Here is a 111,257-nt window from a genome sequence, read left to right on the forward strand (position 1 = left end):
CGATGCGGGCTATGGCGAGCCCGGCGGGGCCCGCGGCCGAGCCGAGCGGGCCCACGGGCCGCCCCGCAACCGAAAGCGCCGTGCCGGGCGCGGGTACGGCGCGGTGGGCCGAAACGATCAGCACGCGGCGCCTGGCGGTGCCGCGATGCTGCATGCGCGAGACCACTTCCTGGCCGACATAGCAGCCTTTCTTGAAGCCGACGCCGCCGGTCTCGTCGAGCAGCACGTCGTGAGGGAAGGCATCGCCGAGCTGATAATCGGAACCGCTTTCGGCAATGCCTTTGGCGATGCGGAGCGCCTTCCACGCAGCCGGGTCGCCACCTGCGGATGCGCCGCCATAGAAACGGCTCACAACCACATCGCGGAAGCGGGCATCGGCAAGTGTCGTTGAATCAGAAGGTGAGGCGCTTGAATCATCGCCCCACGCAACCGTCACAAGCACTTGATCCTGCTTCGCGATCTCGGCCTTGGCGCGCAGCTTGTAAAGCATCAGCCGGCGCAGGAAGTCGTCTGCGACGTCGGCACGGCAATCCAGCCGGAATCCGTCCTCGCCGCTACGCGAGATCAGGAAATCAAACAGGATCTTGCCTTGCGGCGAAAGCAGCGCACCGGGTTTTGCCGCACCGGCGCCCAGCGTGTCGAGGTCGGTGGTGAGGATGTTCTGCAAAAAATGCTCGGCATCCGGGCCTGACACAGAAATGAGAGCGCGGTCTTTGAGCAGGGCAAAAGGCATGGGCGGCAAAGAACCTGATCTTGCAAAACGGTCGGCCTTTACGTAAGCCGACGATACTCCCCCCGCAAGAGACCGAACGCCCATGGCCACCACCTACGACCTCATCCTGACAGGCGGCACGGTGGTCAACCATGATGGCGAGGGCGCGCGCGATGTCGGCGTCAAGGGTGGTCGCATCGTCGCAATGGGCGATCTTCGCCAAGCTTCGGCCGGCGAAGCGATCGACTGTCGCGGGCTGCACGTCCTGCCCGGCGTCGTTGACAGCCAGGTGCATTTTCGCGAGCCGGGGCTGGAGCACAAGGAAGATCTCGAGAGTGGATCTCGCGCCGCTGTTCTGGGCGGGGTCACCGCCGTCTTCGAAATGCCCAACACCAATCCGCTGACCACCAGCGAGGCGGCGCTTGCCGACAAGGTGCGCCGCGCCACCAGCCGGATGCATTGCGACTTCGCCTTCTGGGTTGGCGGCACGCGCGAGAATGCCGATGATGTCGGTGAGCTCGAGCGGCTGCCCGGTGCTGCCGGGATAAAGGTGTTCATGGGCTCGTCCACCGGCGATCTGCTGGTCGAGGACGACGAGGGTGTCGCATCGATCCTGCGCAACACCCGCCGCCGTGCCGCCTTTCACTCGGAGGACGAGTTCCGGCTGCGCGAGCGCCTGGGCCTGCGCGTCGAGGGCGACCCGTCATCGCATCCCGTCTGGCGCGACGAGATCGCGGCCTTGCGCTGCACCGAGCGGCTGGTGCGCATCGCGCGCAGCACCCGCGCCCGCATCCATGTCCTGCACATCTCCACTGCCGAAGAGATCGTGTTCCTCGAACAGCACAAGGATGTCGCCACCTGCGAGGCGACGCCGCACCATTTGACGCTCACCGCCGACGACTATGCGCGGCTGGGCACGCTGATCCAGATGAATCCGCCGGTTCGCGCGGCCCGCCATCGCGACGGCGTCTGGCACGGCATTGCGCAAGGCATCGTCGATGTGCTCGGCTCCGACCACGCCCCCCACACGCTGGCCGAAAAGGCAAAGCCCTATCCGGCCTCACCGTCGGGGATGACCGGGGTGCAGACGCTGGTGCCGATCATGCTCGACCACGTCAATTCAGGCCGGCTGACCCTGCAGCGCTTCGTCGACCTCTCCAGCCATGGCCCACAGCGCATCTTCGGCATGGCCCGGAAAGGCCGTATCGCCGCAGGCTATGACGCCGATTTCACCATTGTCGACCTCCAGCGGCGCGAGACCATCACCAATGCGCAAGCCGGCTCCAAGGCCGGCTGGACGCCCTATGACGGCAAGGAAGTCACCGGCTGGCCGATCGGCACCATCGTGCGCGGTCGTCGCGTGATGTGGGAAGGCGAGATCGTCACGCCCGGGCAGGGCAGGCCGGTAGAGTTTTCCGAGGCGCTGCCGGCTTAGCGGTTTCTTGCTGCGTTGGATTTTTTAAGCGCTATCCACTACGTTAAGGGCATTATGAACGCAGATATCGCGCCCATGATTGTCCCTGCGGAGTTTCCGGAGCTCCAGGCGCTCGCCTGGAACCGCGATGCGGCACGCCCGATTCCGGCCGAAGAGGCATTTGCGCTGTATGAGCGTAATTGGCGGTTTGTCGATCAAAAGCGTCTTACTGTGCGTGAGAAGATGCTTATCCAAAGTTTGGCAGACAAATTCGGTCACGGCGTGCTCTTGACCGCCGGCTGATTTCCCTCACCTGATCGTTCCTCGCAGCCGGAATATCAACAGGACACACCGCGAGCGTCATGATGGAATTCAAGAGGCCCGAGCACCAGATCATTGCCGAAGCGCTCGGATTGATGGATCGCCATTTCCTGACCGCAAACCAGTGCTGGTTCGGCGGTGGCACTGCGATCGTTATGAAATTCGGGGAATATCGCCGCTCACTGGATGTGGACTTCCTGTGTGCGGACAGTGATGGCTATCGCGAATTGCGGACCTCCGCAGCCGAACGTGGCGTCAGAGCATTCTTTCCTGAGCCGGTCGAGGCTGTTCGGGACTTCCAGATCGATCAATATGGCTTGCGGACGATCGTGCGGTTGAAAGGCCAAACGATCAAGTTTGAAGTCATCCGCGAAGGCCGCATAAAACTGCGAGGCCATTTCGACGACGATCTGAATGTATCCGCCCTGGTCCCGGCGGATATGTTTGCCGAGAAGTTGCTGGCGAACGCGGATCGATGTCAGGACCGTGCAATTGCATATCGCGATGCCATCGATCTTGGAGTGCTGGTTGGCATCTATAAGGAAATCCCGAGCGACGCTGTTGGCAAGGCGAAGGCGGCCTATGGCGTGGATATCGAGCGCAAGGTGGCTTGGGTGGTAAACAGGCTGCGGGACAAGGAAGAATTGCGGCATGCCGCCGAGGTGCTGCAAATGGATCCCAACGCGGCGGTCGAAGCGATTTCGGCCCTTCGAAATGAAGGTATCCGCATATGGCCTGACACAGGCCTCGAGCTTTCTAGCCCTAGCCAGTAGCCATCCCAGGGGAATCGCCGTTCAATCCCCGGCGACGAAGAATGTCCACTGCCCGGCCGGCGTGATGCCGACGCGGTAGAAGATGTAGGCGCCGAACTGCTTCATGTCGTCATAGTCGCCGGCGGTGACGATCTTGAACAGTTCGACCCGCTGCCTGGCGTTGAGCTTGTCCAGCGGCAGGGCGAAGAAATATGGCCAGACATAGAGTTCCTGCGGTGTGCCGACGTCTACATGGACATAGCCGGCATTGAGCACCTCTTCCAGGATAGCGAGGATTTCCTGACCTTCCTTGTCGCCCGATAGCCCTTTCAGGAAGGCGATCGGGTCGCCCTCGATTTCGCCCAGCGACAATTGGGTCATGGTGTCGCCCTTGCCGATCAGCGGCCGCAGCTTCTCGATGTCGCCGCTTACGCAGGCCTCGACCATCAGATCGCGCATGCGCCTGACGGGCTCGGGCAATTTGGAAAGGTCATAGACGACTTCGGGCACCGGCGCTTCTGGATCGGCACGCGGGTTGGCCACGCCGCCATCGTTGGCGGGGGCTTCCGGTTGGCTTTGTTCGGGCTCCGTGGGCGATTTCGGCTGGCTAGCGGCCGGTGGCGCCGTGCCGGGCAGATCGGGCATTGGCACTGAATTTTCCGACGGCGCCGTCTCACCATTGGCTGGTGGCCCGGCAGGAGCTGGAAGCTCCTCGCGCTTGATCTCGCTCAGCGCATAGGCAGGGTTGCTGGTCAGGACAAGCGCCAGCGGAACCGCGGCGCAAGAGGCGGCAAGCCAGATGCTGAGGACCACGCCGCGAGGCCGGCCTGACATCGAAAAATTCACCGCTTGCCTCTCCTTGGGCCTAGGCTGTTCAGGCATGATGCCCAAACGGCGCGCCGTCGTCAAAGAACCGGTAAGCTGGCGATGCACCCTCTGAGACGCGCGACGCCTAGTGCCGAAACCGCTCCGGCTCGAAGGCGCCGGCGATCACCTTTTCACGCATGCGATCGAGCAGGGCAAGGGCCGAGGTTTCGCCATTGGCTCGCAGCATCTCGCCGAACGCGGTTTCAAGCGCTGCCTCGGCGATGATTTCAGGTTCTATGCCGGCCGACAGACCTTCCGCCCAGGCCTCGCTATGGCTTTCCACCGCGGTCAGGCGCTTTTCTTCCCTGACCAGCGCGTCGATGTCGTTGACGCCATGTTCCATTTGCGATGTCCACCTTTTCAAGCGGCGGTCCGACGGGTCGGATCCGGCTTGGGCTGCCCCTATCTCACGCAGGCTAAGTAAGTATCTGTAAATACGACATTTTTTTGATCGTCTTTACAAACTTCGTCGCCTGCGTTCGGTCCGATTCAAACTTAGCCGATTAGACCGGTGAGCGGGATGAAAACCTTCAGTTTGAGTTAATTCCGCATTCGCGCGCTAACGTTTCGTTAATACTGTTGCGCAAGTGCAACACCAAGATTGCATCAACGTGCCGTGGATACAAGGCGGGTGCTCGAAAAGGCGTTCGCTAAACGCCGTCTGGCGCTCGTCAGTTGCCGTAACGCGAGGCGATGTCGCGCGACAGCGTCTCGCCTTCCTTCATGTAGCGGCTGATGGCTTCGGTCGCTGACGGCGTGCATTGGGTATAGGTGCCGCCGAAGGAACGGTAACCGCGGTTGAAGCTGGCGATGAAGCGGGCACGCCGCTCCGGATCGGGATTTTCCGAATCGATCAGCTTTTCCATCTCGGTGCGCCACTGGTCGCCCTTTTCGCCGCACAGATTGCGCAGGAAATGCAGCGACCCCAGCACCTCGGCCAGTCGCATCAGCCCGGGCTCGAACGGCGACTCGGCGGCCAGCGCCGGCTGCACGGCAAAAGCCGTGGCGGTGGCGATGCATGCGGCAAGGAACAGCGAGGTGCGGGTCATAAGTCTATCTGACGAAACATTTTGTCGCCTGCAAGGCGATTCTCGGAGCGGCAGATATGGGCCTGCTTCAGGCCAAAAGCTCTTCAGCCACCTCCATGACGTCACCCGCGAGCGGCAGCGTCGCCATTTCATCAAGACTATAGAAGGCGGCGGTCTCGGCATCGTCGCTGGCCGTCGCTTCGCCGCCGGCATAAACGGCGCCGAACACGGTCAGCAGATAGTCGACCGGGTGATTCTCGCCGCTGCCGTCGATGTGGATGTCGCGAAGCGGACGATAGTCCTGCGCCCGCAGCCCGGTTTCCTCCAGCAATTCGCGCACTGCTGCTTCTTGCAGCGTCTCTCCGGGCTCGACCTTGCCGCCGGGAAAGGCATAAAGCCCCTGCGACGGCGGCCGCGCCCGCTTGACCAGCAGCACCGTCCTGCCGCGCACGACGGCGACCGAGACTGCGGGAAGTGTCTTGCGCTGCTCGTTCATCGATCTCGTTTTCGCCTATGTGAGGCCAGACCCTTGTGGACCGGCCGGCGGCATTGAGCTTTAGCGGTTGCGCAACGCCGGTTCCATCGCCACTTTCGCGATCGGATCATTTCATCGAGCTTTCCCATGTGCGGACGCTTTGCCCTGACGGCCACGCCGGACCAGACCGCCGCCTTGCTCGGCCTGGCGGAGCTGGAGGATTTTCCGGCCCGCTACAACATCGCGCCGACGCAGCCGGTGCTGATGGCGCTGTCGGGGCCGCCGCGCATGCCGGGCTCGAATTTCCCGGATCGCCAGGCGATGCTGGTGCGCTGGGGGCTGATCCCCACCTGGGTCAAGGACACCAGGGAATTTCCGCTGCTCATCAACGCGCGTTCGGAAGGCGCTATTGAAAAAGCCTCGTTCAAAGCTGCCATGCGCCATCGCCGTGCCTTGGTGCCGGCCTCCGGCTTCTATGAGTGGCAGCAATCCGGCAGCGGCAAGAAGGGCCAGCCCTACTGGATACGGCCGAGGCATGGCGGGGTGATCGCCTTTGCCGGGCTGATCGAAACCTATGCCGAGCCGGGCGGTTCGGAAATGGACACCGGCGCCATTCTTACCGTCAACGCCAATGCCGGCTTCGCCCATATCCATGACCGGATGCCGGTGGTGATCGCGCCTGAAGATTTTGCCCGCTGGCTGGACTGCCGCACGCTCGAACCGCGCGATGTGGCCGACCTGCTCAAGCCCGCGCTGCCCGAGTTCTTCGAGGCAATTCCGGTCTCCGACCTCGTCAACAAGGTCGCCAACATCGGGCCGGAGATACAGGACATGGGCATCGTCGAGCCCGGCAAGGTCAGGCGCCAGAAGCCCGGCGCGGACGACAGTCAGATGACGCTGTTTTAGAGCGCGCTCCCAAGAAGCCAGGTCCGGTCTTCGGGAAGAACCTGCTCAATAGGAAGAGCTGTTGTTTTCAGGCGCGCTATGGGCGCCTCAGCCTTCCGTTCCGGCGCACGCCTTGTCGGCGGCCGGCACGATGCCTGTTCAGGCAGCGCGGGGCGAAGTGATTTTCGGCGCCGGCTTTTTATTCTTCGCGGTATGGAGAAGGGCGGCGACGATCGCGGCCGGGCCGATCGCACGGTAGTGGTTGGCGAGCGCCGGTTGCTTGGCGCGGCTCGATTCCTGCTTGGTTCGTGACATCGATCTCTTCCCTGGTAACATTTCCGTGTCTGCATTTGCCGGCCGAATCTGACCGAATCGTGACCTATGGTGGACTAGCCGGCGAATGTTTCATGACTGTGCCGACATGTTTAATAAAATGTTTCAGCGGCTCCTGACCTATGATCCAGCGACGCTTTTGCCGGAAGTTGCGACTTGACGGCAACACCGGCCAAGGCGATAAAGCCGCCGATGAAAACGTTTTCCGCCATTTGTGGCATTTGCATTATTGGCTAGCTTCGCGCTGGTCCGGACGTTTTCGCCTCACCTTTCCCCAGAGTGGACAAACGCCCCGGCCAGCAGGCTGGAGCCCGATTTGTGCCTTGGCACAGGTAGGCTCCATCCAGAACTTAACGGACCGGAAGGGCACGCATGTCTGACGCATCGAAGGGTCTCAGCCTCTACAACACGCTAACGCGGACGAAGGACGTGTTCGTCCCGATCGACCCGTCGAATGTGCGCATGTATGTCTGCGGTCCGACCGTCTACGACTTTGCCCATATCGGCAATGCGCGTCCGGCGATCGTCTTCGACGTGCTGTTCCGTTTGCTGCGTCACCTCTATGGCGAGGCTGGTGTCACGTATGTGCGCAACATCACGGATGTCGACGACAAGATAAACGCCCGCGCGCTGCGCGATTTCGGCGCCGAGATCGCGTTGGGAAGCCTGACGCTCAACGAGGCGATCCGCCGCGTCACCGAAAAAACCGCCGATCAGTACCACAAGGATGTCGCCGCACTCGGCTGCTTGCCGCCGACGGTTGAGCCACGCGCCACCGAGTTCGTCGCGCGCCGCGCCGACGGCAAGGTTGACATGATCACCCTCATCGAACGTTTGATCGAACGCGGCCACGCCTATGTCGCCGCCGGCGAAGTGCTGTTCGACACCGCCTCGATGCCGGATTATGGCGAGCTGTCGAAGCGCAATCTCGACGAACAGCAGGCCGGTGCGCGAATTGCCGTCGACGCTCACAAGAAGAACCCGGGCGATTTCGTGCTGTGGAAATTGTCGTCACCGGAAGAGCCCGGCTGGGACAGCCCATGGGGCAGGGGCCGTCCGGGCTGGCACATCGAATGCTCGGCCATGTCGGCCGCCTATCTCGGCGATGTCTTCGACATCCATGGCGGCGGCCTCGATTTGATCTTCCCGCACCATGAGAACGAGATCGCCCAGTCGCGTTGCGCCCACGGCACCGACGGTATGGCCAATGTCTGGATGCACAACGGCTTCCTGCAGGTCGAGGGCCAGAAAATGTCGAAGAGCGTCGGCAATTTCTACGCGATCGCCGAACTGCTGGAGACCGAAACTTTCGGCGGCCGCAAATGGCCGGGCGAGGTGCTGCGGCTGGCGATGCTGATGACGCATTACCGCGAGCCGATCGACTTTTCCGTACGCAAGCTGGAAGAGGCCGAGAATACGCTGCGCAAATGGAAGCGCGCCGCCGATCTCTCCCCGTCGGCAGGGCAAGTTCCGGCGGAGGTTGTGGCGGCGCTGTCTGACGACCTCGCCACCTATGCCGCCTTCCAGCAGCTCACGCAGCTTGCCGGTGAGGCCGCGGAGGGCAACGAAGCGGCCGCATCGCTGAAGGCATCGCTGTTGTTCCTCGGCTTCGATATCGGCGCGGCCAAGGTCGACGAGGCAGCGATCGCCAAGGCGATCGCCAAGCGCTTGGAACTGATCGTAGCGAAAAACTGGGCCGAGGCCGACCGCATCCGCGACGAGCTTCTGGAGCAAGGCGTGCAGCTGAAGGACGGCAAGGATCCTGTCACCAACGAACGCGTGACGACGTGGGAGGTGAAGCGGTGAGGGTGGCGCGAGACACCGTTGTAAGATTGGCGAAGGCGGCAGCGACAGCCAATCTCCCCCCTTGCGGGGGAGATGTCCGGCAGGACAGAGGGGGGTTCGAAGGAACGCCAGCGTTCCTTCTTGCCCACTTTCATTTCGGTCACTTTCTGAGAACGCAATGGCTGCCGGTTGAGACGCTGGCGGGACAGCACTCCCCTCTGTCCTGCCGGACATCTCCCCCGCAAGGGGGGAGATCAGCCCTCGCCTCGGTTTTCGCTAATCGCCAGCGCGGAGTGGCCTGAGCATGGGTCACGACCTCGTTCCATCGCGTCAGCGCAAGAATGCAAAGTCCATGCGTCGCGTCATGACCGATGCCGAGCTGAAACTGTGGAATGAGTTGCGGGCTCACCGGCTGATGGGGATGAGCTTTCGCCGACAGGTACCGATTAGGCCCTACATTGTCGACTTCGCCTGTTCGGCCCACCACCTCGTAGTCGAGGTTGATGGCAGTCAGCATGCCGACGTAGAAGATGCAGAACGCGACAAGGCACGCAGCGCTCAATTGAGTGCCAGTGGCTGGACCATCCTGCGCTTCTGGAACGACGACGTCATCCGCGATATCGACAATGTCTGCCAGCACATCGTGATCGAGGCCGGCTTGGCCGGCGCCGACGTGCCGGCGCCAGCAAGGGAGGAACTTGTTTCATGATCGACCATCTCGGCATCAATGTCGCCGATTTCGGCGCGTCGAAAGCCTTTTATGACCAGGCGATGGCGCCGCTTGGCGCCTCGCTGATCTACATGGTGCCACTGGAATATACCGGCGGCGCCAAGGTCGGCGGTTATGGCCGCGACCGGCCGGTGTTCTGGCTGCAGGCCAGCGATGACAAGCCGAGGACCCATCAGCACGTCGCCTTCACCGCGCGCAGCCGCGCCGAGGTCGACGCCTTCCATGCCGCGGCGCTCGCCGCCGGCGGCAAGGACAATGGCGGGCCGGGGCTGCGCCCGCATTATCACCCGGACTATTACGGCGCCTTCGTCTTGGATCCCGACGGCAACAATGTCGAGGCCGTCTGCCATGCGCCCGAATGACTATGAAACGGAGTGAAACGCCATGAGCCTCGACAACCGGCCGATCTACACCGGCGGCTGCCAGTGCGGCGCGGTGCGCTTTCGCGTCGAGGGTGCGCTGGGTGACGCCTCGATCTGCCATTGCCGCATGTGCCAGAAGGCGTTCGGCTCATTTTACGCGCCCCTGGTCTCGGTGCGTGGCGCCAAACTCGACTGGACGCGCGGCGAACCGAAATATTTCGCCTCGTCCAGCCATGTCGATCGTGGCTTTTGCGCCAATTGCGGCACGCCGCTGACCTTTACCGCGCCCGACGGCATCGGCCTCGCCATTGGCGCCTTCGACAATCCGGCTGATATCGTGCCGCTGATCCAGTGGGGCACGGAGGCAAAACTTCCCTATGTCGATACCATCCCGCAATTGCCGGCCGAGGACACTATGGCCGACATGTCGTCGGCGCCTTATCTCGCCGAGCTCGTCTCCTACCAGCATCCCGACCATGACACCGACCAATGGGACACCGAACACCGGCCGCCAGAGGGAAAATCATGACGGATGAAGTTCGAACCGGCGGCTGCCAGTGCGGCGCCGTGCGTTTCCGCATCAAGGGCAAGCTCGGCCGGGCGTCCATCTGCCATTGCCGCATGTGCCAGAAACAGTTCGGGTCGTTTTTCGGCGCCCTGGTGACAGTGCCCAAGGATGGCGTCGAATGGATGCGCGAGGAGCCGACCTACTTCCAGTCGTCGGTCAACATCGATCGCGGCTTCTGTGCCCGCTGCGGTACACCGCTGACCTATCGCCAACCTGGCGCACTGGAGATCGCCATCGGCGCCTTCGACGACCGCTCCGATCTGGCGCCGCAAATCCAGGTCAACTACGCGGTCCGATTGCCTTGGGTGGAAACGATCTTTGACCAGCCCGTGCATCAGGATCCGGATTTCTACTCCCGCCAGGAGCAGATCATCTCGTTCCAGCATCCCGACCACGAAACCACGGACTGGCCCGCGCACGGCCTGAAGATATGAGCAATGAAATGAACAGTGAACTTCGTACTCTTTATCCCGAGATCGAGGCCTTCGAGTCCGGCATGCTCGATGTCGGCGACGGCCATCATATCTATTGGGAGCGCTCCGGCACCAGGGGCGCCAAGCCGGCCGTGTTCCTGCATGGCGGTCCTGGCGGCGGCTTCTCGCCAAAACATCGGCAATTGTTCGACCCGAAGCTTTACGACGTCATCCTGTTCGACCAGCGCGGCTGCGGGAAATCGACACCCAACGCCTCGCTCGAGGCCAACACCACCTGGCACCTGGTTGCCGACATCGAGCGGCTGCGTGAGATGTGCGGCTTCGAAAAATGGCTGGTGTTCGGCGGCTCGTGGGGCTCGACGCTGGCGCTGGCCTATGCCGAGACGCATCCTAATCGCGTCAGCGAGCTTGTCGTGCGCGGCATCTACACGCTGACCCGCGCCGAGCTCGAATGGTACTATCAGTTCGGCGTCTCCGAGATGTTCCCCGACAAATGGGAGCGTTTCCTGGCGCCAATTCCTGAAGCCGAGCGCGGCGACATGATGGCCGCTTACCGCAGGCGGTTGGTCGGCGCCGATGGCAAGGCGCAGCTGGAAGCCGCCCTTGCCTGGAGCCTGTGGGAAGGTGAGACGATCACGCTGCTACCGGAGCCGGAGACCAGCGACAAGTTCGGCGAGGACCACTTCGCCATCGCCTTTGCCCGCATCGAGAACCACTATTTCGTCCACGCCGGCTGGCTGGAGGAGGGGCAGCTTCTGCGCGATGCCCATAAGCTCGCGGATATTCCCGGCACAATCGTCCACGGCCGCTACGACATGCCGTGCCCGGCGCGCTATGCCTGGGCCCTGCACAAGGCCTGGCCGAAGGCGGATTTCCACCTCATTGAAGGCGCCGGCCATTCCTATTCGGAGCCGGGGATTCTGGATCGGCTGATACGCGCGACGGATGGGTTTGCGAGGAAATGACAGCGCGTGGCACCCCCCTCTGTCCTGCCGGACATCTCCCCCTCAAGGGGGGAGATTGGCTGTCATCGGCGCTTTCGCAAATCTTCATCGCTGCAGGAAACGATCCGACGCTAAAGCTGCCGATCTTCCCCCTTGAGGGGGAGATGGCCGGCAGGCCAGAGGGGGGTGCTCGCGCGCCAACAGAACAATGACCAAACAACGCCTCTATCTCTTCGACACAACCCTCCGCGATGGCCAGCAGACGCCGGGCATCGACTTTTCCGTCGAGGACAAGATCGCGATTGCCAAGCTGCTCGATGAGTTCGGCATGGACTATGTCGAAGGCGGCTATCCCGGCGCCAATCCGACCGACACCGCCTTCTTCCAGCAGAAGCGCACGGCGAAGGCAAAGTTCGTCGCCTTCGGCATGACCAAGCGGGCAGGCGTGTCGGCATCCAACGACCCGGGCCTGGCAGCGCTCGTGCAGTCCAAGTCCGACGCCATCTGCTTCGTCGCCAAGAGCTGGGACTATCATGTCCGCGTCGCGCTCGGCTGCACCAATGAGGAAAACCTCGACTCCATCAAGGCTTCGGTCGAAGCAGCAATCGCCGCGGGCAAGGAAGCGATGGTCGATTGCGAGCATTTCTTCGACGGCTTCAAGGCCAATCCGGACTACGCACTGGCCTGCGCCAGGACTGCCTATGAAGCCGGCGCGCGCTGGGTGGTGTTGTGCGACACCAATGGCGGCACGCAGCCCTCGGAAGTGCGCGCCATCGTCGACAAGGTCATTGTTTCAGGTATTCCGGGCGGCCATCTCGGCATCCATGCCCATGACGACACCGGCCAGGCGGTGGCCAATTCGCTCGCCGCCGTCGAGGCCGGCGTGCGCCAGATCCAAGGCACGCTGAACGGCATCGGCGAGCGCTGCGGCAACGCCAATCTGGTCTCGATCGTACCGACGCTGGCGCTGAAGCCGGCCTTCGCCGATCGGTTTGAAACCGGCATCTCGGCCGAGGCGCTGACCGGGATATCCCGGCTTTCCCGCGCCTTCGACGAATTGCTGAACCGCGCTCCGGAAGCGCAGGCGCCCTATGTCGGCGCCTCGGCCTTCGCCACCAAGGCCGGCATCCATGCCTCCGCACTGGCCAAGGAGCCGGCGACCTATGAACATGTGCCGCCCGAGGCGGTAGGCAACCGCCGCCGCGTTATGGTTTCGGACCAGGGCGGCAAGGCCAATTTCCTCGCCGAGCTGAAGCGGCGCGGCATCGATGTGCCCAGAGACGACCATCGTCTCGATGCGCTGATCTCGGTGGTCAAGGAGCGCGAGGCCGAGGGCTACGCCTATGAGGGCGCCGATGCCTCCTTCGAGCTGTTGGCGCGCAAAATGCTGCACGGCCTGCCGGAGTTCTTCAACGTCACTTCGTTCCGCTGCATGGTCGAGCGCCGCTTCGATGCCAACGGCCAGTTGAAGACGGTCTCCGAAGCCATCGTCAAGGTGATGGTCGAGGGCGAGGAGAAGATGTCGGTGGCCGAAGGCCACGGCCCGGTCAACGCGCTCGACATCGCGTTGCGCAAGGACCTCGGCAAATTCCAGAGCGAGATCGCCGACATGGAGCTCGCCGATTTCAAGGTGCGTATCCTCAATGGCGGCACCGAGGCGATCACCCGCGTCCTGATCGAATCGCATGACGGCACCGGCGCCCGCTGGTGGACGGTCGGCGTCTCGGAAAACATCATCGACGCCTCCTTCCAGGCGCTGATGGATTCGATCGTCTACAAGCTGATGAAGAACCGCGACATGGCGGGATTGGTGGCGGCGGAGTAAGCTTGCAGGACTTGGGTTCCTCGCCCCTCGAAGTGGGGCGAGGAACTGGCGGCGCCCCTTGAACCATCAGCGGAAGTCCATTGATCCATCATAATTTTGCGATGGTTTTGGATGGCCCACTGGGCCATAGCGTTTGCCATGGCCAGCAACACGATCCAGCCCGACGCCGACTCCAAAGCCCGTAGCGGCTTTCTCCTCGCGCTCGGCGCTTATCTGCTATGGGGGCTGTTGCCCTTCTACATGAAGGCGGTTGCGCATCTGCCGCTGATCGAGGTGATCGCCCACCGCATCGTCTGGTCGGTGCCGATTGCTGCTGCAGTGCTGGTCTGGGCCGGCCGCACAGCCGATTTCAAGGCGGCGATCCGCTCGCCGCGCAGCATCGCCATGGCGGCGCTGACGGCGACCCTGATCTCCGTCAACTGGGCCATCTATGTCTGGGCGATCTCGGTCGACCGCACCGTCGAGACCGCGCTCGGATACTACATCAACCCATTAGTTAGCATCGTCGTCGGCGCGTTGTTGCTCGGCGAGAAGCTCGACCGGCTGCAGATCGCGGCCGTGTTGCTGGCGGCGGTCGCAGTTGCCGTTCTGACCGTCGATGCCGGCAAATTGCCTTGGGTGTCGTTGGCGCTGGCGTTTTCCTTCGCTGCCTATGGGTTCTTCCGCAAGACGCTGCCGATCGGCCCGAGCCAGGGCTTTCTGCTCGAAGTGCTTTTGCTGTCGGTGCCGGCGCTTGCCTACATCGTCTTCCTGGTCGTCAACGGCCAGGACCATTTCATCTCCAGCAACGGCACCGATATGGCTTTGCTCATCGGCTGCGGCCCAGTCACCTCGGTGCCGCTGCTTCTGTTCGCCTTCGGCGCCAAGCTTCTGCGCCTCTCCACCATCGGCATCATGCAGTACATCGCACCGACCATGGTGTTCCTGATCGCCGTGCTGATTTTCGACGAGCCGTTCGGCACCACGCAAGCAATTGCCTTCGCGCTGATCTGGGCGGCATTGGCGATGTATTCCTGGTCGATGTTTCGTGGCCGTGAAATCAGCCCGGTGGCGTTGGCCCCGAAGTAGGGAGCCTTTCGATGTACGTGCTGCATATCGCCAACAAGAACTATTCGTCATGGTCGCTGCGGCCATGGGTGCTGATGCGCACCCTCGACATTCCGTTCGAGGAGCAATTGACGCCGTTTCCGACCGGGCCCAGTTTCGATCTTTACCGGGCGTTCTCGCCCAGCGGGCGCGTGCCTTGCCTGGTGGATGACGGCTGGGCTGTCTGGGATTCGCTGGCTATTGCCGAGTATCTCGCCGAGCGCCACCATGGTGTGTGGCCTGCCGAGGCCAAGGCGCGAGCCTGGGCGCGCTCGGCCGCCGCCGAAATGCATTCTGGTTTCACGGCCTTGCGCGGCGCATGCCCGATGAATTGCGGCTTGCGGGTGAAACCGTTGCCGATGTCGGACGCGCTGAAGCAGGATCTGTTCCGTTTGGGCGATCTCTGGAACGATGGCCTTGCCCTGTTCGGCGGGCCGTTCCTTGCCGGCGGCCATTTTACCGCCGTCGACGCCTTCTTTGCTCCGGTGGCGTTCCGTGTGCTATCCTATGGGCTGTCTTTCGAAGGGGCAGCTGCAGCCTATCCCCCGCAATTGCTTGGCCTGCCGGCCATGCAGGAATGGTATGCGGCGGGTCTCGCCGAGACCTGGCGGGAGCCGGACCATGAGGCGGAGGTCGCTGCCGCCGGCACCATCGTCGAGGATCTTCGCGCTACGGCGTGATGGGCATTCCAGGAAAAGCGCGCCGCGTTCCCTTGGGAATTGCGTGAAAACAAAGGGATCGGGGCGTTACGTCCGCCCGAGCCGCCTTACGAACATGTAGGTCGCCGCGGCGATCACGATCGAAACCGCCGAGACCACCCAGAAGCCCATCGGCGTATTGACCATGGGCAGGCCACCGACATTCATGCCGAACAGGCCTGATATGATGGTCATCGGCAACAGCACCGCCGTCATCACCGACAGCACATAGAGCAGCTGGTTGGACTGCATTGTCAGCTTGGCCATCAACTCGTCCTGCAGCAACCTTGCGCGTGCCTGCAACTGCTCGCCGTCGTGATAGAGCGTGTGTGCCCGGTGCGAGAGCCTTGTCGCCATGTCATTGATCCGATCGGGCAGCTCATTGCGATGCGAATGGTCGAGATGGCGAAAAAGGTTTGTGAGCGTCGCCATCTGCCGGTGGATGACCACCAGTTGACGGCGCGCCTCGACCAGCGACTGCCGCTCGCCGTGCCAGGCATCGCGCACGATACGGTCCTCGATGCCGTCCAGCGTATCGCCAAGACCGTGGAGCTCGGCCGCCATGCCGTCGAGCGACTGGCCCATGACCGCTTCGACCAGGTCGGCGGGGGAGCGGAATTTGCGCGAGCCGCTCTCCACCGCCTTGCGGATGAGATCGACCGATTCCAGTGGCTGCTTGCGCGCGCCGATCAGCGTGTTATCGTTGAGCGCAAAACGGAAATGGCCGAGCCCGCGCGCTTCCGCCGAATAGTCGTGGCGCAGATCCGGCAGGTCGCCATAAAGCCAGGCATCCTCGAGATCGATGTGGCAACCCTGGCTGGCGCCGAGGAAAGCTTCGCGCACCGGCCCGGGCAGAGCCTGCTCGGCGGCGATCTCATGACGGGCGCGCAGGTCGGACAGCTGGTAGCTGCGCCATGTCCATGCAACCTCGGCCGCGTCCTTGGTGCGCAGGCCCTCGGCGGTGAAATGGTAGATGAAGAACAGCCCGTGCTCGTCGGGCAGGCAAGGCGACAGGCCTTCCGCGTTGAGAGCAATGTTCACGGCTCGCCTCGCCAAGAAATTTCGACCAGGTTCAGATTTCGACTATGCCGACGCGCGGATGCCGACCCGTCCTTCGTAACACGAGTGAGGCGGGTTCCGTGTGACGGTTTCTTGACAGGCGATCACAGTTTGTCGAGCAGCGTTTAGAGTGTTTGCTGCTATCGCCGACGAATGGAGCTCACCCATCGCAACGGTCCGGTCAATCGCCAGCTGCGTGACGCAAGCGCCGCATCGCGCTCCGCCACCAGGTCGTCTCGGATCCTGGCCAGCGCGCTACGCTCGGCTACGAGGCCGTCTTGGGCCAGGGCGAGCGCGTCACGCTCCGCCATGAAGCTGTCTCGGGCTTGGATGAGGTCCTGCTGGGCGTGAGCAAGCGCATCACGCTCCGCCATGAAGCTGTCTCGGGCTTGGATGAGGTCCTGCTGGGCGTGAGCAAGCGCGTCACGCTCCGCCATGAAGCTGTCTCGGTCTCGGATGAGGGCCTGTTGGGCGTCAGCGAGGGCGTCACGCTCGACGATGCCCTTTTCCAGTTCGCCGTGTAGCCGTTTAGCGGCCAGGTTCCCTGCGGTAACGGCCTTGCCAACCACATCGCAGCTCTCATCGAACGTCGCCCGCACCCTGTCGAGCTGGTCGCGCAAGTCCTGGCTGTCGCCTTCAGACGCCATACTGCGCAAAATGGCATAGGCGCTGCGGACTAATGGCGTGGCATCCGGATGGTTTTGCAGATCAGCGACCGAGGCCCGCTGATGATGCAGGTCCTTGTCCAGGAACTCGGCGATTGCGGTGTCGGCCTGATCGGACGTGACAGGCCAGACGATTCCGGTCTCCCTGGCCGCGCGGTCCATCTGATGTCGCCAGTCGCTCAACAGGTCTTCGTGGCGCAGGATACAGCGCGGCATGTGTCGCGAATGATGCTCCGCTTCGAGCACGTGCCTGAGCCACAGCATGAACGCTGTCGGCAGTTCCATTTGATCCCGTTCCTGCAGCGAACAGGCGACTTCGAGCGGGTTGCGGACAGGCAGAAATGCGATCGGGTCAATCCTGAGATCGGCCAGGATCGAGGCTATGAAGGGGAGGAACCGGCAGATCCGCGGATCCTTGACGAAAAACAGGGGGGCATCGCCGAACTCGCTGGCAATGATCGCCGTCATCATGGGGCGAAATCGCTCGGCTGCCGGCGACTGCAGCCACTGCCGATCTAGCGGCAGCCAATCTTGCCAGGAGGAGGCGGCCGCCGTGAGCAGGTGGTCGTCGGCGATGGTGAGTGGGGTACTTTCCCAATGTCCCTTGGGATTGTGGAGGCTCCCGGGCAGCAGATGTTTCGGCGGCGTGGCTCCATGCGCGGCGACGAGGGCGCCGAGCGCCGAGGTGCCGCTGCGGTGCATTCCGAGGACCAGGATCGCCGTCCTTGGTTCCGACGCGATCTCGCCCTTCGCGGCCTTCAATCGCTCGCGCGGATTCATCTCCCCTTTGTCTCGCTCTCCAAATTTCCGTTCCCGCCCAATGTTCTCCGTGAACCAACTGCGAAGCGGGCTGCAAATGGAAATCGTCGCCAACGTGCTTACATTGCGCACAAGACGGAGCTCAAGAAAAGCTGGACAGATCGAAGTCAGCTGCCCCAACGCTACAGATCCTTGCCAAGCGGATGCAGTCGATCAGTGGCTTCGCATTGGACTTCTGCTTCTGGGCCAGGCTGGCCTTGTTGCTGTCGCCGATCCAGATGTTGCCCAGTGTTTCGTAGCCGGCAGCCTTGAGCGCCAGCACGACGCGGCGCAGTTGATGCGCCAGGCCGACGACACCAACCGGGCTCAATTCCTGGCCGCCTGCGCCAAGGCCGGCTTCGTCCTCACATCTTGTCAATTACAGACTGCACGCCTTCCGTCGGCGCATCGACCGACGACCCCGCCACCATGATGGCGGCGACGATGGCCTCGGGGTCTTCGACCACCAGCGGCTTGACCCGTTGCGCGGTGTGGATGAAGCCTTCGCTGGCCATATGGTCGAGCAGCGCCAGCATCGGATCCCAGAATCCTTGAACGTTGGCGAAGACGATCGGCTTGCGGTGATGGCCGAGCTGGCCCCAGGTCATGATCTCGACGATTTCCTCGACCGTGCCGATGCCGCCGGGCAGCGCCACAAAGGCGTCGGATTTCTCGAACATCTTGTGCTTGCGCTCGTGCATGTTGTCGGTGATCAGCAACTCGTCGAGCCGGTCAAGCGCGGTTTCGGTCGCCTCCTTGTTGATGAGGAAGCGCGGAATGATGCCCGTTACCTTGCCGCCGGCCTTGAGCGCGCCTTCGGCGACTGCGCCCATAATGCCTTTGGTGCCGCCGCCATAGACCAGCCGCAGGCCGGCTTTGGCGAGCGAGCGGCCAAGCAGGTGCCCGGCCTTGGCATAGATTTCATCGCGGCCCGGAGACGAGCCGCAATAGACGCAGACGGATCGAATCGTGTTCATTCGTGATTGGTGATTGGGTCTGAATGCGGGGTCAAGCCCCAAGGGCTGACAAGCCCGGGCTTTTTCTTGTCGGTGCCGGCAAAACACGCTAGACCGGCTTCAGGTGGCTAAGGGGTAGGGGAAATATGGCTGTTAATCCATTGAAGGCGTTTCTGTTCGCGGCCGGTGGGACCGTCGCGGTCGTCGGAACCGCCTATGTATCGGGCGCACTCGACCCGTATCTGAATCCCACGCCGCCTGCGGCGATTGCATCGCTGACGCCGCCGGCTGAAAAGCCGGCCGATCCGGGGACCGAGGGAAGGCTGCCGCCGGCGCCCGCCGCGCCCACCGATGCCAAGGCTCCCGCAGCACCCGCGCCTGCCGACGCAACGGCTCCCGCGACCGAAGCTGCGGCTCCGGCGGCACCTGCCGCGCCCGCTGCTGCCCCAACAACCCCAGCGCCGGCCGCGGCCGGCCCGGTTGCGCCGAGCTTCGACGTCGTGCGCGTCGAAAGCAACGGCTCGATCGTCGTTGCCGGCAATGCTGCGCCCAATTCGAAGGTCGAGATCCTCAACGGCTCCTCGGTGCTTGGCTCGACTGTCGCCGGTCCGGACGGCGCCTTCGTCATCGTTCTCGACGATCCGCTGAAGCCCGGCGACTATACGATTGGGTTGCGCGCGACGGCCGGCGATGTGGTTACCCCTTCCGTGCAGACCGCCGTCGTTTCGGTTCCCAAGGACGCCGCCGGCCAGGTGCTGGCGATGGTCGAGGAACCCGGCAAGCCGGCCGAGCTGCTTAGCGTCCCGGCGCCTGAGACCAAGCCCGCGGCACCGGCCGCCGGCGATCAGGCCGCTGCCCCAGCCGCTGAGGCGCCTGCTACGGCTGCGCCTGCCGTGGCCGCTGAAACAGCACCTGCTGCTCCGGCTGTGGAAGCCGCAACTGCCCCTGCAGCGCCAGCAGTACCTGCAGCGCCGCCGGCGGCAGGCGTGGCTGCACCCAAGATCGTCGTCGAGGCGGTCGAGATCGACGGCAACAAGATCTTCGTCGCCGGTCTGGCTGACGCCGGCCGCAAGGTGCGCGCCTATGCCAATGATATCCTGCTTGGCGATGCGGTGACCTCGCCCGACGGTCATTTCCTGGTCGAGGCGACGCGCGACATCCCGGTCGGCAGCTACACCATCCATGTCGACGGTCTCGACGCCGACGGCGTGAAGGTCGTGGCCCGCGCCGCCGTGCCGTTCGAGCGCGAACCCGGCGAAGCGATCGCCGCCGTGGCGCCCGCGGAGGCCAAGCCCACCGAGACCAAGCCCGCCGAAGCAAACCCTGCTGAGCCGGCCGCACCGGCTGCTGCCGAAGCACCGGCCGCTCCGAAGCCTGCGGCGCCCGCCACGATCGCGGCTGCCCCTGCGCAGCCCGCACCCGCTGCTGCCGCATCCGCACCAGCCGCACCGGCAGCGCCCGCCGCTGAGGCTCCAGCCGTCGTCGCGGCGGCAACGCCCGACCTGCCCGAGACGGTGGCGCCAAAGCTCGAACATGCAGACGGCGCGGTCATCATCCGCAGGCACGACACGCTGTGGCGGATCTCACGGCGCGTCTACGGTCACGGTGTGCGCTTCTCGACCATTTATCTCGCCAACCAGGACCAGATCAGCGATCCCGACCGCATCTGGCCGGGGCAGGTGTTCAAGGTTCCGGAAAAGTCCAAGGAAGGCGAAGCCGCCGACCTCAAGGCGATGGGCGAGCAGGTGACAACGGCGCCGGTGAAGACGCAGTAGCGGCCGAGCGCTTGATCTCCTCCCTTGAGGGGGAGATGGCCGGCAGGCCAGAGGGGGTCGCCGCGCATAGAACGCCGACCTTCTCTTTGCTGCAAACGACGTTGCATCAGGACGTACCGACCCCCTCTGTCGCCTTCGGCGACATCTCCCCCTCGAGGGGGGAGATTAGGTCGCTCTACCCATCGGGTTAGCTTGCCACGCACCCGTTCATCGTCTATCGCCGATGAACGATGGCAGACTCGCTCACTGAACCAGACCACGCAAACTGCGCACCGCCCCAAAGCCGCGCCGTTGCCGCGAGCTTCGCCGCACTCTCGCACCCGGCGCGCATCGAGATCCTTAGACATCTCTCGGCCAGCAATTCCTGCTGCTGCCGCGAGGTGGTCGATCATCTCGATCTGGCGCAGTCCACCGTGTCCCAGCATCTGAAGATCCTGGTCGAAGCCGGGCTGGTCCGCTTCGAGCCCGACCGCCAGCGCTCGCGCTATCAACTCGACCGCGCCGCGCTCGCCGACGTTTCCGCATCGCTGACCGCACTCGTCAATTCCTGCTGCTCCGGCCGCTGATTTCTCACCCAAAAGGCAAGACAAGTGGCAGAAAAAACCGTTTCCGATAACTCGACCTTCAGCACCTTGCGCAATCTGTGGCCCTATATGTGGCCGGCCGACCGCGCCGATCTCAGGGCACGCGTCACCTGGGCAACGCTGCTTCTGGTCGTTGCCAAGCTGACACTGGTTGCCGGGCCGTACTTCTTCAAATGGGCGACCGATTCTCTGGCCGGTGACGCCAAATCGCCGCCGCCGCTGCCGTCCTTCCTGCTGGCGCCGGTGATGCTGGTCGTCGCCTACAATGTCGTGCGGCTGGTGCAACTCGGCTTCAACCAGCTGCGCGATGCGCTGTTTGCCCGTGTTGGCCAGTATGCGGTGCGCCAGCTTGCGTTCCGCACCTTCGTTCACATGCACCAGTTGTCGCTGCGCTTTCACCTCGAGCGCCGCACCGGCGGCCTGTCGCGCATCATCGAGCGCGGCACCAAGGGCATCGAGACGATCGTGCGCTTCATCATGCTGAACACGGCGCCGACCATCCTCGAATTCGCGCTGACCACCGGCATCTTCGCCTACACTTATGGCTGGAAATATGTGGTCGTGGTGGCGGCCACGGTGTGGCTCTACGTCTGGTTCACGGTGCGCGCCAGCGACTGGCGCATCTCGATCCGCCGCGACATGAACGACAGCGACACCGACGCCAACACCAAGGCGATAGACTCGCTGCTCAACTACGAGACCGTCAAATACTTCAACAACGAGGGTATGGAGGCTGAGCGCTTCGACCGTTCGATGGCGCGCTATGAAATGGCGGCGACCAGGATATGGACCTCGCTCGGCTGGCTGAATTTCGGCCAGGGCATCATCTTCGGTCTCGGCACCGTCATCGTCATGTGCATGTCGGCGCTGGAGGTGCAGGCCGGCACGCAGACGGTCGGCGATTTCGTCTTCATCAACGCCATGCTGATGCAGCTTTCGGTGCCGCTCAATTTCATCGGCTTCATCTACCGCGAAATCCGCCAGGGGCTGACCGACATCGAGCAGATGTTCGACCTGCTCGATGTGCCGCAGGAAATCACCGACAAGCCGGATGCCAAGCCGCTCACTGTTACAGCCGGCAAGGTCGAGTTCCGCGACGTGCACTTCGCCTACGACCCCAGCCGCAAGATTCTGAAGGGCGTCTCCTTCGAAGTTCCGGCCGGCAAGACGGTGGCCATCGTGGGCCCGTCCGGCGCCGGCAAGTCGACGATTTCGCGGCTCTTGTTCCGCTTCTACGACGTCCAGGGCGGTCAGGTGCTGATCGACGGCCAGGATGTCCGTGATGTGACGCAGGCGAGCCTGCGCGGCGCCATCGGCATGGTGCCGCAGGACACCGTGCTGTTCAACGACACCATCGCCTACAACATCCGTTACGGCCGCATCGGCGCCAGCGAGGAAGACATGCAGAAAGCCGCCGAGCTTGCCCAGATCGGCCCGTTCATCGAACGACTGCCCGAAGGCTACCGCTCGATGGTCGGCGAGCGCGGGCTAAAACTGTCGGGCGGCGAAAAGCAGCGCGTGGCGATTGCCCGCACGATTTTGAAGGCGCCGCCGATCCTGATGCTCGACGAGGCGACCTCGGCGCTGGACAGCCACACCGAACAGGAGATCCAGGCCGCCCTCGACCTGGTCAGCAAGGGCCGCACCACCATCGTCATTGCCCATCGCCTATCGACGGTGATCACGGCCGACGAGATCATCGTACTCAAGGACGGCGAGATCGCCGAACGCGGCACCCATGCCGAGCTGATGCGCCAACACGGCCTCTACGCCTCGATGTGGGACCGCCAGCGCGAAGCGACGGAAGCCGAGGAGAGGCTGCGCATTGCTAGGGAGAGCGATGAGCTGGGTGTGGTTGTGCGCAGAAGGACTTCGGAGGTGAGCTAGGCGGCGGAGCGCCGATCTCCCCCCTTGAGGGGGAGATGTCGCCGAAGGCGACAGAGGGGGTCGCCGCGCGTGGAGCGCTAACCTTCATCGGTCGCAAGGGGGGCGCATCCAGTCGAACCGACCCCCTCTGGCCTGCCGGCCATCTCCCCCTCAAGGGGGGAGATATGCAGCGTCGTCGCCATCATCACCACCGAAAATTTCCCCTTGACCTCAACCTAAGTTGAGATCGCAAACCCGTTCCTGAGCCACCGAACCCAAGTCGTTCAAGAACGGAGACAGATTCAAATGGATAAACTTGCCGAGGCAGCCGTGTTCAGGGTCGACAAATTCGTCGTTCCTGCCGAGGCCCGTGAAGAAATCCTTCGCAAGGTCAGGGCAACGCATGAACTGCTGCGCCTGCAGCAAGGCTTCGTCCAGGATTTCGTGCTCGAGCAATTTTCGGGTCCGGGTGAGTTCAACCTGGTCACCATTGTCGAATGGGAAAACCAGGCGGCCGTCGACAATGTCGTGCCGATCGTCAAGGCGGCCCACGAGCGGGCGGGCTTCAACCCGCAGGAGACCATTGCCCGGCTGGGTGTGAAGGCCGATATCGCCAACTATCAGCGTCTGCCTGAGATGTAGGAGGGCCAGCCCGTGCCAGGTGCTGGCGCCTCGACGCTCAGCACCTGGCCGGTGCGGGCATCGCTGATCATGTTCTCGAAACCACGCCATTCGGCGGCGACGATGAACAGTGTCGTGCCATCCGGCCCGCCCAGCATGCAGGCAAAGCAGCCGCGATCGGCATCGACTGTCTGCAACACCTCGCCACCTTCGCGCACCCGCACGCAGCGCTTGTTGGGAACATCCGCGTACCAGGCAGCCCCTTCGGCATCGAGGCAGATGCCGTCGGGAAAGCCATCGAGATCGGCCCAGACCCGGCGGTTGGAAAGCCCGCCATCCTCCGCGATATCGAAGGCGGTCAGCCGGTTGGCATGCGACTCCGCCACGATCAGTGTCCTGTTGTCCGGCGTCACCGCCATGCCGTTGGCGAAAGCGATGTTCTCGGCCACTTGTCGAACCGAGCCGTCCGGCGTGATCAGCACGATGGTGCCGGGCCCGAAATGCTCGCCCGGTGCAGGCGCCGACCCGCCGCCATTGACATAGATGTTGCCGCGCCCGTCGACGACGATCTCGTTCCACGGGCTCTTTGACAGTTCTCTCAAATCGGCATGGGTGGCGAGCGTCCCGTCCGCCTCCTGCCGCAGCAACAGCCCTTCGCGCCCCGAAATGACCAGCAGCCGCCCGTCCGGCAGCCAGTCGATCGAATAGGGTAGTATCGCAGGCACCGTGAGCATCACCTCGGTCTTGCCGCCCACACCCACCGCGATGATCTCTCCGGTTCCCCAGTTGCAGAGCCACAGGCGTCCGTCGTGCCAGCGGGGAGACTCTCCGAAAGCGAGGCCTTCTGTAATGACCTTGGCGTTCAGGGCGACTGATTTCGACGATGGCATCTCTGACCCTGGTTTGTCGACTCGCCGCAATTCGGCATTGTCGCGAAGCGCTTTCCTGCCAAGGACGTGTGAATCTGTGGCGCCCCGACATGACCGACAATTTTGGCAAACCATCGTGCGGATGCCTCTGGATCAGAGTGCCTTTAATCCTTGAGGGCAGCTGATATTGTCGCGTCGGAAATAACCCGTTCGCGCAAGTTTTGCGACCAAGAGAGTATTTTCGATGTTCGGTTTCTTTTCCCGCAAATCCAAGAAAACGCCCGAGAAGTCGGCATCAGATTCTGGAAAGCAGTTGGAATTCGGCCTGCCGTTGCCGGTCGTCGTACTGCGTTCGAACGTCGAGGATCCTGATGAAGAGCCGTTTTTTCTCGTCTTCGCTGTCATGCAATTCGTCACAGCGATGGTTTCCAAAGGACTCTATCGTTATCCCGAAATCGACACCAAGGCGATGCAGGTCCTTCATGCCGACTCGTACTCTTCGGAGGTAAAGAACGGCGGCCATAGTCAATTCATCCACAATGCCGGGCAGGAAATCGGCGCCATGATTGCCAACGCACGAGCTGGACTCACTGCTTGTGGCGCAAAGGGCCAGCTTGCGACTTTGGAAAAGATGTCCAGCTGGATTGCAGACCATCCCAACGAAGCCGCCCAGCAGACGGGCTTCGAGGGCGGGCGGGATGATTTTCTCGATACACTTGATCATGCGTTCTACGTTGCGGATGAGGCCGCGCCCATGGAAAACCTTTTGGCGCGCTGGATCGCGTCATGGCCTGATCTGCAAGTTGTCGATAGTGACGATTACGACGACGTCATACACCGGCTGGTGATGGCCAATCCGAAGCGCGAAGGCAGGCTTCTTCATAAGTCCGTTGGCAACTTGGCAGGCCAGATGATCTTCAGCTGGCGCGATGTCGGGGCCGGCCTTGCCTGCGCCAAGATCGCGCCGCCCGAGATCAAAATCGCGTTCGGCATGGCAAGGATGCTGAACATAGAAGGAGAGAAACAGCTGGTTTTTCAACTTCAGACCAGCGCGAAGAAGACCCGACTATGCAGTGCGACGGAGACACACGTCACGGTCTACGAGTACATCGCTCCAGAAGAGTTGCTTGTCATACCGCCAGGCGAGAGCCCGCTAGCGGCTAACGCCCCGAAAGTTGGCGCCAAGCTTGGCATTGCTGAAGAGACCGAGATCACAGCGGTCATTGAGCTGGCGGAACAATACCATGCTCCCGCCGCCGTCGACCTCCTGCTCCGCAAGGCAGGCTTCGACCCGACGGATGCCATCGTTTCTGCGAATTCGGTGGTGCAGAAGGAGGAAGGAGCAATCGTGAATTGGGTGGTGCTGGCATCAGGCCAAGTCTTCCTTTTCCAATCGTTGCGGAACGGCGGTGTGCTCTTGCGCGGCAAGGATGATGAAAGCCTCGCTGAGGCCGCTATGGCCGAGCTCAATGCCCACTTTGATTGCTCCGCTGCGGCGGGTTAGCGACAGCAAGCCTACTTTTTCTCCGTCAGGAAGAACGTGCCATCGGCATGGCCGTTGGCACCGCATGACAGGGGCTCCGATTTGCCATCCTTGCCGGCGCCGCTCTGCTCGACGACAAGCGCATCGCCGTCGCGGCGAAAGGTGAAGACGAATCCAGTCGGTTTGTCGTTGTCGTCGGTGTCCTCAAGTCGAAGCGTATTGCGCTCCTCGACCGTGCCGTCGATCTCGCATGACCCACTTCCCGAGACTGGATTGGAAACGACATCTTCCGAGATTTCGACCTTGCCTCCGCCAACAGCCTTGATGTCGACGCTGCCGCGCACGCTGCTCCATGTGCCGATCAAACCTGCATCGGGGGGCTTGCGTATGCCGGACAGGAAGGTTGCGCGGTCGCGCAGGAATTCGCCGAGATCGAAAGTCTGTTGGTTCTTGGGCGAACTTTCGTTGAAGCCGGCGATCTGGTCGCGATACGCGATGAAATCGCTTTGGTCGTCCCGCAGCGCCTTGCCGGCATGAGCATCGAGCCTCTTCAGCAGCGCGGTATAATTCTTCGCGACGTCGGCATCGGCTTGCGCCAGGACCGGATCGGCGCAAATGGCCTTTTCCGCCACGCTGGCGGCCTTGGCGCAGTCGAAGGATGGCTTGCCTTGCGCAACTGCGTGGTCGCTCGCTGCCACAAGTACGGTCAAAACGGCACCCACGGCTGACGATCGTATGGCAACAAGATACGTTTTGCCTGAATTTGGCGCCATGGCAGTCGGCCTTTTCGCCGCGCGTTCAGCCGGCGTTGGCCCGAATTCTGGCGGCAAAGCAGCCGGCAGGCAAGCACGTGACCGTTCCTGCCGGCTGCGGACGATGCGGCCTTGCCCAATGTTGCGTTGCGGCCGCGGAGCCTTTCCGGTATTGAGGCCGGACCTGAAACAGGGACCGCCCCCAGCCCATGAGCTCCAGCCAATGAGCCTCGTCGACTCGATCAAGAATGCCTTCGTTCCGATCCATCGCGAGGGCTATCCGTTCATTGCCGCCTTTGGTGCGGGCACGCTGTTCCTCGGCTATTTCTCCTCGGTGCTGTTCTGGATCGGCCTGATCCTGACCGCCTGGTGCGTCTATTTCTTCCGTGACCCCGAGCGTGTCACCCCGGTCGATGACAGGCTGGTGGTCAGTCCCGCCGACGGCGTCATCTCGGCGGTCGGCCCGGCCGTGCCACCGCGCGAGCTCGGCCTCGGCAACACCGAAATGACCCGCATCTCGGTGTTCATGAATGTCTTCTCCTGCCATGTGAACCGTGCTCCCGTGCGCGGCCGCATCACCAAAATCGAGCATCGGCCGGGCAAGTTCCTGAATGCCGAACTCGACAAGGCAAGCTCGGAGAACGAGCGCAACGGGCTGGTCATCGACAGTCCCAACGGCATCGTTGTCGCCGTGCAGATCGCCGGCCTGGTGGCACGCCGCATCGTCTGCTGGGCCGAGACCGGCGGTTCGATCGCCATCGGCGAACGCTTCGGCTTGATCCGCTTCGGCTCGCGCGTCGATGTCTTCCTGCCTTCGACCGCGGTGCCGCGCGTCGCCGTCGGCCAGACGGCGGTCGGAGGTGAAACCGTGCTCGCCGAATTCGGCGGCGTCTCCGCAACCCCGCTCGTCAGGATTTCGTAAGCGGTGGGCGCGCCGTTCAAAAAGTTCGAGGCCCATGGCAGCGGCGGCCCGCGCATCCGCGAGATTCCGATGCGCATGGTGCTGCCCAATCTGGTCACCGTACTTGCCATCTGCGCCGGCCTGTCCGGCATCCGCTTCGGCTTCGAGGGCCGTTTCGAGCCGGCCGTGGTGATGGTGCTGCTCGCCGCCTTCCTGGACGGCATAGACGGGCGCCTGGCGCGCATGTTGAAGGCGACATCCAAATTCGGCGCGCAGATGGATTCGCTGGCCGACATCGTCAATTTCGGCGTCGCGCCGGCACTGGTGCTCTACGCCTTCCTGCTCGACCGCGCCGGCTCCTTCGGCTGGATCGCAGCCCTTCTGTTCACCATCGCCTGTGGCCTGCGGCTGGCGCGCTTCAACGTGCTCGACGAAGACCATGACCGGCCGATCTGGCAGAGCGAATACTTCGTCGGCGTGCCGGCGCCGGCCGGCGCCGTGCTGGTTATGCTGCCGCTCTATCTGTCCTTCCTGCGGCTCGGTCTCGAGCCGGACCGCCTGACGGCATTCGTCGCCACCGGCTTCACTGTGCTGGTCGCTTTCCTGCTGGTCAGCCGGCTGCCGGTCTATTCCGGCAAAAGCCTGAAAGTGCCGGGCGACAAGGTGCTGCCGATCATCCTGGCGGTCGTTCTATACGTCCTGCTGTTGATGACCTATCCCTGGTACACGCTGACCGCCTCTGTCGCAGGCTATCTCATCTTCCTGCCTTTCAGCGTGCGGGCGTATTCGAAGCGCGCCAAGCGCGAGGGCGAAAAAGTGCCGCCTTCGGATATTGGGTAGTTGTTATCTCCCCCCTTGAGGGGGAGATGTCGCCGAAGGCGACAGAGGGGGTCGGTACGCCCCGGACGCGACCTCGTTTGAGCGAAGAGGACGTCGGCGCTTCACGCGAGGCGACCCCCTCTGGCCTGCCGGCCATCTCCCCCTCAAGGAGGGAGATACGCTAAGCCGCCAGGCCCAGCCCCAGCTTCTCGATCGCCAGGTTCCGCGTCGAGACATAATCCGTCTTACCGGAACCCAGCACCGGGATCTCCTCGACCTTGACGATGTCGTTGGGCACCATCAGTTCGGCCGCACCTGCCTTCTTGCCGAAGGCGCGCAGTTCTTCCGGATCGGCGTCGTCGGCGGTGGTGACCAGCACGATGCGCTCGCCGCGCCTCTTGTCCGGCACCGCCACCGCGGCGTGGCGCTCTTCCGGCCACAGCGACTGCACCAGCATCTCGACGGCGCCCAACGACACCATCTCGCCAGCGATCTTGGCGAAGCGTTTTGCCCGGCCGCGAATGGTGATGAAGCCTTCGCGGTCGACCGAGACGATGTCGCCGGTGTCGTGCCAGCCGTCCAGCGGCTGCAATTCGCCGGGCCGGTCAGCGGTCATGTAGCCCATCATCAAATTCGGCCCGTCGAGCCACAGGCGGCCGGCACCCTCGATACCCTCGACCGGTTCGAGCTTCATGCGCATCGCCGGCAACAGCCGTCCGACCGTGCCGTCGCGACCATGGATGGCGGTGTTGACGGCGACGACGGGAGCGGCCTCCGTCAGCCCGAACCCCTCGATGATCGAGGCATCGAAGCGCTCGCGATAAACGCGCCGCGTCTCCGGCTTCACCGCTTCCGCGCCGGCGACGACGAAGCGCAGGCTGGAGAAATCGCCATCCTTGGCGGTGCGGGCATAGTTGGCAAGGAAAGTGTCGGTGCCGAACATGATGGTCGGCTTCACCTTGCGGGCGATCTCCGGGATGATCTTGTAGTGCAGCGGTGACGGGTAGAGGAACAGTTTCACCCCGGTCACCAGCGGCAGGATGGTACCGCCGGTCAGGCCGAAAGAGTGAAAAACCGGCAGCACGTTGAGCAGGATGTCGGACGGCGAAATGGTAATGCGCGCCTCGGCCTGCATGGCGTTGGCGTGGAGATTGCGGTGCGACAGCACCACGGCCTTGGGCGTGCCTTCCGAGCCTGAGGTGAACAGGATTGCGGCGGGCTTGGCCGCATCCTGCCGCTGCAGCGGGAACCGCCACAGCACCGCTGCTGCGAGCTTTTCCAGCGTCGTGACGCTTGCGCGCACATCCTCCAGCCACAGCATTTTGGCGCCGCCGGCCTCGACCGCGGCGATGATGTCGGCAAGCGCCGCCTTCTCGACGAACGCGCGCGAGGAAACCACCGTTCGGATGACTGCCGCGCGCACCGCGGCGGTTACGCTGGCCGGCCCTGCCGTGTAGTTGGTCATCGCCGCTACCCGGCCGGCCGAGAGCAGGCCGACGAAGGACAGCACCACGCCATTGGCGTTGGGCAGCAAAACCCCGACCGCTTCGCCGGGCGCTGCCACCGCCTCGAAACGGCGGCCGAGCACGCGCGCGCCGATGAACATTTTTCGATAGCTGAGCGAGCCGCTGATCACATCCTCGATGATCGGATGCGAGGCGCCGGTGCGATCCGCGGCATCGCGCATGGCCAGGAACAGGCCGCGATCGAGGTTGCTGCCATAAAGCCGCGCCTCGGCGATGCGGTCGAACAACGCATTGGTGTTGGAAGCCTGGTCGGGGTTGCGCGCCACCAGTTCGGCAATCGTCATTGGCTCCAGTACGCTGATCGAGAGTTTTGGGAACCAGTGGCGCGGCGCCCGGTTCTTTGGCGTCAAGGAAACCGGCAGGTCGCGCGAGCCGGTGACGAAGATCGGCACGATGCGGGCGTCGGCCTGCATGGCGATGCGGGTGACGGCGCGGAACAGGCGAAACGTCTTCACATCGGGCTCGACGTCATCGGGCAGATAGACGGCAAGCCGGCCTTTACCCTTCAGCACCCTGACCAGCCGCCGGCTGACGAAGAGATGCTCGGCGTTGAAGGCGATGGTGCGGCCAAGCTCGCGCCAAGGCTCCATCCAGGGCGAGCGCGCCGAGGCCTCGTCGAGAATGTGCAGCGTGTCGTCGGGCAGCAGCGACAGCATCAGCGCCGGCTCGAAGCGTGACTGGTGCGAGACCACATAGATCACCGGCGTCGGCGCGTTGCGGGCAATGCGGATGCGCCGGTCATCGATCCGGTAGGCGAGCTTGAACGGCACATAGAGCAGCGCCTGGGTAAAGCGCAGGTCGAGACGAAACGTCTCGATAGCGCCAATCAGCAGCCAGGCCAGCACGAGGCCTGCAAGCAGCGCCAGTGTCAGGATCATGCCGCGTCTCTCCCAACGGTCCGGTATGCGGCTCTTCGTCCGCTTCGAGAGCAGAGGGTAGCGCAATGGGGAGCAAGGTCAATGCGCGGGTGCGAGGGAGCGGTGTTCCACCTGACCTCGCCAGGCAATGACCCAAACGCAGGCCTTGAAATGTTGCGACACGTGTCGTAAATAAAGCGACACGTGACGGAGAGGTAATATGGCCAGTTCCCCGCTGGGTTTTGCCGAGGCACCACATATGGAGCCGGAGTTCGAACGAATGGTCGACCTGTTTGGTGGACGGAAGGTTCTTGGATTCTCGGTAGCCAGTCCTCTTGAGGCACATGAAATGATCCTGCATGGAATTCCGGGCCAGGCGCTCGAAAGCCTCGTCAGGCATCTGATGGTCATTGATCCCGCCGATGCGTTTGAGACCGCATTCGGCATGAGCGAGCGGACATTTCAGCGGCACAAATCGGATCACTCCAAGACCCTCAGTCGGGAGCAAGGTTCCAGAACCTGGAACTTCGCCAAGCTCCTGACAAAGGCCACGTCCGTGCTCGGGACTCAGGAAGACGCGGAAAAATGGATGATCGAGTCTGTCATGGGTTTGGACAATCGCCGGCCGATCGATCTGCTGGCCACGGCGGCGGGCACTGCGCTTGTGCAGGAGTTTCTTGAGCGGCTCGACTATGGTGTCTACGCGTGACGCCTTTGCCGGGCTCCCTCGGAACAGGGCAGCTGTTGGGCTGGAGGCTTGATCACAGACGCTTCAAGGCGAGCTGGGACAGTGGCGAAGGAGCCTTCAAGCTTGGGGGAAGGTGGAACAGCAAAGGGATCAGAGCCGTATATGCGTCCATCGACCCATCGACCGCCATCTTGGAGGTGGCGGTCCACAAGGGGTTTCGCCCGCTGGATACTGTCCCTCACGTGCTGACGGCATTCGACATCGTCGATCCATCAGAGATTTATGTGGTCCAAACCGACGATATTCCGAACGCGAACTGGCTGCGTCCCGGCATCCCGGGCGCGGGACAGCAGCAGTTCGGCGATGGTCTGCTGGCAAAGCATCCGTTCTTTCTGATCCCCAGCGCGGTATCCCAGCACAGCTGGAACCTGGTGTTCGATCCCAACCGGGCGGCAGGCCTTTATAGCTTGCATCTCCGGGAGGATTTCGTGCTTGATACAAGGCTTCATCCTCCCGCTGGGTAGCAATCAGGCCGTGGCCTTCAGCCGCCCACTGATGAACCGGAACTCCTGCGACTTGCCGCCATAACCGTAAGCAGCGGCCGGGACTTCATGCACGAAGGCATAGCTTTCCTCGTGCACACCACCCAGCAACTTACCAAAGGCCTCAAAGATCGCCTTCAGATAAGCCTCCAGTTCCAGCTTGGTGTTGGTGCCGTCGACCACCTTGATGTCGAGCCAGAAGGTGTTGGCGCCATGCTCCGCCAGCGATTTGCCGCCGGCGAACCAATGCTGCGGGTCGACATAGGTGACGGCGACGGCGGTAATCGTCGGGTCCTTGCGCAGATGGGTTGCCGTCAGCTCGGTGATTTCCTTGGCGATTGTGGCGGACAGCTTGGCGTCGGGCTTGCCGGTGACGCTGATGTTGATGATGGGCATTTTTCTCTCCTTCGTTTGAGCGGCGTCTGTTTGCCGTTGGAGAGACAATGCCATCATCTTTGAATCAAAAAAATCGAATTGTTTCGAACAAAAGGTTCTGTATTATCGAAGCATGCAAGCTCTCGATCCCGATCTGCTCAAAACCTTCCTTGCCTTTGTCGATGGCGGCTCGCTGGCTCAGGCTGCGTCTGCTGTCGGCCGCTCGCCCTCGGCGGTGACCGCGCAGATGCAGCGTCTGGAGGAGATCGTCGGCGAACCGCTGCTGGTGGCGCAGGGGCGCGGGCGCGGGCTGACGCCGGCCGGCGAGGATCTTGTCGGTCATGCCCGCCGCATTCTTGCCGTGCACAGCGAGGCCTGGCTGGCGCTCAAGGGCGCGCGTGCCGCTGGTCGCGTCGCCATCGGCACGACACAGGATTTCGCCGATAGCGGCCTGCCGGAGCTGCTGCGCGCCTTCGCGACCAGCCATCCGCGCGTCAGGGTCGAACTCCGCGTTGGCCGTTCGGCCGAGCTTGGCGAGGCGCTGCAGGCCGGGCAGCTCGATCTGGCCGTTGTCATGCGCAAGACGCCGGCCAATGACGAAGTCGGGCTGTTCAGTGAGCCGATGCTGTGGCTGTGCTCGCAAAAAGGGCTTGCCGTGCGGGAAGAGGAATTGCCGCTGGCGCTGCTCGACCCCTATTGCGGCTTTCGCGAAGCAGCACTCGCGGCCCTCGATGCTGCCGGCCGCCGCTACCGCATCGCCGCCGGCAGCGCCAGCCTTGCCGGCTTGCGTACGGCGGTCAATGCCGGCATCGCGCTGACCTTGCGCACCGCCCGCTTTGCCCATTCAGGCATTGCCGAAGCACCGCGCGAATTCGCCCTGCCGCCGGTGCCGACAGCGCAATTCGCGATAAAACTCGGCCAGGGCGCTGAGCGGCCGGCGCGCGATCTTGCCATCCTGCTCAGCGACAACCTCGCCTTGCCCGGCTTTGCCGGCTGATGTCCAAAGAAAAAGCCGACCTTTACGGTCGGCTTTGAGGAGGACGGGTCGAGGGGTTTGGGGGGACTTGGGGGGTGACCCGTCGCACATAAAACTGCCTGATCCGCATGATGGTTCCATGACTTGGAAAATAATTATTGGGTTGCCGCACTTTTTCTCGCAGCCAGCCAGTCGCGCCCCGCATGGGCGAAAACCGCGCAGAGTACTATGGCGCCGCCGATCAGGCTGGCGGCCGGCGCGATCTCGCCGAGGAACAGGAAGGCGAACAGGATCGCAAACGGCACTTCGGCGGCACCGAGAAGGCCGGACTCAGGCGCCGGGATCAGCCGCGAGCCTTCTGTCCACAGGATCGACGCCGCTGCGAACGATCCTCCGAAGGCGACGAGCAGCACGGCGTCGCGAGCAGAAATCGCCAGGGGGTCGGTGACGAACCAGCCGAGCACGAACAGCAGAAGCGCCGAGACTGCGCCCGCCCACACCACCGGCGTGTCGCGGAAGGCGCGCACCATGATCATGTAGAGCGCACTGCCGGCGGTCATCAGCAGCGCGAGCCCATCGCCAAACAGATGACCGCTGCCGAAGCCGGAGCCGACCATGATCACTACGCCGCACAGCGAAACGGCGGCGGCGGCAAGCGTCTGCGCCCGGAACGGCTCGCGCACCAGCACGAAGGCGAGCAGCGCGGTGATGAAAGGCGCGGTGGCGTAGATGACCGCGACATTGGCGACATAGGTGAATTTGAACGCCGAGATGAAGGCGATGCTGGCCGCGGCGCCCTCGAGGGCCAGCAGCCAGCCGCGCCAGCCAAGCCGCAAGCTTTCCCGCCCGCCGGAGCGGCGCCGGCGCCACAGCACATAGAAGGTGATCAGGATCGCGCCGACAAAGCCGCGCCAGCAAGTGATGGTCAGCGGGTCGGCGTGGATCGATTTGGTCAGCACGCCGGTGAGGGCGAAGAAAGCCGCCGAAGCCGCCACCAGCATGATGCCGAGCGTACGCTCGGCAGCGGTATCTGTGGTGCCTGGGCCGTCGAACGCTTCCGTCATCTCAGCAGCCTATCCGTCTTCTCCTGCCACCATGCTGTCAGCACGGGGGTACTCATAGCCGCTTGCGGAAATGCTCGTTGCCGATGATCAGCAGGCCGGCGCCGACGATCAACGCCGCCCCCAGAAACACCTCGCGACGCGGCACGTCGCCCCAGATCGCAAAGCCGAGCCCGAAGGCCCAGACCAATGAGGTGTATTCGAACGGCGCCACGATCGACACCGGCGCCCGCTTCATGCCTTCGAACAGCATAAATTGCGCCACGCCGCCGAGCGCGCCGACGCTGATCAAAAGCAGCAACTGGCGCCAGTCCGGCATCTGCCAGACCAACAGCGCCGGCACCGCGGAAAACACCAGGAAGTAGAAATTGTTGAGCACAAGCTGGATCAGCGTGCGCTCGGCCAGCGCCGTCTTGCGCAACAGCACCACGGCAATGCCCCACAGCACTGCCGCAGCCAGTACCAAGAGCATCGGCACGGACAAGCCGAGACGAGTGGGATCACAGGCGATGAAGACGCCGACGAAGCCGATGAACACCGCCAGCCAGCGCAACAGCGGCACCTTTTCGCCAAGCATCACCACCGACAGCACGGTGACGATGATCGGGGCGGCGTAATAGACGGTGGTGAGTTCGGCCAGCTGCAGGGAGCGGGCCGCGTTGTAGTAGCAGAGCCAGGCGCCGAGCGTGAAGGCGCTGCGCACCAGCATCGGCCGCACGATGGGCGAGCGCATTGTGTCGGCAAAGATGGGCGGTCCGCCGATTGCAGCACAGCCGATAAGCACAGCGATCGAGCGGAAGAACATGATCTGCCAGACGCTGATGCCGACGACCAGAAGCTTGATCGCGGCGTCCTGCGTCGAAAACAGGAAATAGGCGCAGCCGGTGAACAGGATGCCGGCAAGCACCCTTTCGCGGGTTTCCAGAATGGCAATATCGGCCATGCGGCGTGTCCGGCGCTGTCAAGAGGACGAAGAAGAAGCCTGCGCCAATCAGGCTCCCATTGCAGGCTATACGGGCGAAAGCCTGCGGGGCGCTACGCCAGTGGCAAGCTTGCGTTGGCGCAGCCTGGCCGACAGCGTGGGCACGCCGTTCACTGTGTTGCCTGGTAGAGCTGTGAAGCGGCCTCCTTCAGGGCGCGTCGGCCGCCCGGCCTGAGATACATCATGTGGCCGCCCTCGATGACGTCGAGACGGATAGGTTTTGCCCCGCCGAGCGTCGGGATTTGGCTCACCAGATAGCGTGAGGCCAGATAGGGAGTGACCAGATCGGTGTCGCCGTTGACGATCACCACGCCGAGCCCCGGGTTGAGCGAGCGCGCCCGCTGCAGATCGTCCATCACCCCGGCATAGCCTTGCCGCGAGCCGCCATAGTCCCAGGCGTGGGTCACATCGCCATTGAGCAACCTGTAGCTGACATCGGTGCGAAAATTCAGCTCGTCGCGCGCATAACCGACAAAGGCCGAGGTCAGCGCCGGCACGCTGCGGTCGAGCACCGGATCCGGGCCGGCGCTGCGGGCGCTCTCCGGGGCGATGTCGCTGGTGGCGATGGTGCCGTCATACGGGCTGAGCACTTTGCCACTGGCGCGCTGGAATTCGCGCGCGAACAGGGCGGTCGGGATGCGGGCGAAATTGCGTTGCACGAGGTCGAGCGGCAGGCCGGTGATATCGGCCACGCGCTGGCTGGCCAGCCGCCCGCCCTGTTCCAGCCCGCCGGTCAGAGCCGTGAGGTAGTCGCCCAGCGCATACTTTTCGACCTCGGCGAGCTTTTCGCGCAGTGCTTCGCCGCTGAGGCCTTCGCTGCGCAGGCGCACCGCCGCCAGCGAGGGCAGTTCCAGCGCCCAATGCAGCGGCTGGAATTCGTCGGGCAGCACCAGCGTGAACTCCAGTGCAGGCGAGATCAGCACGATGCCGTTGGGGCTCAGGCCGACATCTTCCTGCAGGGTCCTGGCGAGAAGTGCCGCGCGGAACCCGCCATAGCTTTCGCCGGCAAGGAAGAGCGGCGATCCGGTGCGGCCGTTCTGGGCGAGATAGAGCCGGATGAAAGCGCCGATCGAACTGGCGTCCTGGCTGACGCCCCAAAAATCTTTCGTGTCCTGGCCGGGGGCCTCGCGGCTGTAGCCGGTGCCGACCGGATCGACGAAGACGAGGTCGGTCATGTCGAGCCAGCTGTCGGGATTGTCGATCAGCTTTTGCGGCGGCGGCAGGAATTGGCCATCGGCGCCGGTCGCGACGACACGCGGGCCGAGTGCGCCGAGATGCAGATAGGCGGATGCCGCGCCCGGGCCGCCATTGAAGACGAAGGTGATGGGGCGAGCCTTCTCCGCGCCCGCCAGTGGCGGCAGCGTATAGGCGACATAGAAGATTTCCGCGGTGACCTCGCCCTTGCCGGATAGCAGTGACAGCGTGCCGGCCTTAGCCTGATAGTCCAGCTTGCGCCCGGCAATGGTGATTGAATGGCTGGTCGTCTGCGGTGCCGGCAGCAGCGACAGCACGCCGCCTGCCGGTGCGGGGCGCTCGGGCGTTTCGGCGACGACTGGCTGCGCGAAGGCTGCAAGCACCAACAGGGTAAGCGAGATCAGTTTCAGCTTGAACGGCATGATGCCTCCGCGGGAATGACTCTGCTTAGGTATGGCTCGGGCGGTCGAAGTCAAAGTAACTCTTCGCGAGCTAGCGTTCCTTCACGCCCCCTCTGTCCTGCCGGACATCCCCCACAGGGATGGAGATTGGATGTCGCGACCGCCTTCGCTAATCGCCGGCGTAGAAAGCGCCATCGGCGAAGCTGCAGATCTCCCCCCTGTGGGGAGGTGGCCGGCAGGCAGAGGGGGGCGCTGTCTCGCCGGCATATCAGTGCTATCAAAGCGCGACGGACTCGAAAAGGAATGCAACATGGACGCCACCGCACTCAAGGCCATGCAGGCACCGATCAAGGAGGCTTATCGCGACGATTCCTCGCGAGCGCTGATCACGCTTCGCGCCAAAGGCTCCATCGACGACCAGTCGATTGCCTGCAAGGTCGAGACGGGCAGGGCGCTGGCGGGGGCCGGCCTGCATCCGGCGACCGGCGGTTCCGGGCTCGAATTGTGTTCGGGCGATATGCTTTTGGAGGCGCTGGTGGCGTGCGCCGGCGTTACGCTGAAGGCAGTGGCGACGGCGCTGGAATTCAGGCTTGGCGCAGCCACCGTCGAGGCCGAAGGCGATCTCGACTTTCGTGGCACGCTGGGCGTGGCCAAGGACGCCCCCGTGGGCTTTCGCGCCATCCGGCTGAATTTCAACCTCGACACGGATGAGCCGCAGGACCGCATCGATTCGCTCATCAAGCTGACTGAACGCTATTGCGTGGTCTTCCAGACCATCAACAGCAAGCCGGAGCTGACGGTGAAGGCGCGCGCCTGATCTCCCCCCTTGAGGGACTGTTGCAAAATTGGGTGGATGTGATTCCCTGTTTTTGAAACGGGGATTTTGCGATGACGACAAAGCCGAGCGGTCAGTTCAGTTTTGTAGAGGCTCTGCTGCCGCAGGGTCTTGGTCGGAGCGGACGACTGGACCGGCTGTCGTCGCTGGTGAAGTGGTATCGCTTCGAGAAGATCCTGGCGCGGCTGCGCTCGCCAACTGGGCCGGGGCGGCCTGCGTACAATTCGCTGGTGATGTTCAAGGCGCTTCTGCTGCAATCCTTGTATGGGCTGTCGGACAACGAACTGGAGGAGGCGCTCGCCGATCGGCTGTCGTTCCGCCGCTTCGTTGGACTGACGCTCGAGGAGACGGTGCCCGACCACACCACGCTCAACCGCTTTCGCAATCTTCTCGTGGAGGCCGGGCTTCTGGAGAAGCTGTTTGGCGAACTGGACCATCAACTGGACAAGGCCGGGCTGATCCTGCGGCGGGGCACGATGCTCGATGCCACGGTGATCGAGACGGCGGCGGCACGGCCGCCCAGTGGGGCCGCGCACGAAGCGGGCGATGCCGGCGATCCCGATGCCGGCTTTACACGCCGGCAGGGCAAGCCTGGCTCCTCCTACGGCTACAAGGCCCATGTCGGCGTCGACCAGGGTTCTGGCCTGATCCGCCGGGTGAGGACGACAGCAGCCAACGTCAACGACACGGTCGAGGCGGGTCATCTGATCTGTGGCGACGAAGGCGCGGTGCTGGCGGATGCGGCCTATCACACCAAGGCGCGCGAGCTGTCGCTGAGGCAGCGCGGGATCAAGCCGCGGCTGATGCGGCGGGCCAACAAGCATCATCCGCGCCTGCCGACGCGCCTGAAGCAGTTCAACCAACTGATCGCCCGGCAACGTTTTGCCGTCGAGACGACCTTCGCCACCTTGAAGAACCGCATGCGACTTTGCGCCATCCGCTATCGCGGTCTGGCCAAGGCGGCAGGACAGGTTCTCATCGCCGCCATGGCCTTCAACATGCGTCGCTGGGTGACGCTGGCGACCTGATCTAGGGTCGCACTGCGCCCGAAATCCGCCGAATACGCCAACTCCTACCCCATCTGGCCACAAACCAGCGCCGGAAACCACCTCGCATTGCCCTTGCCGTCTCTCTCCACGCCCAAAGCCTATAACGCAACGGGCCCCTTGAGGGGGAGATGTCGCCGAAGGCGACAGAGGGGGTCGGGCCGACTGGACGCGACGCCCTTTGTGCGGAAGGAGGTTGGCACTCTACGCGAGGCGACCCCCTCTGGCCTGCCGGCCATCTCCCCCTCGAGGGGGGAGACTACGCTACTGCGCCGCCGGCTCTTCCGCATCACCCTCATCGGTGAAAGGCGAGGCGCTCGGCACGCAGTTGACCGCCCAGCCGGCCGGCGTCGGCTGCTTCTGATATTCGGTAATCGCGTTTGTGCACTGTTCGCGGGTGTCGAAGGTGCTGGGCAGCACCACCATGCCGCCTTGCGGGCCGGCGATCACCAGGTACCAGACCAATGCTACGCTGGGAGCAGCCATGGGAATTCCTCGCTTTGCTGGGTGTCGGAGTCGGGTCGACCCTAGCAACTCCCGGCTGATGGCGAAAGCAGGGCGATGGGGGAGGGACCTGCCGGACCATCACAGACCCGTGAACGAACCGCTCCCAGACGTCTCTCAGTTCGCGGCAAAACAGTAGAACAGGCCGTCGCCGCCGGTGCCTTTCAGCGCCTCCTGGCTGCAGCCGCCGCGCGAGGCATGCGAGGAGTTCCAGGATTTCGCCGCCGCCGACTCATCAAGGCCGGTGCGGTCGTGATGGCCCATCATCGCCGCGCCCTCCGCCCCGCTCAAGGTCCAGTCGCCGCAGGTCTGGTCGGCGAGCTTGGTGCCGTCAGGCTTCGAGCCGGTCAATATGTCGTGCCGGTTCGGCTTATCGCCGCGGCCGTTGACCACCTCGCCCTTTTCGTTGAGCGCCGTCTGCTTGGTGATGGCGTTGGCGTCGCTGTGCAGCGAGGCGACGTCATCGGCAATCTTCTCCCCCTTGGCGTTGACCCAGGGACCCTTGCCGATACGGTCGCGCGCATCGACATTGGCGCTCGAGAGATAGGCGTGCCATTCCTTGCCGGTAACCCCAGCCGCTTCCGCCAGCGAGGCGCAATGCGCGTCGGCACCCTTGAGACCGCCGAGATCGGCGCCCTTGCCGGAACCGACGCTGGTGACGAAGAAACTCATCTTGGCGTCTTGCGCCAGCGCCACGCCGGCTGTGGCGGCAATCGCGGCGGCGGCAACGAGAAGAAGTCTACGCATGTCGGTCCTCCGGTTTCGAATGTCCTACATTCGAAGAAACGTAACTGGAGGCCTGTTTAATCCCGCTACAACCCGGTTTATTCCGGCTGCCGGTAGGCGACGAAGCGGTTGTTCTTGACCTGGAAGATCAGCCCCGTCTCTTTCATCTCGGGGCTCGCCAGCGGCACGATGCGTTTTGCCACCTCTGACGGGTGCGGCAGCGTTTCCGGATCCTCGCCGGGCGCGGCCTGCGCACGCATGGCGGTGCGGGTGGCGCCGGGGTCGACCGCATTGATGCGGAGCGCCAGGCTCTGCGTCTCATGCGCCCAGGAACGCGTCATGGCTTCCACAGCCGCCTTCGACGCCGCATAGGGCGCCCAGAAGGCGCGCGCCGAATGCGCGGCCCCGGACGACATGAGAATGGCGCGGCCGGCGTCGGACAGCCTGAGCAGCGGGTCGACCGAGCGGATCAGCCGCCAGGTCGAGGTGACATTGACGGTCATTACCTTCTCGAAGGTTTTGGCCTCGACATGGCCGATCGGCGAGATGACGCCGAGCACACCGGCATTGGCCACCAGAATGTCGAGCTTGCCCCAGCGCTCGTGAATGGCGCCGCCCAGCCGGTCGATGCCGGCCATGTCTGAGAGGTCGAGAGGCACCAACGTCGCTTCGCCCTTGCCGGTTTTCGCGCGCTCGGCCTTGATCTGGTCGTCGAGTTCTTCCAGCCCGCCGACGGTCCGGGCTACCGCAATGACATGCGCGCCGGCGGCGGCAAGTTCCCTGGCGATGAAGTAGCCGATGCCGCGCGAGGCGCCGGTAACGACCGCGACGCGGCCGGAGAGGTCGAGGGTCATGCGAGCGCTTTCAAGGATAGCAGTTGGGCTTTACGCCCCGTTGTTCGCCAGCAGCGACAGCGTGCGCACATTGTCGTGGCCTTCGAAGTCGAGCAGGCGGGTCGGGTACTGGCCGGTGAAACAGGCGTCGCAGAATTGCGGCTGCTCATTGTCGCGGCTGGCTTCGCCGACGGCGCGGTAGAGCCCGTCAATGGTGAGGAAGCCGAGCGAATCGACACGGATGAACTCGGCCATTTCCTCGATCGACATGCGCGATGCCAAAAGCTTCGACTTCTCCGGCGTGTCGACGCCGTAGAAGCACGACGCGCTGGTCGGCGGCGAGGCGATGCGCATATGCACTTCCTTGGCGCCGGCGTCGCGCACCATCTGCACGATTTTCTGGCTGGTGGTGCCGCGCACGATCGAATCGTCGACCAACACCACGCGCTTGCCCTCGATCATCCGGCGGTTGGCGTTGTGCTTGAGCTTGACGCCCATATGGCGGATCGAATCGCCGGGCTGGATGAAGGTTCGGCCGACATAGTGGTTGCGGATGATACCGAGTTCGAAGGGGATGCCTGCCGCCTGGGAGAAGCCGATTGCCGCCGGCGTGCCGGAATCCGGCACCGGCACGACGATATCGGCCTCGACCGGGCTTTCCTGCGCCAATTCGGCGCCGATACGCTTGCGCACTTCGTAGACATTGCGGCCTTCGACCGAGGAGTCCGGGCGGGCGAAATAGACATATTCGAAGATGCAGAAGCGGGTCTTCTGCGGCTCGAAGGGGAACAGGCTCTCGATGCCCTTCGAGGTCACCACGACCATCTCGCCGGGCTTCAGGTCGCGCACGAAGCGGGCGCCGATAATGTCGAGCGCGCAGGTTTCGGAGGCCAGGATCCAGGCGCCGTCGAGGTCGCCGAGCACCAGCGGGCGGATGCCGAGCGGATCGCGGCAGCCGATCATCTTCTTGGAGGTCATCGCGACCAGCGAGAAAGCGCCTTCGACCTGACGCACGGCGTCGATGAAGCGCGAATTCAAATCGCGTTCCTTGCTGGTGGCAACGAGATGCAGCAGCGTCTCGGTGTCGGAGGTCGACGAGAAGATCGCGCCCTGTTTCTGCAGCGCGCGCTGCACGGTCATGGCGTTGGTGAGATTGCCGTTATGGGCGACGGCAAAGCCGCCATCGGCGAGTTCGGCGAAGAAGGGCTGGATGTTGCGCATGCCGGCGCCGCCCGTCGTGGCATAGCGCGTGTGGCCGATGGCACGGTTGCCTTGCAGGCTGTCGATGACGTGCTGCTTGGTGAAGGTGTCGCCGATCAGGCCGACATGGCGTTCGACATGGAACTGCGTGCCGTCATAGGAGACGATGCCGGCCGCTTCCTGGCCGCGATGCTGCAGCGCATGCAGGCCTAGTGTGACGATGGCCGCAGCGTCCTGCCGGCCGAAAATGCCGAACACCCCGCATTCATCGTGGAAATGATCGTCTGCTTCGGCGGAAAGGACGTCGTCCGCGTCTGCCTTCGAAACTGCCATGGGGCTCAAGCTCCGCTAAAATGGCCATATAGTGCGATAGCACCGCGAAAGCAACGTAGTCAGGCCGGAACTGCCGGGATGGCGCCTGTCCGGCACCATCCGTCCGTATCAGTTTGCCGGCGCGGCCGGAGCCGGAGCAGCGGGCGCGGGTGCGTTATCGGCCGGAGCGTCGGTCTCGTCGTCGGGCGCCGGCGTATCGTCACCGGTTGCCGGAGCATCCGCCGCCGGTGCATCGGCCGCCGGAGGCGTCTCGGCTGCCGGCTGATTCGGATTGAGCTTCTTCAGGATGGCGTTTTCCGGATCTTCGGGCAGCAGGCTTTCCAGCTTGGCGCCGATGGTCTCGAGCAGCGGCTTCGACTTGGCGTTGGCGATCCAGGCAGGGGCCTTGGCGCCGGCCAGCCAGTTGAAGAACAGTAGCGCCACGGCGACTACGAGGACGCCGCGCGCGGCGCCATAGAGGAAGCCCAGCGTACGGTCGAGCGCGCCGATCCTGGAATCGATGATCCAGTCGGCAAGCTTCATGGTGATGACGGAAACGACGATCAGCGCGATGAGGAAGACGATGCCGGCGGATGCCGCCATGGCGATCTTGTCGCTTTCGACATAGGGCTGAACGTAAGGCAGCACCGGCTTGTAGAAGAAGAATGCCGCCGCGGCGGCAGCCGCCCCGGACACGACGGACAGGATTTCGCGTGACAGGCCGCGAACCATGGCGAGCATCGCCGAGACCAGGGTGAAGCCGACGAGAATTCCGTCCAGCAGCGTAATCGGCATGTCTTTTGCCCCACTCAGATTGTCTTTTCACGGCTCGGGCGAGCCGCGTCAATCTTCCACGTCGACACGGCTGCGCCGTGAGCCGGCTATGCGTGCGACGAGATCGGCAAGTTCGGTCGGCTGGAAAGCGCCGGCCCCGATCCCCCCGACAACCTCCTCGCTGCCCAAGGGCAGAACCGCACTTCCAAAACCCAGCTTTTCGGCCTCTTTAAGGCGCTGCTGCGCATGCGCAACCGGCCTCACTGCGCCCGACAGGCTGATTTCGCCGAAATAGACGCAATCGGCGGGAAGGGCAAGACCGGTGAGCGACGAAACCAGTGCAGCGGCAACCGCCAGATCGGCCGCCGGCTCGGAAATCCGGTAGCCGCCGGCGACGTTGAGGTAGACATCGTGGGTGCCGAAGCGCACGCCGCAATGGGCTTCGAGCACGGCAAGGATCATCGACAGCCGTGCGCCGTCCCAGCCGACGACGGCACGGCGCGGCGTGCCCAATGTGGACGGCGCCACCAGTGCCTGGATCTCGACCAGCACCGGACGTGTCCCTTCCATGCCGGCAAATACCGCGGCACCCGGCGATTTTGCGTGGCGTTCGCCGAGGAACAGCTCCGACGGATTGGCGACCTCGCGCAAGCCCTTGTCCGACATCTCGAAGACGCCGATCTCGTCGGTCGGCCCAAAACGGTTCTTCACCGTGCGCAGGATGCGGTAGTGATGGCCGCCTTCGCCTTCGAAATAGAGAACGGCGTCGACCATGTGCTCGACGACGCGCGGACCGGCGATCTGGCCTTCCTTGGTGACATGGCCGACCAGCACGATGGCAGCACCGGTGGATTTGGCGTAGCGGATCATCGCTTGCGCCGAGGCGCGCACCTGGGTGACGGTGCCGGGCGCCGAGTCGGCCATGTCGGTCCACAGCGTCTGGATGGAATCGAGGATGACGAGGTCCGGCCTTCTGCCGTCGGCTATTGTTGCCAGGATATCCTCGACATTGGTCTCCGCGGCAAGTTCGACCGGCGTGTCGGCGACGCCAAGCCGCTGCGCCCGCAGCCGGATCTGCGCGACAGCCTCTTCGCCCGAGACATAGACGATGCGGTGGCCTTTTGACGCCAATGCTGCTGCGGCCTGGGTAAGCAGCGTCGACTTGCCGATGCCGGGATCGCCGCCGACCAGCAGCGCCGAGCCGCGCACGAAACCGCCGCCGGTGGCGCGGTCGAGTTCGCCAATGCCGGAGATGATCCGCGGCGCATCCTCGATGTCACCGGACAGGCTGGTCAGCACCACGGCGCGGCCCTTGCGCGCATTGCGCGTGTTGGCCGGTCCCGAGCCGATGCCGCCGGACGTGCCTTCCTCGACGAGTGTGTTCCACTCGCCGCAGGCATCGCATTTGCCGGCCCAGCGCTGATGCACCGACCCGCAATTCTGGCAGATGAACTGGACGCGCGATTTAGCCATGGAGTGATGCTGCCTGCAAATGACCGAAGGAGGGTGATCTTGCACACCCCCCTCTGTCCTGCCGGACATCTCCCCCGCAAGGGGGGAGATTGGCTATCGTCGCTGCTTTCGCCAATCCCCAACGTCGCAAGATGAGCGCCATTCGCAAAGCTGCTGATCTCCCCCCTTGCGGGGGAGATGGCCGGCAGGCCAGAGGGGGGTGTGACGGAGCGCTGCGGTAGGCCAAAAAGCTACTCGAACCTCTCCGCAATATGATGCTCTTCGGCGAGGTCGGAAAACCGTGTGAACTCGCCATGGAAGGCGAGGCTCACCGAACCTGTCGGGCCGTGGCGCTGCTTGGCGACGATGACTTCGGCCTTGCCGCGCATCTCGTTCATCTCGTGTTCCCACTTGATGTATTCGTCGGTGCCGGGCTTCGGTTCGCGGTTCTTCAGATAATATTCCTCGCGGTAGACGAACATCACCACGTCGGCGTCCTGCTCGATCGAGCCGGATTCGCGAAGATCGGACAGCTGCGGGCGTTTGTCTTCGCGGCTTTCGACCTGACGCGACAGCTGCGACAGCGCGATGATCGGAACGGAGAGTTCCTTGGCCAGCGCCTTGAGGCCGGTGGTGATCTCGGTGATTTCCTGCACCCGGTTCTGTGACGATTTCGCGCTCGACCCCTGCATCAGCTGGATATAGTCGATGACGATGAGGTCGAGGCCGCGCTGACGCTTCAGCCGCCGCGCCCGCGCCGACAGCTGCGCGATCGAGATACCGCCGGTCTGGTCGATGAACAGCGGGATCTTCTGCATGGTCTGCGAGCAGGCGACCAGCTTTTCGAAATCCATCTCCGAAATCTCGCCGCGGCGGATTTTTGACGACGAAATTTCCGTCTGTTCGGAAATGATGCGGGTGGCGAGCTGCTCGGACGACATTTCCAGCGAGAAGAAGCCGACGACGCCGCCATTGGCTGCCTTGAACGAGCCGTCGGCCTGCTGCGCCGGCTCATACATCTCGGCAATGTTGAAGGCGATGTTGGTGGCGAGCGACGTCTTGCCCATGCCCGGACGGCCGGCAATGATGATCAGATCCGACGCCTGCAGGCCACCCATGCGGCGGTCGAGATCGCGCATGCCGGTGGCGAGGCCCGACAAATGGCCGTCGCGCATATAGGCGGCGTTGGCCATGTCGACGGCGGTCTTGACCGCGTCGGTGAAGCTCTCGAAGCCGCCATCATAGCGGCCGGTTTCGGCCAGTTCGAACAGCCGCCGCTCGGCATCCTCGATCTGTTCGGACGGCGCCATGTCGACCGGCGCGTCATAGGCGATGTTGACCATGTCCTCGCCGACGGTAATCAGTGCCCGGCGCGTGGCCAGATCGTAGATGGCGCGGCCATAATCGGTGGCATTGACGACGGTGACGGCTTCGACCGCCAGACGAACCACATATTGCGCCACCGTCATGTCGCCGACCTTCTCGTCGGCCGGCAGGAAGGTTTTCAGCGTGATCGGCGTCGCCACCTTGCCCATGCGGATTAGCTCGGCCGCGACCTCGAAGATTTTCCGGTGCAGCGGCTCGTAGAAATGGCCGGCCTTGAGGAAGTCGGAGACGCGGTAGAAGGCATCGTTGTTGACGAGGATGGCGCCGAGCAGCGCCTGCTCGGCCTCGATGTTGTTCGGCGCTTCACGATAAAGCGGTTGCTGCTCCGCCACGCCGAATTTTCGCGCTGCCTCTGCCATGATGTCCCCGATTTTGATCCCGGCTTCTCGATATCAGAACGAGATAAATCGGTGCTGACCTTTCTGCATCACCGCACGACCAATCAACCTCGATGCCCCGTTGTTCACAGGGGCGGCAAACCGTCCACAGAAGAGTGTTTCCGCGCCCCGATTCCGGTTGACTCAGAAAGGCGCTGACTTCTATCCGAGTCGTTGGAACAGAGCAAGAACAATCTCGGTGATTACCCGCTTCTTCCGTCCAATGTATCGCCCCAGTCCAGCCGCCGCGCTGCCTTGAACAGCTCGCCCTCGCGCTTGGTGAAAAGTGTCTCGCCGGCGCCGCCATCCGGCTGGCACAGTTTGAGCAGCACCTTGCCGGAGCCCGATTTCGGCGGCGCAATCACGCGCGGCTGACGTACAGGCGCGGCTTGCCGCGACGCCGCGACGTAGATGAATTTCTCGTCCTCCCACGGCACGTCGGCGTCCTTGGCCAGGCGGTGCCGGCGCGAGCGGGCGACGCGGCGCGAAAAATGGCACCAGTCGGGCGGCTCAAGCGGGCAGGGCGCCTCATGCGGACAAGGCGCCAGCACGTGCGCCCCGGCCTCCAGCAATTGCCTGCGCACTGCCAGGATGCGCTGCCAGCCGGCCGGTGTGCCGGGCTCGACGATCAGCAGTGTGTCGCCGGTCAACTGCCAGAGCCGGCCGACAAGCTTCGGCAGCGATGCCGGCGCGATCTCGTCCAGCACATAGGCGCAGGTGACCAGATCGGCAGGCTTGAGATCGGCAAGGTCGATGGTCACGTCGCCGGCGCGCCAGTCCATCCTGGTGGCGATGGTATCAAGGGCGAGCGACTGGCCAACCTTGCGCACCGCGGCGCTTGCTTCAACCAGAACCGCCTCTTCGAGGTCGGGCCACAGGTCTGTAGTGGCCCAAAGCACCGTGCCAGGACCGGCGCCGACATCGAGCAAGCTCGTTGGCTGGAAATCGGGCCGCGCATAGGCGAGTTCGTCGAGACCGGCCCGTACCGCCGCGTAGGTCGCCGGCAGCCGCGTCGCCAGATAGGCTTTTACCGCCATCTCTTCGGCCATGTGCAGGCGGCCGTCGCGCAATTCGGCGCGGTAGCGGTCAGACAGCGTCTTCGCCGCCTGGCGCAGCACCGCCAGCGGTATCGTTTCGAGCAGGCGCTCGACGCCTTGTCGCAGCGAGGCGGGGAGTTCCACGCTCAGGCTCCGCGTGGCGCGAGCACCGAGGCGCGGGCGAACTCGACAAGGGTGGTGGCGATGGTGGGCAGGCAGGTCATTAAAAAAGGTCTCGCGAGAACGAGACCTTTTTCAGTGTCAGAGCCGTCAATGGCAAGCGGCAATCGCAATCGAGGCGTTATTCGCGATCCGCCACCTTGCGACGGCGCGCTGGCTTGGCCGCAACGGACCTGACAGCAACGGACCTGGCAGGCACAGACCTGGCGACAGCAGGCTCGGCGGCCGCCGCCTCCTGACGATGCCCCATTTCGCGCATTTCGAGCGCCTTTTCACATTTGGCCATGTAGTCGCGCGTCATCGGCAGCGTGTCGTTCTTCTTGGCGATCTGGATCTGGAAGATCACCAGATCCTGCCAGCGGAAGGCGGCTTCCGAAGCCGCCAGATAGAACTCCCACATCCTGCAGAAGCGCTCGTCATAGATGGCCTTGGCCTTGTCCCGGTTGGCGGCAAAGCGCTGGCCCCAATGCTTCAGCGTATCGGCATAGTGCAGCCGCAGAATCTCGATGTCGGTGACTACAAGGCCCGACTTCTCGATCGCCGGCATCACCTCCGACAGCGAAGGAATGTAGCCGCCCGGAAAAATGTACTTGCGGATGAAGGCGCTGGTCGCCCACGGCACGCCGGAGCGGCCGATCGTGTGCAAGAGCATGACGCCGTCCGGCTTCAACAGCGTCGCCGACTTGTCGAAGAAAGTGCGGAAGTGGTTGACGCCGACATGCTCGAACATGCCGACCGAGACGATGCGGTCGAAGCGTTCGTTGAGTTCGCGGTAGTCCTTGAGGTCGAAATGCACGCGGTCCTGCAAGCCTTGCGCATGCGCCCGGTCGGTGGCGACGCCGTGCTGCTCGGTCGACAGCGTCACGCCTTGCACGTCGACATCGAAAGCCTTGGCGAGATAGAGGCCGAGCCCACCCCAGCCGGAGCCGATATCGAGCACGGTCTGGCCGGCCTTTAGCCTGAGCTTGGCGGCGATATGGCGTTTCTTGGCCATCTGCGCCTCGTCGAGCGTCATGTCCGGCTGTTCGAAATAGGCGCAGGAATACTGCATGTCGTCGTCTAGGAAGAGCCGGTAGAGGTCACCCGACAAATCATAGTGGCGCTGCACGTTGCGGCGCGCCCGTGATGCGGTGTTGATCTGCTGCAGGCGGCGAAAGGCGTGGCGCAGACCCTCGATGGCCTTCGACCAGGTGGCGTCGATACCGCCGCTGCCCATGTTCTGGAAGGCGATGCGCATCATACCCAGTACGCCGCCCTCGATGATGTCGAGTTCGCCGTCCATATAGGCTTCCGGCACGGCCAGCATCGGATCGAAGGTAATGGCGCGCTCGGCATGCGCGGTCTTGATGTGCATACGCACCGGCTCGCCGCTGCCGTCGCCGAAAACCACTGTCGAGCCCTTCGGCCCGGTGACTTTCAGATTGCCCGTACGCACCAGGCGGTCGAGAACGCGCTTCAACAGAATATTCATCACCAAATGTCCCCTCACGGTCAGACTGGCGGACCAATTCTGCAACAATATATAGGGGTTCGAAAAGTTCCATTTGGCACAAAAATGCCCGGGCGAGAGGCCCGGGCATTGGTCCAGAAAGGCTGGATGACGAGGAAGTGATTGGAGCGCTGCTCCCCTCGCTTCCCGATCAGGCCCCGTGCGGGATCAGGCGTTGTCTTCTTCGCCGCCTTCGAACTCGGTGTTCGGGTCGAAGAAGTTCTCCGGCCGTGCGTTGTCGTTGATGTCATCGCCATAGATGGCTTCGGCGGTGGTCAGCGTCTCGCCCTTGGCCTGGCGCTCGGCTTCGTCGGCCGTGCGGGCGATGTTGAGGCTGATGGTGACCTCGACTTCCGGATGCAGCGCAATCGCCACATTGGTGACGCCGATAGTCTTGATCGGCTGGTTGAGCTGGATCTGGTTGCGGTTGACCGAGAACCCTTCGGCGGTCAGCAGGTCGGCGATGTCGCGGGTCGACACCGAACCGTAGAGCTGGCCTGTCTCGCCGGCCGAACGCACGGCGATGAAGCTCTTGCCGTCGAGCTTTTCGGCAACCTGGCTGGCTTCCGACTTGCGCTCGAGGTTGCGCGCTTCGAGCTGCGCGCGCTGCCCTTCGAACTTCTTCTTGTTGGCTTCGTTGGCGCGCAGCGCCTTGCCCTGCGGCAAGAGGAAGTTGCGGGCAAAGCCGTCCTTGACCTTGACGGTATCGCCCATCTGGCCGAGGCGGGAAACGCGTTCGAGAAGAATCACTTGCATGGTCTTATTCCTTCGTCTGGGCACCGACCGCGGGATCGGCGCCGAATTGAATGGAACAGGTCAGGAAGCTCTGAGCGCCTTGGCGCCGGTGTCGCTGTCCTGCCTGTCGCGGCAGTTAGAGGCTTTTCACCTCAACTCGGGATTTCAATGCACGTCGCCAAGAGTGGTCCCGGTTTTGGGACAACGACATGCATCATCAAATTACCCCTGCGGCGCCCGTCGCCGTGGGAGAAGGAAGCAGGCGGCGAACCGCCTGCTCGAAAGTCTTAGCGAACCACGTAGGGCAGCAGGCCGAGGAAGCGGGCGCGCTTGATCGCCTTGGCGAGTTCGCGCTGCTTCTTCTGGCTTACGGCGGTGATGCGCGACGGCACGATCTTGCCACGCTCGGAAATGTAGCGCTGCAGAAGACGCACGTCCTTGTAGTCGATCTTGGGCGCGTTGGCGCCGGAGAACGGGCAGGTCTTGCGGCGGCGATGGAACGGGCGCCGGGTCGGGATCTGATTGATGTCGACCATTATTCTGCACCTCCTTCAACGCCTTCGCGCGGACGGCGCGGACCACGATCACCACCGGCGTCGCCAAATGAGCGCGGCGGACGATCGCCACGGTCGCCGCGGTCACGGTCGCCAAACGAGCGCGGACCACGATCACCACGGTCGCGGTCGCCGAAGCCGCCGCGTTCCGAGCGCTCTTCGCGCTTCTGCATCATGGCCGACGGGCCTTCCTCATGCGCCTCGACCTTGACGGTCAGGAAACGCAGCACGTCCTCGGACAGGCCCATCTGGCGCTCCATCTCGTTGAGCGCTGCCGGCGGGCAGTTGAGGTCCATAAGCGTGTAGTAAGCCTTCCGGTTCTTGTTGACCCGGTAGGTGAGGGACTTCAGTCCCCAGTTCTCGACCCGGCCGACGGACCCGCCATTTGCGGAGATGACGCCCTTGTACTGTTCGACAAGCGCATCGACCTGCTGCTGCGAGAGGTCCTGCCGGGCAAGGAACACATGTTCGTATAAAGCCATAGTGGTTCAGTGCCTTTCTTCGTTTCTCTCCCGGATCCTCGCGGCAAAAGCCTCTGCAACTTCTCTGACCCGCTGATCCCGAAGGGGCGGGGAAGAAAGGAGCATTTCGAGACGGTCGAGAGCGGAGACACGGGAGGCGGAAGCGCTTCTGGCTTCACACGAAGGTTTTGGGTAAAACCTCCGGCCCTCCGTTCAGCCCCCAGCAAGGACCGGCAGATTGCGGGCGTCTATATAGCAAATTGTCTGGAAGGCAAGGGTAACGCATGCTCCGGACAGCGTCCTGGCGTCGCAGGGTTGGAAAAATACCAGGCATCAACTCGTATGCGGGGTACCACCGTTGATCGTTTCGGGGAAGAAATCCGGAGCCGCCTTACGCTTGCCGAACATCATGTCGTATTGCAGCAAGCGGTAATCGTTGATCGCCGGATCAACGTCCTTCTGCCGCGCCCAGTCCGGCGTGGCCTCACCTGACGGTGTCAAAAGCAGATTGCGGTCGACGACGCGATAGCGTTCGCGCAGCGCGCCCAGGAAGCCGGTGTAGTAGGGGTGCGTGATCCCGGCCGTTGTCAGGATGTGGTAGGGCAGGAAGGCCGGGCTCACGGCGCCCATATCCTGCGCCGGACCGGTACGGTTAGACCAGATGACCAGCGGCGTCTGATGATGCTCCAGTGCCGCCGCCGGCGTCGGTTCCTTGCGCGGCGCGACATTGTCCTTCAGGTAACCGGTTTCGACATAGACGGGGCCGAGCGGCGGCAGATGGTCGCCGAAGAAGGCGATGACCGTCGGCCGGTCGCGCTTCTTCGCCCATTCGATCAGCCGCTCGAGGCCGCGATCGGCATCGGCGGAGCCTTCGGCATAGCTGAGCAGCGATTCCCGCGCCCATGTGCTGATCGGCGCCGCGACCTTGTGGGTCGGATTGTAATAGCGGTACGGCTCGTAGGGACCGTGGTTCTGCAGGCTGACGGCGAAGAAGAACACCGGCCGCTCGCTGGCGTCGGCCTCTGCGATGATCTCGTCGGTCATCGAGGCATCGGAAGCCAGCGGCCCGCGCTTTTCCAGTGGCGGCAGCGTCTCTTCCGAGCGGAAATCGTTGAAGCCGAAATCGGCATAGACGGCGCCTCTGTTCCAAAACCAGTTGGTGCCCGGATGGATGGCGCGCGCCCGGTAGCCCTCGCTTTTCAGGAAGGTCGCCAGCGACGGCGTCGGCGTGCGCACATATTGCTGGTAGGGGATCGAGCCCGCCGGCAGGAAGGCATTGGAAAAGCCGGTCAGCGCCTCGAATTCGATGTTGGCGGTCATGCCGCCGAATTCCGGCGAGAACATATAGCCGGAACGCAGCGCCCGCACATTGGGGATCGGGTCAGGCGTGATTGTGACGCCGGGCAGCTTGGTCGGATCCCAGAAAGATTCGCTCATCACCACGATGATGTCGGGTTTCTCATCCGGTACCGAGGCCGCCACATCAGGCCTGTCGATCGCGTCGATCGCCTTGTCGGAATAGCCCGCCGGCGCCGAGACATGCGCCATCGGCACGTTGAGCGCGAAGGCCAGCGCAAACCCGTTGGAGGCGTAGTTCTCCTTCTGGTCCCACATGATCGGGATGATCTGCAGCCGGTCGCGGGTCCACGAGAAGGTGGCGTAGTCCATGATCGAGACGAAGAAGGCGAGCAGCGGCACTGCCAGCGTCAGCCGCGCCAGCCGCCCTTTGCGGCTGAGGATCGGAACCTTGCGGCGCCACAACCGCCAGCCATAGATCAGCAGCGACAGGCCGGCGACGATGCCGACCGCCATGGCGAGCGCCGTCCAGGGCCGTTCGCGCACCAGGAGCGGCATCAGTGCCATGATCTGGCGCGAATAAAGAAAATCGGTTGGGTAGAGTGGATCGCCGAGATAATGCGACTTCTGATGCCCGACAAAGGCCAGCGCCAGCGTCAGCGGCGCCACGATCATCAGGCTCTGGTGACTGCGGCCAAGCACGGCGTCCAGTCCCATCAGCACCAATGCAAAGACAATGATGGTGGTCCAGCCCGGCTTGAATGGCTGCAGGAAGAAGTCGACCGTGCCGAAGAAGTCGCCGCGCACGATCCATTCGATGGCGAACACCAGGATGGCGGAGGCAAGCAGCGTGACCAGACCGTAGCGGATGACCGGCCATCTGCGCCCCGGCAGGTAGCCGGTGGACGGATCGTCTTCCAAGAATTGTGGCGCGGGTACGGCCGCGCCCTTCCTGATCCTAGCCACGTCTCTTCCCCCGGCCCAAGCAACGCGTATTTCCACTCGCGCCACCGTTCTGTCATAGAACTGTCATGCAAAAGCTAGCGCCTGTGGCGAAAATAAGAAGAGCCAGCAAACGATTCGTGAGCGGTTTTCATCAGGTGTGATCGGCAAAAAGCCTTTGGGAACAGGGACTCGAGGTCAGCTCCGGTTCAAGCGAGAGCCGAAATGCCGCCTCCGGGCTTGACTTGACGGTCCGCCTTGCGTCACAGGCAGGAAAAATCAGCCGCTGGAGAGCGCCCAAATGGCCGTCGCATTCACCTTTCCGGGACAGGGCAGCCAGGCTGTCGGCATGGGCAAGGACCTCGCCGACGCCTTCCCCGAGGCACGCAGGGTGTTCGAGGAAGTCGATGATGCGTTGGGCGAAGAGCTGTCGAAACTGATCTGGGAAGGCCCGGAAGAGGCGCTGACCCTGACTGCCAATGCCCAGCCGGCGCTGATGGCGGTCTCGCTGGCGGCGATCCGCTCGCTGGAAGCGCGCGGCTTTTCGCTGAAGGACAAGGTTGCCTACGTTGCCGGTCATTCGCTCGGCGAATATTCCGCCCTTGCCGCGGCCGGTTTCGTTTCGGTCGCCGATGCCGCCCGGCTGCTGCGCATCCGCGGCAACGCCATGCAGGCGGCGGTGCCGGCCGGCGAGGGCGCCATGGCGGCGATCATCGGACTGGAACAGCCCGACGTCGAAGCCGCTTGCACCGAGGCCGCAACGGGATCCGGCAAAGTCTGCCAGATCGCCAACGACAATGGCGGCGGCCAGCTGGTGATCTCCGGCGCCAGGGCGGCGGTGGAACTCGCCGCGAAACTGTGCACCGAAAAGGGCGCCAAGCGGGCGCTGATGCTGCAGGTCTCCGCCCCCTTCCATTCGGCGCTGATGGCGCCGGCGGCCGATGTCATGCGCGAGGCGCTGGCCGGCGTGACCAAGAATGCACCGGTCGTGCCCGTCGTCTCCAACGTCACTGTAGCCCCGAGCAGCGACCCCGACGAGATCGCGCGCCGCCTGGTCGAGCAGATCACCGGCCGCGTGCGCTGGCGCGAAACGGTGGAGTGGTTCGGCGCCAATGGCGTCGCCACGCTGTTTGAGATCGGCGCCGGCAAGGTGCTTTCCGGCCTGGCGCGGCGGATCAGCCGCGACATCGCCACATCGGCCGTCGGCACGCCGGCCGATGTCGAGGCGGCGCTGGCCGCGCTTGCATAATCCACTGGCGATTCAACCCCTCCCGTGGGAAGGGTGTTCTCTTAAGATCAGGAGACGAAAATGTTCGAACTGACCGGCCGCAAGGCGCTCGTCACCGGCGCATCGGGCGGCATTGGCGAGGCGATTGCCCGGGTGCTGCATGCGCAAGGCGCCATTGTCGGCCTGCACGGCACCCGCATCGAGAAACTGGAGACCCTGGCCGGCGAACTCGGCGACCGGGTAAAGCTGTTCCCGGCCAATCTTGCCGACCGTGACGAGGTCAAGGCGCTTGGTCAGAAGGCCGAAGCCGAACTCGAAGGCGTCGACATACTGGTCAACAATGCCGGCATCACCAAGGACGGCCTGTTCGTGCGCATGGCGGACGCGGATTGGGACAGCGTGCTGGAGGTGAACCTCACCGCCGTGTTCCGGCTGACCCGCGAGCTGACCCATCCGATGATGCGCCGCCGCCATGGCCGCATCATCAACATCACCTCGGTGGTCGGCGTCACCGGCAATCCTGGCCAGACCAATTATTGCGCCTCCAAGGCCGGCATGATCGGCTTTTCCAAGTCGCTGGCGCAGGAGATCGCCACCCGCAACATCACCGTCAACTGCGTCGCCCCGGGCTTTATCGAATCGGCCATGACCGACAAGCTCAACGACAAGCAGAAAGACGCGATAATGGCCGCGATCCCGACGCGCCGCATGGGCACGAGTGGTGAAGTGGCGTCGGCCGTCGCCTATCTCGCCTCCAACGAGGCAGCCTACGTCACCGGCCAGACCATCCATGTCAACGGCGGCATGGCCATGATCTGACGGGATATTGCCGGGTGATAAGAAGACATGGCCGGCTTGTGAAAAGAGACCATTTCGCCTTGGACCTCAGCCATTTTTCGTGTAATGCGGCCCGCAACCCGGCGGTTCGGGCAAAAACCGGTCCGGCATCGTTGCGTTTCCGGCAGGACCATCTTTCAGCTTGATTAGCGGCATTCTGCCCGCTAACGAAGACAGACAAACAAAAGACGAGGATGCCCCAAATGAGTGACACCGCAGAGCGCGTCAAGAAGATCGTCATCGAACATCTTGGCGTCGATGCCGACAAGGTGACGGAGCAGGCGAGCTTCATCGATGATCTGGGCGCGGACAGCCTCGACACGGTCGAACTCGTCATGGCCTTCGAAGAAGAGTTCGGCGTCGAGATTCCGGACGATGCGGCCGAGACCATCCTGACCGTCGGCGATGCCGTGAAGTACATCGACAAGGCTTCGGCCTGACACTATCCGCAGTCATCACCGGGGAGGACCTGCGATGAGGCGTGTCGTCGTCACGGGCCTTGGCCTGGTTTCGCCGTTCGGCATGGGCTTCGAGCACAGCTGGAAGGAACTTCTGACCGGCCGCAGCGCCGCCAAGCGCGTCACCGAGTTCGAAGTGGAAGATCTTGCCTGCAAGATAGCCCACGTCATTCCGCGCGGTGACGGCACCAACGGCACGCTCAATCCCGAAGCCGTGCTCGAGCCCAAGGAACTGCGCAAGATCGGCGACTTCATCCTTTACGGGATTGCGGCCGCCGACGAAGCGCTGAAGGATTCCGGCTGGGAGCCCAGCACCGAAGCCGAGCGCTGCGCCACCGGCGTCATGATCGGCTCCGGCATTGGCGGCCTCGAGGGCATCGCCGAGAACGCTATCATCCTGAAAGAGCGCGGACCGCGCCGTATCAGTCCATTCTTCATTCCCGGCAACATTATCAACCTGGTATCTGGCCAGGTATCGATCCGGCATGGGCTGAAAGGCCCCAACCACGCCGTCGTCACCGCCTGCTCGACCGGCGCGCACGCCATTGGCGATGCCGCCCGGCTGATCATCTTCGGCGATGCCGACGTGATGCTGGCCGGCGGCGCGGAATCGCCGGTGACCAGACTATCGCTTGCCGGCTTCGCTGCTTGCCGGGCACTGTCCACCGACCGCAACGACACGCCTGAGAAGGCCTCGCGTCCCTATGACCGCGACCGTGACGGCTTCGTCATGGGCGAGGGCGCCGGGGTCGTCGTGCTGGAAGAACTCGAACACGCCAAGGCGCGCGGCGCCAAGATCTATGCCGAGGTCACCGGCTACGGCCTGACCGGCGATGCCTATCACATCACTGCACCGGCCGAAGACGGCGACGGCGCCTTCCGCTGCATGACGGCGGCGCTGAACCGGGCCAAGCTGACGCCCGCCGACGTCGACTACATCAACGCGCACGGCACCTCGACCATGGCCGACACGATCGAACTCGGCGCCGTCGAGCGGCTGGTCGGCAACGCCGCCTCGAAAATCTCGATGTCGTCGACCAAGTCGTCGATCGGCCATCTCCTGGGTGCCGCGGGCGCCGCCGAGGCGATCTTTTCGATCCTCGCTATCAGAGACAACATCGCGCCAGCCACCATCAATCTTGACAACCCGGAACGCGAAACCGCGATCGATCTTGTTCCGAACACGCCACGGCATCGCCAGGTCGACGTGGCGCTGTCCAACTCCTTCGGCTTCGGCGGCACCAACGCTTCGCTGGTATTCCAGCGTTATACAGGCTGATTGCGGTATCGACCGGCGCGCCAGCGGTCTGTCGTCAATTTTGCCATATTCAAGCCTACTCTGCCGCTGGGGATTCGTCGCATCGGCCTGAAACCGAAGGCGCTTTTTTTAAAAGCACGATGCGTAGGCTTGAAATGTTAGGGCACGCTGTGCGTCCAATCGGGCGCATGGTCGCTCTAAGAGATCAGATGGTAGGGCGCTAATGAACACCAATCCGGGCGGCAGCGGACAATTCGGACAAAACCAGCAGACCGGCCCGATCGTGCCGAAGACCGCGGCCGAAGCTTTGCGCCCGGAAGCCGGCACACCACCACCAAAGCGCTCGCGCGCCTCGCGCAGCCAAGTCGTCGTGTTCATGAACTTCGTCATCTCCGCGGTGATGTTGATGATCCTCGCCGCCGGCGTTTCGCTCTATTTCGGCAAGCAGGCATTCAACGAACCGGGCCCGTCGGTGGCCGGCGACACCTTCCTGGTCAAGCCGAGCACCGGCGTCCAGGATATTGCCGACCAGCTCGAACGGCGTGGGCTGATCAGCGATGCCCGCATCTTCCGCATCGCCGTGCGGGTCTATGGCAATGATTCAGCGCTGAAGGCAGGCGAATACGAGATAAAGCCGCGCGCCTCCATGCGCGACATCATGGAGCTTCTGAAGAGCGGCAAGTCGGTGATGTATTCGCTGACCATTCCCGAGGGCCTGACGGTCGAGCAGGCGCTGCAGCGCATCGCCGAGCAGGATGCGCTGACCGGCGACATGCCGGCCGCCAAGCCGGCTGAGGGCAGCCTCGCCACCGACACGCTGCGCTTTACCCGCGGCGCCACGCGCCAACAGATGGTCGACAAGCTGCTCGCCGACCAGAAGAAGTTGGTCGACGAGGTCTGGCAGCGGCGCGCGCCCGACCTGCCTCTGGCCAATGTCGACGACTTCGTCACCTTGGCCTCGATCGTCGAAAAGGAAACCGGCCGGGGCGACGAGCGCTCGCGCGTTGCCGCCGTCTTCCTCAACCGTCTGGCCAAGGGCATGCGGCTGCAATCCGATCCGACCATCATTTACGGCCTGTTCGGCGGCAAGGGCAAACCCGCCGACCGGCCGATTTATCAATCTGACATCCAGAAACAGACGCCTTACAACACCTATCTGATCAACGGCCTGCCGCCGACACCGATCGCCAATCCCGGCCGCGCCGCGCTCGAAGCCGTCGCCAACCCGTCGAAGACCGATGATCTCTATTTCGTCGCCGACGGCACCGGCGGCCACGTCTTTGCCACCACGCTTGCCGAGCACAATGAGAACGTTGCCCGCTACCGGGCACTGCAGAAGAAGCAGGCTGAAGACGCCGCCAAGGGCGCCAAGACTCCGGGCCAGACCGATGCGCCGGCGGATGGCGACGACAACGGTGACGCAAGTGGCGATGCCGCCGGTGACAGCGGTGATGCCGGCGATACGGGTGCCGCCCAGTAGCAGGCCGGCGCTTTCAGACGGATCGACCTTAAGCGATGCGGACGGAGGCGGACGCGCTGCTGCTTTGAACGAGTAGCGCCGTTCGAAGCGTCTTCGGTCTTGCTCGGGTGCCTCTGCTTCGCTCGATTTCAGCCCCGCGAGATCGAAACGACAGCGGAAATCAAGATCTTGCCGGTGTTGCGATTCTGACATTCGCGCTGCCCGTGATATCGAACGCATGCGCAATTGTTAGAATCGGACCATCAGGGAGACACGAGCCGCATCATGAATTTGCAGAGCATGACCGGATTTGCACGCACTGTTGCCGAACATGACGGCGCCTCGATCGCCTGGGAGGTCAAGTCGGTCAACGGCAAGAGCGTCGAGGTCAGGTTGCGGCTGCCGCAAGGTTTCGAGCGGCTCGAACCGACTGTGCGGCAGACGCTGCAGAAGCGCTTTTCGCGGGGCAATTTCCAGGCGACGCTGACGGTCGGCCGCGCCGCCGGCCAGCAGGCGCAGCCAGTGGTCAACGAAGCCTTCCTCAGGGATCTGGCGGGCTTGGCCAAGCGGCTGCAGGACCAGTTCGGTGTTGGTCCGGCAACTGCCGACGGTCTGCTTTCCCTGCGCGGCGTGCTCGATATCCCTGAAACCAGCGAAACCGAGGAGGTGCGGGCAGCACTCGACGCGTCAATCCTGTCCGCGCTGGAAACGGCGCTTACAGGTCTCGAGCAGGCACGCCAGAACGAGGGCGAAGCGCTGCGTTCGCTGCTTTCCGGCCATATCGACGCCATTGAGGCGCTGACGCTTCAAGCCGAGGCCGACCCGTCGCGCGAACCGGCGGCGATCCGCGAGCGGATCGCCGAACAGGTGCGGCTGCTGATGGATGCGTCGGCCAATCTCGATGCCGGCCGGCTGCACATGGAAGCGGCGTTCCTGGCCACCAAGGCCGATATCCGTGAAGAGATCGATCGGCTGAAGACGCATGTGGCGTCGGGCAGAGCGCTGCTGGCAAATGGCGGCGCCATCGGCCGCAAGCTCGATTTTCTGGCGCAGGAATTCAACCGCGAATCGAATACGCTGTGTTCCAAGTCGAACGCCGCCACTGTCACCGCCATCGGGCTGGAACTGAAGGCGGTGGTCGACCAGTTTCGCGAACAGGTCCAGAATCTGGAGTAAACCCGAATGGGTGGCAAGGAGCCGATGGTTGCCAGGGATCTCGGATCCCGCATTCGCCGCCGCGGGCTGATGCTGGTCCTGTCGTCGCCGTCGGGCGCCGGCAAGTCGACGATCGCGCGCAACCTGCTGGAAAGCGACGGCAGCCTGGAATTATCGGTCTCGGTCACCACCAGGCCACGCCGCGGCTCGGAGATCGAGGGCGTCCACTATCACTTCCGCACCACGCGCGAGTTCGAGCGGCTGCGCGATTCCGACGCGTTGCTCGAATGGGCCGAGGTGCACGGCAATTGCTACGCGACGCCGCGCGAGCCGGCCGAACTGGCGCTGGCGCAGGGCCGTGACATGCTCTTCGACATCGACTGGCAAGGCGCCCAGCAGCTCAAGGAGAAGATGCGCGCCGACATTGTCTCGATCTTCATCCTGCCGCCGTCGATGAAGGAATTGAAGTCGCGCCTCAAGCGCCGCGCCGAGGACCAGGAGCACGTGATCGAGACCAGGCTGAAGAACGCCCGCAACGAGATCGAGCACTGGAAGGAATATGACTTTGTCATCGTCAACGACGATCTCGACCGCGCCTTCGCCGAAGTGCGTGGCATCGTGACGGCGGAAAGGCTGCGGCGCGACCGCCGGCCCGGGCTGTTCGATTTCGTCTCGGGGTTGCTGGACGAGAAGACGGAATAGCTCGTCCACCGCTGGCAATCTAAATTAGCCGCATCAGCTGCCTGGCAGATCGTCCGGCCAACGCTGCGCTCCGTGAAGCACGCGCAGGATTCGAATCGTGCTGTTGGTCAGCTGATAGGCCGCGACATATGGCGTGCCGACGATGACGATCTCTCGTGTCCCTGCAAGCCTGCCGATCCGGCCGCTTTGGGGAAGGTCCCGAAGACGGTTGATTGCGGCGACGATCCGCTCATCGGTGGCGATCGCGGCCGCAGGATTGTCGGCCTCGATATGCGCGAAGATGCCGTCGCGATCTGAAAACGCGAATGGCGACCAGACGATCTTCAAGATTTAGGTTCACCCGAACGCCGCGCCGCGGCGCGTCTCTCGGCAAAATGCGCCTCGACTTGATCATCAGCAATGTCTTGTCGGGTGTCGTCGAGCGCTTCGCGAACCTTGGCGCGAAACCATAAATCATACGCCTCGTTGTTTGTGACGAGATCGATGGGCAGCGCACCCTCGTTGGCGGTTCGGGTGAGCAATATCCGCACCGCATCCGAGACCGTCAGCCCCATGCTTTCGAGCACCGCCGAAGCTCGATCCCGGATGTCGGCGTCGATACGCGTCTGGACCAGTGCATTTACTGGCATGGCAATCTCCTTCGACGTCAATGTAATGCGTTTGAATGACGATTGCTAGGCGGCGCTAGCGCGGCCGGTCAAACCGCGTTTGTCAGCCGCACGAATTCCTCGACGCTGAGCGTCTCCGCACGCCGGGTCGGATCGATGCCGGCGCGCGTCAGCAGTGCCTCGCCACCCAGGCTCTTCACGCTCTGCCGCAGCATTTTCCGGCGCTGGCCGAAAGCGGCTTCGGTGACGCGACCGAGTTTTTTCACGTCGGTTGACAAAGGGCTGGCGCGCGGCACCAGATGCACCACCGAGGACGTTACCTTGGGTGGCGGCGTGAACGCTTGCGGCGGCACGTCGAAGGCGATCCTCGCCTCGGTCCGCCAGCCCGCCAGCACGCCGAGCCGGCCATAAGCATCGCTGCCGGCACCGGCGACAATGCGCTCGGCCACCTCGCGCTGGAACATCAGCGTCATCGATTGATAGAAGGGTGGCCAGTCCGCCACGGTCAGCCAACGGATCAACAGCTCGGTGCCGATATTGTAGGGCAGGTTGGCGGCAATCCTCACCGGGCCGTCTTGTGACGCGGTCTTGGCAAGAGCGGCAAAATCCGTCTTCAGCGCATCGCCGCTGATCACCTCGAGCCGGCCCGGATAGTGGTTGGAGACCTCGGCCAAGGCCGCAAGGCAGCGTTCGTCGCGCTCGATGGCGACGACGCGGCGGGCACCGGCAGCGAGCAGCGCCCTGGTCAGCCCGCCGGGGCCGGGGCCGACCTCGATCACCGTGCTGTCGGTGAGGTCGCCGGCGACCCGCGCGATCTTGCCGGTCAAATTGAGGTCGAGCAGGAAATTCTGGCCAAGCGCCTTCTTTGCCTGCAGTCCATGGCGCTCGATCACCTCGCGCAGCGGCGGCAGCCCGTCAATGCTCATGAATTTGGCTCATGATTTTGGGCTCATGCAGCTGCGGGCTTTGCGCCGGTATCGGCCAGCCGGCGGGCCAGCTTCAGCGCCGCGATCAGGCTGTCGGGACGTGCGATGCCCTTGCCGGCGATGTCGAAGGCTGTGCCGTGATCGGGCGAGGTGCGGATGAACGGCAGGCCAAGCGTGACGTTGACGGCCTCGTCGAAGGCCAGCGCCTTGGCCGGGATCAACGCCTGGTCATGATACATGCAGACCGCCACGTCGTAGCCGGCGCGGGCGCGCGCATGAAACATCGTATCGGCCGGCAGCGGCCCGAAGGCATCGATGCCTTGCGCCCGCAACATGTCGACCGCAGGACGAATGATGCGCTCGTCCTCTGTCCCCATGGCGCCGCTTTCGCCGGCATGCGGATTGAGGCCGGCAAGCGCGAGCCTCGGCCTGGCGATGCCGAAACGGCGTGCAAGATCGCCCGCGGTGATGCGCGCGATGGCAACGATCAGCTCCGTCGTCAGCGTCTTCGGCACCTCGGCCAGCGCGATGTGGATGGTGACAGGAACGGTGCGCAATTCGGGGCCGGCGATCAGCATCACCGGCGTCACCGTGCCGCCGGTGTGGAGCGAGGCCAGATGCGCCAGATACTCGGTGTGGCCAGGAAAGCCGAAGCCGGCATCGTAGAGCGGCTTCTTGGCGATCGGACAGGTGACGACCGCGGCCGCGTGACCGGCAAGGCAGTCGGCGACGGCGCGATCGATGGCCTCGATGATGCCGGCGGCATTGGCCGGGTCGGGCCGGCCGGGATCATCGGTGAAGTGGGACGCCAGCGGCACCACGGGCAAGGCGTGTTGAAAGACACCAGCCGCTTGGGCCGGCACCGTCTCGGCGATTGCCACCGCCGCGCCGAGCCGGCGCGCCCGCGCGGCAATCAGCGCCGGATCGGCGAGAAGATAGAAGGGCGCGGCACCGGAACCGCGGGCGCTCTGCCACGCGGCAATGGCGATTTCCGGACCGACGCCGGATGGATCGCCGACGCTCAGCGCCAGCGGAAGCTCTGTCTCACGCACGGCTGGGCCGGTTCAGCGCGTAACGATCTTGGCTTTCGCCTTCAGCTCTTCGACATATTTGGCCGAGAGCTCGTCGGCGTTCTTGTCGCCGCTGCCTTCGCTCTGGAACACCATCTGGGCCGCCTTGTCGTCGGAAACCTCGCGCGACGAGCAGATGCCGATGAATTCAATGCCGCGATCGGTCTCGCGCACGGCCGTGGCGCCGCCCAGCTTGGTGGCCTTGATCTGCTCGGCCCAGTCCGGCGGCAGTTGTGGCGCCAGCAATCGGGGGAGGTCGCGAACGGTGACGTCGATCAGGCCCTTGGCGAATTCACGCGTGGTGTTGCAGCCATTGAAGCGGGCGCGCATGGCTTCGGCCTCGCGCTTGCGTTTGGCGAGTGTGGCACTGCGCTCGGCCTTCGGCACCACGAAGATCACCTGCTGCAGCATGTACTCGGTGGCGCTTGGCTTGGCGCCGCCTTTTTCGAGCATGCGCTTGACCAGATCCTGTTCGCTCACCTGCCCGCCGCCGCCGCTGTAGCGTGCGCTCAGCGCCTGGTTCCACGCCATCTGGGAGCGGATGAATTCCTTGAAATGCTCCTTGGTCACGCCGGACTGCGCCATGACACCGTCGAGCTGCTTGAGCTGCATCTTGTTGCTCGAGGCAAAGCGCTGATAGGCAGCCTCTACCTGGGCGTCGGAGATGCGGATGCCGAGACGCCTGGCCTCCGCCATACGCAGCGTCTGGTCGATCATTTCCTGACCCGCGTCACCCTTCTTGCGCTGCAGTTTCAGGAAGGCAGCCCGGTGCGCGATGTCGCCGGTGGTGATCGGCATGTTGTTGACGACATACTTGATTTCACTGGCGAAGGCCGGCGGTACCATCATGGTGACAGAGACCGAGGTCGCCGCCAACAGGAGCGCGAATCCTGCCGAAAACAGGTATTTCCTCATCGAAAGCATCCCAATTCTAGCCCGGTTTTGGCCGATTCCAGCCCGATATTGGCGAAATCCGTGCCCGCTTTATGCGGCAAAACGATGTCGTCAGCCGGCTCTACTGGATGGAGTCGATCGAGCTTTGGGACGAGCCGAAATCGCCGAGCGTGCGGAACGACAGGTTGAAGCCGACATTCTGCGACACTTCCTTGGTGTTGATGTCGCGTGATTCCGAGTACGTCATCAGGTAGGTGAAGCAGGAATCATTGTAGGCAAAGCCGACGCCGTCCTTGACCAGCACGCTTTGTTGCAGGTCGTAGGTGCCGGTGCCGAAGACGCGCCAGTTTTCGGCCAGGTGTGTCGAGGCGCCGAGCGTGACTTCGTGGCGGTCGGTGGTGAAACCATAGAGCGGCTGCGCCTGGATAAAGGCGTATTTGGCGCTCAGCGAAACCGGCAGCCCGGAATAGGCGGCCTTCACCTCGGCACGGCGAACTTCGAAGGTCTGCTCGTCGAAGCGGCCGCTGAGCGAACCGGAGAAGCCGCTCGGGCTGCTGAAGCCGACAAGGCCGACATAGTCGGAGGTTGAAGTCTCCAGGCCGGAATCGGCGCCCGCATTGACCAGATCCGGTGAATCGAACGAGTTGCGCCCGCCCAGCTGGTAGGATTGGCCAAAGATGGCGTTGGTGCCCCAGCCATTGTCATAGGCGCCCGAATAGCGGAACCCGACATTGGCGCGGCTGCCGCCTTCGACCCGGTCGTAGCCGGAGAACTTGTCGCGCTCGAAGAGCGTCGTGGCATCGAAGACGAAGCTCTGTGCGTCCTCGTTGGGAACGGCGAGCCCGCCGACATACTGCTCGTTCGGGCGCATGAAGACCTGCGCCATCGGCTCGACGATATGGCTGGAGCCGGCCATCGAAAACAGCACCGGCCAGCGCATTTCAAGTCCGGCGGTCGCCATGTACCGGGCGAAGGAGGACCGCATGTCGTCGGAGGCATTAATTCGCGGATCGGTAGCCATCTGATTGATGGCGGCGAGCGAGCCGGAGGAGGCGTTGAGATAGTCGACGTCACCTTGCAAAGCCAGAAGCGGCGTCAGCTGCAGTCCGCCATCGGTGGTGAAGGTGCGCTTCCATTCGGTTTCGGCGGTGAGGCGCCCAGATTCGCCCTCGATGCCGCGCACGCGCTGAACGCCCGGCGGATCGGGGGGGAGGAAAAAGGCCTGATCGAGGTCGTCGCGGCGGATGACACGCACGTTGACGTTCAACGACAGCTGGCCACCGGCCACCGACACGTCGGGTATATATGCGTAATCGAGCGAGGGCAGCACCCAGGGCTGCTTGTCACTGCGCGCGAAGGGATTGCTGTCGGGCGTATTTTCCTGAACCTGGAAGCGCATGGCGCGCACGTCGAAATAATTGCGGCCGTTGAGGCCGGTCAGGTAGACCGACGATTGATGCACGGCGTCGTTGTAGCCTTCGATCGTATAGGTACGCGAGAAATTCTTGTCGGTCTGCAGCAGGATGTCCCAGCCGAAGTCCCAGCGCGGATTGATGGCGAACTGGCCTTTGGTGCCCATCATGCCGCGAAATTTGTTCGGATCGCCTTCCGGCCCCGAATTGACATTGTGGCCGTCCGTTAACGGGAAAGCCGAGAAATCGCGGAAAGCGCCTGGGTCCTGCTGGTTGATTCCGGCAAGCTTCAGCGTGTACTGGCCATTGTTGAAGCGCTGGCGCCACTCGGCCTCGCCGAGGAAACCCTGCTTGGTGTAGCCGCTGCCGGTAACGGTGAGGTCGTAGGTCGGCGACAGGGCAAAATAGTAGGGGACTTTGACGCCGACGCCGAGACGGTTGTTGTAGCCGATGCTGGGGATCAGGAAACCGCTTTTGCGCTTGACCGTCGGGTCGGCGATCTCGAACGCCGGCAGGTAAGCCAGCGGGAAACCGAAGAATTCGAAATTCGCATTCTCGAAGCGAACCGTCTTCTTTTCGCCGTTCCAGATGATCTTCCTTGCTTTGATCCGCCAGGTCGGCGCCTTGTCCGGCTTGTCTTCGCAAGGCTCGCAGGCCGTATAGACGCCGTTGTGGAACGTCGTCAGCACGCCGCCCATGCGCTCGGCGCTTTCGGCGGCGAAATAGGCTTTTTCGGGCGTTTCGACGCGCAGCGCATTGACGAAACCGTCAGCGAAATCGTCGGTAATATCGATATGCTGCGAGTTGATCTTGGTGCCGTCGCTGTTGACGATCTCGACATTGCCGCTGGCAACCAGCCGCTTGGTGTTTCGATCATAGACGACGCGCTGGGCGACGAGCTTGTTGCCGCCATAGTCGATCTGGACGCCGCCGATGGCGGTGACCGTCTGGTTGTCATTGTTATAGACGAGCGTGTCTGCCGCCAGCAGCATCTGGGAGCCGGAAGGAACCTTCGTTGCCACGTCGGTAACGTCCTGCGCCAGCGCAGGGCCCGTCAGCACGCCGCAGGCGAGCAGGCATGCCAAGGCGCTCGCCGAATAGAGGCGCGCCAAACCGGCCTGCCTATGGCTGCGCAAAGCCGCCTCCCTCACTAGCCGTCTTCCTTGTATAGCAGGAATGTCACCCCAAAGAACATAGCCACGACAACCGGAACCCATGCAGCCACGGCTGTGGGCACGAATCCCGCAACGCCGAATGCCTTGACCAATACCGAAACGACATAAAGCAGAAAGCCGGCGAGGACGCCACCCAGAATCATCGTTGCCGACTGCCCCATCCTCGCAAATCGCATTGAAACTGTTGCCGCAATCAGCGTCATGGCCACAAGCAGGAACGGTAACGCCACCAGCGAATCGAACTGCATGGCGAAGGCATTTGCCTTGAGGCCGAAGGAGCGGGCAACCTCAATCTTGCCGGGAAGGTCGTAAAACGGGATGGTTTCGGGGCGCGCCAGCCGTTCCTGCACGAATTCCGGCTTGAGGTTGGTCGGCAACTGGTCGGTCGTTTCGGAACGGATGTTGCCGTCCTTGAACACCTTGACGTCCTGCAATTCCCAGTAGCCGTCGCGCAGAAAGGCCCGGGCGGCGTCCTTGCGCTCGACGATATTGCCCTGCGGATCGAGGACGAAGAACACGGTGTCGGCCATTTCCAGGCCCTGGTTCAGGATGGCGCGGGCGCCGATGATGGTATCGCCGGAGTTGGTTTTCTGGCGGATCCACGGCGTGGCATCGGCCGCCACCGCGTTCGAATTGCCGGATCGCAGCTGGTTTTCCATCTGCTCCGACCATGAGAAGCCATGCGCGGCGATCGGATTGAGCACGCCGACCGACAATATGCCGAATAACAGCGCACCGATGCAGCAGGGCAACAGAAACTGCCAGGCCGACACTCCGGCCGAGCGCGCAATCACCAGCTCGTATTTTCGGTTGAGCGAGACCAGCGTCGCCATCGCCGAGAACAGGCCGACGAACGGCACCGTCTGCAGCATGATCATCGGCATCCTCAGCGCCGAGATGGCGACCGCCGTGCCGTAGGTGAAGCCCGGCAGGCCGGTGATGCGGCCGGACAGCTCGGTGAAGTCGATCAGGAACACCAGCGCCAGAAGGCCGATGAAGAACCAGATCGTGATCGACACGTAGCGAAAGAAGAAGTAGCGGCCCAGGGTCCAGCCCATCGTCAGGCTCCCTGGCCGGATGTGTAGCGCCGATTGAGGCGCAGCTTGAGCGCCGTCCAGCCATCGCTGACGCGGCCGGCGAAATTCGTCATCCAGTCGGCCCAGCTGCCGGGCAGTTCCATGCTTCGCGAGGTGACGATGAACCAGATGGCGACCGCCGAGGCGATGACCGGCACGCCATAGACCATATAGGCGTATTGCGGGATCTTGTCGGCCTTGCCGGCGGCAAAGAAGCCCAGCCAGCGCACGAACAGCGCAATGGCGATGGCTGTGATCAGCGGGTGGATGCGCGCCTCGCGGTGTGAGCGCGCATCGCCTGCCACGGCCAGCGCGATCAGCGCGAACACCAGCGAATAGGACCATTCGGAAAAGCGCTGGTCGAGCTCGGCCTTGTAGGCGCCGGGCCTGCGCTGGAAGATCTTGTCGTTCGGATCCGGGTTGAGCAGGTATTGCGTCGTTCGGTCCTTGGGCAGGAGCATGATATCGTTCGCCGCCGACATGAAGGCGGAAAGGTCGAAGGCGTAGGACGTGAAGCGAATGACCGACAGGTCGCCGGTCAGCGTCTTGCGATGAATGACGCCGTCATTCATCATCAGCACCTTCTCGTCACCCTTTTCGACGACGCTGCCGCTCTTGGCATAATAGATCAGATTGGCGCCTTCCTCGCGCGAATCGGCCACGAAGATGCCGCCGAGCCGGTTGTCCGGCAGCCGCTCGCCTATCTGCAGGAACAGCCCGTCGTCGATCTTGCGGAACGTGCCTTCCTGGATGATCAGCGACAAGAGATCGGCGCGCGAGGATGCTATCAGCTGGCGGTTCTTCTGCCTGGCATAGGGTTCGACGCCATTGTCGACCGCGAAGGAAAAGACGCTGGCCGCCAGCGCGATCAGCAGGACCGGCCGCACAATCGTCCAGCGCGAGGCGCCGGCGGCGTTGATGACGGCCAATTCCGAATCGGAGTTCATGACGCTGAGCGTCTGGGCCACCGCCACCACCAGGGCGAATGGCACCACGATCGGGATGATGGTGGGGATGATGAGGCCCGCGACCTCGAAAAAAGTGAGCGCCGATTGGCCACTGTCGGTGACCAGGTCGATGCGGGCAAGCACCTGCGTCGTCCAGACAATGGCCAGCGTCCAGATCAGCGCAGCGAGAAACACCGCCAGTGCGCGACGCATGATGTAGCGTTCAACGACCTTCATGTAAGGCTTTTCTCGATTGCCGAACGGCATCATGCCCGCCGACAAGGTAGTCGTCCGGCTGCGGCTGTACAACTGGGTGCGTTTGGCCATTTCTTTCAGGCGGTTCGATCCGATTCTCCGTCCCACATCGCCCGTTCCGCAGGCCGGAGTGTCGGCGGCAATGAATAAGAAAGGGAGAACATCAATGGTTAACAAAAGGTTGCGGCAGGAAAGCGGAGCCGTGCCGCGACGAATCGTTATCGATTCCGCTGCGCATATGAGCCCTGATTCCGGCAAAGTCTTGCCAAATCAAGGAAAACGACCAAATGTCGCGCATCTTCCCTGAGAATGCATTTTTCCTGAAAATCTGAGCCGTTTCCCGAAAGCAGGACCTGATGACTTTGAGACCATTGATCGCCTTCGCCAAATTTGCCGCACCCAAAAAGGGCAGCATCATCGTGCTGGCGGCCGACGATGGTGGTCTTGGCGAACCGGCAAAGGCCTGCGACCCCTCAGGAACGCTGGCGCGGGCGTTTCCGGTGGCGGAGTTTTCCGGAAAATTCGCCGGTGTCGTCGAAGTGCTGGCGCCGCAGGGAACATCGCTCGACCGACTGGTGGCGGTCGGCGCCGGCAAGGTCGCCGGCCTCGATGACTTTGCCTGGCTGAAGCTTGGCGGCACCATCGCCGCGTCCCTGCGCAAGGCAGCGGAGGTGGCCGTCATCCTCGATGTGCCGGGCGCAAAGATTGGCGGCAGGCAAGCGGCGAACCTTGCCGCCGGCATCATTCTTCGCAGCTACTCCTTCGACAAATACAAGACCAGGAAAGACAAGGACGATGCCGAGCCGAAGAAACCGGTCAAGGTGACCATCCACACCGCCGATCCTGCCGCGGCGAAAAAGGCCTTCGCCGACGAGGTTGCGGTCATCGACGGCGTGCTTCTGGCGCGCGACCTTGTCAACGAACCGGCCAATACGCTCGGCCCGATCGAATTCGCCGCCCGCGCCAAGGAACTGGAAGCGCTCGGCGTCGAGGTCGAGATCCTCACCGAGAAGGAAATGAAGAAGCTCGGCATGGGCTCGCTCCTCGGTGTCGCGCAGGGTTCGCCGCGCGGCGCCCGGATGGCTGTCATGCAATGGAAGGGCGGCAAGGCCAAGGACGCACCGGTCGCCTTCGTCGGCAAGGGCGTCACCTTCGACACCGGCGGCAATTCTATGAAGCCGGCCTCCGGCATGGAAGACATGAAGGGCGACATGGGCGGTGCCGCGGCCGTCATCGGGCTCATCCAGGCGCTGGCCGCGCGAAAGGCCAAGGCCAATGTCGTCGGCATCGTCGGGCTGGTGGAAAATGCCGTCGACGGCCATGCCCAGCGCCCCGGCGACATCGTCACCTCGATGTCGGGTCAGACCATCGAGGTGCTCAACACCGATGCCGAAGGACGCCTCGTTCTGGCCGACGCGCTGTGGTATTGCAACGACCGCTTCCAGCCGAAATTCATGGTCAATCTGGCGACGCTGACCGGCGCCATCATGGTCGCGCTCGGCCAGCATTATGCCGGCCTGTTCTCCAACAATGACGAACTTTCGGACAGGTTGACGGCGGCCGGCCAGGCGAGTCAGGAGCGGCTGTGGCGCATGCCGCTTGGGCCCGAATACGACAAGCTGATCGATTCCAAGAACGCCGACATGAAGAACATCGGCGGCCGCTATGGCGGCGCCATCATCGCCGCGCAGTTCCTGCAGCGCTTCGTCAAGGAAACGCCGTGGGCGCATCTCGACATCGCCGGCACCGCGATGGGCTCTCCGCCGAGCGAGATCAACCAGTCCTGGGGCTCGGGTTTCGGCGTCAGGCTGCTCGACCGGCTGGTGCGCGACAATTACGAGGGATAAGGCAGGGAATGGCCGATGTCCTGTTCTACCACCTGACCGAATCGACGCTGGAGGATGCGCTTCCCGGCCTGCTCGAGCGCAGCGTCGATCGCGGCTGGCGCGCCGTGGTGCAGACAGGGACCGAGGAGCGGCGCGATGCGCTCGACCTGCATCTGTGGACATTCAGGGACGATTCGTTCCTCGCGCACGCGACCGACCGTGAAGCCCATCCGGCCGAACAGCCAATCCTGCTCACCACGAGCGACGCCAACCCCAACCAGGCGCAGATACGCTTCCTCGTCGATGGCGCCGCACCCGCCGATCTCGCCGGCTACGAACGCGCCGTGTTCCTGTTCGACGGCCATGACGCGGCCCAGGTCGAAGGGGCGCGGACGCATTGGAAGGTGTTGAAAGAAGCGGGCCACGCTGTCACCTACTGGCAGCAGACGCCCGACCGTCGCTGGGAGCGCAAGGCGTAAGTCGCGTTATCGGTCGCTGATCGTAACCTTGTTTATCTTCGCGCCCTGCGGGAGATCTTTCACCTGCCGATGGATTTGGCCGGCGATATGCACCTTCACAACGAAAAACGTCGTTTCCATCTCTCGCAGACTCATTTCGCCGCCAAGCACCGGCGGCTTCTTGAAATCATAGCATTGGCCGGCTGCCGGAATCAGTCGGTTCTTTCGGGCGGCAACGACAAGGCCCGCCAGCAGCAACTCGTCGCGGCGCCCTTCATTCTGCAAGTCGGCCTGAAATTCCGCCCAATGACCCGCAATTCTGGTCAATTTCCCGTCGAGCATATCGAGATGACGAACCGACCCGTCGCCGGCACGGAAAAATATGTCGCCGAAAGCTGACACCGCAGCTGGTTCAAGGCCATCCAGTCCGATCCACTTCCAGCCGTCCAACGCTTCCGCGACTTCGTTCGCAGGTGGTTCGATAAAGAGGAACTGATAGTCATGGGGCCATTCGGCTCTGATCAAGCCCCCTGTATTGGCTCTGTTGGCCTCGGCTTTTCCTTCCTGTCTGGCGTCGGACGCGCCAAAAATTGAAGAAATAAAGCGGAAAAAAGATCTGGCCATAATCGCCCCGTACGGGTCTTTATACTTGCGAGAGATTCTAGCCGCAATCCACTGAAGGCTCCATAGTTCCCACGCATTCGTCTTGATGATGGCCATCACATTGGATCCGTTTTATGGATTGACTGGATGCAGGCTCATTGGGCGGGCTGAGAATGCGGATCAGGATCATCGGAACCGGGCGGGCCGTGCCGGCTCGATGCGTGACGTCGCGCGCCCTCGATGCGCGGCTGGGGTTTGGCGATGGACATTTCGAGGCCGCGACCGGCGTCATCGAACGCTATGTCTGCGACGCCGAATCGCAGGTCGACCTTGCTTGTGCCGCAGCCCGTCTGGCGCTTGCCGATGCCGAACTTGAGGCAGGCAGTGTCGATCTGGTCATCGGCGGTTGCGGCGTGCCTTACCAGCCGTTGCCGTCGACGGCGCCGCTGGTCATGCAGCGCCTCGGCCTTGCCGATGGGTCGGCGGCCGCTTTCGACGTCAACAGCACCTGCCTGGGCTTCCTCACAGCCTTCGAGACCGCGTCGCGCCTGATCGAGGCCGGGCAATGCCGGACGGCGCTGGTGTTCTCGTCTGAAATCGCCTCGCGCGCGCTGCCGTGGCAGGACCAGCCGGAAATTGCGGCCCTCTTCGGCGATGGCGCGGCGGCCGCCGTGCTGCAACAGGCAGCCCCTGCCGAGGGTCGAGTCGCGGCCAACCTGATGCGCACCTACCCTTCCGCCTATGAGGCCTGCAGCATCGGCTCCGGCGGCACCCGGTTCGACTTTCATCGTGAGCCTGAGGAATTCGCCCGCCACAGCCTGTTCCACATGGAGGGTAAGGAACTGTTTCGCGTCACGTCACGCCATTTCAACGGCTTTGTAGCGGAGTTGCTCGATCGCGCCGGCTGGCGGCACGACGATGTCGACCTCGTCGTGCCGCATCAGGCAAGCCCTTTCGCGCTCGCCCACATGGCGCGCCAGACCGGCTTCGCCAGGGAAAAGCTCGTCGACATCGCGGCGCGCTACGGCAATCAGATCGCCGCTTCCATCCCCTTTGCGCTCGACGTCGCGCGCCGCGAACAACGCATTGTGCCCGGCGCCAAAGTGCTGTTCCTCGGCACCTCGGCCGGCGTGTCGTTCGGCGGCATGGCGCTGGAAGCATGACCGTGGGACGCGTCCTCGTCACCGGCGCCAGCGGCTTCCTCGGCGCGCATGTCATGGCGCGGCTGGCTGCACTGGGTACACCGGCGCTGGGTCTTGGCAGGGACGCCAAACGCTGCGCGGCGCTCGAAGCCGCTGGTCATCGGGTCGTTCGGCTCGATTTGTCTCAACCATTCGATGCAGCTGCCGCGCGCGCTCTCGACGGCGTCGATGCGATCATCCACTGCGCGGCACTTTCCGCGCCCTTCGGCAGGTTGGCGGATTTCCAGACGGCAAATGTCACAGCTACCCGCAACCTCAGCGATTTCGCGCGCGGGCAAGGCGTGCGCCGCTTCGTCCATATCTCCAGCCCGACGGTCTGTTTCGCCTATCGCGACCAGCTCGGAGTTTCCGAGAATGCGGCCTTGCCCCCTCCGGTCAACCACTATGCCCGCACCAAGCGGCAGGCCGAGGAGATCGTGCTGGCGGCGCCTGAGATCAGCCCGGTGGTGCTGCGGCCGCGCGGCCTCTACGGTCCCGGCGACCGCACGCTGCTGCCGCGCCTGCTGCAGGTGGCACGGCAGCGCCCGCTGCCGCTGTTTCGCGACGGCAAGGCGCGCATCGATCTCACTTATGTAGAGGATGTCGTCGATGCCGTGCTTGCCGCGCTCTCCGCTGGCAGCGCTGCCGAGGGACAGATATTCAACGTCTCCGGCGGCGAAGTGGTGCCGGTCCGCCGCATTGCCGAGGCGGCCTGCGCCCGCGCCGGCGTGCAGCCGCGCTGGCGCAGAATGCCGCTCTGGCCCGCCATGCTGGCGGCCGGGATAGCGGAGACGGTAGCGAATATATTGCCCGGCCGCCCGGAACCGCCGGTGACGCGCTACGGTCTTGGCCTGTTCGCCTATGCGCAGAGCCTCGATCTTTCCAAGGCAGGCCGCATCCTCGGCTGGGCGCCGAAAGTGTCGTTCGAGGAAGGGCTCGATCGCACATTCGGCAAGGCGACGGAAAGCAGGGAGGCTGCGTGAAGATCGTCTTCGCCAACAGCGCCTCTGTCAGCGTAGCCGAGCGCCTGATCCTGCGCGGCGGCAGCTGGGCGAAGGTCAGGCTACGTGTCCGCTACGGCCTGATCATGCATCCGCAGGCCGGCCCCGTACTGATCGATACCGGCTACACGCCGCATGTGACACAAGGCAGCGAGCGCAGCACGGCGCTGCGTCTTTACAGTGCGATCCTCCGGCCCCAGCTCAACGAAGCCGAGCAGCCGCTCGCGGTACTGGCGCGCTTCGGCCTGTCTTTGCAGGATGTGCGCACCGTCATTGTCACGCATTTCCATGCCGACCACATGTCGGGCCTGTCGCTGTTTCCCAACGCTCGGCTTATCGCCAATGACACCGCCTGGGCGCGGGCGAAGGCCAAGACTTCCCGGCAGAATCTGCGCCATGGCGTCTTCAAGGAACTGTTCCCGCCCGATTTCGAGAGCCGGCTCGACGGGCTGTCGTCGAAGCGGCGGATCGAACCTCGCGGCGGCGTGCCAGGCGGCGCCGATCTGTTCGGCGACGGCAGCGTCATCGCAGTCGATCTGCCCGGCCATGCCGATGGCCAGTTCGGCCTTTCGTTCCCAAATCTGGAGCGGCCGCTGCTCTACGCCGTCGACGCGCAATGGTTGTTCGCGGCCCTTGTCGAAAACCGAACTCCCGGTCTGCCGGCAACCCTGCTGGCCGAGGATGCCGCCGCGATCGAGCCGACCAGCGTAATGTTGCGCCGGTTTCTGGCGACCGGCGGCGAGGTTGTTCTTTGTCATGATCCGGCGGTGACGGCCTACGATCTTGCCGGAGAGAGCGCATGAACGGGCCGACGGAAGCGGCCCGTTCGTTTGTGTTGACGCAATGGCTCTCGCGCAAGAGCCGTGAGAATTTCGAACGCTGGCAAGGTCATGCCTTGCGCCGCTTTCTCGACCGCGACCTGCCGCGCGCGCCGTTCTACGGCAAGACGCCGCGTCATCTCGGCGATCTGCCGGTGACCGACAAGGCGACGCTGATGGGCAATTTCGAGCGCTTCAACATCCGCGGCGTCTCGGCCGCCGAGGCCTGGAAGGCGCAGGCAGGCGATGGCCGCATTGGTGAACTGACAGTCGGCGCCAGCACCGGCACGTCGGGCAATCGTGGCCTGTTCATCATTTCCGAAGCGGAAAAATACCGCTGGCTGGGCACCATCCTGGCCAAAGCAGTGCCCGATCTGCTCTGGCGCCGGCAGCGCGTTGCGGTGATCCTGCCGCAAAACACCGGGCTCTACGATAGCGCGCGCAAATCGCGGCGTATCGACCTGCGCTTCTTCGATCTGACGCGCGGTCCGGAGAGCTGGCGCGGCGCTCTCGAAGGTTTCGCGCCGACGGTGATCATCGCGCCGCCGAAGATGCTGCGGCACTTCGCGGCCGAGGGCTTTAGGCTCAAGCCGCAGCGTGTCTTCAGCGCCGCCGAAACGCTCGACCCGGTTGACCGGCCGGTCATCCAGGCATTCTTTGGTCGTCAGCTCGACCAGATCTACATGGCGACGGAAGGGCTGTTCGCCGTCACCTGCCCCCAGGGCGGGCTGCATCTGGCCGAGGATTCGGTGTTCTTCGAGTTCGAACCGGCCGGCGACGGCCTGGTCATGCCGCTGATCACCGCCTTTCGCCGCCGGACCCAGATCATGGCGCGCTACCGGATGAACGATCTGCTGCGGCTGTCCGAAAAGCCATGCCGCTGCGGCTCGCCGCTGCGCACGCTGGACGAGATCGTCGGCCGCATGGACGACGCTTTCCGGCTCGCCTCGCCGCACGGGCAGCTCCTCGTCACGCCCGACATACTACGCAATGCGGTGCTCAAGGCCGACCGGCGCATCGACGATTTCCGCCTGGTCCAGACCGCTGCCGACGTCATCGAACTTAGCCTTGCGCCCGAGCTCGCCGACGAAGCCGCCACTGCCGCGCATGCAGCCGTGCGAACGCTACTGGCCGCGCGCCAGGCGACGGTGAGAGTCAGCCTCCTGCGCAAGAGCCTGCCGCTGGAGACCAGCCGTAAACTGCGCCGTGTAGAATGCCGACTGGGGATGAGGACGTGAATCGGCCTGCCGCATTGCCAGTCGCTCAACTGGACCAGGTTGAAAACAACCCGCGTGAGGTCGAAGCCTTCGTTCAGCTATTCAACGAGGTGCCGGTGCGCGACCTCGTGCGAAATCTGACGGTCGCCGTCGAGGCCCTCGAGATCGCTGGCCGCTTCTTTCCACTGACGCTGAACGACAGAAGCGAGGCGCCGAACTGCTATGTCTGCTGCCCGTCCAGCGCCTATATCGACTACGCCATCGACGAGACCCGCAATTTCGTCTCGTCGCCCATGCTGCAAAGAGCGATCCGCATGTTGATTGGCCTGTGCGCGCCGCTGGTCAGGATGAGCGGCCTCGACCATCAGGTTCAGGTCAACAACTGGCTCTATTCGACCAATCCGGTGCCGCTGCTCGATCGCAACGCGGTCGCTGCGATCCGCGACGATCTCACGGCGCGTTTTCCCGATCGCGCTGTTCTCATCCGCTCCCTGAACGAGATCGCCGATCCCTCGACAATCGCAGCGCTGAAGGCGGAGGGTTTTCGAATGCTGGCGGCGCGGCAAATCTACATCTTCGCCGGCCGCGGTTCGGTCATGACCAACGACATGAAGCGCGACCGCAAGCGGCTGCGCACGACGCCGTTCGAGCGGGTCGGCAATGGCGACTTCACCGAGGCCGACTATGCGCGCGCCGAAGCGCTCTACCGGATGCTCTATCTCGACAAATACACGCCGCTCAACCCGCACTACACCGCCCGCTATATCGGCGAGACGCACCGTCGCGGCATCCTGCAACTGGCAGGCCTGCGTCGTCCCGGCGGTGAACTGGTCGCCGTCGCCGCTTTGTCTCAGAACGGCAGGACACTGACGCAGCCCATCGTCGGCTACGACACCGGCCTCCCGGTGAGCGAAGGCCTTTACCGCATGATGATGGCGCTGGCTCAGGATCATGCGATGGTGCACGGCCTGTTCTTCAACATGAGCGCCGGTGCCGCCGCCTTCAAACGCTTGCGCGGCGCCGTGGCAACAGTGGAGTACAACGCCGTCTATGCCGGCCATCTTCGGCGCCGCCAGCGCGCTGCAGTGCGTATCATGGAATCTGTGCTCGCGAAGATCGGCATCCCTCTGCTTAGGAGATTTGAACTTTGAGCGAAGCCCGGCAGCAAAAAGACAAAGACTATTGGCAGGCGGTAGTGCGGTCAGTCGATATCAAAGGCAAGCCGAAGCGCATCCTGTTCGATGGCACGCCGCTGGTGCTGTTCCGCTCGGCGCAGGGGATTGCAGCCCTCTTCGACCGCTGCGCTCACCGCCAGGTCGAACTCTCGACCGGCAAGGTCGTCGGTGGCGAGATCGAATGTCCCTATCATGGCTGGCGCTACAATGGGGAAGGGCGCTGCACCGCCATTCCCGGCCATGTCGGCGACGTCCCGCATTACCGTGTCCGCCGCTACAGCGCGATCGAGCGCGACGGCGTCGTCTTCGTCTCGGCAGGCACGCCTGAGGGCGAGCCCTATCTCCATTGCATGCAAGGCAAGGATGTCGTCGTGAAGCGGGTGCGAAGCTCGGCGCGATCGACGGTGCTCGACGCCGCCGAGAACATTCTCGACGCCACTCACACCCACTTCACCCACAAGGGTGTGCTGCGCGGCCTGACCGCAAAGCGCCATCTCGTGCGCGTCGAGGTGACCGGCGGCAAGGGCTGGGTCGAAAGCTGCTACACCGGCGAGGACCGCCAACAGGGGCTGGTCAGCCGGCTGCTGGAAGGCGAGCGCGCCAGGACCATCGGCCGCTACCGCCATCCCGGCATCGTCGAACTCGAATATTGGGGCAAGGGCGGCTTGGCGCTGGCGACCACTTTCCATTTGCGTCAGGCGGACGAACGGACCGTCGAAGGCGTCGGCTGGCTGATCGGCCCGCGACAGGGCCTGTTCGGCGAACTCAAGGCGCTTGCTTTCCGGCCGCTCTTTGCCTTTGCCCTGCAGCAGGATCGCCGTGTGCTGAAATCGGCCAGCGACAACGCCCGTATATCGCCGCAGGTTCAGCCGGCGATCGGCCCGCTGGATTTCCTGCGCCGCGACATAGCGGCGATCATCGACGGCAAGATGCCACCGGCGGCGGCAGAGCCGCGGGTGCACCAAATCGAGCTGTAATCTAAAGTTCACGGCACTTGATTCCAGTTCTGCTGTAAATTATAGTTCACGGATGATCGAAGTTCGATCCACTGACGAATTCCGAAAATGGCTCAGAGGGCTCACGGACATTCGCGCCGTAAAGAAGATCACCCAACGGATTGTCCGCGTTCAGGCTGGGCTGTTGGGAGACGCCAAGTTCTTCGATGGCATAGGAGAATTGCGCGTAGATTACGGTCCGGGATACCGCGTGTACTTCGTCCGGCGCGGCAACACGGTCATTATCCTGCTCTGCGGCGGTGACAAAGGCTCGCAGGACAAGGACATCGGAAAAGCCAGGAAAATGGCAAAGGAAGTTTGATATGACCCTCAGAACCACACCATTCGACGCCGCCGAATATCTTGATGATGCTGAGTCTCAAGCCGAACTGCTCGCTGATGCGTTCGAGACCGGGGACGCGACTTATATTGCGCACGCCCTCGGCATTGTCGCGCGCGCCCGCGGCATGACAAGCATAGCGAAGGACGCCGGCGTGACCCGAGAGGCACTCTACAAGGCGCTGAGCGAAAAGGGCGATCCGCGCCTCAGTACATTGCTGGGCGTAACCAAGGCGCTTGGCCTGCAATTGTCCGCAAAGCCAGTTAATCCCGTTTAGGCAACCTTAGCAGGACTTACGCACTCAGCTGAAAACGGGAAGTTCCGCTTCAACTCGACTAGTCCTGCTCCGGCCCATTCCACTCGATATCGCGCGTCGACGCAGCCTGAAGGCTGATGCGCTGGCGCAGTGCTGTGCCGGCGATCTCGGCCAGAGTGCGCCATTGCGCCCGCTTCGGCGCGGGGTCGCCCGGCCAGGCGAGCAACTCATCAGACTCGCGCATCGCCTGACGGAAGCGGCCGAGACCACCGGAGCGCAGTGCCGCCGGCAGCCCGTAGATCCACATCGCCAGCCTCACCGTCTGCGGCGCCGTCACGTCGGGCTTCACCTCGGCGCCATCCTCCAGGACCGCGTCGGCGAAGCGCCGCGGAGCACGAAAGAAGTGCAGGCCGCTCACGGCGCGCGGATTGCACTCCAGTGGCAGCACCGTGCCGTTATTCTCGCGCATCAGGTCGAAGGAGATCTGGCCGTTCCAGCCGGCGCCGGCGACGAAGGTTTCGACGAAGCGCCGCGCCGCGATATCCTCGACCGGCTCGAAACAGATGCCGGCGCCCTTGCCGGCGCGATAGAGCGAACGGTAGAGCGCCAGCGCTTTGAGTTCACCCTCGATCGCCACCGCATAGGCGCTGATCTCTTCACCGGCGATGTAGCGCTGCGCCACCCAAGGAGCGGCGGGCGAGGGGCGGACGGCGTCGAGTTCGTCCGGCGATGGCCGCAGCAGTACGTCACGGGCAAAACGTGACCACACAGGTTTGAACACCAATTCGCGCGATTGGCCACGAACGCCGTCGAGATCGGCCTCGCTTTGCAGCAGTATCGTTTCCGGCACGTCGAGCCCAAGGCTCTGCGCCAGCCGGATGAAGGCATGCTTGTCGTGAACGCGGGCGAGCATCGCCATCTCGGGTGCGAAGAGGCGGGCCGGCATGGCGCGGTGCTGCCAGAGACGACCGAGATAAAAGACTTCCTCGCAGGTCGGGACAACGAGTTCGATGCCTTCCGCGCGGACAAGCGCTTCCACCGCCTTGGCATAGGCGTCGGCGGCAAAGCGCGGCGGCGGCAGGCGATGGTAGGCGGCGCAGGCCGTGCTCGCTGCGGCGATCGGCCGGGCCGGGCTGTCGGCCAAGATCACCCGGCGACCGGCGCCATGCAATAGCCGCGCCAGGTGCAGCGCCACCGGCGCGCGGGCACCGGTGATCAGCACGGTGCTATTGGGCATGAGCCACCGGCATCGGTTGGAAAAGACAAGTCGATGCTTCTGCGGAAGGCTTCATTCGCCATAAGTGCCACATGGCTTGCGTGCCGCCAACGGACTCCACAAAGGTGGCTCCGCTGCGTCAGCCATCGCTTTTTGGCCTTCAGGGCGTTATTGGCAATCTGTCGAACACCCGGATCTCCTCAATGCGCCTTCTGTTTGTCTTGATACTGCTTGCCGGCGCCGCCATTGGCTTCGTCTATCCCTGGGCCATGAGCAATTTCTCCGGCCACGAGATCGGCGCCTGGCGCGTCTACGACCAGGGACGGTTTAGGCCTGTGACGGTGACGCTGAAAGCTGGCGACGCGCCGGTCAGAGTGCTGGTCGACCTGACGGCAAAGGCCGAGCGCATTGTCTCGCAGCAGCGCACCGTGCTGACGCTGACTGCCGCCACAGCCGGCCGCACGGTGCTTGCCTCGACGCTGCAATTCAACCACGCCGACAATCCGCGCCAGGTCAGCCCGCAACTGCCCGACAAGATCTTTCGCGACGAGGCCGGCGTGATAGAAACCGTCAGTCCCGGCGCCTATCTCTTCACCGCCGGCCCGGGCGACGCCGACGATATCCCGATACGCGCAGTGGATCTGATACTGCGCTCCGGCGCCGGTGAGATCGATCAACGCGCACGGCCGGTCGGCTACGGGCTGATGGCCGTCGGCCTGATCGGCTTCCTGCTTGCTCTGGCTTTTGGCGGTCGCCGGCCGGAGAACCCGAACTCGAAGCCGCCACCGCCGCGTTGGGGCAGAGGCTCCTCGACATGAGCGCGGCATGAACTACCGTCACGCCTATCACGCCGGCAATTTCGCCGACGTCGTCAAGCATGTCGTGCTCAGCCTTCTGCTCGACTATCTGAAGCAGAAGGACAAGGCGTTCCGTGTCGTCGACACTCATGCCGGCATTGGCCGCTACGATCTGTCGTCGGCGGAAGCGCAAAAGACCGGTGAATGGCAAGGCGGCATCGGCCGCCTCATCGACGCCCCGATCGAAAAATCGGCGGCCGCGCTGCTTGCCCCCTATCTTGAAGCGGTGCGTTCGCTCAATCCCGATGGCGGGGTGAAGAGATATCCGGGCTCGCCATTGATCGCCAGGCACCTCATGCGAAAGCAGGACCGGTTGTCGGCGATCGAACTGCACGAGGCAGATGCTGCCAGGCTGAAGACGCTGTTTGCCGGCGATTTCCAGACAAGGGTGATCGAACTCGACGGCTGGCTGGCGCTTGGCGCGCATCTGCCGCCGAAGGAAAAGCGCGGCCTGGTGCTGATCGATCCGCCGTTCGAGGAAGCCGGCGAATTCGACCGCCTGGTCGACGGCATGCAGAAAGCGCACAGGCGCTGGCCGGGTGGCATCTACGCGCTGTGGTATCCGATCAAGGATCGCAAAGCGATCATCGCCTTCCGCAAGGCGCTCAAGCAATCCGGCGTCCCAAAGTTGCTCGACATCGAGTTCGAGATCCGGCCGGCATCGCGTGAACCAAGCCTCGACGGCAGCGGCATGGTGGTGGTCAACCCGCCCTTCACGCTGGAGCGCGAACTGCGCATCGTGCTGCCGGTCCTGCACAGATTGCTGGCGGTCGAAAAGCCGGCGCACTGGTCGCTGGAATGGCTGGCCGGGGAGTAGCGACGCTTCGCAGCGGGCGACGCCCGCGGCAAAGACACAAAGTCGCTAGAGGTTTTGACGGTGGGCGCCATCCGCGAATGCTCAGCTGTGTTCAACGAACCGAAACCATGGAGATGCACATCTAATCGGCTCGGCGTTGACGCTAATCCCAGAATCAGATAGATAGATATCTAATTATTAGATTTCGAATCGAAGCCAAGATCGACAGAAGAGGAACTGGTTAACGCGATAGGCTTCGCGATGTCGCGCTGGCAGGATGCCGTCGAAACGTTCGATGGGACCGTCGCCGAAATCTATGTGCTGAGCGCTGCCGAGCGCCGCTGTCTCGGTGCGATCAATCACGGCCGGCGGGGCCGGAAAACCTCGTAGCGAGGGAGACAAATCTCACGCCGGCGGCGGTCACGACGTTGATCGACCGGCTGGAAAAGCGCGGCTTCGTCAGCCGTCAGCCGGATCCCGATGACAGGCGCAAGGTCATGGTCGCGGCGGGCAAGAAGACCGAGGAACTCGTCCGGCGCTGCTACCATCCGATCCTCGAGGCGGGCGCCGCATTGCTGGAGAATATTCGGCGGCCGAGATGCAGTTTTTGCTCGGCTTCATCTAAGAGGTCGAAGCGATGCAGAAGGCATAGACCGAGAGGCTGCGCGGCAAAGCAAAACCGGTGCGTTGAGAGAAGGCATCGGAGGATGGTCCGGCGAAACGCCGGTCCGGTTTCAACTGTGTACTGTCAAGGAGAGACCCTATGCCCCGTATGATCTTCGTCAACCTGCCCGTCGCCGACCTCGCTGCGTCGATGGCCTTCTACAAAGCTCTCGGTTTCGACAACAACCCGCACTTCACCGACGACACCGCAGCCTGCATGGTGCTGAGCGAAACGATCAACGTCATGCTGCTCACCCATGCCAAATGGCGTCAGTTCACCGATCGCCCCATCCCACCGGCCACCTCGAGCGAGGTCATGCTTGCCGTGTCCTGCGACAGCCGCGCGGCGGTCGATGCGATGAATGAGGCGGCGGCTAAAAATGGCGGCGCCGCCGACATCAACGCCCAGCAGGACTATGGCTTCATGTACAATCGCGGCCTGGCCGATCCTGACGGCCACGTCTGGGAAGCGATGTGGATGGACCCGGCCGCCGTACCGCAGGGCGACGCCAAGCAAAGCTGAACCGGGTTTCGGCGCCCCGCCGGCCATGGCAGGCCGCTTCCTAAATGGGCAAGGCGAGCTTTTTCAAAGGCTCAGAACGTGGTTTCACAGCTTCGCACCGGCAAAACCGGTTGCGGAGCGGGAAACCATCGTCAGCGCGACCGCTTGACCGCGCGCCGCCGAATCCGCAAAGTGGGCGCAGTCGACCTTTGAGAGGCTGCCATGACTCGCTTTGCCAAATCCGCTCTTGCTGCCCTGATTTCGCTTTGCACGCCGCTGGCCGCACCCCTTGGCCAGCCAGCACAGGCCGCCGACCTTTCCGTCTATTCCGACGAGGACAGCGGCGTTTGCGGCGAGGCATGGGTGCTAAGCAAGATCTCCAGCCGCTTCTCCTACCAGGTGCATCACGTGCCGCATCTGCCGGATGTTTCGATCACCGATTTTCAACGCATCCACCAGCATCGCTATCTCCCGGCCAGCGAAGAATGGCCGATCGGCCGCCGCTATTGCGGCGCCACCGTCAGCCTTTCCGATGGCCGCGCCCGCACCATCTGGTACTTGATCGAGGAAGGCCAGGGTTTTGCCTCGATCGGCGACAATGTCGAATTCTGCGTCTCAGGCTTCGACCGCTGGATGGTCTACAACGGCCGCTGCCGCATCCTGCGCTAAGGTCGGATAAGAACCGCCGTTGAACCTGCCATCTCCCCGCAAGGGGGAGATCTGATGTCGCTCCGGATTCGCCAATCTCCGAACTGCTGCCGCTGCCTCACACCGCCTTCCCACCAGATACGTAAGCGCAGATCAGCTCGACCAACTGCTTCTGCAGTTCCGGCGCGTCGAGCATGTCTCGCCGCGCGGCATTGTGGATGACGCCCTCGACCGCTGAGGACAGCACCCGGGCCACGGTCTCATTGTCCTTTCTGCGCCTGCGATATTGCGCCACCGCCGCCGTGTAGTGATCCAGATAGCGCGACTGGAACGAGGCATGGGCGGCGCGTGAGCCGCGATCGCCCGGCGCCTCGTCGAGCAGCACCTGATGCAGCGTCGGATGGATGCGGTGCGCATCGATCATGCCGCGCACCAGCTCCTGCGCGAATCGCTTGAGCGGCTTGTCGCCTTCTGCTGATTCGGCGATCACCGACAGCACCTGATCGAAATGTCGCCGGCGAATTGCTTCGACCAGCGACAGCTTGTCGGGAAAATATTGATAGAGCGAGCCGATGCTGACGCCGGCCGCATCGGCCACCTTGTTGGTGGTGAAGCCGGCCCAGCCGAGCGCGCTCAGAACATGAGCACCGGCTTCGATGAGCGCCTCGACCGTCGCTCTCGAACGCGCCTGGCGCGGCTGCTTGCGCATGCGTGAGCGCGGCTTTGCAATGCGAGTAGACATGTCTGCTCCAGCAGCCAAGAATATAGACAACATACTCACATTTCTTGCAAAGGATACAGACCATGGACGCGCTGGATTTGCTCCGCAGCCTCTTCGTTTATCAAGCCTGGGCGAATGGTGAATTGCTGGAGAAGCTTGCGGGCCTCGACCAGCAGGAGCATGTCGATCAGCGTCACACAGCGACCCGTCTCATCAACCACAACCTCGTCGTATCGAAGATATTCGCCGCGCATCTTTCCGGCACGCGTCATGGCTAATGCGTCCGAAAACACCGAGGACACACCGGCACTCGATGAATTGAGCGCTGATGTCGCTGCGATGGATCGTTGGTATCTCGACTATATCGAAGCCGTCTCGCCAAAGCTCATGCCAGAGCCTGTGCCTTTCACCTTCACCGACGGCGACAGGACGATGATGTCACTCCAGGAAATGCTGACACATGTCGTCACGCATGGCGGCTATCACCGCGGCGAGATCGGGCGGATCCTGATGCGGATTGGCATTGCGCCGCCGTGGGATACGTTTGCCGTCCACCTCCACCACGCCGAGCCTTCGCGCCGGCTGCAGGTGCGCGAGCGGGTTGGCGCTTAGGGCCTGCACCCCTTGGCTTCCAAGGGATCGCGGCTTCCCGGGAGGAGGATTCACCTGATCTTTCGTTTCCCATTTCCGTTGGGCATCTCTTGCGCCGAAGCTGGCGATCTCCCTTCTCGTCTGGGAAACGTCCGACACAACAGGCTGTCCCTTCAAGTGCTGTCTTCCTGGCTTCCATCCAACCACTTTCGATATACGAGTAAAAAGCTCGCGTCTAGTTTAGTGCTGTTCCTGCAACCGTTGGGATGAAGCAAGATCAGCCTCTGCGGTGCGATGATTGTTGCCATCCGATAGGCCGCCGATGACCGCGTGAGATCGACGGCGTTGCAAGAGAATGTGAGCTTGACGAGAAGATCGTGTGAGTCGCGATATCAGAGATTTCTCTCGCAACAGTTCGCTGCGAAGCGGGAAGATTCTTTGCCGATTTCTGTGCCGATCATTGCGATCATGCTCTCAGCGTAACCGAAACTTACTCTGAGAAATTCTATGTAATGCTTCGCTGGCTAGATACGCACGAGTCAGATATGCATTAGCTCGCCGGGTCACTCACGGCCATCGGCACAAACGCAAGGGGCATCGCATGGCAAAGACCACGACGAAGGCGCCGGCGGCGAAAGCGCCGGCAAAGAAAGCGGCACCGAAAGCTGCCGCTAAACCTGCAGCAGTAAAGAAGGCAGCACCGAAGGCAGCGGCAAAGCCGGCCGCCAAGGCAGCGGCAAAGCCGGCAGCTAAGGCAGTAGCAAAACCCGCCGCCAAGGCAGCAGCGAAACCCGCCGCCAAGAAGCCGGCCGCCAAGGCTGTGGCGAAGCCTGCTGCGAAGGCAGCAGCCAAGCCCGCCGCCAAGAAGCCGGCAGCCAAGGCAGCGGCAAAACCCGCCGCCAAGGCTCCGATGAAGGCCGCCGCCGCCAAGTCGACGGCAGCTGTGAAGAAGGCTGCACCCGCCAAGAAGCCAGCCGCCAAGAAGAAGTAACAGCGGACCATCTCAAAGCTCCCGGGAACTTTGCCGACTGGCAGATTCCCGGGAGCTTTTTTGTTGTGATTTAGGTCTCGTTTTGATCCACGTCGTTCTCTCGCAATCGACGCCAATTCTATGCGACATGCATTGGCGACTTCATTGTCGGCGGATTGGCCGCCTGGTTTTGCCCTTCTGGCAGTTGCCCCTCAGGGAAGATCGGCCAACACTAAGGCGGTCGCATCCGATGGGGTTCAGGCGACGCGCTCTAGACCTTTGTTTTACGCGCGTCGTTCTCAAGACCGGAACCGCATTTTTGAGCGACATGCACTGGCCGTCCGAAAACAGGAAACCGATCATGCCGAAGCTCCTCTACGCGTCCTCATCCCCCTACAGTTCCAAGGTGCGCATGGCAGCACTCCATGCCGGCATTGCCGTCGAGCTGGTGCCGGTCAAGACCGAGGACAAGCCTGCTGAACTGATGTCAGCCAATCCTCTCGGCAAGATTCCGGTGCTGGTGCTCGACGACGGCCGCTCGATCCACGACAGCCGCGCCATCACCCAGCATCTCAACCGCGCTTCGAAGAGCCTGTTGTTGCCGCGCAATGCCGACAAGCGCCTCGAGGCCGAAGTGCTGGAGGCGCTGGCCGACGGCATATGCGACTGCGCGCTGTCGATGGTCTATGAGCGGCGCACGCGTCCGGAGGAGATGGTCTATCAACCCTGGCTCGATCGCCAGTGGACCAAGATCACCGCCGCACTCGATTTCCTCAACGCCAATCCGCCGAAGCTGCCGAAGAAGATCACGCTTGGCCAGTTGGCGTTGCGTGCCTGCCTCGGCTACCTCTCTCTGCGCTTCGCCGGCAAATGGGAAAAGGGCCGGGGCCGCCTGACCCGCTGGGCAGCGCGTTTCGATGAGAAGTTTCCGGGGCTGAAGGTGGCTGTGCCGGCCTGACGGGCGAAACAAAAAAAGCCGGGCGCGAGGCCCGGCTTTCTTGTGTCGTGGCTTGAACGACAGTTAGAACTTCATACCGACGCCGAAGGTGACGCGGTTGTCGCTCTCTTTGACCTTGGTGCCGACACTGTCGAAGCTCTTGGAACCGAAGTCGGTGTAGCGGTACTCGACACGGCCGAACACATTGTCGGTGATCTTGATGTCGGTGCCGACGCCGGCCGTCCAGCCGAGCATGGTGTTGCTGTCGCTACCCAAGGGGGTCGAGACCTTCTGGTTCTTCAGGGCGCCGCCGCCGGTGCCGTAGAGCAGGATTTCCGGGGTCACGGCGTAACCCAGACGGGCGCGCAGCGAGCCTTCGAAGCCGCCCTTGGAATTGACGCCGCCGCTGTCACCCTTGACGCCGTTGTAGCCGAGATCGGCTTCAGCACCGTACACGAAGTTTTCCTGCTGCCACTGGTAGCCGCCGAAAACCCCGCCGACAAAGCCCTTGGTCTTGATGTCGGGGCCGCCGTCGTGGACTTTGGCATGACCGCTGAAGCCGTAGCCGGCGCTGAGACCGGCATACGGGCCGGCCCAGGAAGCGACGGGGAGCTCGGCGATCGGGGCCGGTGCCGGGGGTTCTTCCGAGACGACATCGGCAGCAAAAGCGGTACCGCTGAGGGCGAAGAGCCCGAGCGCAACCGCGAGCGGCGCGAATTTGAGATTGGTTTGCATTGTTGTTTACTCCTTAAGCCACAAGACACGTAGGCTTGTTTGTCCTGAGCGCCATCAACCCGTACGGGGGGTGAAACGGATCTGGCACTCAACGGTTCCGAATGTCGTGTCAAAATGCGGCGGCAGCGAACCTGAAAATGGGTCATTCCCCGGCATGAATGAGGCCGAAGCTTGACGTTGCATCTTCGCAACAGCGAAATGTCAGTACGCAGGCGATGCTGCACTGCACTCGGCTTGGTGCAACGGGTTCAGCGTCCTATATTGCGGTCCTGCCGACCCGAATCCGGGGCGGTCCAGGCGGTGAAAAAGCCATTTCGCCACATTCCTGCCCTAGGTGGAAACGGCATTTAACCCCGGACGCGTCACAATGTGGCGGCTGGCGGAATTGAGGCGCAGATTGAGGATTGACAGATGATCGAAGCCGCCGGAACGGCGCTGGTTACGGGCGGGGCGAAGCGGATCGGCAAGGCGATCGTCGAGGATCTGGCCGCGCACGGTTTTGCCGTCGCCATCCATGCCAACCGCTCGACCGCCGACGCCGACGCGCTGGCTGCGCGCATCAGGGGCGGAGGCGGCCGCGCCGGCGTGGTAGCCGCCGATCTGACCGACATGGATGCGGTTGGCGATCTCGTCGGCCGCGCCGAGGCAGCGCTCGGCCCGGTCACGCTACTTGTCAACAATGCGTCGCTGTTCGTCGACGATAGCGTCGAGGACTTCGACTGGGCGGCATGGGACCTTCACTTCGCCATCCATGTGAAGACGCCGGCGCTGTTGGCGCAAAACTTCGCCCGCGCCTTGCCGCCAGGGCAGGAGGGGCTGATCGTCAACATCATCGACCAGCGCGTCTGGCGGCCGACGCCGCGCTATTTCTCTTATGCGCTGTCGAAGTCGGCCTTGTGGACGCAGACCGAAATGCTGGCACAGGCGCTCGGTCCGCGCATCCGCGTCAACGCCATCGGTCCCGGTCCAACGCTGAAGAATGCGCGCCAGGAAGATGATGATTTCCAGAAGCAGGTCGATGGCCTGATTCTGAAGCGCGGCCCGCAATTGGCCGAATTCGGCGCCACCATTCGCTATCTCTGGGATGCGCGCTCGGTGACCGGCCAGATGATCGCGCTTGACGGCGGCCAGCATCTTGCATGGCAGACGCCGGATGTGACAGGCATGGTGGAATGAGTCCCGCAGACCAGAAACACAAGACGCGCGCCGGCGCCGCCGACGATATGCCGCCCGACGTCGAGCTTGAGGATGAAGCGGTCGAGGAGATCGTCGAGCCCGAGGCCACCGGGCCCGATGTCGCCTTCACAGCGATAGACTGGGCGCCGCATGCCGGCGACGCCGACGGCATGGTCGGCGCCGAGGTCATCCAGACATTGGTCAAGCGGCTGCCCAATGCGCCCGGCGTCTACCGCATGATGAACGCTGCCGGCGACGTGCTTTATGTCGGCAAGGCGCGCAGCCTGAAGAAGCGGGTGACCAACTACGCGCAAGGCCGGTTCCACACCGCCCGCATCGGCCGCATGGTGCGCGAGACATCGACGATGGAGTTCGTCGTCACCCGCACCGAGATCGAAGCGCTGCTGCTCGAGGCCAATCTCATCAAGCGCTTGCGGCCGCGTTTCAATGTGCTGATGCGGGACGACAAGTCGTTCCCTTACATCCTGTTGACCGGCGATCACGTCTCGCCCGGCATCTACAAGCATCGCGGTGCGCGCTCGCGCAAGGGCGACTATTTCGGACCTTTTGCGTCGGCCGGCGCGGTCGGGCGCACCATCAATTCGCTGCAGCGCGCATTCCTGCTCAGGAGCTGCACCAACTCCTTTTACGAAAACCGCACCCGGCCGTGCCTGCTCTACCAGATCAAGCGCTGTGCCGGTCCCTGCACCGGCGAAATCTCGCATGGCGACTATGCCGAGCTGGTCAGCGAGGCGAAGGATTTTCTGTCCGGCCGCAGCCAGAAGGTGAAGACCGAAATCTCTGCCGCCATGCAGCAGGCCTCGCAGGAGCTCGATTTCGAGCGCGCCGCCATTTATCGTGATCGGCTGGCAGCGCTGTCCCATGTGCAGAGCCATCAGGGCATCAACCCGGCCACGGTCGATGAGGCCGATGTCTTTGCTATCCATCAGGAGGGCGGCCAGGTCTGTATCCAGGTGTTTTTCTTCCGCACCGGCCAGAACTGGGGCAACCGCGCCTATTTCCCCAAGGCCGATCCGGCACTGGAGGGGGCGGAAGTGCTGGGCTCGTTCCTGGCGCAGTTCTATGACGACAAGCCGACGCCACGGAACATTCTGCTGTCGCGAGGCGTCCAGGATCAGGAACTGCTGGCCGAAGCGCTGTCCACCCGCGCCGGCCGTAAAGTGTCGATCTCGGTGCCGCAGCGCGGCGAGAAGAAGGATTTGACGGACAACGCGCTGCAGAATGCGCGCGAGGCGCTCGGCCGCCGGCTGGCCGAAACCTCCACGCAAGGCCGGCTGCTCGCCGGCTTTGCCGAGACCTTCGGCCTGCCGAAGCCACCGGTGCGCATCGAGGTCTATGACAATTCGCATATTATGGGCACCAACGCCGTTGGCGCCATGGTCGTCGCCGGGCCGGAAGGGTTTGTGAAGAACCAGTACCGCAAATTCAACATCCGTTCGACCGAGATCACGCCCGGTGACGATTTCGGCATGATGCGCGAGGTGATGGAACGGCGCTTTTCGCGGCTGCTGAAGGAACATGGCGATGTCGTTCCCGACGACGCGGCAGCCGGTGGAGCAGGCGACGACATCGAGGAAGACATCTCCGGCAGCTTCCCGGCCTGGCCCGACGTCATCCTGATCGATGGCGGCCAGGGCCAGATGAGCGCAGTGCGCAAGATCCTCGCCGACCTCGGCATCGAGGATCGCGTGGCGGCCATCGGCATCGCCAAGGGCCAGGACCGCGATGCCGGCCGCGAGCGTTTCTTCGTCAGAGGCAGGGACTCGTTTTCGCTGCCCGTCCGCGATCCCGTGCTCTATTTCGTCCAGCGGCTGCGCGACGAGGTCCATCGCTTCGCCATCGGTTCGCACCGCGCGCGACGCAAGAAGGAATTGGTCAAGAGCCCGCTCGACGAGATCGCCGGCATCGGTCCCGGTCGCAAGCGCGCGCTGCTGCTGGCCTTCGGCACTGCCAAGGCGGTCAGCCGCGCGGCAGTCGAGGATCTGGTCAAGGTCGACGGTATTTCAGAGCAGGTCGCCAAGCTCGTCTACAATCATTTCCATGAGAGCTGAGCGCCGGTGACGCCGCTGTCCCGATCAAATGGCAGCAGCCGTTCCTTTCTCGGAGGCCACTCGAATCCCCGCAATCGCACGCTATTTCGTCTGGCCAATCGAATCTCGCCTGTTGACCCCCTACATCCGGTTCTGATTTGAGTACGCAGGCAGAAAGAGTCCCTGAGATATGGCCAAGCGCGCGTTCAACCTTCCCAACATGCTTACCTACGCCCGCATCGTCGCGGTGCCGCTGGTCGTGCTGTGCTTTTTTCTCGAGGGCCATCTGAAATCGAGCGACTTCGCCCGCTGGTCGGCGTTGATCATCTTCCTGCTGGCTTCGATCACCGACTATCTCGACGGCTATCTGGCGCGCGCCTGGCAGCAGACGTCCAACATCGGCAAGATGCTGGACCCGATCGCCGACAAACTGCTGGTCGCCACCTGCCTGCTGCTGCTCGCCGCCGACACCGACCGCCATGCCGGCATCGCAGGCTGGTCGCTGTGGGCGGCAATCATCATCCTGTGCCGCGAAATCCTGGTGTCGGGGCTGCGCGAATATCTGGCGGCATTGAAAGTCTCGGTGCCGGTGACGCAGCTCGCCAAATGGAAGACCGCCATCCAGATGGTCGCCATCGCCTTCCTGCTGGCCGGGCCTGCCGGCGACAAGATCTTCCCGCTGACCACGCAGACCGGACTGGTGCTGCTGTGGATTGCAGCTCTCGTCACGCTATACACCGGCTACGACTATTTCCGCGCCGGCCTCAAGCACATCATGGACGAGTGAGATGACCACCCGGCTCATTTATTTTGCCTGGGTGCGCGAACGGATCGGCAAGCCGGAAGAGGATGTCGAATTGCCCGCGGGCATCGAGACGGTCGCCGATTTGTTGCGTTGGCTAAAATCGCGCGGCGAGGAGTATGAGCACGCGCTGCAATATCCTGATGTAATCCGCGTCGCCATCAACCAGCAACATGTCGAGCATCGCGAGAAGATAGCCGGCGCGCGCGAGATCGCCCTGTTTCCACCGATGACCGGGGGCTGACCATGTCCGGCGCGCCGACGGTGCGCATCCAGCGCGACGATTTCGACGTTGCCGCCGAGATCGCGAAACTGACCGAGGGTCGCGCGGACATCGGCGCCGTGGTGTCCTTCTCAGGACTTTGCCGCGACGAGCAGGGCCAGCTGTCGGCCCTGGAACTCGAGCACTATCCCGGCATGGCCGAGGCCGAAATCACCCGCATCGCCCGCGAGGCGCTTCAGCGCTGGCCGCTGCAAGGGCTGACCGTCATCCATCGCCACGGCAAGATCGCACCGGGCGAAAACATCGTGCTGGTGGTGGCGGCGTCCTCGCACCGGCAGGCGGCGTTCGAAGCGGCGAATTTCCTGATGGATTTCCTGAAATCGCGTGCACCCTTCTGGAAGAAGGAGCACCGCGGGGACGGCACCGATGGCGGCTGGGTCGAGGCCAAGGACGCCGACGACCAGGCTGCGGCGCGCTGGAAGGCGCGGCCCGAATAAATCTCGGCGCAGCCATGTATTGACCGCAATGCCTTGGCCAAATCGCATCCGGCAAAAGGGAGCAAGGGAATGCTGGACAGGATCGCCGAATTCTTCGTCTTCGGTTTTGTGCCGCTGGTCGTCGGCATGCTGGCCGTTCCCGAGCCTTCCGCCGCCGCCGAGAAAACGCTGAAGGGCGAGGTGATGTACCGCGAGCGCATCGCGCTGCCGCAACTTGCAGATGTGTCGCTGGCCGATGCGCCGGCCGCCATTGTCGGCGAGCGCAAGGTGGCGCCGGCCGGCCAGGTGCCGATCAAGTTCGAGATCAGCTTCGATCCAACGGTGATCCGGCCCAACATGACCTATGCGCTGCAGGCGCGCATCACCGCCGACGACAAGCTGCTGTTCGTCACGGACTCGCGCTATCAGGTCGATCCGCTCAGCGACGCGCCGCAGGCCATTGTGCTGAAAATGGTGGCGCCGAGCGACAAGCCGACCTCGGCCTCGCTGTTCGGCCAGAGCTGGCTGGTCGAATATATCGACGGCATCGGCGTGATTTCGGAGCCGCAGGCGACGTTCCGGGTCAGCGAAGCCGGCAAGGCGGGCGGCAGCGGCCCGTGCAACGCCTATTTCGCCACCGCCGAGGTCGAAGGATCGACGATCGCGGTCAACGACATCGGCTCGACCTACAAGGCCTGCGCGCCGGAGATCATGGCCGAGGAAAAGGCGCTGTTCGAGGCGCTCGCCAAGGCGGCGTCATACCGTGTCGATGGCGGCAAGCTGATCATCGCCGACAAGGACGGCCGCGACATCTTGCGCTTCAACGCAGCGAGTTGATCACGGGCAGCAACGAAAAAGGCCGGCCGGCCTTTTCGATTCAAAGCTGATGGTCGGCTCAGCCGACGATCTCGGTGTCCGAGAACCAGTACTTGATCTCCTGGGCGGCGGTTTCCGGCGCGTCGGAGCCGTGCACGGAATTCTCGCCGATCGACAGCGCGTGGACCTTGCGGATGGTGCCTTCGGCGGCGTTGGCGGGGTTGGTCGCGCCCATAACTTCGCGGTTCCTGGCAATGGCGTTTTCGCCTTCCAGAACTTGCACGATGGTCGGCGCCGACGACATGAATTCCACCAGTTCGCCGAAGAACGGACGATCCTTGTGGACGGCGTAAAAGCCTTCGGCCTCGCGGCGGCTCATCCACACGCGACGTGAGGCGACGACGCGCAGGCCGGCCTCTTCCAGCATCCTGATGATGGCGCCGGTAAGATTGCGCCGGGTCGCGTCCGGCTTGATCATGGAAAAGGTGCGTTCGAGCGCCATGGGGTCGTCCTTGTCTTGAGATGGAAAGTCTTGAGATCGGAATGTGGAGTGGCGGGCTCTATACAAGCCGCCCGGCCCATTGCCAAGGGGAGGCGCCCCGGCAGCGTTATTCGACCGCGACCGCCCGCATGGCTGTTCGCAACGCTGTGGTCAAAGGCAAGGCTTTGCGGGAAAATGGCGATTGCGCAGGCACGCACGGAACGGAAAGACATCGGACCATGTTTGACGGGACGCGCTGGCCCTACCACCACCTCAGGCCGGGCGACATAAAAGGGAGCCTATTGACTATCGGCATTTTTGCTGCCGTGGGCCTTGTTCTGCTGCTCTTTTTGGGTCGCCGCACAAATACGACTTCGGCTTCGGCCCCGAATGGCAATGCACCCCGATGCCGAAGGGCGACCCGATCTGCGTCAAGCTCATCGCCAAGGAAGAGACGAAGTGATCGGCAGCCTTACCGCCTGATCACCACCGGCTGCCGCCGCTGCTCCCAGCCTTCGCGTTCCAGTGTCGGCAGATCATGCTCCTCGCTGGCATAGCCGAGGCAGAAATAGCCGATCAGCGTCCACTCAGGCGGGGTGTCCAGGATTGCGGCCATCTCGGCCGCGTCGAGGATAGACACCCAGCCCATGCCGATGCCTTCCGCCCGCGCCGCCAGCCACAGCGTGTGCACCGCCATGACGGCCGAATAGTCGATGGTTGCCGGCATCGTCATGCGGCCGAGCCCATGGCCCTGTTGCGTCGTGCGGTCGGCGAAAACCGCGAACTGGCAGGGCGCTTCATTGAGACCGGCGAGCTTCAGCCGGGCATAGAGAGCGGCGCGCTCGCCTGAAAAGCATTCAAGAGCCTCGGCATTGCAGCGCTCGAAACAGTCTCTCACCGCGCCCCGCCGCTCGGCGCTCTCGACCACCACGAAGCGCCACGGCTGGCTGAGACCGACGGACGGCGCGACGCTGGCAAGCTCCAGCAGCCGCTCCAGCGTACCCTCGGGCAAAGCCGTCCGCTCGAAGCGCCGCACATCCCGGCGCCAGCGCAGCAGCGTGACCAGCCCGGCGCGAAAATCATCGGTGAAATCGGGGGGTGGTGGCATGGCGATCAGGAGACTTGTGTGGGCAGTAGGCAGTAGGCAGTAGGCAGTAGGCAGTAGGCAGTAGGCAGTAGGCAGTAGGCAGTACAGCCCTCAGACCCTATTGCCTACTGCCTATTCCCTAAGCTGCGGCCGCCGCCTCCTTCCAGCAAGGCGGGCTGAACGGACGGGTCGCGTCGTGTCCGGCGAGTTCATAGAACAGAATGGTCATTGGCGGCTGCGTCCTCGCGGTCTAATTAGGCGCCTGCGGCTGAAGCGGAACTCGTCGGCGGGAAAAAGATGAAACAGCATTTCATGATGTTCGCGGCATACAATCAATGGGCCAATGGCCGCATCTACGATGCCGTCGCCGCACTTGACGAAGAAGAGTTCAACCGCGATGTCGGCGCATTTTTCGGCTCGATGATGGGCACGCTCAACCATCTGCTGGCCACCGACCGCATCTGGATGAAACGCTTCACCGGCGAGGGCGACGCGCCGGCAAAACTCGACGCCATCCTGCACCGCGCATTGCCTGGCCTAAAGCTGGCGCGTGAGGCCGAGGACAGGCGGATCGTCGACTGGGTCGGCGGTTTGACCGAAAAGGCTTTGTCCGGCCGCTTCTCCTACATGACCGTTTCCGACATGCGCACCGTCTCGCAGCGGCTGGCGCCGGCGCTGGGACACGTCTTCAACCACCAGACCCATCACCGCGGCCAGGCGCATACCATCCTGACCATTCTCGGCCGGCCTTCGGTGCAGCTCGACCTGGCGTTTTTCCAACGCACCGACGAAGGCCGCGCCTACGCCTGATTTCTTGACCGCGGTTTGCGTTTGAAGACGCCGGAGGCGACATCCCTCGGTGCCTTTGTGCCATCCGTCTGCGACCTGGCCGCCGATACCAGTGAAACGCCTCTGGACGCGACGGACAGCGCCAAAGCCTCAACCTCCAGCCTGAATCCCAAGCCGGGTTTTTGAAGCCCGTGGTTTGCACGACGCTGCCCGGTGGCTTGTGCCGCCCTTTGGCGCCGCCCCTTGCTCGGCCGGCCGCTACAACCTGCTCCATTTTTCAGTAGAGTTTCTATTTAATAAATTCAACAAAGTTTAAATATTGAAGCAAAAACATATTTTTTTTTAGAAACCGAGTACACTGATTGAGAACTACAACGGCCTATGTCGAAAAAAATAAAGAAACTATAAGGAAGACTCGTGCGTAGCTGTGAGTGCATAAGCATATGTCTGCTTTGGTTTGCTGGCATGTTGCAATGCACAAAGCAGAACGGCAACAAGGAGAGTGTCATGGTTAATATCACTCAGAAGATCGCTAGAACACTGGCGGCGGGTGCAATTATCGTTATTTTTGCCGCTCCCGCGAATGCAGGAGGCGGAATTGGCGTCGGTGTCGGCGCATCTATCGGCGGTGCTGGCGGCATCAATGCAGGTGCCGGCGCCTCGGTCGGCGGCAGCGGCGGTATCAAGGCGGGTGCTGGCGCAACGGTCGGCGGCAATAGCGGCGTTACTGCGGGCCTCGGCGCCTCAGTCGGCGGTAGCAGCGGCATCAAGGCCGGCGCTGGCGCGACGGTCGGCGGAGCCGGTGGCATCAAGGCCGGTGTTGGGGCCACGGTCGGCGGCAGCGGAGGTATCAAGGCCGGTGTCGGCGTCAACGTCGGCAGCGGCATCAACGTCGGCGTCGGCGTCGGCATTGGCGGAACGCCCGGTACGCCGGGTACGCCCGGCACTCCAGGAACTCCTGGAACACCAGGCACACCTGGGACACCCGGTGTCGTCGCCAGCATGTCGAACAGCCAGCTGACACGTATGAAGAAGCGCTGCGTCGATGTGCTCGCCAGTGAGGGCACCTACGACAGCGATCTGCGGCAGCTATGCCTTATGATCTCGCGTCGCTGAGACAGGTTTCGCCGGGAGTGTCGAACCAGCCGTGAGGCTTTACGGCACTCTCCTACCGCATGGCCCAGACTTCCCGAGGGACATGCGCTGACGAGAAGCCTCCGGCCAGTCGGAAAGCCCGCCGCGCAAGTGGCGGGCTTTTTGTGACCGCCGGCATCTTCACGGCAATCGGTCACACTTTCGATTAACCGTTAACCACATTAGAATTGAAGGCAAGGGTTTAGGGTTTCATTTGTGTTCCCGCTGCAAAATAGCGAACACAGTGGGAGAAATTGGCATGCGGGTCGATCTGTCGCCCACGAGCTGGGGCAGGGTCATAGCAGTCACGGTTGTCGGCACGGCGATCTGCATCGCGGCGGCCTTCCTTGTCGATTCCTACAATTTTCCGTCGCTGTCGCCCGAAGCATTGCGCTGGGCGCAGCTCACCGACCTGTTGCTGCCGCTCGTGCTGGGTGGGTCGTTCTTCTCTTTCCTTATGTACAAGATGCGCCAGCTGGCGATCGCCCAGAAGAATCTGAGCATTGTCGCGGCGACCGACAGCCTGACCGCGGTGTTCAACCGCGGCGCGTTTTCGATGCTGGTCGAGGCCTATCTCGAACAGGCGCGCAGCCAGGCCGTCGTCGATGCCGGCGCCCTGCTGATCGTCGACGCCGATCATTTCAAGACTATCAACGATCGATTGGGCCACGATTGCGGCGATCAAGCGCTCAAGCTGATCGCGCAGACGATCAAGGCTCAGCTGCGCGGCGCCGACATCGTTGGACGCATCGGCGGCGAGGAGTTCGCCATCTTCCTGCCTGGCGCCGACCCGTCGCAGTCCTGGCTGGTTGCTGAGGGGATCCGGCGGCGCATCCGCGAGGTCGAGTTTGCTCCGGGTGGACGGCCCTGTCCGCTCTCGGTGAGCATAGGCGGCGTCGCCTTCACCGGACCGACCACCTATGCCGACATGTTCCTGACGGCCGACCGGCACCTCTACAAGGCCAAGTCCAACGGCCGCGACCAGGTCAGTTTCGAAACGACCGGGCCGCGCGCCCTGCTGGCCGGTGATCCGACGTTGCATTGAAATGCGGGCGCCAGGCGAGGCTCCGGTCGGGCGCAGGCGCTTTTCAAACGGATCGCGGCAATGCGACCTGGAACACGCAGCGGCGCCGTCAGCTTCCATGGTGTCGACTGCAGCAGGCCTCGTTCCTTAACGCAAGTGTTTCGGTCTAATGGTGGCGCTGCGATCCGTTGGCCTGCCGCATCGATATGATGCCTTCAGATGTACCTAAAATAGTCCTCGCTTGCTGCGTCCGCCGCTGCTTGCGGGTTGGCCGTCCATTTCTGCTTCGAGGTGTGGATCAACCCGATGGCGAAACGGTGGCTGCAGCGTCGCTCGCTATCGCGCGTGGTACCCGCCTCGGCGGCTTGTACCGTTATCCACTGCTCATAGATCGGATGAGTCAGTGATCCAGAAGTCGGCCTAAACTGTTGGAACGACAATTACTTAGAGAACAAATAATCCGTAGAGTTTCCGTTGTTCCATCCTTTCATCAAGATCATGATATATTCAATTCCTGATCAGCCATAATGGATTTGTGTCTGACGTCTCAAAGGCCAGTTAATATCTCAGAAATGGGCAAGCATCTGCAAAAACTCAAAGGAATTTTAACACGGCATCTAGGCCGGGGGCCTTTTTCACTCCTCGAGTTCGCCTCAAGGTATGGATGCGTGACGCGGCACCTTGTAAAGGGTGAAGACATCGATCTCGTCAGTTCCGATTATCCACAAGCGATTTCTTTCCTGGCGAACGAATTCAAGGTTAAAGCCATTCAGTCGCGATCGATACCGGAGGAGGCAGTTTTGGCCGGCTCTATGATGCAGTCTTTGCGCTTTCATTCTTTTCCACATGCCGATAACAACTGTCGCGATGGCTGGTTCGTCTGTTCAGCTTTGTGCGGCCTGGTGGCATTCCGATTTCACAACTAACGGCTCGCGAACCCTGCCTTTTCTTCAAATGGAGACGCCACCGAGTGAATTTGGCTTTCGGTTTGCATTTGAACAGTGAACAGGCCGACATCGCGGTTGAGAAATACGGCATGATGGCCATGGATCTTGGGTTCGTGATCAAACTATCTCAAGACGTTTCCAATGCCGAGTTACTCCAAGATGAAGTGGACGCTTGGTGGGATCACCAAGACGTGTTTGTCGTTCGACGTCTACCGGCAAGTCCGAGTGATCTTTTTGCTGGGCAGGCCCTGTCCCGGCCGTCTCAGACGGCGTAGCCATAACCGTGTGCGACCGGCTTGACCGAGACGGCCGGCTGGACCGCGGGCCAGAGGATGCCTGCCGTGACTGCAAAGGTGATCAGGGCATCGCGTGCGGCCTCGGTCGAGATTTCGCCGGCGCGCGCCGCCTTGCAGGCCCTCACGGCCGCGCCATAGCTCAGGCGCCGGCGTGATGGCGGAAATTCGGTCAGGAAATCATGCATGTCGAACAGCGAGGCGAGCATGCGTTTGTGGCCGGCGCCAACGCTAACGGCAACCGGGGTGAAGAACATCGCGTCGTGCATTCTGGCCTCTCTGGATGGGCGGAAAGGCGGCGGTCGCCGCTCTCCGATCGCGGGTTGGACGCCAGAAAACGCGGCCGGCGGCCCGAGGTTCCCTGAGAGATGCCGTGACAGGACGATTTGCTTCTTGAGGTCGCTCCCCGGCCGGCATCCGCGGTTGCGGCGCCTTCTATTTCCACATGCCGCGCATGCGGGCGCCGAGGTCGACGCGGACTTCAGGTCTGTGGCGCGGATCGTCCTTTGCGTGGACGCTCGCCCAAGAGGTCTGCTCGAAAGCGCCGAGAATCGAGGCCGGGATGAAACGGGTTCGCGAGGCATAGACGTGGCGGTCGCCGCGCGCTGCCTGGCCGTGAGTGAAGAAGCGCTGCGGCGTCACCAGATGCAGGCCGTCCTTGGCCCGCGTCATGGCGACGTAAAGCAGCCGGCGCTCCTCCTCGATGTCTTCCTTGGTGCCGACGCCGAGATCGGCCGGGATGCAGCCATCGACGGTGTTGAGCACGAAGACGTTCTTCCATTCCTGGCCCTTGGCCGAATGAATGGTCGACAGGATCAGATAGTCCTCGTCGCGGTGCGGCGGCCCGGCCTGGTCGCTGGTCGCATCCGGTGGATCCAGCGTCAGCTCGGTCAGGAAGCGCTCGCGCGAAGCATAGCCGGAACCGATCTGCTCGAGCTGCATGAGGTCGGCCCGCCGCGTCGTCGCATCCTCGTGGATGCGCTCGAGATGCGGCTCGTACCACAGCCTGACCTGTTCGAGATCGGCCGGCCATTTCCCCGACCGGGCGCGCAGGCCGGAATAAAGCGCAACGAAGGCTGGCCAGTCCTCAGCCGCGCGTTGCGGCGGCCGGTAGCGGGCCAGCCCCATTTCCTCATCGAGCGATGTCGCCATGGTCTCGACGATGGTGCTCGCCGCCGAAGGGCCGATGCCGGGCAGGAGCTGCAGCACGCGGAAGCCGGCGACGCGGTCGCGCGGGTTCTCGGCAAAACGCAGCACCGAAAGCACGTCCTTGACATGGGCGGCGTCGAGGAATTTGAGCCCGCCGAACTTGACGAAGGGGATGTTGCGGCGCGTCAGTTCGATCTCCAGCGGGCCGCTGTGGTGCGAGGCGCGAAACAGCACCGCCTGCGATTTCAGCACCGTGCCGGCCTCGCGCTCGGCCAGGATGGCCTGGCAGACATAGTTCGCCTGCTCGGCCTCGTCGCGCACGCTGACCAGTTTCGGCCTTTGCGAGGATTTGCGCTCCGACCAGAGGTTCTTGGTGAAGCGCTCCGACGCCTCCGAGATGACCGCGTTGGCTGCCGCCAAAATAGTCACGGTCGAGCGGTAGTTGCGCTCCAGCATGATGACATCGGCGGCTCGCGCGAATTGTTGCGGGAAATCGAGGATGTTGCGCACTTCCGCGGCGCGAAACGAATAGATCGACTGCGCGTCGTCGCCCACCACCGTCAGTCCGGCGCCGTCCGGCTTCAGCGCCGAAAGGATCGAGGCCTGCAGCCGGTTGGTGTCCTGGTATTCGTCGACCAGCACATGGTCGAAGCGCGAGCCCAGATGCGCCGCGATCTCCGGCTCGGCGGCCATTTGCGCCCAGTAGAGCAGGAGGTCGTCGTAATCGAGCACGTTCTGCGCCTGCTTGGCCTCGACATATCGGGCGAACAGCGCCTTCAGCTGTTCGGCCCAGCCGGCACACCAGGGAAAGGCCGAACCCAGCACCTCGCCGAGCGGCGCCTGAGCGTTGACGGCGCGCGAATAGATCGCCAGGCAGGTGCCCTTGGTCGGAAACCGGCTTTCGGTCTTCGAGAATCCAAGCTCATGCCGGGCAAGATTCATCAGGTCGGCGGAATCCTCGCGGTCATGGATGGTAAAGGCGGGGTCAAGGCCGATCGTCAGCGCATAGTCGCGCAGCAGCCTGGCGCCGATGCCGTGAAACGTACCGGCCCAGGCCAGCGCGTCGGCGATGACGGACGCGTCTCGGCCCAGGACCTCGCCGGCGATGCGTTCGACCCGCCTGGCCATTTCGGTGGCGGCGCGGCGCGAGAATGTCATAAGCAGAATGCGTCTGGGATCAGCGCCCTTGACGATCAGATGCGCAACCCGGTGGGCGAGCGTGTTGGTCTTGCCGGAGCCGGCGCCGGCGATCACCAGCAGCGGCCCGGCGATCTGGCCGTCGCCATGTTCGACAGCGAGCCGCTGCTCGGCGTTGAGCTTCGCCAGATAGGCGGGCCGCAAGGACGAATCATTGATGGCGATGGTCATCGCCTATCAAGCATCGTTTCCGCTTTGTTCGCAACGGGCGGAAGTCGCCCTTACCGCCGTGGCGCGACACCCGTTGCCGCCGACTGGCGCCGCAAGGCGGCGCGTTCGTCGCCAGGCACCGGCAACGGATCGAAATTGTCGGGCACGTCCTTGATGATCTCCTTGGCGATGCGATAGGTCGCGTAAGCGAAAAGGCCGGTAATGAGCAGACGGATCATGGCGCGATCTCCCTTTGGGCAACCAACCTCAGAGCCGCCGTTTGGTTCCAGCCGACGCGGCGTCGTTTGCGAGCGTGCAACCAAAGCCGAACCACCTCGTTGCCTTATGAAGGAGAGGGCAGACCTAGGAGGTCGCCATGAAGAGGCTTCTGATTCTGTTGGCCGCCAGCTTGGCGCTCGCCGCCTGCGACGGCGACATCCAGCCAACCAAAGCCCCGGTGCTCGACCAAACCCCGCAGACGGATTCGGCGCCAAAGCCGGCGGCCAGCGGCGATCAGCCGGCGCAATGATCGTTTTCCGGCGGGAGACGAGAAACGGCTTTCAGGAGAAGAAGGCCGGCGCCGCTTGGGAGGTGAGCTGATAGCGCCGGCCAGGCGGATATCAGGTCCGCCGCAACAACCGAAGATAGCTGAGTCTCTCGCCTGCGTCATGAGGTGGGCCGCATCGACCTGCTTCATGACGGCGCTTCTGCACAAAACAACTTCGATGTCAGATGGCGTGCGGAACGAAACTCGACGGGAGGACCTCAGGCAATGGCCTTGCGCAGCACCGGGCCGCCGGCAATCCCGGCGTCCAGCTGGCACTGCGTCAGCGCCGCCTCGGCCATTATCCACTGCTTGAACAGTTCCACCTTGCGCGTGTAGGGCGCGGTGACCGGGCAGACGAAATACCAGCCGGCGGTGTTGGGGTGATGCACGGCAAACGGCGCCACCAGTCTCTCTGCGCGGATCTCGCTCGCCATATAGGCGCGGTTGGCGACTGCAAAGCCCATGCCGGCATTGGCCGCCTCATAGGACATCATGCAGGAATCGAAATAGATGCTCTTGGTCTCGCCGAGCACGGAACTCGCGCCGGCAAAACCCAGCCACGACTGCCAGTTCTGCGTGCAGGTGTCGGAATGCAGCAGCGTGAAATGCCTGAGGTCGTCGGGCGTCACCTGTGACGGCGGCGTGTCGCCGAGAACCTCGTGGAACAGCTTCCTGCTGCACACCGGCGTCAAATCCTCCTTGAACAGCAGGTCCGCTTTGAGGTCGGGAAAGCTGCCGTCGCCATAGCGGATCTCGAGGTCGAACTCGGAGGTGGCGAACTCATTGGTGGCGTAGGAGGTCGAGACCCGCATTTCGATTTCGGGATATTGCCGCTGGAACAGCGGCAGGCGGGCAAACAGCCAGCGCGCTGCGAACGTCGGCAGTACCGAAATCTTCAGCACATGCGCCTGCGACTGTCCGGTCGCCTCCATGCTGGCCGCCACGATGCGCTCCAGCGCCTCGCGAACGCGCGACACATAGGTCTCGCCTTCGGGTGTCAGCGACACCGCATTGCCGCCGCGCTGGAAGATCTTGAAGCGCAGCTGGTCCTCGAGGCTTTTGACGCGCTGGCTGACGGCGGAAGCAGTAATAAACTGCTCTTCGCCCGCGCGCGTGAAGTTACGGTGCCGGGCGGCACTTTCGACAATCTTCAGCGAATTGAGGTTGACCTGACTGAGCAGACGCACGCGTTTCGACCTTAAGCTGGGCTTACACTAGCACCAGCATTCCTAATTTTACAGGGGTGGGGAAATTAATCGACAGTTTACCAAGTGATGCCCCCATCCTGGAGAAGTAGAATGAACGCCCATACCATACCTGAACTGCGCTACGCGATGAGCCGAGAAGCCATTATCGGCCATGAGACGGCCTGGAAAGTGTCGGGTTTCGGCGTTGCGCAGTATCTGCATGGCTACGACCCGGCGCTGCTGGCGGCGATCGAAGAGGCGGCGTTGAAGCTCAAGGCCAGCCACGCCGTGCACAAGCACCTCGACCTTACCTTCATCACCGGCGCCGACCGTTTTATCCCGGAGATCAAGGAACTGCTGCATGACAAGCTGCGCCTGGAACGTCTGTCCGACATGATGGGCACCAAGCTCGAGCCCTATCCGCTGTCGATCGTCGGCTCGACCGTCACTTTCATGAATCCCAAGGACGGCGCCGTCGATTGGCATTGCGACGGTGTCCCGGTCACCGAACTCATTCCGCTGTCGATCAGCAATCCGCTGGTCGGCGGCCATCTCGAAATCTACTGCGACGATTCCGAGACCGGCCGCGCCATCCTTGAATCCGGCCGCGAGATTCCGCGCAACCAGGTCATGCGCATCGACCACAAGATGAACTACGCCACGCTCGGCCAGTTTCTCGGTGTGCTGCACCGCACCGCGCCGATACAGCTCGGCTCGCGCGTCACGCTGGTCCTCAACCAGCGCTCTGTGGCCAAGCCCTACGTCGACGACAATCGCATGTTCTATCTCGCAGCCGACAATGATCACGATCGCGAATGGGTCAACGAACTGGCCGAAGACGTCTGGACGAACCAGCTGCCGGCCTATCGCCGCTTCGAGGAAGAACGTCCGGTTGCGGCGGCGGCCGATGCGCCGGTCCCGGGCGGGTCAAGGGATTCATGGTAGCCAGAGCATAGAAGTGGACGCCGGTTTGGTCGTCGGTAACATCATGGTCGGCGATAAGGACAAGGCACCGTCGCGCCGATTCCGGGATGGATCCGGCTCGCCATCGGCCCTGGTCTTCGCCGCCGGCGCGGTCGCCCTGTGGTCGACCAACGCGCTGGTCGGCAAATCCCTGCTGGCCAGCCATCCAGTGTCGCTCGTGCAGTTGCTGCAATTTTGTGGAGCGGCTCTGGTGTTCGCCGTCATCCATCTGGCGAGCCGGAAGGGGGACACGCAAGACGCAGCCTTTTCCAAGGGTGCTGACGGCACCCTGGCGCCGGTCGCGGTCGGCTTTATTGGCCTGGTCGGCACCATGGTGCTGCAATACATCGCCTTTGCCTCCATGCCGGTGATCGAGGCCAATCTCGTCGCCTACACCTGGCCGCTGATGGTCGCGGCGGCGGTCATCGTGCTGGGCAAGCGGCAACGCCCCGTGCTGCTGGGGTTGACTGCCGTGCTCGGCTTTGTCGGCGTGGCGCTGGTGATCTCGGGTGGTCGCGGCCAGCCTTTTCTCCAAGGCAGCATCGTCGGCTATCTCGCTGCCTTCGGCTCGGCGCTGTGCATGGCCTTCTATTCGATTGCGGTCGCCCGCCTGGCCACACCGTCGGAGCGTTTGCTTTTGCCTTCGGCGTTGGTCGGCGTCGGCCTGACCTTGCTGTGGTGTATTCACGACGGCGCTGCCTGGCCATCCAGTGAGCACCTCCTGCTTGGCCTCTATCTCGGTGCCGGCCCGATGGGGCTGGGATATTATTTCTGGTCGCGCGCCTTGAAGCTTGAAGGCGGCGGCAAGGTTGCGGTCATCGCCTATCTGACGCCGATCGCATCGACGCTGCTGCTGACACTTTCGGGCGAAAGGCTGACGCTTACCGCGATAGCCGGTGCGGTCCTCGTCATCGGCAGCTGTATTGCGGTGGGCATAGAACGCTCGGAGGCTGAACATGCTTGACGACGATGAACGCCTCGCCAGACAGGAAGCATTCTGGCTGCTCAAGGAGTTCGGCGCCGAGGCGCCGCTCTACGCCGCCATGAAGGCCGAAAAGGCGATAGAGCAAAAAGATTTCGGCCGGTGCGCCCGCTGGAAGCGCATTCTGGACATACTGGCCGACTCTAAACCTGCGGCGTCCGTGCAGTTGAAATCTGCTGGCGCGAAGTCGGCCGTTTCCAAGTATTAGATTTTCTAATTTGCAACGTTGCAACCTGTTGTGGAAACATCCTCCTGTTCCGATTCTTGATCGTTTATTGAGACTTTAGCGACCCGTTGGGGGGTGCAGCTAGGTCGATACATCAAGAGAAGTCTTAAAAAAAGCCGGCAACTTCATGACCGGCGGGAGAAACAGAATTGCACACCATCGACAGCAAGACCGCTATTGAACTGACTGCTGACATCGTCTCGGCCTATGTCGGCAACAATCCTCTCCCTGCGTCTGGCCTGCCGGATCTGATCGCCAGCGTCAGCGCATCGGTGCGCAAGCTGGGCAGCATTGCCGCCGTGGAAAGCCCCGCGCTGAACCCCGCTGTCAATCCGAAGCGGTCGGTGTTTCCCGATCACATCGTCTGTCTTGAGGACGGCAAGAAATTCAAGTCGCTGAAGCGCCACCTGATGACCGACCATGGTCTGAGCCCGGAGGAATATCGTGGCAAATGGGGCTTGCCGTCGGACTATCCGATGGTGGCGCCGAACTACTCCGCGACCCGTTCGGCACTGGCCAAGTCCTCGGGCCTCGGCCGCAAGCCGGCCGTTCCGGCCGCCGCGGCCAAGGTGACGAAGCGCAAACCCAAAGCCTGAACCAGGCAGCCTCTGAAAAGTCAGGCTGCTGTTTGCATGGCCCGGCGCGCTTAAGGCGCGCCGTCTTCATGCCTTATGCCCCCGCCAGCGCCCAGGCCCTTGCGAAGCGCCGCCCTCCCGTGCAAAAGCCCCGGCATGCTTATCATCAACGATCTTTCGCTCCGCATGGCCGGACGCTTGCTTCTCGATCATGCCTCGCTGACCTTGCCGGCCGGCACCAAGGCCGGCCTCGTCGGCCGCAACGGCACCGGCAAGACGACGCTGTTCAAGGCCATCACCGGCGACTTTCCCTCCGAGACCGGCTCGATAAGCCTGCCCAAGAACACCCGCATCGGCCAGGTGGCGCAGGAAGCGCCCGGCACCGAGGACCCACTGATCGAGATCGTGCTCAAGGCCGACCTGGAGCGCAGCGCATTGCTCGAGGAAGAAAAGACCGCCACCGATGCGCACCGCATCGCCGACATCCACATGCGGCTGGCCGACATCGACGCGCATTCGGCGGAATCCCGTGCCGCGACCATCCTGGCCGGCCTGGGCTTCGACGATGCCGCGCAGCGCCGCCCGGCCTCGTCCTTCTCCGGTGGCTGGCGCATGCGCGTGGCGCTCGCCGCCGTGCTGTTTGCCGAGCCAGACCTTCTGCTGCTCGACGAGCCGACCAACTATCTCGATCTCGAAGGCACGCTGTGGCTGGAAAACTATGTCTCGAAATACCCGCACACGGTGCTTCTGATCTCGCACGATCGCGACCTGCTCAACCGCGCCGTCAACTCGATCGTCCATCTCGACCAGAAGAAACTGACCTTCTGGCGCGGCGGCTACGACCAGTTCGAGCGCCAGTACACCGAGCAGAAGGAGTTGCAGGAGAAGGGCCGCGTCAAGCAGGAAGCCGCGCGCAAGCATATGGAATCCTTCGTCGAGCGCTTCCGCGCCAAGGCCTCCAAGGCGAGGCAAGCGCAGTCGCGCATCAAGGCGCTGGAGAAGATGAAGCCGATCGCGGCGCTCGTGAACGACACGGTGCGGCCGTTCTCTTTCCCCGAGCCGGTGAAAACGGTGGCCTCGCCGATCATTGCCTTGAACAACGTCAATGTCGGCTACACCGAGGGCCAGCCGATCCTGAAGAAGATGACGCTGCGCATCGATGCCGACGACCGCATCGCGCTGCTCGGCGCCAACGGCAACGGCAAGTCGACCTTCGCCAAGCTTCTGTCGGGCCGGCTGAAGCAGGAGAGCGGCACCATGACGGTCGCGCCGGGCCTGAAAGTGGCGATCTTCGCCCAGCATCAGCTCGACGACCTACGCCCGGATGAAAATGCCTATGAGCATGTCCGCCGGCTGATGCCGGAAGCGCCGGAATCCAAGGTGCGTGGTCGCGTCGCCCAGTTCGGTCTGACCACCGAAAAGATGAACACCGCCGCCAAGGACCTGTCGGGTGGCGAGAAGGCGCGCCTGCTGATGGGCCTGTCGGCTTTCGAGGGGCCGAACCTGTTCATCCTCGACGAGCCGACCAACCATCTCGACATCGACAGTCGCGAATCGCTGATCCATGCATTGAACGAGTTTCCCGGCGCCGTCATCCTGATCTCGCATGACCGCCATCTGCTGGAAGCGACCGCCGACCGGCTGTGGCTGGTCAAGGATGGCGCGGTCAACCCGTATGACGGCGACCTGGAGGACTACAAGACGCTGGTCACCGGCGTGTCGGGTGACCGCCGCGGCAAGCGCGAGGCCGAGAAGGCATCAAAGGCCGATCGCCGCCGCGATGCAGCCGCGCGCCGCGCCGCCTTCGAGCCGCTGGCCAAGGAAATACGCGCCACGGAGGCGCTGATGGACCGGCTGCGCAAGCGCATCGACGGCATCGAGGACGAGCTTTCCAACCCGGCGGTCTATGAGAAAGATTCGTCGACGGCGACCAGACTGGCCAAGGAGCGCTCGCAACTGGCGCAGCAGCTTGCCGGCCACGAGGAAAAGTGGCTGACCATGTCGGCGGAATATGAGGAAGGCACGGCGGAGTGATTACCTCCCCCTTATGGGGACGGTCGATCCGTGAAGCGGAGCGGGTGGGGGTCTGCGCCGCACCCCACCCCGGCGCTGCGCGCCGACCCTCCCCATCAGGGGGAGGGTAAGATCTGGCCCTACACGCCGCCCGCGAAACCCGCTAAAAACGCCGCATGAACCAGCACGCCAAGCTCAGAATCGGCCACTCCGCCTGTCCGCATGATTGCCCTTCGACCTGCGCGCTCGAGGTCGAACTGCTCGATGGCAACCGCATCGGCCGTGTCCATGGCGCCAAGTCCAATACGTATACGGCTGGTGTGGTCTGCGCCAAGGTCGCGCGCTATGCCGATCGTGTCCATCATCCGGACCGACTGCTGAAGCCGCTTGTTCGCGCCGGCGCCAAGGGCGACGGCATCTGGAAAGAATCCAGCTGGGAAGCGGCACTCGACGTCGTCGCCGAGAAATTCATCGCGGCCGAGGAAAAATACGGCTCCGAGACCGTCTGGCCTTATTTCTATGCCGGCACGATGGGGCTGGTGCAGCGCGACGGCATCGACCGGCTGCGCCATGCGAAAAAATACTCCGGCTTCTTCGGCTCGATCTGCACCAATCTGGCCTGGACCGGCTGGATGATGGGAGCGGGCGCCTTGCGCGGTCCCGATCCGCGCGAGATGGCGAAGTCCGACTGCGTGGTGATCTGGGGCACCAATGCCGTTGTCACGCAGGTCAATGTCATGACCCACGCCATCAAGGCGCGGAAGGAGCGTGGCGCCAGGATCGTCGTCATCGATGTCTACGAGAACGCGACGATGAAGCAGGCCGATATGGGCCTGGTGCTGAAGCCCGGCACCGATGGCGCGCTGGCCTGCGCGGTCATGCATGTGCTGTTCAGGGAAGGCATGGCCGACCGCGCCTATCTCGAAAGATACACCGACGATCCGAAGGGGCTGGAAGCGCATCTGGAGACGCGCACGCCGGAATGGGCTTCCGCCATCACCGGTCTTGCCGTCACCGAGATCGAGGCTTTCGCCCGCCTCGTCGGCACGACGAGGAAAACCTATTTCCGCCTCGGCTATGGCTTTGCCCGCCAGCGCAATGGCTCGGTCAACATGCACGCGGCATCCTGCATCGCCGCCGTCACCGGCGCCTGGCAATATGAGGGTGGCGGCGCCTTCCATTCCAATTCCGGCATCTTCAAGCTCAACCAGGATGTGCTGGAAGGCACCGCGATGCGCGATCCCAATATTCGCCATCTCGACCAGTCGCGCATCGGTCCGGTGCTGACCGGCGCAGCGGACGCGCTTTACGGTGGCCCGCCGGTGACGGCGATGCTGATCCAGAACACCAACCCGGTGAATGTCGCATCCGAGCAGCGGCTGGTGAAACAAGGTTTTCTGCGCGACGACTTGTTCACCTGCGTGCACGAACAGTTCATGACCGACACGGCAAAGCTTGCCGATGTCGTGCTGCCGGCAACGATGTTCCTCGAGCATGACGACGTCTACAAGGGCGGCGGCAACCAGCACATCACGCTTGGTCCCAAGCTGATCGACCCGCCGGAAGGGCCGCGCACCAACCACTTCGTCATCGAGCAATTGGCGCAGCGTCTCGGCGTCTCCGACCGGCCGGGCTTTGGCCTGACCGAGCAGCAGCATATCGACATCATCCTGGGCAAGCGCGGGCTGGGCTCCTTCGCCAGCCTGAAGGAAGACAAATGGGTCGACCTGCAGCCGGATTTCGAGGCCGCGCATTTCATCGCTGGCTTCGGCCATGCCGACAAGAAATTTCACTTCCGCGCCAATTGGAGCGGGCAGGCGGCGCCCAACCGGCCGCCGAAAAGCATGGGCCTGTTCGGGCCGGTGGCGGAACTCCCCGAATTCCCTGACCATGTCGACCTGATCGAGGTGGCGGACGCCGAGCATCCGTTCCGGCTGACGACATCACCGGCGCGCAACTTCCTCAATTCGACCTTCTCGGAAACGCCGGTGTCGAAGGCCAAGGAAGGCCGGCCGGAATTGTTGTTGCATCCGGACGACGCTGCCGCGCTTGGCTTGGACGACGGCGACCGTATCGAGGTCGGCAACCGGCGCGGCGAGGTGGTGCTGCACGCAAAGCTGTTCGATGGCATCAAGCGCGGCGTGGTGATCGCCGAGGGCATCTGGCCAAACAGCGCGCATGAGCGTGGCGAAGGCATCAATGTGCTCACCGGCGCCGACGCACCAGCGCCCTATGGCGGTGCGGCCTTCCACGACAACAAGGTCTGGCTGCGGCCGGCGGGCTAAAGCAATTCCAGGAAAAGTGTGAGCGGTTTTCCGTCCGGAATTGCGTAAAAGTGACTGGCTATCCCGGCAGAGGCACCGTCAGCCCCACCTTGACACGGTCCATGGCAACGAAGGTGCGGAATTTTCGGACATTCTTGCTGTCGAAGAACAGTCTGCGCGTCAGGGCCTCATAGGCCCCCATGTCGGCCGCGGTGATGACTAGGATGAAGTCGGCCTCGCCGGTGACGTAGTAGCATTGCTGCACTTCGGGCTCTGCCGAGAACTGCCGCTTGGCGGCGTCGATCAGGTCCGAGCGTTCGCTCTCCAGTTCCACTTCGACGAAGATGGTGATGGGATGGCCGACCGCCGCCGGGTCGACCACGGCGACATTGCCCGCAATGACGCCGGACTGTTCCATGCGCTTGATGCGCCGCTGCACCGCCGGCGCCGACAGGTTGACGGCTTCGCCGATCAGCCGCTGCGGCATCGTGTTGTCCCGCTGCAGGATGGCAAGGATGGCGAGGTCGAAACTGTCGAGTGAAGGCGATCGAGGCAAAGCGCTATCCTGGCGAAACAAACTTGCATTTCGAAGCGCCAATAACAGCGCTATTTGCGCCTCGGCTGCAATATGATTTCGTCACACCCAAAGGAGGCCACCCGTGTTCCTGCTCAACAGCAATGCCTTGCACCGTCGGCCGCTCGATCCGGTCGATGCCGAAACGCTGGGGAATGCCGGTGCCGATACGGTCGAGCGCTTTCTGGCCCATCGCGACAATCACCTGGCAACTCCGTTGCATGCATTGCCGACGCTGGCCGGCGAACTCGGCCTCGGCGCCGTCCACATCAAGGATGAAGGCATTCGCCTCGGTCTCGGCAGTTTCAAGGCGCTCGGCGGCGCCTATGCCGTTTTTCGACTGGTGCTGGAGGAGGCGAGCCGATCGCTTGGTCGGCCCGTTGACGTGGCCGATCTCAACCGGTTCGACGTCCGGGCGGTCGCTGCCGGCATGACGGTTGCCTGCGCCACCGACGGCAATCATGGCCGCTCGGTCGCGCAAGGTGCACAGTTGGTTGGCGCGAAAGCGGCAATCTTCGTTCACGCCGGCGTCAGCGAGGCGCGCATTGCAGCAATAGCCCGCTATGGCGCCGAGATGATCCGCGTCGACGGCAATTATGACGACTCGGTCAGGCAGGCCGCCGAGGTTTCAGCTGAGCAAGGCTGGACCGTGGTGTCCGACACCTCCTGGCTGGGCTATGAGCGCATCCCCGGTCTGGTGATGCAGGGCTATACGGCGATCGTGCGCGAAGCGTTGGGCCAGTTGCCGCAGCCGCCGACCCATGTCTTCGTGCAGGCCGGTGTCGGCGGCATTGCCGCCGCGGTGGCCGGTCATCTCGCCATCGTGCTCGGTGACGCCAGGCCGACCTTCATCGTCGTCGAGCCGGCCCGCGCCGCCTGCGTTGTCGCAGCCGCCCGGGCGGGCCACGTGGTCAAGGTCGCACACGATCAGCCGACGGTGATGGCGATGCTCGAATGCTACGAGGCCTCGCAAGTTGCCTGGCGCGTTCTGGCGCGGGTTGCCGATGCCTTCATGACGGTGGATGAGGAGGAGGCGGTCGCGGTGATGCGGCGGCTG

At 63.2% G+C, this 111,257-nt stretch carries 120 protein-coding genes (1 of these 120 running past the window's edge); 71 read left to right on the top strand and 49 right to left on the bottom strand.

Features of this window, described 5'->3' with window-relative positions; genetic code table 11:
- A partial coding sequence (gene ygfZ / locus NKI88_RS07175) for a CAF17-like 4Fe-4S cluster assembly/insertion protein YgfZ (protein ID WP_352654395.1) occupies positions 1-733 on the bottom strand: 733 nt, incomplete at its 3' end.
- Between the two features lie 82 nt (positions 734-815).
- On the opposite strand from ygfZ, the gene NKI88_RS07180 reads away from it, so the two are divergent.
- From NKI88_RS07180 to NKI88_RS07190, 3 genes are all read left to right on the top strand, one after another.
- A complete protein-coding gene (locus NKI88_RS07180) occupies positions 816-2,147 on the top strand; it encodes a dihydroorotase (RefSeq protein ID WP_023727576.1) in 1,332 nt (443 codons plus the stop codon).
- 54 nt (positions 2,148-2,201) lie between these two features.
- Positions 2,202-2,429, top strand: coding sequence for a hypothetical protein (locus tag NKI88_RS07185; protein WP_027049982.1), 228 nt, complete (start codon positions 2,202-2,204; stop codon positions 2,427-2,429).
- A gap of 62 nt (positions 2,430-2,491) precedes the next feature.
- Positions 2,492-3,220: a nucleotidyl transferase AbiEii/AbiGii toxin family protein gene (locus NKI88_RS07190; protein WP_023684480.1), complete on the top strand. Its 729-nt coding sequence runs from the start codon at positions 2,492-2,494 to the stop codon at positions 3,218-3,220.
- Between the two features lie 21 nt (positions 3,221-3,241).
- Here the strand turns inward: NKI88_RS07190 and NKI88_RS07195 are convergent, their stop codons facing one another.
- From NKI88_RS07195 to NKI88_RS07210, 4 genes are all read right to left on the bottom strand, one after another.
- On the bottom strand, positions 3,242-4,045 hold the full coding sequence (locus tag NKI88_RS07195) for a hypothetical protein (RefSeq protein WP_023687301.1): 804 nt from the start codon (positions 4,043-4,045) through the stop codon (positions 3,242-3,244).
- Positions 4,046-4,151: 106 nt separating this feature from the next.
- Positions 4,152-4,409 carry a hypothetical protein gene (locus tag NKI88_RS07200; RefSeq protein WP_023673564.1) on the bottom strand — a complete coding sequence of 86 codons (258 nt, stop codon included), beginning with the start codon at positions 4,407-4,409 and terminating at the stop codon, positions 4,152-4,154.
- A 328-nt stretch (positions 4,410-4,737) separates the two neighbouring features.
- On the bottom strand, positions 4,738-5,115 hold the full coding sequence (locus NKI88_RS07205) for a TIGR02301 family protein (RefSeq protein WP_023692875.1): 378 nt from the start codon (positions 5,113-5,115) through the stop codon (positions 4,738-4,740).
- A 67-nt stretch (positions 5,116-5,182) separates the two neighbouring features.
- Positions 5,183-5,590, bottom strand: coding sequence for an NUDIX hydrolase (locus NKI88_RS07210; RefSeq protein ID WP_023698665.1), 408 nt, complete (start codon positions 5,588-5,590; stop codon positions 5,183-5,185).
- Positions 5,591-5,716: 126 nt separating this feature from the next.
- On the opposite strand from NKI88_RS07210, the gene NKI88_RS07215 reads away from it, so the two are divergent.
- Complete coding sequence (locus NKI88_RS07215) at positions 5,717-6,475, top strand: SOS response-associated peptidase (RefSeq protein WP_023727577.1); 759 nt, start codon at positions 5,717-5,719, stop codon at positions 6,473-6,475.
- A gap of 138 nt (positions 6,476-6,613) precedes the next feature.
- Here the strand turns inward: NKI88_RS07215 and NKI88_RS07220 are convergent, their stop codons facing one another.
- Positions 6,614-6,769 carry a hypothetical protein gene (locus NKI88_RS07220; RefSeq protein ID WP_023673568.1) on the bottom strand — a complete coding sequence of 52 codons (156 nt, stop codon included), beginning with the start codon at positions 6,767-6,769 and terminating at the stop codon, positions 6,614-6,616.
- Between the two features lie 390 nt (positions 6,770-7,159).
- On the opposite strand from NKI88_RS07220, the gene cysS reads away from it, so the two are divergent.
- The 9 genes from cysS to NKI88_RS07265 all read left to right on the top strand — a co-directional run bounded on the left by cysS (position 7,160) and on the right by NKI88_RS07265 (position 15,201).
- Positions 7,160-8,593 (top strand): cysteine--tRNA ligase, encoded by a 1,434-nt coding sequence (cysS, locus tag NKI88_RS07225; protein WP_352654397.1) that lies wholly within the window; start codon positions 7,160-7,162, stop codon positions 8,591-8,593.
- A 283-nt stretch (positions 8,594-8,876) separates the two neighbouring features.
- Positions 8,877-9,281 carry an endonuclease domain-containing protein gene (locus NKI88_RS07230; RefSeq protein WP_023684473.1) on the top strand — a complete coding sequence of 135 codons (405 nt, stop codon included), beginning with the start codon at positions 8,877-8,879 and terminating at the stop codon, positions 9,279-9,281.
- Positions 9,278-9,664, top strand: coding sequence for a VOC family protein (locus NKI88_RS07235; RefSeq protein ID WP_023684472.1), 387 nt, complete (start codon positions 9,278-9,280; stop codon positions 9,662-9,664). Before NKI88_RS07230 ends, NKI88_RS07235 begins: the two co-directional genes overlap by 4 nt.
- Positions 9,665-9,686: 22 nt before the next feature.
- Positions 9,687-10,193 (top strand): GFA family protein, encoded by a 507-nt coding sequence (locus NKI88_RS07240; protein WP_023705379.1) that lies wholly within the window; start codon positions 9,687-9,689, stop codon positions 10,191-10,193.
- Complete coding sequence (locus NKI88_RS07245; RefSeq protein ID WP_023743782.1) at positions 10,190-10,666, top strand: GFA family protein; 477 nt, start codon at positions 10,190-10,192, stop codon at positions 10,664-10,666. Before NKI88_RS07240 ends, NKI88_RS07245 begins: the two co-directional genes overlap by 4 nt.
- A gap of 8 nt (positions 10,667-10,674) precedes the next feature.
- Positions 10,675-11,631: a prolyl aminopeptidase gene (gene pip / locus NKI88_RS07250; protein WP_023824156.1), complete on the top strand. Its 957-nt coding sequence runs from the start codon at positions 10,675-10,677 to the stop codon at positions 11,629-11,631.
- 187 nt (positions 11,632-11,818) lie between these two features.
- The gene (gene cimA / locus NKI88_RS07255; protein WP_023709768.1) at positions 11,819-13,435 is read left to right on the top strand and encodes a citramalate synthase; all 1,617 of its coding nucleotides are present in this window, start codon (positions 11,819-11,821) and stop codon (positions 13,433-13,435) included.
- A gap of 138 nt (positions 13,436-13,573) precedes the next feature.
- A complete protein-coding gene (gene rarD, locus NKI88_RS07260; protein WP_023824155.1) occupies positions 13,574-14,503 on the top strand; it encodes an EamA family transporter RarD in 930 nt (309 codons plus the stop codon).
- Positions 14,504-14,514: 11 nt separating this feature from the next.
- Positions 14,515-15,201 carry a glutathione S-transferase family protein gene (locus NKI88_RS07265; protein WP_023673578.1) on the top strand — a complete coding sequence of 229 codons (687 nt, stop codon included), beginning with the start codon at positions 14,515-14,517 and terminating at the stop codon, positions 15,199-15,201.
- Positions 15,202-15,267: 66 nt separating this feature from the next.
- Here the strand turns inward: NKI88_RS07265 and NKI88_RS07270 are convergent, their stop codons facing one another.
- The 4 genes from NKI88_RS07270 to NKI88_RS07285 all read right to left on the bottom strand — a co-directional run bounded on the left by NKI88_RS07270 (position 15,268) and on the right by NKI88_RS07285 (position 18,718).
- Positions 15,268-16,260 carry a transporter gene (locus tag NKI88_RS07270; RefSeq protein WP_023687312.1) on the bottom strand — a complete coding sequence of 331 codons (993 nt, stop codon included), beginning with the start codon at positions 16,258-16,260 and terminating at the stop codon, positions 15,268-15,270.
- Positions 16,261-16,418: 158 nt separating this feature from the next.
- The gene (locus NKI88_RS07275) at positions 16,419-17,723 is read right to left on the bottom strand and encodes a sulfotransferase family protein (protein WP_352654400.1); all 1,305 of its coding nucleotides are present in this window, start codon (positions 17,721-17,723) and stop codon (positions 16,419-16,421) included.
- A 121-nt stretch (positions 17,724-17,844) separates the two neighbouring features.
- Positions 17,845-18,120 carry a hypothetical protein gene (locus tag NKI88_RS07280; RefSeq protein ID WP_352654402.1) on the bottom strand — a complete coding sequence of 92 codons (276 nt, stop codon included), beginning with the start codon at positions 18,118-18,120 and terminating at the stop codon, positions 17,845-17,847.
- Positions 18,107-18,718 carry an LOG family protein gene (locus NKI88_RS07285; protein WP_023673582.1) on the bottom strand — a complete coding sequence of 204 codons (612 nt, stop codon included), beginning with the start codon at positions 18,716-18,718 and terminating at the stop codon, positions 18,107-18,109. Before NKI88_RS07285 ends, NKI88_RS07280 begins: the two co-directional genes overlap by 14 nt.
- A 125-nt stretch (positions 18,719-18,843) precedes the next feature.
- Here NKI88_RS07285 and NKI88_RS07290 point away from each other — a divergent pair, with 125 nt between their 5' ends.
- The 4 genes from NKI88_RS07290 to NKI88_RS07305 all read left to right on the top strand — a co-directional run bounded on the left by NKI88_RS07290 (position 18,844) and on the right by NKI88_RS07305 (position 23,564).
- Positions 18,844-20,472 (top strand): LysM peptidoglycan-binding domain-containing protein, encoded by a 1,629-nt coding sequence (locus tag NKI88_RS07290; protein ID WP_352654403.1) that lies wholly within the window; start codon positions 18,844-18,846, stop codon positions 20,470-20,472.
- 230 nt (positions 20,473-20,702) lie between these two features.
- On the top strand, positions 20,703-21,038 hold the full coding sequence (locus tag NKI88_RS07295; protein WP_023693986.1) for an ArsR/SmtB family transcription factor: 336 nt from the start codon (positions 20,703-20,705) through the stop codon (positions 21,036-21,038).
- Positions 21,039-21,062: 24 nt separating this feature from the next.
- Positions 21,063-22,943 carry an ABCB family ABC transporter ATP-binding protein/permease gene (locus tag NKI88_RS07300; RefSeq protein ID WP_352654404.1) on the top strand — a complete coding sequence of 627 codons (1,881 nt, stop codon included), beginning with the start codon at positions 21,063-21,065 and terminating at the stop codon, positions 22,941-22,943.
- Between the two features lie 285 nt (positions 22,944-23,228).
- Positions 23,229-23,564 carry an antibiotic biosynthesis monooxygenase gene (locus NKI88_RS07305; protein ID WP_023685667.1) on the top strand — a complete coding sequence of 112 codons (336 nt, stop codon included), beginning with the start codon at positions 23,229-23,231 and terminating at the stop codon, positions 23,562-23,564.
- Here the strand turns inward: NKI88_RS07305 and NKI88_RS07310 are convergent.
- Positions 23,543-24,433 carry an SMP-30/gluconolactonase/LRE family protein gene (locus NKI88_RS07310; RefSeq protein WP_352654405.1) on the bottom strand — a complete coding sequence of 297 codons (891 nt, stop codon included), beginning with the start codon at positions 24,431-24,433 and terminating at the stop codon, positions 23,543-23,545. The two genes, NKI88_RS07305 and NKI88_RS07310, sit on opposite strands and share 22 nt — an antisense overlap.
- 223 nt (positions 24,434-24,656) lie before the next feature.
- Here NKI88_RS07310 and NKI88_RS07315 point away from each other — a divergent pair, with 223 nt between their 5' ends.
- Positions 24,657-25,916, top strand: coding sequence for a DMP19 family protein (locus NKI88_RS07315; protein ID WP_023705372.1), 1,260 nt, complete (start codon positions 24,657-24,659; stop codon positions 25,914-25,916).
- An 11-nt stretch (positions 25,917-25,927) separates the two neighbouring features.
- On the opposite strand, the gene NKI88_RS07320 is transcribed toward NKI88_RS07315, so the two are convergent.
- The gene (locus NKI88_RS07320) at positions 25,928-26,617 is read right to left on the bottom strand and encodes a lysozyme inhibitor LprI family protein (protein ID WP_023705371.1); all 690 of its coding nucleotides are present in this window, start codon (positions 26,615-26,617) and stop codon (positions 25,928-25,930) included.
- Positions 26,618-26,786: 169 nt separating this feature from the next.
- Here NKI88_RS07320 and NKI88_RS07325 point away from each other — a divergent pair, with 169 nt between their 5' ends.
- Together NKI88_RS07325 and pssA are read left to right on the top strand one after the other, a co-directional pair.
- Positions 26,787-27,569, top strand: coding sequence for a phosphatidylserine decarboxylase (locus NKI88_RS07325; protein ID WP_280940324.1), 783 nt, complete (start codon positions 26,787-26,789; stop codon positions 27,567-27,569).
- Positions 27,570-27,572: 3 nt separating this feature from the next.
- Complete coding sequence (gene pssA / locus NKI88_RS07330) at positions 27,573-28,388, top strand: CDP-diacylglycerol--serine O-phosphatidyltransferase (RefSeq protein WP_023672701.1); 816 nt, start codon at positions 27,573-27,575, stop codon at positions 28,386-28,388.
- Positions 28,389-28,548: 160 nt separating this feature from the next.
- Here the strand turns inward: pssA and NKI88_RS07335 are convergent, their stop codons facing one another.
- Positions 28,549-30,771, bottom strand: a complete 2,223-nt coding sequence (locus tag NKI88_RS07335) for an AMP-binding protein (RefSeq protein WP_352654407.1) — start codon at positions 30,769-30,771, stop codon at positions 28,549-28,551.
- A 199-nt stretch (positions 30,772-30,970) separates the two neighbouring features.
- Between NKI88_RS07335 and NKI88_RS07340 the strand changes: the two genes are divergently transcribed.
- Entirely contained in the window at positions 30,971-31,459 is a 489-nt protein-coding gene (locus NKI88_RS07340; protein ID WP_023705369.1) for an Xre family toxin-antitoxin system antitoxin, read from the top strand.
- The gene (locus NKI88_RS07345) at positions 31,456-31,962 is read left to right on the top strand and encodes an RES family NAD+ phosphorylase (protein ID WP_352654409.1); all 507 of its coding nucleotides are present in this window, start codon (positions 31,456-31,458) and stop codon (positions 31,960-31,962) included. Before NKI88_RS07340 ends, NKI88_RS07345 begins: the two co-directional genes overlap by 4 nt.
- 3 nt (positions 31,963-31,965) lie before the next feature.
- Here the strand turns inward: NKI88_RS07345 and NKI88_RS07350 are convergent, their stop codons facing one another.
- On the bottom strand, positions 31,966-32,376 hold the full coding sequence (locus NKI88_RS07350) for a tautomerase family protein (protein ID WP_023672705.1): 411 nt from the start codon (positions 32,374-32,376) through the stop codon (positions 31,966-31,968).
- 112 nt (positions 32,377-32,488) lie between these two features.
- Here NKI88_RS07350 and NKI88_RS07355 point away from each other — a divergent pair, with 112 nt between their 5' ends.
- Positions 32,489-33,352: a LysR substrate-binding domain-containing protein gene (locus NKI88_RS07355; protein WP_023693978.1), complete on the top strand. Its 864-nt coding sequence runs from the start codon at positions 32,489-32,491 to the stop codon at positions 33,350-33,352.
- Positions 33,353-33,486: 134 nt separating this feature from the next.
- On the opposite strand, the gene NKI88_RS07360 is transcribed toward NKI88_RS07355, so the two are convergent.
- From NKI88_RS07360 to NKI88_RS07370, 3 genes are all read right to left on the bottom strand, one after another.
- Complete coding sequence (locus tag NKI88_RS07360; protein WP_352654412.1) at positions 33,487-34,395, bottom strand: DMT family transporter; 909 nt, start codon at positions 34,393-34,395, stop codon at positions 33,487-33,489.
- A 52-nt stretch (positions 34,396-34,447) separates the two neighbouring features.
- The gene (locus NKI88_RS07365; protein WP_352654414.1) at positions 34,448-35,335 is read right to left on the bottom strand and encodes a DMT family transporter; all 888 of its coding nucleotides are present in this window, start codon (positions 35,333-35,335) and stop codon (positions 34,448-34,450) included.
- Positions 35,336-35,484: 149 nt separating this feature from the next.
- A complete protein-coding gene (locus NKI88_RS07370; RefSeq protein ID WP_352654416.1) occupies positions 35,485-36,990 on the bottom strand; it encodes a S10 family peptidase in 1,506 nt (501 codons plus the stop codon).
- 289 nt (positions 36,991-37,279) lie between these two features.
- On the opposite strand from NKI88_RS07370, the gene NKI88_RS07375 reads away from it, so the two are divergent.
- Positions 37,280-37,786 carry an OsmC family protein gene (locus NKI88_RS07375; RefSeq protein WP_352654418.1) on the top strand — a complete coding sequence of 169 codons (507 nt, stop codon included), beginning with the start codon at positions 37,280-37,282 and terminating at the stop codon, positions 37,784-37,786.
- Positions 37,787-37,857: 71 nt separating this feature from the next.
- Complete coding sequence (locus NKI88_RS07380; protein WP_352654420.1) at positions 37,858-38,832, top strand: IS5 family transposase; 975 nt, start codon at positions 37,858-37,860, stop codon at positions 38,830-38,832.
- Positions 38,833-39,114: 282 nt separating this feature from the next.
- Here the strand turns inward: NKI88_RS07380 and NKI88_RS07385 are convergent, their stop codons facing one another.
- From NKI88_RS07385 to NKI88_RS07445, 13 genes are all read right to left on the bottom strand, one after another.
- The gene (locus tag NKI88_RS07385) at positions 39,115-39,336 is read right to left on the bottom strand and encodes a hypothetical protein (RefSeq protein ID WP_023689120.1); all 222 of its coding nucleotides are present in this window, start codon (positions 39,334-39,336) and stop codon (positions 39,115-39,117) included.
- Between the two features lie 135 nt (positions 39,337-39,471).
- Entirely contained in the window at positions 39,472-40,101 is a 630-nt protein-coding gene (locus NKI88_RS07390; protein WP_023693974.1) for a hypothetical protein, read from the bottom strand.
- A gap of 77 nt (positions 40,102-40,178) precedes the next feature.
- Positions 40,179-40,934 carry an SDR family NAD(P)-dependent oxidoreductase gene (locus NKI88_RS07395; RefSeq protein WP_352654422.1) on the bottom strand — a complete coding sequence of 252 codons (756 nt, stop codon included), beginning with the start codon at positions 40,932-40,934 and terminating at the stop codon, positions 40,179-40,181.
- 30 nt (positions 40,935-40,964) lie between these two features.
- Complete coding sequence (gene purF / locus NKI88_RS07400) at positions 40,965-42,446, bottom strand: amidophosphoribosyltransferase (RefSeq protein WP_023672714.1); 1,482 nt, start codon at positions 42,444-42,446, stop codon at positions 40,965-40,967.
- Positions 42,447-42,554: 108 nt separating this feature from the next.
- Positions 42,555-43,220 carry a CvpA family protein gene (locus NKI88_RS07405; protein ID WP_352654424.1) on the bottom strand — a complete coding sequence of 222 codons (666 nt, stop codon included), beginning with the start codon at positions 43,218-43,220 and terminating at the stop codon, positions 42,555-42,557.
- Positions 43,221-43,268: 48 nt separating this feature from the next.
- Positions 43,269-44,672, bottom strand: coding sequence for a DNA repair protein RadA (radA, locus tag NKI88_RS07410; RefSeq protein WP_023672716.1), 1,404 nt, complete (start codon positions 44,670-44,672; stop codon positions 43,269-43,271).
- A 230-nt stretch (positions 44,673-44,902) separates the two neighbouring features.
- Positions 44,903-46,396 carry a replicative DNA helicase gene (locus NKI88_RS07415; RefSeq protein WP_023672717.1) on the bottom strand — a complete coding sequence of 498 codons (1,494 nt, stop codon included), beginning with the start codon at positions 46,394-46,396 and terminating at the stop codon, positions 44,903-44,905.
- A 221-nt stretch (positions 46,397-46,617) separates the two neighbouring features.
- Positions 46,618-47,595, bottom strand: a complete 978-nt coding sequence (locus NKI88_RS07420) for a small ribosomal subunit Rsm22 family protein (protein WP_023705362.1) — start codon at positions 47,593-47,595, stop codon at positions 46,618-46,620.
- A gap of 157 nt (positions 47,596-47,752) precedes the next feature.
- On the bottom strand, positions 47,753-49,102 hold the full coding sequence (locus NKI88_RS07425) for a cyclopropane fatty acid synthase (protein WP_352654427.1): 1,350 nt from the start codon (positions 49,100-49,102) through the stop codon (positions 47,753-47,755).
- Positions 49,103-49,288: 186 nt separating this feature from the next.
- Positions 49,289-49,876, bottom strand: a complete 588-nt coding sequence (rplI, locus tag NKI88_RS07430) for a 50S ribosomal protein L9 (protein WP_023672721.1) — start codon at positions 49,874-49,876, stop codon at positions 49,289-49,291.
- Between the two features lie 266 nt (positions 49,877-50,142).
- On the bottom strand, positions 50,143-50,391 hold the full coding sequence (gene rpsR, locus NKI88_RS07435; protein WP_006203718.1) for a 30S ribosomal protein S18: 249 nt from the start codon (positions 50,389-50,391) through the stop codon (positions 50,143-50,145).
- Positions 50,391-50,891, bottom strand: a complete 501-nt coding sequence (rpsF, locus tag NKI88_RS07440; RefSeq protein ID WP_023672722.1) for a 30S ribosomal protein S6 — start codon at positions 50,889-50,891, stop codon at positions 50,391-50,393. The genes rpsR and rpsF overlap by 1 nt, the downstream gene beginning before the upstream one ends.
- 312 nt (positions 50,892-51,203) lie before the next feature.
- Positions 51,204-53,132: an LTA synthase family protein gene (locus NKI88_RS07445; RefSeq protein WP_023826920.1), complete on the bottom strand. Its 1,929-nt coding sequence runs from the start codon at positions 53,130-53,132 to the stop codon at positions 51,204-51,206.
- Between the two features lie 277 nt (positions 53,133-53,409).
- Here NKI88_RS07445 and fabD point away from each other — a divergent pair, with 277 nt between their 5' ends.
- The 7 genes from fabD to gmk all read left to right on the top strand — a co-directional run bounded on the left by fabD (position 53,410) and on the right by gmk (position 60,205).
- Positions 53,410-54,357: an ACP S-malonyltransferase gene (gene fabD / locus NKI88_RS07450; RefSeq protein WP_352654429.1), complete on the top strand. Its 948-nt coding sequence runs from the start codon at positions 53,410-53,412 to the stop codon at positions 54,355-54,357.
- A gap of 60 nt (positions 54,358-54,417) precedes the next feature.
- Positions 54,418-55,155, top strand: a complete 738-nt coding sequence (gene fabG / locus NKI88_RS07455; protein ID WP_352625997.1) for a 3-oxoacyl-[acyl-carrier-protein] reductase — start codon at positions 54,418-54,420, stop codon at positions 55,153-55,155.
- Positions 55,156-55,376: 221 nt separating this feature from the next.
- The gene (locus tag NKI88_RS07460) at positions 55,377-55,613 is read left to right on the top strand and encodes an acyl carrier protein (RefSeq protein WP_006203723.1); all 237 of its coding nucleotides are present in this window, start codon (positions 55,377-55,379) and stop codon (positions 55,611-55,613) included.
- Between the two features lie 34 nt (positions 55,614-55,647).
- Entirely contained in the window at positions 55,648-56,910 is a 1,263-nt protein-coding gene (gene fabF / locus NKI88_RS07465; protein WP_023685687.1) for a beta-ketoacyl-ACP synthase II, read from the top strand.
- Between the two features lie 202 nt (positions 56,911-57,112).
- Positions 57,113-58,369: an endolytic transglycosylase MltG gene (gene mltG, locus NKI88_RS07470; protein ID WP_023715070.1), complete on the top strand. Its 1,257-nt coding sequence runs from the start codon at positions 57,113-57,115 to the stop codon at positions 58,367-58,369.
- Between the two features lie 264 nt (positions 58,370-58,633).
- Positions 58,634-59,524 carry a YicC/YloC family endoribonuclease gene (locus tag NKI88_RS07475; RefSeq protein WP_023685689.1) on the top strand — a complete coding sequence of 297 codons (891 nt, stop codon included), beginning with the start codon at positions 58,634-58,636 and terminating at the stop codon, positions 59,522-59,524.
- A gap of 6 nt (positions 59,525-59,530) precedes the next feature.
- Positions 59,531-60,205 (top strand): guanylate kinase, encoded by a 675-nt coding sequence (gene gmk, locus NKI88_RS07480; RefSeq protein WP_023672729.1) that lies wholly within the window; start codon positions 59,531-59,533, stop codon positions 60,203-60,205.
- A gap of 33 nt (positions 60,206-60,238) precedes the next feature.
- On the opposite strand, the gene NKI88_RS07485 is transcribed toward gmk, so the two are convergent.
- The 8 genes from NKI88_RS07485 to lptF form a co-directional block, all read right to left on the bottom strand.
- Entirely contained in the window at positions 60,239-60,532 is a 294-nt protein-coding gene (locus NKI88_RS07485) for a type II toxin-antitoxin system RelE/ParE family toxin (RefSeq protein WP_352626446.1), read from the bottom strand.
- The gene (locus tag NKI88_RS07490) at positions 60,529-60,834 is read right to left on the bottom strand and encodes a type II toxin-antitoxin system RelB/DinJ family antitoxin (protein ID WP_352654431.1); all 306 of its coding nucleotides are present in this window, start codon (positions 60,832-60,834) and stop codon (positions 60,529-60,531) included. The genes NKI88_RS07485 and NKI88_RS07490 overlap by 4 nt, the downstream gene beginning before the upstream one ends.
- A 68-nt stretch (positions 60,835-60,902) precedes the next feature.
- Positions 60,903-61,739, bottom strand: coding sequence for a 16S rRNA (adenine(1518)-N(6)/adenine(1519)-N(6))-dimethyltransferase RsmA (rsmA, locus tag NKI88_RS07495; protein ID WP_352626448.1), 837 nt, complete (start codon positions 61,737-61,739; stop codon positions 60,903-60,905).
- A gap of 23 nt (positions 61,740-61,762) precedes the next feature.
- Positions 61,763-62,791 carry a 4-hydroxythreonine-4-phosphate dehydrogenase PdxA gene (gene pdxA / locus NKI88_RS07500; RefSeq protein ID WP_352654433.1) on the bottom strand — a complete coding sequence of 343 codons (1,029 nt, stop codon included), beginning with the start codon at positions 62,789-62,791 and terminating at the stop codon, positions 61,763-61,765.
- A gap of 12 nt (positions 62,792-62,803) precedes the next feature.
- Positions 62,804-63,733: a peptidylprolyl isomerase gene (locus tag NKI88_RS07505; protein WP_023738609.1), complete on the bottom strand. Its 930-nt coding sequence runs from the start codon at positions 63,731-63,733 to the stop codon at positions 62,804-62,806.
- Between the two features lie 91 nt (positions 63,734-63,824).
- Complete coding sequence (locus NKI88_RS07510; protein ID WP_352654435.1) at positions 63,825-66,266, bottom strand: LPS-assembly protein LptD; 2,442 nt, start codon at positions 66,264-66,266, stop codon at positions 63,825-63,827.
- The gene (gene lptG / locus NKI88_RS07515; RefSeq protein ID WP_023695591.1) at positions 66,266-67,348 is read right to left on the bottom strand and encodes an LPS export ABC transporter permease LptG; all 1,083 of its coding nucleotides are present in this window, start codon (positions 67,346-67,348) and stop codon (positions 66,266-66,268) included. Before lptG ends, NKI88_RS07510 begins: the two co-directional genes overlap by 1 nt.
- A 2-nt stretch (positions 67,349-67,350) precedes the next feature.
- Positions 67,351-68,550: an LPS export ABC transporter permease LptF gene (gene lptF, locus NKI88_RS07520; protein WP_023672737.1), complete on the bottom strand. Its 1,200-nt coding sequence runs from the start codon at positions 68,548-68,550 to the stop codon at positions 67,351-67,353.
- Positions 68,551-68,581: 31 nt separating this feature from the next.
- Here lptF and NKI88_RS07525 point away from each other — a divergent pair, with 31 nt between their 5' ends.
- From NKI88_RS07525 to NKI88_RS07535, 3 genes are read left to right on the top strand one after another with little or no spacing between them, the layout of a single operon-like run.
- A complete protein-coding gene (locus NKI88_RS07525) occupies positions 68,582-68,875 on the top strand; it encodes a hypothetical protein (RefSeq protein ID WP_155921583.1) in 294 nt (97 codons plus the stop codon).
- 49 nt (positions 68,876-68,924) lie between these two features.
- The gene (locus NKI88_RS07530; protein ID WP_023695590.1) at positions 68,925-70,415 is read left to right on the top strand and encodes a leucyl aminopeptidase; all 1,491 of its coding nucleotides are present in this window, start codon (positions 68,925-68,927) and stop codon (positions 70,413-70,415) included.
- 8 nt (positions 70,416-70,423) lie between these two features.
- Entirely contained in the window at positions 70,424-70,873 is a 450-nt protein-coding gene (locus NKI88_RS07535; RefSeq protein ID WP_023672739.1) for a DNA polymerase III subunit chi, read from the top strand.
- 6 nt (positions 70,874-70,879) lie between these two features.
- Here the strand turns inward: NKI88_RS07535 and NKI88_RS07540 are convergent, their stop codons facing one another.
- The gene (locus NKI88_RS07540; protein WP_352654438.1) at positions 70,880-71,572 is read right to left on the bottom strand and encodes a T6SS immunity protein Tdi1 domain-containing protein; all 693 of its coding nucleotides are present in this window, start codon (positions 71,570-71,572) and stop codon (positions 70,880-70,882) included.
- A 104-nt stretch (positions 71,573-71,676) separates the two neighbouring features.
- On the opposite strand from NKI88_RS07540, the gene NKI88_RS07545 reads away from it, so the two are divergent.
- From NKI88_RS07545 to NKI88_RS07580, 8 genes are read left to right on the top strand one after another with little or no spacing between them, the layout of a single operon-like run.
- Positions 71,677-72,618 carry a 3-oxoacyl-[acyl-carrier-protein] synthase III C-terminal domain-containing protein gene (locus NKI88_RS07545; RefSeq protein WP_352497168.1) on the top strand — a complete coding sequence of 314 codons (942 nt, stop codon included), beginning with the start codon at positions 71,677-71,679 and terminating at the stop codon, positions 72,616-72,618.
- Complete coding sequence (locus tag NKI88_RS07550; RefSeq protein WP_352654440.1) at positions 72,615-73,619, top strand: NAD-dependent epimerase/dehydratase family protein; 1,005 nt, start codon at positions 72,615-72,617, stop codon at positions 73,617-73,619. The genes NKI88_RS07545 and NKI88_RS07550 overlap by 4 nt, the downstream gene beginning before the upstream one ends.
- Positions 73,616-74,440: an MBL fold metallo-hydrolase gene (locus NKI88_RS07555; RefSeq protein ID WP_352654442.1), complete on the top strand. Its 825-nt coding sequence runs from the start codon at positions 73,616-73,618 to the stop codon at positions 74,438-74,440. The genes NKI88_RS07550 and NKI88_RS07555 overlap by 4 nt, the downstream gene beginning before the upstream one ends.
- Positions 74,437-75,693, top strand: coding sequence for a F390 synthetase-related protein (locus NKI88_RS07560; RefSeq protein WP_023685700.1), 1,257 nt, complete (start codon positions 74,437-74,439; stop codon positions 75,691-75,693). The genes NKI88_RS07555 and NKI88_RS07560 overlap by 4 nt, the downstream gene beginning before the upstream one ends.
- Positions 75,690-76,823: a GNAT family N-acetyltransferase gene (locus NKI88_RS07565; RefSeq protein WP_352652636.1), complete on the top strand. Its 1,134-nt coding sequence runs from the start codon at positions 75,690-75,692 to the stop codon at positions 76,821-76,823. The genes NKI88_RS07560 and NKI88_RS07565 overlap by 4 nt, the downstream gene beginning before the upstream one ends.
- A 44-nt stretch (positions 76,824-76,867) precedes the next feature.
- Positions 76,868-77,824, top strand: coding sequence for a Rieske 2Fe-2S domain-containing protein (locus NKI88_RS07570; protein WP_352654445.1), 957 nt, complete (start codon positions 76,868-76,870; stop codon positions 77,822-77,824).
- Positions 77,825-77,876: 52 nt separating this feature from the next.
- Positions 77,877-78,164, top strand: a complete 288-nt coding sequence (locus NKI88_RS07575) for a type II toxin-antitoxin system RelE/ParE family toxin (protein ID WP_352654447.1) — start codon at positions 77,877-77,879, stop codon at positions 78,162-78,164.
- A 1-nt stretch (position 78,165) separates the two neighbouring features.
- Complete coding sequence (locus tag NKI88_RS07580) at positions 78,166-78,459, top strand: addiction module antidote protein (protein ID WP_023672747.1); 294 nt, start codon at positions 78,166-78,168, stop codon at positions 78,457-78,459.
- 58 nt (positions 78,460-78,517) lie between these two features.
- Here the strand turns inward: NKI88_RS07580 and NKI88_RS07585 are convergent, their stop codons facing one another.
- Positions 78,518-79,675 (bottom strand): ATP-grasp domain-containing protein, encoded by a 1,158-nt coding sequence (locus tag NKI88_RS07585; RefSeq protein ID WP_352654449.1) that lies wholly within the window; start codon positions 79,673-79,675, stop codon positions 78,518-78,520.
- 182 nt (positions 79,676-79,857) lie between these two features.
- On the opposite strand from NKI88_RS07585, the gene NKI88_RS07590 reads away from it, so the two are divergent.
- From NKI88_RS07590 to NKI88_RS07610, 5 genes are all read left to right on the top strand, one after another.
- Positions 79,858-80,472, top strand: a complete 615-nt coding sequence (locus tag NKI88_RS07590; protein WP_352654451.1) for a hypothetical protein — start codon at positions 79,858-79,860, stop codon at positions 80,470-80,472.
- A 7-nt stretch (positions 80,473-80,479) separates the two neighbouring features.
- Entirely contained in the window at positions 80,480-81,328 is an 849-nt protein-coding gene (locus NKI88_RS07595) for a 23S rRNA (adenine(2030)-N(6))-methyltransferase RlmJ (protein ID WP_352654453.1), read from the top strand.
- Between the two features lie 320 nt (positions 81,329-81,648).
- Positions 81,649-82,083 (top strand): MarR family transcriptional regulator, encoded by a 435-nt coding sequence (locus tag NKI88_RS07600; protein WP_352654529.1) that lies wholly within the window; start codon positions 81,649-81,651, stop codon positions 82,081-82,083.
- On the top strand, positions 82,071-82,493 hold the full coding sequence (locus NKI88_RS07605; RefSeq protein WP_352654455.1) for a VOC family protein: 423 nt from the start codon (positions 82,071-82,073) through the stop codon (positions 82,491-82,493). Before NKI88_RS07600 ends, NKI88_RS07605 begins: the two co-directional genes overlap by 13 nt.
- Positions 82,494-82,694: 201 nt before the next feature.
- Positions 82,695-83,141 carry a hypothetical protein gene (locus NKI88_RS07610; protein WP_352654457.1) on the top strand — a complete coding sequence of 149 codons (447 nt, stop codon included), beginning with the start codon at positions 82,695-82,697 and terminating at the stop codon, positions 83,139-83,141.
- Between the two features lie 97 nt (positions 83,142-83,238).
- On the opposite strand, the gene NKI88_RS07615 is transcribed toward NKI88_RS07610, so the two are convergent.
- Positions 83,239-83,862, bottom strand: coding sequence for a TetR/AcrR family transcriptional regulator (locus NKI88_RS07615; RefSeq protein WP_502909435.1), 624 nt, complete (start codon positions 83,860-83,862; stop codon positions 83,239-83,241).
- A gap of 62 nt (positions 83,863-83,924) precedes the next feature.
- Here NKI88_RS07615 and NKI88_RS07620 point away from each other — a divergent pair, with 62 nt between their 5' ends.
- The 4 genes from NKI88_RS07620 (at position 83,925) to NKI88_RS07635 (ending at position 86,360) form a co-directional block, all read left to right on the top strand.
- Positions 83,925-84,119, top strand: a complete 195-nt coding sequence (locus NKI88_RS07620; RefSeq protein WP_352654459.1) for a hypothetical protein — start codon at positions 83,925-83,927, stop codon at positions 84,117-84,119.
- The gene (locus NKI88_RS07625; RefSeq protein ID WP_352654461.1) at positions 84,112-84,453 is read left to right on the top strand and encodes a DinB family protein; all 342 of its coding nucleotides are present in this window, start codon (positions 84,112-84,114) and stop codon (positions 84,451-84,453) included. Before NKI88_RS07620 ends, NKI88_RS07625 begins: the two co-directional genes overlap by 8 nt.
- 580 nt (positions 84,454-85,033) lie before the next feature.
- Positions 85,034-85,423: a hypothetical protein gene (locus NKI88_RS07630; RefSeq protein WP_023673454.1), complete on the top strand. Its 390-nt coding sequence runs from the start codon at positions 85,034-85,036 to the stop codon at positions 85,421-85,423.
- Positions 85,424-85,763: 340 nt separating this feature from the next.
- Positions 85,764-86,360 carry a glutathione S-transferase family protein gene (locus NKI88_RS07635; protein WP_023689091.1) on the top strand — a complete coding sequence of 199 codons (597 nt, stop codon included), beginning with the start codon at positions 85,764-85,766 and terminating at the stop codon, positions 86,358-86,360.
- Between the two features lie 63 nt (positions 86,361-86,423).
- Here NKI88_RS07635 and NKI88_RS07640 read toward each other — a convergent pair whose 3' ends face one another.
- Positions 86,424-87,074, bottom strand: coding sequence for an outer membrane protein (locus NKI88_RS07640; RefSeq protein ID WP_352538094.1), 651 nt, complete (start codon positions 87,072-87,074; stop codon positions 86,424-86,426).
- Positions 87,075-87,485: 411 nt separating this feature from the next.
- Between NKI88_RS07640 and NKI88_RS07645 the strand changes: the two genes are divergently transcribed.
- From NKI88_RS07645 to NKI88_RS07670, 6 genes are all read left to right on the top strand, one after another.
- Positions 87,486-88,250, top strand: a complete 765-nt coding sequence (locus NKI88_RS07645) for an SDR family oxidoreductase (RefSeq protein WP_352654463.1) — start codon at positions 87,486-87,488, stop codon at positions 88,248-88,250.
- Complete coding sequence (gene uvrC, locus NKI88_RS07650; protein WP_352654465.1) at positions 88,247-90,322, top strand: excinuclease ABC subunit UvrC; 2,076 nt, start codon at positions 88,247-88,249, stop codon at positions 90,320-90,322. Before NKI88_RS07645 ends, uvrC begins: the two co-directional genes overlap by 4 nt.
- Positions 90,323-90,491: 169 nt before the next feature.
- On the top strand, positions 90,492-91,088 hold the full coding sequence (gene pgsA / locus NKI88_RS07655; protein ID WP_023673449.1) for a CDP-diacylglycerol--glycerol-3-phosphate 3-phosphatidyltransferase: 597 nt from the start codon (positions 90,492-90,494) through the stop codon (positions 91,086-91,088).
- 1 nt (position 91,089) lies between these two features.
- Complete coding sequence (gene moaD / locus NKI88_RS07660) at positions 91,090-91,347, top strand: molybdopterin converting factor subunit 1 (RefSeq protein ID WP_352652627.1); 258 nt, start codon at positions 91,090-91,092, stop codon at positions 91,345-91,347.
- Between the two features lie 2 nt (positions 91,348-91,349).
- Positions 91,350-91,823 carry a molybdenum cofactor biosynthesis protein MoaE gene (locus NKI88_RS07665; protein WP_352654467.1) on the top strand — a complete coding sequence of 158 codons (474 nt, stop codon included), beginning with the start codon at positions 91,350-91,352 and terminating at the stop codon, positions 91,821-91,823.
- 69 nt (positions 91,824-91,892) lie between these two features.
- Positions 91,893-92,639: an META domain-containing protein gene (locus tag NKI88_RS07670; protein ID WP_352654469.1), complete on the top strand. Its 747-nt coding sequence runs from the start codon at positions 91,893-91,895 to the stop codon at positions 92,637-92,639.
- A 58-nt stretch (positions 92,640-92,697) separates the two neighbouring features.
- Here NKI88_RS07670 and ndk read toward each other — a convergent pair whose 3' ends face one another.
- Together ndk and bluB are read right to left on the bottom strand one after the other, a co-directional pair.
- Complete coding sequence (gene ndk, locus NKI88_RS07675; RefSeq protein WP_352654471.1) at positions 92,698-93,120, bottom strand: nucleoside-diphosphate kinase; 423 nt, start codon at positions 93,118-93,120, stop codon at positions 92,698-92,700.
- A gap of 451 nt (positions 93,121-93,571) precedes the next feature.
- Complete coding sequence (gene bluB / locus NKI88_RS07680; protein WP_352538101.1) at positions 93,572-94,207, bottom strand: 5,6-dimethylbenzimidazole synthase; 636 nt, start codon at positions 94,205-94,207, stop codon at positions 93,572-93,574.
- Between the two features lie 276 nt (positions 94,208-94,483).
- On the opposite strand from bluB, the gene NKI88_RS07685 reads away from it, so the two are divergent.
- From NKI88_RS07685 to NKI88_RS07705, 5 genes are all read left to right on the top strand, one after another.
- Positions 94,484-94,996, top strand: coding sequence for a DinB family protein (locus NKI88_RS07685; protein WP_023673440.1), 513 nt, complete (start codon positions 94,484-94,486; stop codon positions 94,994-94,996).
- Positions 94,997-95,482: 486 nt separating this feature from the next.
- Positions 95,483-96,091, top strand: a complete 609-nt coding sequence (locus NKI88_RS07690) for a hypothetical protein (RefSeq protein ID WP_352538102.1) — start codon at positions 95,483-95,485, stop codon at positions 96,089-96,091.
- 277 nt (positions 96,092-96,368) lie between these two features.
- Positions 96,369-97,154 (top strand): GGDEF domain-containing protein, encoded by a 786-nt coding sequence (locus tag NKI88_RS07695; RefSeq protein WP_352538103.1) that lies wholly within the window; start codon positions 96,369-96,371, stop codon positions 97,152-97,154.
- A gap of 551 nt (positions 97,155-97,705) precedes the next feature.
- The gene (locus NKI88_RS07700) at positions 97,706-98,059 is read left to right on the top strand and encodes a hypothetical protein (protein WP_352654475.1); all 354 of its coding nucleotides are present in this window, start codon (positions 97,706-97,708) and stop codon (positions 98,057-98,059) included.
- 44 nt (positions 98,060-98,103) lie between these two features.
- Positions 98,104-98,355 carry a hypothetical protein gene (locus NKI88_RS07705; RefSeq protein ID WP_352654477.1) on the top strand — a complete coding sequence of 84 codons (252 nt, stop codon included), beginning with the start codon at positions 98,104-98,106 and terminating at the stop codon, positions 98,353-98,355.
- Here the strand turns inward: NKI88_RS07705 and NKI88_RS07710 are convergent.
- The 3 genes from NKI88_RS07710 to NKI88_RS07720 form a co-directional block, all read right to left on the bottom strand.
- On the bottom strand, positions 98,343-98,642 hold the full coding sequence (locus tag NKI88_RS07710; RefSeq protein WP_352654479.1) for a DUF982 domain-containing protein: 300 nt from the start codon (positions 98,640-98,642) through the stop codon (positions 98,343-98,345). The two genes, NKI88_RS07705 and NKI88_RS07710, sit on opposite strands and share 13 nt — an antisense overlap.
- 166 nt (positions 98,643-98,808) lie before the next feature.
- The gene (locus tag NKI88_RS07715; protein WP_023684744.1) at positions 98,809-100,890 is read right to left on the bottom strand and encodes an ATP-dependent helicase; all 2,082 of its coding nucleotides are present in this window, start codon (positions 100,888-100,890) and stop codon (positions 98,809-98,811) included.
- 50 nt (positions 100,891-100,940) lie between these two features.
- On the bottom strand, positions 100,941-101,108 hold the full coding sequence (locus NKI88_RS07720) for a hypothetical protein (RefSeq protein WP_023684745.1): 168 nt from the start codon (positions 101,106-101,108) through the stop codon (positions 100,941-100,943).
- A gap of 137 nt (positions 101,109-101,245) precedes the next feature.
- Between NKI88_RS07720 and NKI88_RS07725 the strand changes: the two genes are divergently transcribed.
- Entirely contained in the window at positions 101,246-101,398 is a 153-nt protein-coding gene (locus tag NKI88_RS07725) for a hypothetical protein (RefSeq protein ID WP_023693936.1), read from the top strand.
- A gap of 236 nt (positions 101,399-101,634) precedes the next feature.
- Here the strand turns inward: NKI88_RS07725 and NKI88_RS07730 are convergent, their stop codons facing one another.
- Positions 101,635-102,603 (bottom strand): LysR substrate-binding domain-containing protein, encoded by a 969-nt coding sequence (locus tag NKI88_RS07730; RefSeq protein ID WP_023743821.1) that lies wholly within the window; start codon positions 102,601-102,603, stop codon positions 101,635-101,637.
- A gap of 111 nt (positions 102,604-102,714) precedes the next feature.
- Here NKI88_RS07730 and NKI88_RS07735 point away from each other — a divergent pair, with 111 nt between their 5' ends.
- From NKI88_RS07735 to NKI88_RS07760, 6 genes are all read left to right on the top strand, one after another.
- Positions 102,715-103,548, top strand: a complete 834-nt coding sequence (locus tag NKI88_RS07735) for a hypothetical protein (RefSeq protein ID WP_023743822.1) — start codon at positions 102,715-102,717, stop codon at positions 103,546-103,548.
- Between the two features lie 13 nt (positions 103,549-103,561).
- Positions 103,562-104,530, top strand: coding sequence for a DMT family transporter (locus NKI88_RS07740; protein WP_245261396.1), 969 nt, complete (start codon positions 103,562-103,564; stop codon positions 104,528-104,530).
- Entirely contained in the window at positions 104,523-104,756 is a 234-nt protein-coding gene (locus NKI88_RS07745; protein ID WP_023684750.1) for a hypothetical protein, read from the top strand. The genes NKI88_RS07740 and NKI88_RS07745 overlap by 8 nt, the downstream gene beginning before the upstream one ends.
- Before the next feature lie 167 nt (positions 104,757-104,923).
- Positions 104,924-105,370, top strand: coding sequence for a Ros/MucR family transcriptional regulator (locus NKI88_RS07750; RefSeq protein ID WP_023670270.1), 447 nt, complete (start codon positions 104,924-104,926; stop codon positions 105,368-105,370).
- Positions 105,371-105,505: 135 nt separating this feature from the next.
- Positions 105,506-107,383, top strand: a complete 1,878-nt coding sequence (locus tag NKI88_RS07755) for an ABC-F family ATP-binding cassette domain-containing protein (RefSeq protein WP_352654483.1) — start codon at positions 105,506-105,508, stop codon at positions 107,381-107,383.
- Between the two features lie 155 nt (positions 107,384-107,538).
- Positions 107,539-109,647, top strand: a complete 2,109-nt coding sequence (locus tag NKI88_RS07760; protein ID WP_352654485.1) for a molybdopterin-containing oxidoreductase family protein — start codon at positions 107,539-107,541, stop codon at positions 109,645-109,647.
- Positions 109,648-109,705: 58 nt separating this feature from the next.
- On the opposite strand, the gene NKI88_RS07765 is transcribed toward NKI88_RS07760, so the two are convergent.
- On the bottom strand, positions 109,706-110,182 hold the full coding sequence (locus tag NKI88_RS07765; protein ID WP_023684753.1) for an Lrp/AsnC family transcriptional regulator: 477 nt from the start codon (positions 110,180-110,182) through the stop codon (positions 109,706-109,708).
- A gap of 103 nt (positions 110,183-110,285) precedes the next feature.
- Here NKI88_RS07765 and NKI88_RS07770 point away from each other — a divergent pair, with 103 nt between their 5' ends.
- On the top strand, positions 110,286-111,257 hold the 5' portion of the coding sequence (locus NKI88_RS07770) for a diaminopropionate ammonia-lyase (RefSeq protein ID WP_352654487.1). It continues 219 nt past the right edge of the window; only the first 972 of its 1,191 coding nucleotides appear in the window; the start codon lies at positions 110,286-110,288; its stop codon lies beyond the right edge, outside the window.

Origin of the sequence: Mesorhizobium sp. M0317, assembly GCF_040321555.1 — a bacterium.
GTDB lineage: Bacteria > Pseudomonadota > Alphaproteobacteria > Rhizobiales > Rhizobiaceae > Mesorhizobium.

Bases quoted from the DNA above. Each gene is read 5' to 3' on its own strand.
- cysS (WP_352654397.1), top strand. From the start codon at position 7,160: ATGTCTGACGCATCGAAGGGTCTCAGCCTCTACAACACGCTAACGCGG.
- NKI88_RS07645 (WP_352654463.1), top strand. From the start codon at position 87,486: ATGATCGAAGCCGCCGGAACGGCGCTGGTTACGGGCGGGGCGAAGCGG.
- mltG (WP_023715070.1), top strand. From the start codon at position 57,113: ATGAACACCAATCCGGGCGGCAGCGGACAATTCGGACAAAACCAGCAG.
- NKI88_RS07355 (WP_023693978.1), top strand. From the start codon at position 32,489: ATGCAAGCTCTCGATCCCGATCTGCTCAAAACCTTCCTTGCCTTTGTC.
- NKI88_RS07620 (WP_352654459.1), top strand. From the start codon at position 83,925: ATGGACGCGCTGGATTTGCTCCGCAGCCTCTTCGTTTATCAAGCCTGG.
- moaD (WP_352652627.1), top strand. From the start codon at position 91,090: ATGACCACCCGGCTCATTTATTTTGCCTGGGTGCGCGAACGGATCGGC.
- NKI88_RS07755 (WP_352654483.1), top strand. From the start codon at position 105,506: ATGCTTATCATCAACGATCTTTCGCTCCGCATGGCCGGACGCTTGCTT.
- NKI88_RS07235 (WP_023684472.1), top strand. From the start codon at position 9,278: ATGATCGACCATCTCGGCATCAATGTCGCCGATTTCGGCGCGTCGAAA.
- rsmA (WP_352626448.1), bottom strand. From the start codon at position 61,739: ATGAGCATTGACGGGCTGCCGCCGCTGCGCGAGGTGATCGAGCGCCAT.
- NKI88_RS07385 (WP_023689120.1), bottom strand. From the start codon at position 39,336: ATGGCTGCTCCCAGCGTAGCATTGGTCTGGTACCTGGTGATCGCCGGC.
- NKI88_RS07595 (WP_352654453.1), top strand. From the start codon at position 80,480: ATGAACTACCGTCACGCCTATCACGCCGGCAATTTCGCCGACGTCGTC.
- NKI88_RS07700 (WP_352654475.1), top strand. From the start codon at position 97,706: ATGGGCAAGCATCTGCAAAAACTCAAAGGAATTTTAACACGGCATCTA.
- NKI88_RS07265 (WP_023673578.1), top strand. From the start codon at position 14,515: ATGTACGTGCTGCATATCGCCAACAAGAACTATTCGTCATGGTCGCTG.
- lptF (WP_023672737.1), bottom strand. From the start codon at position 68,550: ATGAAGGTCGTTGAACGCTACATCATGCGTCGCGCACTGGCGGTGTTT.
- NKI88_RS07475 (WP_023685689.1), top strand. From the start codon at position 58,634: ATGAATTTGCAGAGCATGACCGGATTTGCACGCACTGTTGCCGAACAT.
- NKI88_RS07425 (WP_352654427.1), bottom strand. From the start codon at position 49,102: ATGAATATTCTGTTGAAGCGCGTTCTCGACCGCCTGGTGCGTACGGGC.
- NKI88_RS07575 (WP_352654447.1), top strand. From the start codon at position 77,877: ATGATCGAAGTTCGATCCACTGACGAATTCCGAAAATGGCTCAGAGGG.
- cimA (WP_023709768.1), top strand. From the start codon at position 11,819: ATGACCAAACAACGCCTCTATCTCTTCGACACAACCCTCCGCGATGGC.
- rpsR (WP_006203718.1), bottom strand. From the start codon at position 50,391: ATGGTCGACATCAATCAGATCCCGACCCGGCGCCCGTTCCATCGCCGC.
- NKI88_RS07640 (WP_352538094.1), bottom strand. From the start codon at position 87,074: ATGCAAACCAATCTCAAATTCGCGCCGCTCGCGGTTGCGCTCGGGCTC.
- purF (WP_023672714.1), bottom strand. From the start codon at position 42,446: ATGGCAGTTTCGAAGGCAGACGCGGACGACGTCCTTTCCGCCGAAGCA.
- fabG (WP_352625997.1), top strand. From the start codon at position 54,418: ATGTTCGAACTGACCGGCCGCAAGGCGCTCGTCACCGGCGCATCGGGC.
- rarD (WP_023824155.1), top strand. From the start codon at position 13,574: ATGGCCAGCAACACGATCCAGCCCGACGCCGACTCCAAAGCCCGTAGC.
- NKI88_RS07665 (WP_352654467.1), top strand. From the start codon at position 91,350: ATGTCCGGCGCGCCGACGGTGCGCATCCAGCGCGACGATTTCGACGTT.
- fabF (WP_023685687.1), top strand. From the start codon at position 55,648: ATGAGGCGTGTCGTCGTCACGGGCCTTGGCCTGGTTTCGCCGTTCGGC.
- NKI88_RS07340 (WP_023705369.1), top strand. From the start codon at position 30,971: ATGGCCAGTTCCCCGCTGGGTTTTGCCGAGGCACCACATATGGAGCCG.
- NKI88_RS07230 (WP_023684473.1), top strand. From the start codon at position 8,877: ATGGGTCACGACCTCGTTCCATCGCGTCAGCGCAAGAATGCAAAGTCC.
- NKI88_RS07200 (WP_023673564.1), bottom strand. From the start codon at position 4,409: ATGGAACATGGCGTCAACGACATCGACGCGCTGGTCAGGGAAGAAAAG.
- pip (WP_023824156.1), top strand. From the start codon at position 10,675: ATGAACAGTGAACTTCGTACTCTTTATCCCGAGATCGAGGCCTTCGAG.
- NKI88_RS07635 (WP_023689091.1), top strand. From the start codon at position 85,764: ATGCCGAAGCTCCTCTACGCGTCCTCATCCCCCTACAGTTCCAAGGTG.
- NKI88_RS07215 (WP_023727577.1), top strand. From the start codon at position 5,717: ATGTGCGGACGCTTTGCCCTGACGGCCACGCCGGACCAGACCGCCGCC.
- NKI88_RS07615 (WP_502909435.1), bottom strand. From the start codon at position 83,862: ATGTCTACTCGCATTGCAAAGCCGCGCTCACGCATGCGCAAGCAGCCG.
- NKI88_RS07490 (WP_352654431.1), bottom strand. From the start codon at position 60,834: ATGCCAGTAAATGCACTGGTCCAGACGCGTATCGACGCCGACATCCGG.
- NKI88_RS07715 (WP_023684744.1), bottom strand. From the start codon at position 100,890: ATGACCATCGCCATCAATGATTCGTCCTTGCGGCCCGCCTATCTGGCG.
- NKI88_RS07360 (WP_352654412.1), bottom strand. From the start codon at position 34,395: ATGACGGAAGCGTTCGACGGCCCAGGCACCACAGATACCGCTGCCGAG.
- NKI88_RS07720 (WP_023684745.1), bottom strand. From the start codon at position 101,108: ATGATCCGTCTGCTCATTACCGGCCTTTTCGCTTACGCGACCTATCGC.
- NKI88_RS07205 (WP_023692875.1), bottom strand. From the start codon at position 5,115: ATGACCCGCACCTCGCTGTTCCTTGCCGCATGCATCGCCACCGCCACG.
- NKI88_RS07525 (WP_155921583.1), top strand. From the start codon at position 68,582: ATGCCCGCCGACAAGGTAGTCGTCCGGCTGCGGCTGTACAACTGGGTG.
- NKI88_RS07415 (WP_023672717.1), bottom strand. From the start codon at position 46,396: ATGGCAGAGGCAGCGCGAAAATTCGGCGTGGCGGAGCAGCAACCGCTT.
- NKI88_RS07240 (WP_023705379.1), top strand. From the start codon at position 9,687: ATGAGCCTCGACAACCGGCCGATCTACACCGGCGGCTGCCAGTGCGGC.
- NKI88_RS07560 (WP_023685700.1), top strand. From the start codon at position 74,437: ATGAACGGGCCGACGGAAGCGGCCCGTTCGTTTGTGTTGACGCAATGG.
- NKI88_RS07670 (WP_352654469.1), top strand. From the start codon at position 91,893: ATGCTGGACAGGATCGCCGAATTCTTCGTCTTCGGTTTTGTGCCGCTG.
- NKI88_RS07530 (WP_023695590.1), top strand. From the start codon at position 68,925: ATGACTTTGAGACCATTGATCGCCTTCGCCAAATTTGCCGCACCCAAA.
- NKI88_RS07315 (WP_023705372.1), top strand. From the start codon at position 24,657: ATGTTCGGTTTCTTTTCCCGCAAATCCAAGAAAACGCCCGAGAAGTCG.
- NKI88_RS07540 (WP_352654438.1), bottom strand. From the start codon at position 71,572: ATGGCCATCATCAAGACGAATGCGTGGGAACTATGGAGCCTTCAGTGG.
- NKI88_RS07695 (WP_352538103.1), top strand. From the start codon at position 96,369: ATGCGGGTCGATCTGTCGCCCACGAGCTGGGGCAGGGTCATAGCAGTC.
- NKI88_RS07760 (WP_352654485.1), top strand. From the start codon at position 107,539: ATGAACCAGCACGCCAAGCTCAGAATCGGCCACTCCGCCTGTCCGCAT.
- NKI88_RS07630 (WP_023673454.1), top strand. From the start codon at position 85,034: ATGGCAAAGACCACGACGAAGGCGCCGGCGGCGAAAGCGCCGGCAAAG.
- NKI88_RS07350 (WP_023672705.1), bottom strand. From the start codon at position 32,376: ATGCCCATCATCAACATCAGCGTCACCGGCAAGCCCGACGCCAAGCTG.
- NKI88_RS07745 (WP_023684750.1), top strand. From the start codon at position 104,523: ATGCTTGACGACGATGAACGCCTCGCCAGACAGGAAGCATTCTGGCTG.
- NKI88_RS07290 (WP_352654403.1), top strand. From the start codon at position 18,844: ATGGCTGTTAATCCATTGAAGGCGTTTCTGTTCGCGGCCGGTGGGACC.
- NKI88_RS07395 (WP_352654422.1), bottom strand. From the start codon at position 40,934: ATGACCCTCGACCTCTCCGGCCGCGTCGCGGTCGTTACCGGCGCCTCG.
- NKI88_RS07550 (WP_352654440.1), top strand. From the start codon at position 72,615: ATGACCGTGGGACGCGTCCTCGTCACCGGCGCCAGCGGCTTCCTCGGC.
- NKI88_RS07285 (WP_023673582.1), bottom strand. From the start codon at position 18,718: ATGAACACGATTCGATCCGTCTGCGTCTATTGCGGCTCGTCTCCGGGC.
- NKI88_RS07210 (WP_023698665.1), bottom strand. From the start codon at position 5,590: ATGAACGAGCAGCGCAAGACACTTCCCGCAGTCTCGGTCGCCGTCGTG.
- NKI88_RS07335 (WP_352654407.1), bottom strand. From the start codon at position 30,771: ATGATCCTGACACTGGCGCTGCTTGCAGGCCTCGTGCTGGCCTGGCTG.
- NKI88_RS07735 (WP_023743822.1), top strand. From the start codon at position 102,715: ATGAACGCCCATACCATACCTGAACTGCGCTACGCGATGAGCCGAGAA.
- NKI88_RS07460 (WP_006203723.1), top strand. From the start codon at position 55,377: ATGAGTGACACCGCAGAGCGCGTCAAGAAGATCGTCATCGAACATCTT.
- rpsF (WP_023672722.1), bottom strand. From the start codon at position 50,891: ATGGCTTTATACGAACATGTGTTCCTTGCCCGGCAGGACCTCTCGCAG.
- NKI88_RS07625 (WP_352654461.1), top strand. From the start codon at position 84,112: ATGGCTAATGCGTCCGAAAACACCGAGGACACACCGGCACTCGATGAA.
- ndk (WP_352654471.1), bottom strand. From the start codon at position 93,120: ATGGCGCTCGAACGCACCTTTTCCATGATCAAGCCGGACGCGACCCGG.
- NKI88_RS07245 (WP_023743782.1), top strand. From the start codon at position 10,190: ATGACGGATGAAGTTCGAACCGGCGGCTGCCAGTGCGGCGCCGTGCGT.
- NKI88_RS07365 (WP_352654414.1), bottom strand. From the start codon at position 35,335: ATGGCCGATATTGCCATTCTGGAAACCCGCGAAAGGGTGCTTGCCGGC.
- NKI88_RS07390 (WP_023693974.1), bottom strand. From the start codon at position 40,101: ATGCGTAGACTTCTTCTCGTTGCCGCCGCCGCGATTGCCGCCACAGCC.
- NKI88_RS07190 (WP_023684480.1), top strand. From the start codon at position 2,492: ATGGAATTCAAGAGGCCCGAGCACCAGATCATTGCCGAAGCGCTCGGA.
- NKI88_RS07310 (WP_352654405.1), bottom strand. From the start codon at position 24,433: ATGCCATCGTCGAAATCAGTCGCCCTGAACGCCAAGGTCATTACAGAA.
- pgsA (WP_023673449.1), top strand. From the start codon at position 90,492: ATGGCCAAGCGCGCGTTCAACCTTCCCAACATGCTTACCTACGCCCGC.
- rplI (WP_023672721.1), bottom strand. From the start codon at position 49,876: ATGCAAGTGATTCTTCTCGAACGCGTTTCCCGCCTCGGCCAGATGGGC.
- radA (WP_023672716.1), bottom strand. From the start codon at position 44,672: ATGGCTAAATCGCGCGTCCAGTTCATCTGCCAGAATTGCGGGTCGGTG.
- gmk (WP_023672729.1), top strand. From the start codon at position 59,531: ATGGGTGGCAAGGAGCCGATGGTTGCCAGGGATCTCGGATCCCGCATT.
- NKI88_RS07405 (WP_352654424.1), bottom strand. From the start codon at position 43,220: ATGCCGATTACGCTGCTGGACGGAATTCTCGTCGGCTTCACCCTGGTC.
- NKI88_RS07305 (WP_023685667.1), top strand. From the start codon at position 23,229: ATGGATAAACTTGCCGAGGCAGCCGTGTTCAGGGTCGACAAATTCGTC.
- NKI88_RS07375 (WP_352654418.1), top strand. From the start codon at position 37,280: ATGGACGCCACCGCACTCAAGGCCATGCAGGCACCGATCAAGGAGGCT.
- NKI88_RS07585 (WP_352654449.1), bottom strand. From the start codon at position 79,675: ATGCCCAATAGCACCGTGCTGATCACCGGTGCCCGCGCGCCGGTGGCG.
- NKI88_RS07220 (WP_023673568.1), bottom strand. From the start codon at position 6,769: ATGTCACGAACCAAGCAGGAATCGAGCCGCGCCAAGCAACCGGCGCTC.
- NKI88_RS07370 (WP_352654416.1), bottom strand. From the start codon at position 36,990: ATGCCGTTCAAGCTGAAACTGATCTCGCTTACCCTGTTGGTGCTTGCA.
- uvrC (WP_352654465.1), top strand. From the start codon at position 88,247: ATGAGTCCCGCAGACCAGAAACACAAGACGCGCGCCGGCGCCGCCGAC.
- NKI88_RS07275 (WP_352654400.1), bottom strand. From the start codon at position 17,723: ATGAATCCGCGCGAGCGATTGAAGGCCGCGAAGGGCGAGATCGCGTCG.
- NKI88_RS07325 (WP_280940324.1), top strand. From the start codon at position 26,787: ATGTTGCGTTGCGGCCGCGGAGCCTTTCCGGTATTGAGGCCGGACCTG.
- NKI88_RS07605 (WP_352654455.1), top strand. From the start codon at position 82,071: ATGCCCCGTATGATCTTCGTCAACCTGCCCGTCGCCGACCTCGCTGCG.
- NKI88_RS07295 (WP_023693986.1), top strand. From the start codon at position 20,703: ATGGCAGACTCGCTCACTGAACCAGACCACGCAAACTGCGCACCGCCC.
- NKI88_RS07590 (WP_352654451.1), top strand. From the start codon at position 79,858: ATGCGCCTTCTGTTTGTCTTGATACTGCTTGCCGGCGCCGCCATTGGC.
- NKI88_RS07690 (WP_352538102.1), top strand. From the start codon at position 95,483: ATGGTTAATATCACTCAGAAGATCGCTAGAACACTGGCGGCGGGTGCA.
- NKI88_RS07180 (WP_023727576.1), top strand. From the start codon at position 816: ATGGCCACCACCTACGACCTCATCCTGACAGGCGGCACGGTGGTCAAC.
- NKI88_RS07610 (WP_352654457.1), top strand. From the start codon at position 82,695: ATGACTCGCTTTGCCAAATCCGCTCTTGCTGCCCTGATTTCGCTTTGC.
- NKI88_RS07535 (WP_023672739.1), top strand. From the start codon at position 70,424: ATGGCCGATGTCCTGTTCTACCACCTGACCGAATCGACGCTGGAGGAT.
- NKI88_RS07185 (WP_027049982.1), top strand. From the start codon at position 2,202: ATGAACGCAGATATCGCGCCCATGATTGTCCCTGCGGAGTTTCCGGAG.
- lptG (WP_023695591.1), bottom strand. From the start codon at position 67,348: ATGGGCTGGACCCTGGGCCGCTACTTCTTCTTTCGCTACGTGTCGATC.
- NKI88_RS07725 (WP_023693936.1), top strand. From the start codon at position 101,246: ATGAAGAGGCTTCTGATTCTGTTGGCCGCCAGCTTGGCGCTCGCCGCC.
- fabD (WP_352654429.1), top strand. From the start codon at position 53,410: ATGGCCGTCGCATTCACCTTTCCGGGACAGGGCAGCCAGGCTGTCGGC.
- NKI88_RS07505 (WP_023738609.1), bottom strand. From the start codon at position 63,733: ATGCTTTCGATGAGGAAATACCTGTTTTCGGCAGGATTCGCGCTCCTG.
- NKI88_RS07685 (WP_023673440.1), top strand. From the start codon at position 94,484: ATGAAACAGCATTTCATGATGTTCGCGGCATACAATCAATGGGCCAAT.
- NKI88_RS07380 (WP_352654420.1), top strand. From the start codon at position 37,858: ATGACGACAAAGCCGAGCGGTCAGTTCAGTTTTGTAGAGGCTCTGCTG.
- NKI88_RS07580 (WP_023672747.1), top strand. From the start codon at position 78,166: ATGACCCTCAGAACCACACCATTCGACGCCGCCGAATATCTTGATGAT.
- bluB (WP_352538101.1), bottom strand. From the start codon at position 94,207: ATGCCACCACCCCCCGATTTCACCGATGATTTTCGCGCCGGGCTGGTC.
- NKI88_RS07710 (WP_352654479.1), bottom strand. From the start codon at position 98,642: ATGCACGACGCGATGTTCTTCACCCCGGTTGCCGTTAGCGTTGGCGCC.